We start from the raw sequence: 111,588 nt of genomic DNA, 5'->3' as shown, positions 1-111,588 counted from the left end.
TGCGCCCACAGCACCACCAGCAAGGCCACGCCATCGCGCGCCAAACCAAAATTGTTGTTTTGCCACACGTCGCGCGCGCCGAAGATCTTCGGTTCGATGGTGCGCGTCAGGGCCAAAGTCACATGGTCGGCGTACACGTTGTCGAGCAGTTTCAAGCCGCAGGCCAGCAGGCGCGCATCGATTTCGGCGCGGAACAGCTCGTCGGACAGCACGCGCTTGACGAGCTTGTCGTCGCGGCGCAGGGTTTGATGCGTGAGCAGGCGCGCAATCAGGATTTGGGAATCGTCATTCATCGGCGGTGCCGCTATCTAAATCAAGTGAAACATTCAGTGAAAGCGAGGCGATCGACATGGCCGCCACGTGGGGGTCGGTCAGTTGGACCATCTCGTCGGTCGGTGTAAAGGTAATCGGCAAGCGGGCCAGTTCGGCCGTCGAGCCTTGCAAGCTCGCTTCGGATACGTCGCCGAGCAGCGGCAGCATGGAGGCGCGGTACGAGGCCACGGCAAAGCTGGCCGGCAGCAGCGAATCCTGCACCGGTACGCTCTTCGGGCCCTCTTCGCCGATGCTGGGGAAATTACCCAGGCTGGCAAAGTTCGACAGGCGTTCGAGCAAATCATCGAGTTCAAGCTGCATGGCGGGACCGTCGCTGATGGTGGTGGGCGCGTCCTCTCCGCTGGGCAGGCCCGTGTTGGTGACGCCTGCCGCCCGTTCGGACAGCAGTTCCGTTTCGGCCACGTCGATCATTTCGGCCGGCGTGGAGAACAAGGGGACGACGGGCTGGTCGATGGCGCCTTCGGCCAGGCTGGCCAGGTCGTCGTGCAGCAGCAGCCAGCGCTTGATGTCGGTGGTCGACAAGCCCGACTGGCCCAGGTGCACGCGCTGGCGCTCGATCTGGTTCAGGGCGCGCGAAAACATGCCTTGCATGTTCAGCAATTTACTTTGCGCGCGGCCAATCGCCTGCGCCGCCTTGTGCGTGGCGCTGTCCGCGTTTTCATCGGAGGTGATGGCCACGAGAATCTCGGACCCCTTCTCGACCCAGTCGCAAGCCATGTTCCACTTCGCCTGCGCCGTGCGCAGCCGGAATTCCGAACCGGAGGCAATCGCGTCGGAGAATTCCTCCGTCAAGTCGACCAGGCGCCCCAGCAGATGTTGCAATTGTTCCACGGACACGCCGCCGACGGCTTGCGCGCCGGCCACCTGCGACAGCAAAAAGCCCATTTCGGCCTCGTCTTCCGTCTGGCCCAGGCCCAGCAGGCTGTCGATGGCGGACAGCACATTGCGCGCCATGGGCGTGACGCGGTACACGCCCTGCTGCGCATCCCAGGCCAGCAGCTGGTTCGAGCGCAGGCGCAGCAAGACCGTTTCCAGGCTTTCCGGCAACAGATAGGCCAGTTTCGTGTTGATATCGGCGCGCGTATAGGCGGACGTGGCCGCATCGGACGCCAGCTCGCGCAACACCAGCAGACGCACCAGCACGCCATCGAAACCGCCATGGAACAGGGCCGTAAACACTTGCAGCAAGGGTTGCGCCCGCTTCAAGTGAAAGACTTGCTCGATCTCGTCGGCCGAAATATTGGGCTGGAAATGCGCCTGCAAGGAATCGTGATGCTCTTGCTCTGTCTGATTTGCATCCGTTGCCACGGCTGCACTTGCCATTATATCAATCATTCTTTTCCGGATGAGTGTTCAGCGGGCGGCGCTGCGGGCTAACGCGGCGCTGCGGGGCGGGGGCGTCAGTATATCAGTTCTGACATGCAATTTAGCGCATGGGAGGGGGAGGTGCGGACACGGCGCAACACAGCCGCAGCGCCGTGCCGGGCTAGAATGGCCAAACAGCGAAGCAAACCCTGCCTGCCTGGCCCCGCACACTGGTGAGCACTTACTTTTTATTGATCTTCTGCAAGGTTTGTTCGACGTAATCGCCGTCTTCATCGGCGAACGTCACCTTCACGGGATACCATTCCAGCGACGGCGCCAGCCACAGATCCACTTGCTGGCCCTTCTTGTCCGGCGGCGGCGCCTTGACCAGGTGGATGGCGGCCACTTCGCCCAGGCCGGTGGCGACCTTGTCCTCCTTGACGACCTTGAAGGTCCACGGCTCGGCGTCGTGGCGGCCGGCAACGAAGAAGCTCCATTCCGAGCCCGGCGTGAATTTCTCGGGTGCGGCGCGCGCCACGCTGACCAGTTGCCAGACGGTGCTGTTGCGGTCCTGCTCGCCGCCTTTCAGCGGATAGCTGTCATCGCCTTCGCTGAAGACGATGGTCTTGCTGTCGCGCTTGAAGGTGGTGGTGGCCGCTTCCTTGCGGAAGCGTTTTTCCACGAACTGGACCGGCGCCAGGCCGTAATCGTCGACCGCACCTTCGCTGCGCTGCTCGAGGATCTTGCCGAACAGGGCAGCCTTGGTTTCGGCCAGCAGCGAGTACTTGCCGTCGCCGGCGCGCCAGTTGCTGACGGATTCGCCCGACAGCGCAATGCCGCGCTGCCTGGCCTTGATCGAGTAGACGAGGTCTGCCGATGGCGCCAGCTTGTACGGGCGCTTGATGACGGGATGCTCCACGGGCGCGTCGGCCATGGCTGGAGTCAGGGTGGCGGCCAGCAGGCTGGCGAACACAACGCGTTTTAAAGTAGTCAAAGTAATCATTTATTTTCCTGTAGCGTCATTGACGCGAATTTGGGTCACGGTTTGCGTAGTCAGCGCCCCGTTCGCTTCGGTATTGCGTATTTGTACCGGATACCATTGCATGGACGGCGCCAGCCAGATATCGAGCTGCGACGAATACGTGCCGGGCTTCGGTGGCCGGCGCACATGCCAGGTCACCAGGCGGCCCATTTTGGTCTCCAGTTCTTCCTCGCCCACCAGCTGGAAGCGGAACACGGTCGCTTCCTTTTCCTCGCCGACGAGGATGTCGATATTGCCCGCCAGCTGGTTGACGTCGGCGCGGCCGATGGCCGCCAGCTGGAACGGCACGGTCGCCTTGTCCTGCGCCCCCTCCTGCCATGGCACCGTCGCCGTCGTGGCCGAAAACGTGATGGCCCTGGCGTCGCGCTTGAAATGCGTGGCCGTTTGCGCGCGGCCCTTGCGTTTTTCCGTGGCCGTGACGGGCACGATGCCGCTGCCATCGATCAAGCCCTCGCTGGTCAGCACCAGCAAATTGATGCGGGTGATCAGCATGCTCAAGCCCACTTCCAGCTTCAGCTGATACGTGTCGCCCCGGTTTTCCCACGCCATGGCGGCCACGCCCTGCCACTTGGTGCCGTCCGCATCGCGCCGGTCCACGTGCAGGTCGAACTGGGCCGAGGCAGGCGCGTTCGTCTTGTAATGCCGGGCCTGCTCCACGGGCGGCGGCGGCGGCGCGGCAGCCGGCGCGGGCGCGGCCGCCACGGCTGGCGCGGGCGCCGTGATGGCCGGGGCAGCCACGGCTGCCGGCTCGGAGGTGGCAGGGCCTTCCGGCGCGTCGCTGGCAGGCGCCGTCCACTGTGGCACTTCGCTCGACGGCAGCACCGTCGGCGGCGGCGGTGGCGGCAAGCGGGGCTCGGGCACGGGCCGCAGCTTCGGCGGCGGAGGCGGCGGCGCTACCGGCACGGGCCTGGGCGGCTCGGCGATCAAGGCCATGCTGACCATCTGCGCATGATCCTGCCCCAGCGGCACCATGCCGGCATGCGAGGTGAGCCATTCCAACGCCACGTAATGCAGTGCGCCGATAACCGCGACAAAGACGACGGTGCGGCGGCGCGGTGGCGAAAAGAAGGAGTCAGGCATCATAGGCCGTAGTGTAACGCTTCCGCCCCGCTTCCCGCTTCTTGCCCGTGCTCAACTCTTGATGTTTTATGTAAGAAAATGTTGGTGGCATTGCGTCAGTTGCAAGCCGATATCTGCTACGCTAAGGCTATCCATCTACCAGGAGATTTCGCATGGCAAACCCGCAAATGCCCCAAATGCCGGGCGCAGCAGTTGTGACCGATACGCTCGACTTCGTCAAAAACCTGTGGGGCAGCATGAGCGTGCCCGGCATGGGCGTGCCTGGCATCACGGCGCCCACCATGTCGGTGGAAGAGCTGGACAAGAAAATCAGCGACCTGAAAGCCGTCGAAGCATGGCTGAACCTCAATACCAGCATGCTGCGCGGCAGTATCCAGGCATTGGAAGTGCAGCGCGGCACCATCGCCACCCTGAAATCGATGGGTGCTTCGCTGGCGGCGGCCATCACTCAGCCCGGCGCCAGCGAGAAAACCGTGTTTGAATCGGTGCCCTACGCTTCCGCGTTTTTCCAGCAGGCAGCACCTGTACCTGAACCAAAACCGGCTCCCGCACCTGTGCCCGCGCCGGAACCGGCTGCGGCGGCGCCTAGCGATGCCGGCAGCCAGGCGGCAGCCCAGCTGGCCAATCCAAGTGCCTGGTGGAATTTGTTACAAGATCAGTTCAAGCAAGCCGTGTCGACGGCCATGTCGCCCGACGCCGCCAGCGCGGCAGCGGCCAGCTTTGGCAGCGCGAGCAAAGCCAAACCGGCAGCGGGCAAGTCTGCAGAAGCAGGCACGGCAGCCAAGGCCAAGGCCCCGCTGCGCAAGGCGCCGGCAAAACGCGCGGCACCCAAGTCCAAGGCGCCAGGCAAATCCTGACGGCCCGGAGAGGCGATATGATCAGGCGATACGATGAATGCGGATCGCCTCGATCTGATTGTCGGCCTGGCGTTTTACGCCACCGATCGTGATCAGGCCTTCGTCGGCCAGCGCCTTGGCGTGCTCGTACGAAGACTGGAATGTTTCCAGCGTGTCTCCCTTGGCGGCCACCGGGCGTACCCAGGCAACGGCGCCGACCTTCATTTTTTTGTATACTTCATTGACCACATCACGCATAGTTTCTTCCTTATTGTTGTAGAGCAACTCAAGCGCAGGCGAACCCACGCTGGCCCCTAGTTTATCATCCGGCACGCTCCCGCACGGCTTTTCCCCCTTTTTCCGGCGCCGGCGGCGCTTTTTCCGCCACCACGACGGCCTCTTCCGGCCCGGGCGGGGGCGTCAGCTGCACCAGTTGCTCCATCAATTGCGCGAAGCGCTGCTGTCCTGGTGCAATTTTGTCTACATACAACAACACTTCCATCGCTTCGGCCGCCAGCTCCGCCTGGTAGCCGCGCTGTTCCAGGAAGGAAACGATGATTTGCGCGGAATTGAACAGGATGCGCAGGTTGTTCGGCAGCTTGTCGCGCGCCGCGCGCATCCACGCCACCGCTTCGTTCAGCTTGTCCGTCTTCCACAGCAGCACGCCCTTGTTCATCAAGTCCGACGCTTCCTTGCGCGAGGCGATGATCAGGCTCGTGCCCTCGTCGCCCATCTTCGCCTTGTCGAAGATTTTCTGTACTTCGTCCTGCACCACCTGGTTGTCGTGGTTGTTCTTCACCACGTAGCACAGCAGGCCGGCTGGCGCATCCTTGACGCCGACGGCGAACAGCAGGGTCGCCAGTTCCATGCAGATACTTTTTTCGGGCCGCGCCGGGTCTTCCAGCAGCATGGCTTCCAGTTCGTCGCCGCACTTGCGCGCGCGCCGGTAGTCGCCCGTTTCGTGGTGCACCATGCCTTCCGTGATCTTCGCGCGCAAGCCGATCTGCTCGGGCGAGAATTCGCGCTGCGCCAGCAGCAGCCATTGCAGCGCTTCCTTGGCATCCTTTTTCAACCCGCACACGCGCGCCAGGCCCAGGTAGGCGTCCGGCGTCTTCATGACGGAAAATTCCCCGATGGAAATACATTTGCGGAAAGCCTTTTCCGCCATGCTGACATTGCCTATTTTTAAGGCAGCGAGGCCCAGGTTGCGCTGGCGCGGCACGGAATTGGGCGACAGGCGCGCCGCCTTTTCCAGCACGCCGCACGCTTCCTCGTGCTGGCCCATCAGCTGGTAGGCGACGGCCATCTGGTCGTAGGCATCGATGTAGTACTTGTTTTCGACGATCACGCCCTGGAAAATCTGCCGCGCCGCCTCGTGTTCGCCGTTATTCATGCGGATCTTGCCCAGGCCCGCCCTGGCCCAGCTGTAATCGCGCTCGGCCAGCACTTTTTCGTACACGGCGCGGGCTTTTTCCGGCTCGCCGCTTTTCAGCAGCAAACTGGCCTTCATGCGCAGCAATTCCAGCTCGTGCAGCTTGTTGACCTCGATCTGCGCATCGCACAACTTGGCCGCGCGCAGATAATCCTTTTCCATGCAGGCCTGGTCGATTTCGCGGAATACCTGCTTCTTGTGCCACACGCGGTTCAGGCGCGTCAGCAGCACGCCTTCCGTGATGGGCTTGATCAGGTAGGCGTCGGGCTGGTGCTCGGCCGCGCCCATCACGGATTCCACGCTTTTTTCGGCCGACACCATCAGCCACACGCTGGACGGCGCCGTCAGATTGCGCACGCGCGTCTCTTCCAGCACTTGCTGGCCATTCTTGCCTTCGCCCAGGTTGTAATCGCACAGCACCACGTCGTAGCGCGTCTTGGCCAGCAGCTTCATGGCTTCGCCGCCGCTGGCCGCCTGGTCGATATGGCGCGCGCCCAGGTTGCGCAGCGATTCGCGCAGCAGGATGCGGATGCCGATGAAGTCGTCGACCAGCAGATAATGCTTGTCGGCCCAGTCGGTGCTGCCCGCTTCGGCGGCAGTGGCGTGGCTGTCTGTCGTCATGGCATCCTCGTTCAGGGCAGGCGCAGGATGAAACAGCCGCCGCCCAGGGCGCCGCCGTTTTCCAGGGCGATGCTGCCGCTGCTGCCCCTGTGCTTGTGCATCTTTGCCACTTCGCTGGAAAAATACAGGCCCAGGCCCGTGCTGTTGGTGGAAAAATTCACGCCGGCCGCCATACCATCCATGGCCGCGCTGCCCGCGTCGAGCAAGGCCTGCGTATAGCCGTCGCCATTGTCTTCCACGCGCAGCTCCAGCATGCCCTCGTGCTCCCGCACCGACAGGCGGATCGTGTCCTTTGTGTAGCGGATGGCGTTGTTGATGGCATGCGCCAGCACGCCGATAACGAGGTCTTCATCGAGGGTCCAGATCAGCTCCGGCGGGCAGGCGGTTTCCAGATGGATGCCTTTCGAGGCCAGCAGGATCTTTTCCTGGTCCACCACCTGGTCGATGACCTGGCTCACCAGTTGCGGCTGCACGTCGAACGGGTAGCCGGGCTTGCCCACTTCCTTGTACAGGGCCAGCAGCTGGATCAGGTTATCGTTGAGGCGCTTGGTCTGGTACAGCATCTGCGCCATCTGCAGGTAGGCGGGGTCGGCCTGGGGGGCTTCTTTCGCCTGCTCGGCCGCCAGCAAGGATTCCAGCGTGCCGCTGACGACGCTGATCGAGTTTTTCATGTCGTGCACGGTCGACGCCAGGAACAGGAATAGCTCGGGCGAGCTGTGTTGATCTTCCACTGGATATCTCCTTGGGGCCGCAGCTTGAATATTGCCAAGGATAAATTATACCGCCAGCCTGCGGGCGCCAGCCAGCCGCGCGCAAAGTCCGTGATCTGACGCAACAATGCCGCCCCCGCTGGCGCAAGGGCGGCATTCGCATGACAAGGCGACAATATCAGCGCCGGGCGCCCGCCAGGCGGCGTACCACGGCGATCATGCGGTCGATCTCCTCATACGTGTTGTAGAAGGCGAACGATGGCCGCACGGTCGCTTCCACGCCGAAGCGGCGCAAAATCGGCTGGGCGCAATGGTGCCCCGAACGCACGGCGATGCCCTCGTCGTTCAGGGCGCGCCCCACTTCCGCCGGCTCGTAGCCGGCCAGCACGAACGAGGCCACGCTGGCCTTGTCCAGCGCCGTGCCGATCAGGCGCACGCCGGGAATGGCCTGCAAGTGGTGCGTCGCGTACTCCAGCAGCGCGTGCTCGTAGGCGGCGATGTTTTCCAGGCCGATGCGCTGCACGTAATCGATGGCCGCACCCAGGCCCACGGCATCGGCGATATTGCCCGTGCCGGCCTCGAAACGGTTCGGCACGCCCTGGTAGACGGTGCGCTCGAACGTGACGTCGGCAATCATGTTGCCGCCGCCCTGCCACGGCGGCAATTGCTCGAGCAAGTCCGCCTTGCCATACACGGCGCCGATGCCCGTCGGCCCGAACACTTTATGCCCCGAAAACACATAGAAATCCGCACCGAGCGCCTGCACGTCCACGCGCAAATGCGACACGGCTTGCGCACCGTCGACCAGCACGCGCACGCCGGCCGCATGCGCCAGCGCGATGATCTGCGCCACGGGCGTCACCGTGCCGAGCGCATTCGACACCTGCGTCACGGACACCAGCTTGGTACGTCCGTTGAGCAGCTTGCGGAACTCGTCGAGCAGTACCTGCCCGCTGTCGTCGACGGGAATCACGCGCAAAATCGCGCCCTTTTCCGCCGCCAGCTGCTGCCACGGCACGATGTTGGCATGGTGTTCGAGCTGCGAGACGATGATCTCGTCGCCGCTGCCGATGTACTTGCGCCCAAACGTATTGGCGACCAGGTTGATGCCTTCCGTGGCGCCGCGCACGAAGATGATTTCATTGGCCGAGGCGGCGCCAAGGAAACTGGCCACCTTGGCGCGTGCCGCTTCATACGCATCGCTGGCGCGCGCCGCCAACGCGTGCGCGGCGCGGTGGATGTTCGAATTCTCGTGCGCATAGAAATACGACACGCGGTCGATCACCGATTGCGGCTTGTGCGTGGTGGCAGCATTGTCGAACCAGGCCAGCGGCTTGCCGTTGACCCGTTCGGCCAGCACGGGGAAATCGCGCCGCACGGCGTGCACGTCGAACGGCGCCGGCGTTTGCCCATGCCCTTGCTGCCGCGCAGGCAGCCCGGTCTGGAAATAGAACGCGGACTGGCCGTTGGACGGCGTCACGGGCAGCTGGCGCGCGGGTGCCTGCTGCGGCGTGGCAAACAGCCCTCTTAAATCATCGGGGGCCGCTTGTCCCAGCCCCTGCTGCGCCAGGCCATCGAGCTTGCCATTCGACGCGGGATAGCCATGCGCGCCACCGATAAAATAATACGGCGACGGCGCTGCAGGCGCATTGATCGCCGACAAGCGCGGCGTCGGCACGGAGGCCGGTGCCGGCGCGATGGGCGCTTCCAAAGGCGCCGTCACGGGCGGCACCTGCGCCGTCGCCACGCCGGGAGCGATGGCGGCGAACGCAGGGCCGGGCTGGGGCGGCGCACGGTTGACATAGCGGGGCGCCGCATCGAGCACGCTGCCGGAACCGCCAAGGCTGGGGGATTTATCGAGACCAGGCAAGCGCGCGAAAAACTCGCCCGCCAGGCGGTTCAGGGTCGCTTCATCGGGTAAAAACGGGACGGCAGGCAAGCCTGCCGCGCCATCACTTGTAGGTGTCTGGGTAGTCATGGTATTTACCGATCTCCACGTCTTCCAGTACGGCCAGCGCATCGTCGGTCAGCACGGCCAGCGAGCAATACAGCGAAATCAGGTAGGACGAAATCGCGTGGCGGTTGATGCCCATGAAGCGCACGGACAAGCCCGGGCTTTGCTCGCCCGCCAGGCCAGGCTGGAACAGGCCGATCACGCCTTGCCGCTGCTCGCCCGCGCGCAGCAAAATGATTTTCGTCTTGCCGTCCTCGATGGGCAGCTTGTCGGACGGCACCAGCGGCACGCCGCGCCAGGTGAGGAACTGGGAGCCGAACAGGCTGACGGTCGGTGGCGGCACGCCGCGGCGCGTGCATTCGCGGCCAAAGGCGGCAATCGCCAGCGGGTGGGCGAGGAAAAAGCCCGGTTCTTTCCACACTTTCGTCAGCAGTTCGTCAAGGTCGTCCGGCGTGGGCGCGCCCGTCAGCGTAAAAATGCGCTGGTCGTCGTGCACGCTGGCCAGCAGGCCGTAATCGGGATTGTTGATCAACTCGCTTTCCTGGCGCTCCTTGATCGTCTCGATGGTCAGGCGCAGCTGCTCCTTGATCTGGTCGTGCGGGCTGCTGTACAGATCGGACACGCGCGTGTGCACGTCGAGCACCGTGCTGACGGCATTGAGAAAATATTCGCGCGGCTGCTCGTCGTAGTCGACGAAGGTTTGCGGCAGTTCCGACTCGTCGCGCTGCGAGCAGGCCACGCGCACGTCCTTCGGGTTTTTGACGCGATTGAGGCGGTAGATACCCGCTTCCACGGGCAGCCATTGCAGCAGGTGCACGAGCCAGCGCGGCGTGATCGTGGACAGCTGGGGGACGCTCTTGCTTGCATTGGCCAGCTGGCGCGCGGCGTTATCGCCCAGCGCAAACTGGCTATCGGTTGCTTCTGCCATGACTACTCCTGATGAGAAAAGTGAATATGCTTATCTGAAAAACAAATAAAGTATCGGGCGTCTCCCCATTCTTCTCAACATGCTATCGCCATCATCGTGGCGCTGAATCCACCCGCTTTAATCCACCAGTTCCGGTTCGCAGCGCGCCATCAATCCCGCCAGGCCGACGCCCAGCGCGATGGCCAGCTTTTCCACCGTCAGCAGCGACGGCGTGGCGGCGCCCCGTTCGATTTCGCCGATAAATGAACGGTTCAAGTCGGCCGCTTCGGCCAGCCGCTCCTGCGACCAGCCATGCCCTTCGCGCAACTGGCGCACGGCCAGTCCAAACTGTTTGATCAACATGCTGTCCTCATGGGTGGTGGGCAAAGACGGGGTGGGATGGCGCCGGCGGCTCCGGTGCTTCCTGCTGGTTGTGCGCTTGCGTGACGTGGCTGCCGGGCGCCACGCTGCGGGTCAGCCAGACATTGCCGCCGATGACGGAGCCCTGGCCGATGGTCACCCGTCCCAGGATCGTCGCGCCCGCATAGATGACCACGTCGTCCTGCACGATGGGGTGGCGCGCCAGCCCCTTTTTCAGCACGCCATCAAAGCCGGCGGGAAAGCGCTTGGCGCCCAGGGTGACGGCTTGATAAATGCGCACCCGTTCGCCGATGATGGCCGTCTCGCCGATCACCACGCCCGTGCCATGGTCGATGAAAAAGCTCGAACCGATGACGGCGCCCGGGTGGATGTCGATGCCCGTCTGCGAATGGGCCACTTCGGCGATGATGCGCGCCACCAGCGGCGCGCCGAACGCGTACAAGGTATGCGCCAGGCGGTAGTGGATGATGGCCAGGATGCCCGGATAGCACAGCAGCACTTCATCGACGCTGTGCGCGGCCGGGTCGCCATGGAAGGCGGCCGCCACGTCCGTGTCGAGCTGGGCGCGGATGCGCGGCAGCGCGCGGGCGAAGCGCTGCACGATGGCCAGCGCCTGCTGCTCGATGGACACCGCCTGCTGCAAGCCGTGCTGGCGCGCGTGGTAACTGAGTTCGCGCCGCACCTGTTCGTGCAGGCCCGTCAAGGTCGTGTCGAGCGTGTGGCCGACAAAGAAATCCTCGCTCTCCTGCTGCAGGTCGAGGGGGCCCAGGCGCATGGGGAACAGGGCCGCGCACAGGGCTTTGATGATGTCGTGCAGATGCTGGCGCGACGGAAATTCGCGCGCGCCGCATTCCTGGCTGCTGGCCAGCCCCTCGCGCCACTGCGCGCGCACGGCGCGCAATTCATCGACGATCTGGTGCAGTTCCCATTGCGGCTGCGCGGCAAGGGAGGCCGGGGGAATGGCTCGCTGGTTCATGGTGGTTCCGGGAAGAGGTTTAATCTTGCAGCCAGGGCAGCGCATGCCAGCGCCAGCCGCCGCTGTGGCCGCGCTGCTGATGTGCGTCAAGGTCGCCCTCGAAGCCTTGTGCGATATTGAAGACGCGCGTGAAACCGGCCTTGGCCGCCGCTTCGGCAGCTGCGGCCGAGCGCTTGCCGCTGCGGCACAGCAGCACCACGACGGCGTCCTTGCCGCCCGCCTTCGCTTCCAGTTCGCGCACAAAGCGGGGGTTGCGGTTCATGGCCGTGCCGGTGGCCCACGCCACGTGCAGCGAGGCGGGCACGTAGCCGACGAACGTGCGTTCTTCATTCGTGCGCACGTCGACCAGCACGGCTTTGCCGGCCTGCACCAGCTGCCATGCATCCTGCGCGCTGACGACGCCCGCATACGGCAAGCCCTGCGCCTGCGCCTGGGCGCGCGCGAGATTGAGCACTTCGTCAAAGGCCGCCTCGCCGTGCGCGGCGCGGGGGTCGAAAATCAGTTCTGCAGCAGCCATGGTTCCACCTCTTTAATCCGTCGTCAAAAACCAGCACGAGTCCACTGTAGCGAACTTATGTTGTTCGGAAAACAAATTAAAAAGAGTTTGGAAAGCTGAAAAACAGATATGGGGTCTACGCGCGGAGCGTCCGCATAGGGGGTCAGACCCTCATGTGCGTTGGCGCCAGGCTTTGCGTCAGCGGTGTTGGGGGTCTGACCCCAGCCGTCGCCTGCTCTGCGCCAACGCTCAAACAGCGCGCCGGCGCTCGCGCAACAGGAAGCGCGCAGGATCCAATGCGGCGGCAAGCGAAGATTCCAGCGGCAGCGGCTCCCCCTCCAGCTGGCAAGCCAGCAGCTCGGCCGCCAGCGGCGCCCAGATCAGGCCGCGCGAGGCGTAACCGAGCAAGCCATGCAGGCCGGGCCAGCGCGGTACGTCGCGCAGGCGCTCGCAGCGGCCCGGCACGCCGGGGTCGGGCAAGGCGCCCGCCAGCGGCAAACGGTCCGGCGCCACGCAGCGAAAGCCCGTGCGGCCGGCCAGCGGCGCGTCGAACGGGGCCACGTCCAGGATATCGGCGATCTTCGCGATATTTTCCGCCTGGCTCGATAGGCGCAACGTGGCGTCCGCATCCGCGTCGTAGCTGGCGCCCACGCAGACGATGCCCTGGTGCGCCGGCGTCATGTAGGCTTCGCGGCAGACGACGAACGGCAGCGATGGCAAGCTGCCTTCGGCCAGGTGCGTGACCTGGCCGCGCACGGCGTCGAGCGGCAGGCCGGCCGCCTGTTCAAAGTGTACGGCGCCCGTGCCCGCCGCCAGGATGACGGTGGGCGCGGCGGCGATCAGGGCACCGTCCGCATCGCGCACCAGCCATTCGCCGTCGCCGCGCTCCAGGCGCAGGGCGCTGCTGGCAAAGCGCCGCGTGAGCAAGGCGCCGCAGGCGTCCAGCATGGCCGCGCAGACGGAGGACGGGCGCGCCCAGCCGCCCTGTGCGAACCACCAGGCGCCATCGGACGCCGGCGCGCCCAGCATGGCGGCCGCTTCGGGCGCTTCCAGCCAGCGGGCGAAGCCGGGCGGATACAGGCCGCTGCTGGCGATTTTCCGCTGCACCTGCGCATGCGCGCCATCGCGCGCCAGTTGCAGCACGCCGCATTGCGCGCCGTCAAAGGCAACGCCGATGCCGCCCAGGTCTTGCCAGTAGCGCAGCGAGTACAGGTAGGCGGCGCGCACCAGGCGCGTGGCGATATTGTCGTCCTTCGACAACTGCGGCATGAAGATGCCAGCCAGGTTGCCCGACGCTTCGCTGGCCGGCTGGGTGTGGCGCTCGACCAGGGTCACCTGCCAGCCGCGCGCGGCCAGCCGTTCGCAGGCGGCGGCGCCGGCCACGCCCGCGCCGACGACGATGGCGCGCCGCTCGGGCGCCACAACTGCCACGTGCTCTGCGCGCCGCGCATAGAACACGGCGCGCAGCTGGCTCTCGTCAAACACAAAGCCATGCTTTTGCAGGGCCGCGCGCTGCGCTTCCTCCAGGTGCACGGCTTGCAGACGGGCGCCGTCCATCATCAGGCGCGCCAGCACCGGCGTGGCTGCCGGCACCCAGGCCAGGTGTACTTCATCGACACGCGCCGACAATTGCGCCAGGCAGGCATCGGACTCGCCGATCAGCACATCGAGCGTGACGAGACCGTCGCGCGACACCATGCGGTGCAGGCCCGGCACGCAGGGCGGCCACTGTGCGCGCCACGGCTCGGGCAAGTGGCTGGCATCGACGGGACGCGGCGCCAGCGCGATGTAATGCAGCTTGCGGCCGCCATGCGCGGCGCAGGCGGCACGCAGGCGCGCGCCGTCGAAATCCGTGTCGAGCAGGACGTGTGCGCGGCGCATCAATGCCCCGCGCGGCAAAAGCAGGCGGGCGCGTGGTCGTTGACCATGCCGATGCCCTGCATGTAGGCGTAGATGATGGTCGAACCGACGAACTTGAAGCCCAGCTTGAGCAAGTCTTTCGACAGCTTGTCGGACAAGGCCGTCGTGGCGGGGAATTCGCCCGGCTGCCAGCTGTTGACGATGGGCTGGCCATCGACGTACGCCCACAGGAAGCTGTCGAGCGTGTGGCCCTCGGCGCGCAGGCGCAGGTAGGCTTGGGCATTCGTGATGGCCGCCGCCACCTTCAGGCGGTTGCGCACGATGCCGGGGTCCGCCAGCAGTTGCGCCACCTTGTCCGGGCCGTACGCGGCGATTTTTTCCGCATCCCAGCCGTCGAAGGCGGCGCGGTAGGTGTCGCGCTTGTTGAGGATGGTTTCCCAGCTCAGGCCAGCCTGCGCGCCTTCCAGGTTCAGCATCTCGAACAGGCGGCGCTCGTCGTGGCAGGGCACGCCCCACTCCGTGTCGTGATACGCAAGGTAGCGGGGATTGGCCGGATTGGCCCAGGCGCAGCGGATAATAGTCATGGTCGTCGTCTTCATGTGCAGGCAAGTCCCAGTATAGATTATCGGCCGCGCAGGATGCGCCCCAGTTCCTGCAAGCCGTGCGCCATCTCGGCCGGGGGAATGGCCGCAAAGCCCAGCAGCAGCCCGGGCGGCGTGGCGCATTCGGGCCCCGCCGCCGGATCGGCATAGTGGCCCAGCGGGCGCAATTCGATGCCCCGCGCCAGTCCCGCGCGCGACACCGCTTCCTCATCGTGATCGCCGCGAAAATACGCGCACAGTTCCAGCCCGCTGTCGGCCGGACCGCACGCGAGCTGGTCGCCCAGTTCGTTTGCCAGGCCGCGCACCAGCAGGTCGCGCCGCTCCGCATTGCTGTCGCGCGTGCGGCGGATATGCCGGCCAAAGTGGCCCTCGGCGATGAAATCGGCCAGCGCCATCTGCGGCACGATGGCCGTGTGGCGGTCCATCACGGCCTTGGCCTGCACCAGCGCCTCGGCCAGCGCGGGCGGCGCCACCATGTAACCAAGGCGCAGCCCGGGAAACAGCACTTTCGACAGGGTGCCCACGTAGACCACGCAGCCGGCCCGGTCCAGGCTTTGCAGCGAGGCCAGCGGCGCGCCCGTGTAGCGGTATTCGCTGTCGTAGTCGTCTTCCACCAGCCAGGCTTTGTTTTGCGCGGCCCAGGCCAGCAGGGCCAGGCGGCGGGGCAAACTCATGCTCACGCCCAGCGGCATCTGGTGCGACGGCGTCACGTAGGCCAGCTTCGCCTGCGGGCAGTGCGCCACGCCGTAGGCCACGTCCAGCCCCTGCGCATCGACGGGGACGGGAAACACGCGCGCGCCGGCCGCGCGCAGCGGGCCGCTGGCGCCCCGGTAGCCGGGCGACTCCATCCAGGCAGACTCACCCGGCGCCAGCAGGATGGTCGACAGCATGAACAGCGCCTGCTGCGAACCGGACGTGATGACGATCTGCTGCGGCGTGCACTGGACGCCGCGCGACGCCTTCAGGTACACGCACAGCAGTTCGCGCAGCGGCAGGTAGCCGGCCGGGTCGCTGTAGCCGAACTGGTGGTCGGGCCGGCGCCAGCGCCGCGCTTCCAGGCGGTTCCACACGTCGAATGGAAAATGGTCGATGCGCGGCATGCCGACGCGGAAGGCGCGCAGCGGGCCCCGGTGGAAGGCCACCTGGCGCATGGCCGTCACCACGCCCTGCCCGCGCGCCGACAGGGGCCGCAGCAGGCCGGGCGCCGCTGCCGGAGCAGGTGCCGACAGCGGTACGTCGACGCTGACAAAAGTGCCGCGCCCCACGGCGCCATCGAGATAGCCTTCGGCCGTCAGCAGCGCATACGCATTGAGCACCGTCTGGCGCGACACGGCCAGCAGGCGGCAAAAATCGCGCGTGGGCGGCAGCTGCATGCCGGGATGCATGCGCCCGTCGAGGATGGCCGCCTTGATGGCGGCATACAGCTGGCGGAACAGCGGCTCGGCCGCGCCGCGCTGCAGCGGCAAGGCGGCGATGATGTGGTTCAGGTGGGAAGCTGGCATGGCAGGAAGGTTTTTGAATTGGTAGCTTCAAGATAGCACTTATTGGCTGTTTTAAATAGCCAAGACTGGCGCTAAGATGGCGCATCCCCTCACTCTTTCGGAGCACCCATGCATCAGTTTTTCGCCACCGTGGCCTGGCAGCGCGACGGCCAGGATTTCGCCGGCCAGCGCTACAGCCGCGGCCATGAATGGCAGTTCGACGGCGGCTTGCGCGTGCCCGCCTCGTCGTCGCCCCTGTCCGTGCCGCTGCCCATGTCGGTGGCGGAAAATGTCGACCCGGAAGAGGCGCTGGTGGCCGCCACGTCGAGTTGCCACATGCTGTTCTTCCTGTCGCTGGCTGCGCAGCGCGGCTACGTCATCGACGACTACCGCGACGATGCCGTCGGCGAACTGGGCAAGAATGCCGCCGGACGCCTGGCCATGACGCGCATCGTGCTGCGCCCGCGCATCGCCTTCGCAGGAACGCCACCCACGCCCGAGGCCTTGGCCGCCCTGCACCACGATGCGCACGAGCGCTGCTACATCGCCAATTCGCTGACGGCCGACGTCGTCGTGCAAGGAGCCCACTGAATGTACACGCCCGCCACCTTCCGCGAAGAGCGCCTCGACGTGCTGCATGGCCTGATCGACGCGCATCCGCTGGGCGCGCTGGTGCGCCACGGCGCCGATGGCCTGTGCGCCGACCATCTGCCGTTCGAGATCGCCGCGCCCACGCTTGACGCGCCGTTCGGCATCCTGCGCGCCCACGTGGCACGCGCCAATCCCGCGTGGCGCGCCGCCGGTGCGGGCGACGACTGCATGGTGATCTTCCAGGGGCCGCACGCCTACATCACGCCTGCCTGGTATGCGGAAAAGCAGCGCAGCGGCAAGGAAGTCCCCACCTTCAACTATGCGGTGGTGCACGCGCACGGCCCCCTGCGCGCCATCGACGATGCGGCATGGCTGCTGGGACTGGTGGAGCGGCTGACGGCGCGCCATGAGGCCAATCAAGCCGCGCCGTGGCAGGTAAGCGACGCGCCGGCCGGTTATATCGACAAACTGCTGAAAGCCATCGTCGGCATCGAAATCCCCCTCACGCGCCTGGAAGGCAAATGGAAGCTGGGGCAGAACCGCAGCCTGCAGGACCAGGCCAGCATGGCGCAGGGCCTGGCGCAGGGCCATCAAGCCGGCGCGGCGCAGGCGCTGGGCGCGCTGATCGCCGCCAACGTCAGCTCAGCCAGCTGACGGCCGCCGAAAGGGAAAGGTGATGGCGAGGATGGCCGGCTATGGCTTGAGCTGGGCGCGGATCTCGCCGGCCGGATAGGCGGCGCTGTGCACGTTCACGTACAGGTTGCCGGCCTGGTAGCTCGCATACTGGGACGGCGTAAGCATGGCGCCGGCCAGCACGGCAAACATGCCGGCGCTGGTCTGCATCAGGGGCACGATGACGGGGCCGTTGGCGCCCGCTGGCGCTTCATGGATATGCGCGACAGTGGCCACCATGCCCGTGTAGCGCACGCCGCCGCTGACGCTGCGGTCGTGGGCGACGCGGATATTGCTGCTGCCGGTGGCCATGCTGGTGTTGGGCGGCACTTCCTGCGCGCCCGTCAAGGTGACATCATGGCCGCCCGGGTGATGCGGACCATGGGAACAGGCGCCCAGCAGGGCGGCCAGCGCCAGCACGATGGCGGCGCGGCGCACGGGTTGTTGCAATGTGCTCATCGCAGTACTCCTTCAACGGACAGCGGATCACGGATGGCGCCCTGCCCCGCACAGCGGGGCCTGCGCCGCGTAGCGCGCAAAAAAAATCTTGCCGTAATACGACGGTAACGCCATACCGCCGTGTCCGCTTTGCTGTGCGCCAAACCTGGTGCTCGCCCGCTGCCGCACCCTCAGGCCAGATGGCCTTCCGCCACCCAGCCCCGGTTGGCGGGCGGCGCCTTCGGCTTGGGCGCGATGCCGCTGCTTTTTTCCGCATCGAGGATGATGCTGCGCATGCTGTCGCTGGCAGCCGGCCCCGGCGCGAACGCATAGTACTCGTCATTGATGGGCAGGCCCGTCGTGGCGTCGACCAGCACCGGGTCGGCGGCCAGGCCCGTGTCGCGGCTGGCAATGACGAGGCTGGCGCCTTCCGGAGCGAAGTTTTCATTCCCCCAGGCAATAAAAGCCAGCAAGACGGGCTTGAAGGCGCGCCCGGGCTTGGTCAGCACATAGTCGTAGCGGGGCGGCTTGGCGCAATACAGGCGGCGCGTCATCAAGCCCCCTTCCACCAGGTCGGCCAGGCGGCGCGTCAGGATGGTGGGCGCGATCTTGAGGCTTTTTTCAAATTCGTCGAAACGCGTCTTGCCGTAAAACGCTTCGCGCAGGATGAGGATGCTCCACCATTCGCCCACCTTGCCCAGGCTGCGGGCAATCGGGCAGGGCAAATTATTAAAGTTGGTATGTTTCATGACCGTCTCCTCACGTTGATCCAACACAACAATTAAAAAAAATCTTACGGTTGCCACACGGAAACTTAGTTACTATCGTTTTGCAAGCCGTTTACCGCCCCGGCGAGCGCTTGAAAATACGCGAAAACTCACACTTTTCTTGCTCCAGTACAATCATGCCCAGTCCAGCTTCTCCCATCCCGGTGCGCAAAACGGCATCAGAGAATGTTGTTTCCCGTCCGTTTTCACCTGATACGCTTACGATGACTCCTTTGAAATTTGCCGTCCTGCCAATCTTGCTCACCCTGTCCCTCTGCCAGACCACCGCCGCCGCCACCGTCTCCTCCGCATCGTTCCAGGCCACCTTCGTCGTCCACGAAGCGTGTACCGTCGTCTCGCAGCGCGGTAGCGCCCAGGTGCGCTGCCAGCACAACACGCCGTATCTGCTGCAACAGCAGGCGACGCCATCGGACAGCGGCCTCGTCACCGTCACGTTCTAAAAATAAATCGTTGCCGTCACCGTGTCCTTGTAGTCGCCGGGGCGCGGCGACACCTGCGCCGGCACGCGGCCGTAAATCGTCAGCGGCACGCTGGCGCCCGTGCCCGTACCCGTCACCATGCTGGTGCCGGCTGTGCCGTCGCCCCACAGCGGGCCATCGAGCGTGGCTGACAGCAGGTAGCTGACCTTGTCCGTCGTTAAGATGTTTTTCATTTGCCGGTTGGCCACATCGGCCGCCACGCTGCCGCCGTTCAGGGCAATCTGGTAGGCATTGTTGTTCACGCAGCGCACGGACAAGGTGCTGCTGCTGCGCAAGTTGCCCGTCAGGATGGATGCGTTGGCAAACGCCATCGGCGTGGCCGTGATGGTGCAATCGTTGACGGCGGTGGCATTCACCGTAAAGCCGAAGCTGCCGCTGCTGGCCGTGCAACCCTGCAAGTTAATCAGGCCATACGTCGTGTAGGTGTACGTGCCCACGCCGGCAAAGCTCGATGTATAGACGGTATTGGCGTTGGCGACCGTGGGCACGGCGGCCAGGGCGCTGCCGGCAGGAATCTTCGCGTACACGGTAAAGGTGGTGGAATACGTGCCGGGCGGGGCCAGCAGGCCGGCCGACAGGATCATGCCGAACGTCGATGGCGCGCCCGCCACGCCGGCGCCGCCCCAGATCTTCGCCGTCGCATACGAATTGTCCACGTACACGTTGTATTCCATGCGGTTGCTGCCGTTGCCCAGCTTGCGCGGCAGGGCCGAGGTGGAATTCGTGCCCAGTCCCAGCGAGATGCACACTTGCGCATTCGGCGTGAGCAGCTGTCCCAGGTTCAGCGAGGAAAACAGGCAGCTGAAGGTGCCCGTTGCCTGCGCCACGTAATCGCTGCCGGAAATCGGGCTGACGGTGCCGAAATCGATGTTCGTCATGCTGACCGTGCAGGTATCGGCCGCCTGCGCCACGCTGCCCCAGGCGCAGCCCAGCAGCAAGGTCAGGCATGGCAGCAGGCGGCGCATCAGCGGCCCGCCCCGGCGCTGGCGGCGGCGCAGCGCAGCGGCCCGATCACGGGCAAGCCGCCCGCCGCCGGACGCGCATAGGCAAAACGCACCGTGCAGGCGCTGTCGCCCTCGCCCAGCTGTAACTGATTCTGTTCCCGCAAATCGTCGACGAAAACGATGCCGTCAAATCCCACCACCGTCTGCTTGCCGCTTTGCACGTGCAGCACGGGCAAGCCCGTGGCCAGCGGCTTGCCCTGCGCATCCTGGACGATGACGGTGGCCGCGCTGTAGCGCTCGATGGGAAACGCGGCCAGCACGCCCGCCAGGTGTTGCGGCACAACATTGATATTTGTCACGGGTACGCGCGCGTCGACGTCGAGTTCCTCCGTGGCGATGCTGATCTGGTTGTTGCCATAGGGATTCAAATTCGGCACCAGCAGATAACCGCCGCTGTCCGTCACGCCGATCTGGCGGTTTTCATGCAACACGGGAATATTTGCCACGCCGCCCGTGGACACCAGCGCAAAGCCGTTGCCCACCTGGCGCGCCGCCTCGACGTGGCCATCCATCAGCACCAGTGCGCCGGCTGCGCCCAGCGAGGAGGCATTGCCCATGCTGCTGCTTTGCGTGCGCGCACTCACGCGGCCGTCATTGCCCAGGTATTCCAGTTGCGCCTGCCGGTAGGCGTTGCCGCCCGCCGTGCCAGCCTGCACGCTCCAGCCGAAGCCGCCGCCGAAGTCCGCCGCGCGCTGCGCGCTGACGCTGCGGCCGCTCTCGCCGTTTTGCCGGCTGCTGTTCACGCTGAGGGCCAGATTGTTGTCGAAGGCCATGCTCAGGCCGAAGTAAAAGCCCCGTTTCTCGCGTTGCCGCAAATCCTGGAACAGGCTGGCGTTGAAGAACAGGCCGTGAAACAGGGTGGCCGAATAGCCCATGGTGGCCAGTTTCGATGGCGGCGCGCCGGGCGTGCGGTAGCGGATATAGCTGCTGCTGATGCTGCTTCCTGCCGGCAAGGGCAAGCTGACGGTGAGACGATCCGCCGCGCGCACCACGGGGCTGCCGTCGCGCGAGGCCAGGTCGCCAAAGCGGGCGCTGGCGCGCACGCTCTGCACATCGATGCTGAAGCGCGGCCCCATGTACTGGTAGCCGGCGCCCAGCTGCGCACCGCGGCTGCGCCCGGCGCTGGCCGACAGCGAACCGTTGAGTACGCCCGCCTGGCCCAGCCGCACCAGCGCGCCCGCCCCCGCCTGGTACAGGCCGGCCGCCAGTTCCGCATGGCCTTCGATGGTGACGCGATCGCTGACGCCATGGCGGCCGGAAGCGCTGGCGACCAGCTGCCGCTCATAGCCGAACAGGCGGCGGCCATAGTCGCGCCGCACGGCGCCCGCCTCGACCGAATAATCGCTCAAGCCGCTGGCCAGCATGCGCGTATCGACATACAGGGGCAGCACGGTCGTCACGCTGCGCCCCAGCGCATCGCGGGTGATGAGGGTGGCTTGTCCGGCGCCATTGATGCCGGCCACCTGGTTCAGGACAAATGGACCGCTGGGCACGCTGGCAGAATATTGCTGCACGCCATTCACATACAGGCTCAGCGACGACGGCACCAGCGCCGTGCCATCAACGGAGGCGACGGGAAAGGTCAGCAGGTCGGGGCGCAGCTGGAAATTCTTGCGCCACTGCACGCCGCCCACGCGCACGGCGCGGCTCCAGCTGAGCGAGGAGGAAATCAAGTCGCCCACCTGCCACGTTTGCAGGGTCTCGGGATCGGCATGGCTCCAGAAGGTGTCAAAACGCATGTACTTGCGCTGGTCCGCGCCCAGGTTCACCGTGCCGGTATTGCTGAAAACACCGCTGTCATTGAAATAGCGCAAATCATTGAACAGGGCGGCACGCCGCGTCTGCCCCAATTCCGTATAAGCTTCGTAATTGAGGACGGCGCCGGGCGTGACGCGCGATGGCGGCGTCTGCGCCGCCGGGCGCGCACTGATGCGGTAAGGCGAACGCAAGTCGTCCGCCACCTGCAGCGACACGCTCTGGCGCGCCGCATCATATTCATAGCTGAGTCCGGGAACCGCATCGAGCGCCACCTCGGTCTGACCGGACGCGACCAGGCGCGCCGGGTCCAGCCCCAGCTCCTGCAAGTTCGCCACGCTGCTGCGCAAAGTCTTGCCCACCTGGGTAAAACGCAAGATCAGCCCGGTTGAAACAGCATTCACACTTACCTCCAGATACAGTTCATTCGGCGCCGCCGGATCGGTGGGCAAGCTGGCCGGCCCCGGATCGGCACCCGTCACGGCCGCCGCGCCATCGGCCCGGGCCAGCGGCGCCATGACCAGCAACAGCAACGCTGCCAGCACGCGTTTCATGCTTCACGCCGGTCGCGCCCGCCATCGCGGCCATGTTCAAGGTGTCGAATTCTTGGCAATGAGCGCCTTCGCATTCACATTCACCGCAATACTCAACGGCCCATCCAGTTCGGCCTCCCTGGCGACGGGCAGGCGCCATACGCGCATGCGTTCGGCCAGGACATAACCAAACAGCCCCTTGCTGACGGTAAACTCCTTACCCGCCTGGTTCGTGAACGTCATCGCACCGATCTGCGCATGGACATTGCCGCTGTTCTTGATACGCAACATCCACTCGCCCCGCTCGCGGAAGACTTGCCAGTCGAGCACTTCCTTGCCCGGCGCAGCGGCCGGCAGCACGAACACGGGCACCGAATAGCGCAGGCGGATATCGACGCCGCTGCGGCCCGCATCATCTTCGCGGCTGACTTCATCGATGAGCACGCGATACGTCTTTTCCTGCGCGACAGGGCCAGCCTGGGCACGCACGAGGCGGATGGTCTGGCGGCTGTTGGCGGCGATTTCGACGATCGGCGGACTGGCCACCAGCTCCTGCGTCGGCGCCAGCGTTTCCTCGCCATCGCGCTGGTCCCAGGCGAACACCCGCACCTGCCCGTAGATGGGCTGGTCCCCGAGGTTTTGCAGATTGATGCCGGCCGCACTCTGTACGGCGCGCAACGTGAGCGTCACCGGCGAAATCTGCAGATTGGCGCCGTTCGCGCCCGCAGCACAGCAGGCCAGCAGCGCCAGCACGCTTTTCATCAGGGAATTCGAAGCGGCCTTCACGCAGCGCCTGGCTTAAAAGTAAACGGTGGCCGTGATGGTCGACTTGTAGGTATCGGGCGCCGGCGTCGCTTGCGGCGGAATGTTGCCGTACACGGTGATCGGCTGCGACGAACCGTTGCCGGTGCCGCCGACGGTATTCGTGCCCTGCGTATCGCCCCACAAGGTGCTGCCGGCCGTCTGGTACAGGTTAAATTGCACCGTCCCCAGGTTGCCGCCGGTGCCGCTCAGGTAGCGCGTGGTGCCGCTCGAGCCCGTGCCCGTGCCCGCCGTCAAGCCCACGTTGTACGGCGTGGTATTGGTGCAGGTGACGTTCACGGTCGTATTGACGTTCACGGCAGTAGCCAGTACGCCCTGACTTTGGCCAAAGTCGAGATTGGCCGCCGCAATGGTGCAATTGGCGATGATTTTCAGGGTGACGTCAAAGGTCGTGGTGTTGCTGCCGTTCAGATACACGGCGGCATCGGCGTAGCCAGGCAGGAGGGCCGTAGCGGCAAGGACGACACTGGCGGCAGCGGTCAAGCGGGGTGAAATAACTCGCAACATGATACCTCCTGATGACGAAACATCATTAATGCGCCCATCGGCATGAAGGGCTCGAGGATAGTCACGGTATTGCCGGCGTTTTCTGGGGCACGCAAACCAGGACGACAAACTACGCGCGCCGAGAGTCAGGAACCCGGGGACTCCGGCACTTTTTGCAGCATTGGCAAAACAGATTTTTTGGCAAGCGACATTGCTTAAAATCAATGCATGAGTGAATTATTGGCGATCTGGGAAATCGGCGCTTCTTCTGGCGGAGAAACATCTTTTGAAACACGAGAAAAGCAGAAAAAAAAGAAAAAGCGAGGCATAATAAGCCACAACTTGCTATTTGGTTAAGTCATCCATGCCATGCCATTGACCAGCGAAACCATCAAAAAAAACATCTTGATCGTGGACGATTCCGCGTTCGAGCAGCGCATGCTGATGGAACTGCTGAGCGAGCAGCCCTACCGTTTCAGCATCGCCTTCAATGGCTACCAGGGCTACCAGCTGGCGCTGGCCACGCATCCCGACCTGATCCTGCTCGACGTGCGCATGCCGGAAATGGATGGCTACACGGCATGCCGGCTGCTCAAGGCGAATCCCGAAACAGAATCCATTCCCGTGATTTTTCTCAGCGGCGCCGATGCCGCCAAGGAGCGCATCATGGGCTTGCAGGTGGGGGGCGTCGACTATATTTCGAAGCCGTTCACGCCGGAAGAACTGGCCGCGCGCATCCATATCCACCTGGGCTTGATGCGTAAAAGCAACAGTACCTTGCCGGCAGCAACGCCGATCAGCGACAAGCTGCAGCATCCCGACCTGGTGTTCGTCAATGCCGTCAAGCAACTTATCCTCGACAACCTGGGCAGCCTGCCCAACCTGTCCGAAATCGCCCGCAGCGTGGGCACTTACCGCGAAAAGCTGACCCTGATGTTCCGCGAACAGACGGGCATGACGGTGTTTGCCTTCATCCGCGAAGCGCGCATCGCGCGTGGCGTGGCGTTGCTGCAACAGACCGAGATCGACGTGCAGGATATCGCCCTGCTGATCGGCTTCCACAACGCGGGCAACTTCGCCACGGCCTTCCGCGAACGCATGGGCGTCACGCCCAGCGCCTACCGCCAGCGCCTGCAGGAGCAGACGGGCCAGCGGCAGGCGGCCAACGGACACTAACGCTAGAACTTATAGTTCAGCTTGAGCGACGCGAAGCGGCCGCGCGGGTCGCTCTGGGTAAAATCGAAGCCCGATGCCGAGTAATCCCACGGCGCGCGCTTGTTGGCCAGGTTCTGCACGATGAAGGTCACGTTCGCCGCTGGCGTGACTTGCCAGCTGCTGGTCACGTCGAAGGTGCTGAAGGCGGCCACGGACTCGTCGAGGTGCGTGTTTTGCGCATAGCTGCCCACGTAGTTCCAGGTGAGCGTGGACGACCATTTTCCCTGTTCCCAGGTGGCCGAGGTGACGCCGCGCCATTTCGGGATGGAGCCGAAATAATTGGTGCCGGCGCCGTTCGTCAGCGGTGCGCCGTCGGACAGCGGTTCGGCAAAGCGCAGCACGCGGCTCAGCTGGCCGGCCAGGGTCAGCTTGCCCCAGTCCTGGTCGACGAAGCGCTGGCGCAGGTCGAGATCGATGCCCGACACGTCACGCTGGCCCTGGTTGCGGAACTGGCGGTACAGGGTCGTGATGCGGCCATCGGCGCCGCGCGCGACCTTTTCCGGCGACGTCAATTCATTGTCCAGGGTGGTGGTGGCGCTTTCCGTGCCGATCACGCCTTCCTGCCGGATGCGGTAGTAATCGAGGCCGATGCTGGAACTGCTGGTGGGCGAAATCACCACGCCCAGGTTCAGGTTTTTCGAGCGCTCGGGGCGCAGCGCCGGATTGGCGATGGTGATGACCGTCACGCCGCGCGACAGCGTCGGCGTCAACGGGTCGCGCGGATCGATCACGCCGGTATAGCTGACGGCCGTGCTGTCGGTGATTTCCGGCAGCGACGGGGCGCGGAAGGCGCGCGAGACGGTGCCGCGCAGCAATAACCAGGGCGCCGCCTGATAGCGGGCGCTGGCTTTGGGCGAAAACGCATTGCCGAAATCGCTGTAATGGTCGGCGCGTCCCGCCACGTTGACGGACAGGTCCTTGAGCACCGGCACATTGAATTCGGCAAACAGCGCCGACACGCTGCGCGAACCCTCGATGATATTGAGCGCCGGACGCAGTTCCGTGCCCGACAGCACGGCCGTCGAGGTTTGCGAATCCATCTTTTCGCGGCGCCATTGGAAGCCGGCGGCAAAGCCCAGCGGGCCGGCCGGCAAGTTCCAGATATCCTTGGCCGCCGAGAAGTCGAGCGTGTCGAGCGTCGATTCGGCCGGGCGCAGGGTCGACAGGCGCAGGCGGTTGCGCACCGCTTCGCTGTTTTGCGATGGATCAAAGAAATTGTAGCTGCCGTCGGCCAGCACTTTCTGGAATTCGTAGCGGTTGACGAAATTCTGCACCGTCTCTTCCAGCTTGCTGCTGGAATGGGCCACGGCCGCATCCCAGTCCCAGCCCGCCAGGGTGCCCTTGACGCCCGCCAGCGCGCGGTAGAACGTCACCTTGTCCTGCTTCAGGCGCGGCCCCAGGTCGAACAGGGTAGCCGTGAACGGCAGGGGCGTCGCGCCCGGATTGTTCGGATGCCCCACAGGCAGCACCACGGGAATCGTGTCGAGCCGCTTGGTGCCGTTGTTCCACGCGCGCAGCGAGCTGCTCACCGTCAACGGCGCGCTGAAGGTCTGGTCGGCGCGCGAATAGCTGTGCAGCAGGTCGACGTAGGCTTCCGTGTCCGCGTTCAGTTTCACGGTGCCGCGCAGCGAGGAGTGGATGCGCTGAATGCCGGGGATCAGGGTTTCGTAGGGCGACGGATTGTAGGCCAGCACCTGCCCCGCGCCGTCCGGATTGATGGCGCTGTACGGCACCAGCTGCAGCGGGCCGCGCACGCCGCCCAGGGTCTGCGTGGGATCGGCACCGGCGTAATTCGTCACGTTCCAGCCCAGGCCGCCGCGCTGCTGCTGGCGGAAATCCGCATCGCGCAGCCATGCCACGTCGCTTTGCTGCAGCTTGTCGCGCTGCTGCGCATCGACCGAGAAGACCACGCTGTAGCCGTCTTCCTCCAGCTTGCCGAAACCCGTCTGCAGTGCCGCGCTCTTTTCGTGCTGGCCCGTGCCTTGCGTCGAGCCGCCCCATTGCGCCGTGATGTCCGTGCCCGTGAATTCCTTGTACAGGATGATGTTGACCACGCCGGCCACGGCGTCGGAGCCGTAGACGGACGAAGCGCCATCCTTGAGCACTTCGATGCGCTGCACGGCCGCCATCGGCAGGCTGTTCAGGTCGACGAAGGTCTGCTGCAAATCCTGCGCCGTGGCGTAGCTGGCCACGCGGCGGCCATTGACGAGGATCAAGGTGTTTTGCTGGCCGATGCCGCGCAGCGACAGGCCCGAGGTGCCGGCCGAGAAACTGCCCGTATATTGTTCGTTGTAGCTGTTGCCGCTGTTGGCGGAGATGGCGCGCAGCACGTCCGACACGCTGGTCTTGCCGCTGGCTTTCAATTCCTTGGCCGTGATGACTTGCACGGCGCTGGCGCCCTCCTTTTCGCTGACGCGGATATTCGATCCGGTGACGTTGACCCGCAGCATGTCCTCCTCTGCGTGGGCGATGGTGGCGACGGAGGGAAAGGCGGCGGCGATGGCAAGACTGATGGCGAGTGGTTTGAACATGGTTTCCTCTTCTTGGGATTGCAGCCTTTTTTCGATAAAAAAGGCCGAGCAGGGGCACGCGGACCGGGTAGGCCAGCGGGCAAACGACAACGAAATGGATGGGAATGACTTAAGGGATGCGTGGACGGGCACGCATCGGCATCCACTGCGCCATGCATTGCATGGTCAGCTGGTGCCGGGCGGCATAAAAACAGGTAGAAAGGCTAAAGCGCAACATAAAAGACACCGGTAAGCGGGGAAAGGCCACTATATCCCGGTGTCTTTATGGCGTGAACGAATTAAAAATTGATTGTATATACGATTTGAATCTAAGGACTTGGTATGTGGCAATATCAGGCGTCGGGAATCGCCGCGGACGCCTGCGCCGCACGGCGTGCCTGCACGCTCCACCAGTACCAGGAAATCACGGCGTTGACCCAGTAGGCCGCATACAGCACGGCCGTCAGGTGCAGACCGCGGCTGTAGTAGAGGGGCACGGCCACGGTGTTGACCAGCAGCCAGAAAGCCCAGGTCTCGATGCGCCGGCTCATCAACAGGAATTGCGCGATGATGCTAAATACCAACACGGCCGAATCGATGAAGGGCGCGTAGGCATTCGTGAAGCGGTGCAGCAGCATGCCGTAGATCGCCACGGAGGCGATGCCGGCCGGCACCACCCAGGCCAGGGTGCGCCAGCGCGTGCGCGTGATCGGCAACGGCTTGCCGCCCGCGCCGCGGCGCCATTGCAGCCAGCCGATGACGCAGGTGACGATGAAAAACAGTTGCAGCATCACGTCGGCGTACAGGTTGACCTGGAAAAACAGCACGGCAAACAGCACGCAGCCGACCATGCCGATCCACCAGGAATGAATATTATTGCGTCCTGCCAGGATGATGGAGGCAGTCATCAGCACATTGGCGGCGATCTCGAGCGGAGCAGTCAAGCGGTCTTCCTTTGCGGGGCAGTGGTGGCACCGCGCCACTATAGCCGATTACACTGCACGGTGTTCGCCGTGCAGGAATGGCGGCATACGGACGGGAAAGTGCAAAAAGCGCGTAAAAAACGAGAAAATGCGGGCCAGGCCGGCCCTCGGCCGCCACAGCCCTTGACTTCCGTGGCCATTCTGGCAAATTGAATATCAAGTTGAAACTCCAGGGAAACACCCGTATGCGCATGCGCCATCTCCTGTTAGCGGCAGTGCTCGGCATATCCGCCCTGCCCGCCGTGGCCTGCCGCATGACGATGGCGCTGGAACAGTGGCCGCCGTATGTCTACCGCGATGCCCAGGGCCGCTATACGGGCCTGGATCTGGAGTTGCTCAAAGCCATATTCAAGGAAGCGCGGTGTACGCTCGTGACATTGCCGGAACTGCCCACGGCGCGGCGCCAGCTGCTGTTCCAGAAAGGGGGGCTGGACCTGATGCTGGCCGCATCCGAAACCCCGGAACGCCAGTCGTATGCGCGCTTTTCCATCCCGTACCGCGACGAAGCCGTGGGCCTCTTCAGCAAATCCGGCGCGCCCGGCAGCCAGCGCCAGATCGCCAGCTTCGCGCAGCTCGCACGCGGCAAATCGACCTTGCTGGCGCCCAAAGTGGGCTGGTATGGCGCGCAGTACGCGGCGGTCCGGCCCGCACTGGACAAGGCGGGCCGCCTGAATGCCTTCGGCAGCTTCCAGCAAGGCGTGCGCATGCTCGATGCGGGCCGCGCCGACCTGCTGCTGGGCGACGTACTGGCCGTGCGCCACGAAGCGCGCCTGCAGGGTGTTGCCCTGAGCACCCTGCCCTTCCTGGCCCTGCGCGCCCCCGTGCACCTGATGCTCAATGCGCACACGACCAGCACCGCCGACCTGGCCCGCCTGAACGCCGCCATCACGCACCTGGAGCAGCGCGGCGCGCTGGCGGCGATACGCGCCCGCTACGACGCGCCGTAAGGCGCTCAGCCCTTGCTGGCCGCTTCCAGTATCTCCAGCTTGGTTTCGCGGCCATTCTTTTGCACGCCCTGCGCCTTGTCGTAGCTTTCGATCAGCGCGCGGTACGGCGGCACGATGTGGTCCGTCATGATGGCGGCGAATTCCATCGCGTCGGCGCGGTTCCAGGTACTCATCACTTCAGCCAGCACGGCATACGTATCGATCGGCACGGCGCCCGCCTGCGTGACGCGCGCCATGGTGATGTCGGTGGCCATCTTCGACCAGTTGCCGGAAGCGTCGATGATGGCAAACACCTTGTAGCCGGCCGCCAGCGCACTGATTGTGGGGAAAGCCATGCATACGCTGGTGAGCGTGCCGGCGATCAGCAGGGTCTTGCGGCCCGTCTTTTCGATGGCCTCGACCCAGGCCGGGTTGTCCCAGGCGTTGATCTGGCCCGTGCGCGGGATGTAGACGGCGTCCGGGTTGAAATGGTGGATTTCCGGGATCAGGGGGCCATTCGGGCCGTCCGGCACGGAAGCGGTGGTAAACGTCGGCAGGTTCGCCAGGCGCGACAGCTTGGCCAGCGCCGTGACGTGGCCGCGCAGCACGTGCTGCTCGATGTCGCGCACCAGCTGGAACAAACCGCTCTGGTGGTCGATCAGCAGCATGACGGCATCGTCGGGATCGATCATCGGTGGCAAACCTTGGAAGTTGGCGGGGGTGCTCATGGTAGTCTCCTGAAAAACCATGCCGCGGGATGCGGCATGGGTACTGCACAAATTACTTCTCAATGCGGGCGAAGCGGCCGCTGTTGAAATCCTCGAATGCCTGCGCGATTTCCGCTTCGCTGTTCATGACGAAGGGGCCATGGCCGACGATGGGTTCATCGATCGGCTCGCCGCTCAGCAGCAGCACCACGGCGTCGCTGTTCGCCTCGACGGTGATGCTGTCGCCATCGCGCCCGAACAGCGCCATCTGCGCTTCGCGCACCACGCTTTCGCCATTCACCAGCAGCGTGCCGTGCAAAACGATCAGCGCCGTGCTCCAGCCGGCGTGCACCGGCAGCTCCGTCAGCTTGCCCTGCGCCAGGCGCACATCCCACACCCGCATCGGCGAAAACGTGCGGGCCGGGCCATGCTGGCCAGCGAAGTCGCCGGCGATCACGCGCACGGAACCTGCGCCATCGGGCAGCGCCACCGTGGGAATCGTGTCGCTGGTGATGGCCTGGTAGCCGGGCGCCGTCATCTTGTTTTTCGCCGGCAGGTTCACCCACAGCTGCACCATTTCCAGCGTGCCGCCCGACTGCGTGAAGGCAGGCGAGTGAAACTCTTCATGCAGGATGCCGGCGCCGGCCGTCATCCACTGCACGTCGCCTGGGCCGATCACGCCGCCCTGGCCCGTCGAATCGCGGTGCGCCACTTCGCCCTTGTAGACGATGGTCACCGTCTCGAAGCCGCGGTGCGGGTGCGAGCCGACGCCGGGCGGACGGGTGCCGGGCGCAAATTCGGCGGGGCCGGCATAGTCGAGCAGCAGGAAGGGGCTCAGCTGCTTGCCATGGCCGTTGTACGAAAACATCGAGCGCACGGGAAAACCGTCGCCGACCCAGTGCTGGCGGGGTGCGCTGTAGATACCTGTGACTGTGTTCATCTCGATCTCCTGTTGGGGTTTGCATTACGATGGAGACAGGTTACTCTTGCAACGATAGAGGCGGTAGACGGCAAAATTTGCCATCAGCGTTCCAAAAATAGAACGATCAAGGAGGCGGCATGCAGGATCTGAACGATTTGTATTACTTTGTGCAAGTGGTCGACCATGGCGGCTTCGCGCCGGCCGGGCGCGCGCTGGGCATGCCAAAGTCCAGACTGAGCCGGCGCATCGCGCTGCTGGAAGAGCGCCTGGGCGCGCGCCTGCTGCAGCGCACGACGCGGCATTTTTCCGTCACCGACTTGGGCCAGACGTTTTACGAGCATTGCAAGGCGATGCTCGTGGAAGCGGAGGCGGCGCAGGAAGCGATCGAACTGACGCGGGCCGCGCCGCGCGGCACGGTGCGCCTGTCCTGCCCCATCGCCCTGCTGCATTCCCTGGTCGCGCCCATGCTGGCCGGCTTCATGCGCGAGCATCCGCAGGTCACGCTGCTGCTGGAAGCGAGCAACCGCCGCGTCGACCTGGTGGCCGAAGGTATCGACGTGGCCATCCGCGTGCGCCCGCCGCCGCTGCCCGACAGCGACCTGGTGCTGCGCGTGCTGGCCGAACGCAGCCAGTGCATGGTGGGCAGCCCCCTGCTGTTCGCTGGCGCGCCGCTGCCGAAGGCGCCAGCCGACCTGGCCGACTGGCCCAGCCTGGCCTTGGGCATGCCGCAGCAGCACTACCAGTGGGATTTATATGGCCCGGACGGCGCGCGCGCCCAGTTGCGCCACACACCGCGCTTCGTCACGGGCGACATGCTGACCCTGCGCGACGCGGCCGTGGCCGGCGTGGGCGTGGTGCAGCTGCCAACCATGATGATTACCGAACAGGTGGCCAACGGCAGCCTGCTGCCGCTGATGGAGCAATGGCGGCCGCAGCGCGAAATCATCCACGCCGTCTTCCCGTCGCGGCGCGGCCTGCTGCCCGCCGTGCGCGCGCTGATCGACTACCTGGCGCACAGCTTCGCCGCACTGGAGGAAGAGTGACGGTTTTCAGGTACGATGGCGTATTCCCGAATCGCCTGGATGCCGCATGCGTTTATTGATTTTATCGGACCTGCACCACGAGCTATGGCGCGAGGAAGCGCCGCAGGGCGACCTCGCGCTCAGCCGTCCCGACGCCGTGATCCTGGCCGGCGACATCGACACGGGCGCCCGTGCCGTCGCCTGGGCCGCCACCGCGTTTGCGGGCCTGCCCGTGCTGTACGTGCACGGCAACCACGAAGGCTATGGCCACCACCTCGACAAGGTGCGCCAGGAGTTGCGCGCGGCCTGTGCCGCCACGCCGAACGTGCATTTTCTCGACGCCGATACCCACCTCATCACCGACCAGGCAGGCAAGCAGGTGCGCTTCCTGGGCGCCACCCTGTGGACGGATTTCCGCCTGCTGGGCGACGATACGCGCCAGTCCGCCATGCGCGACGCGGAAGCCGTCATGAACGACTACAAGCGCATCCGCCTGGCCAACATGGGCTTTCGCAAGCTGCGCGCAGCCGACACGGCCATGTTCCACGCGCAGCAAAAAGCCTGGCTGGCACGCGAACTGGCGCAGCCGTTCGACGGCCACACCGTCGTCATCAGCCACATGGCGCCGTCGCTGCGCTCGGTCGACGACGCCTACGGCAGCGAGGGCTGCTCGCCTGCCTACGCTTCGCGCCTCGATGAGCTGGCCGCGCAGGCGGACCTGTGGGTGCATGGCCACATCCACGCCTCGCGCGACTACCGCATCGGCCAGTGCCGCGTCGTGGCCAACCCCTGCGGCTACAAGTCACGCAGCGGCGCGCCGCAAAATTGCGCTTTTGATCCGAACTTCATCGTCGAGCTGGCCCCGCGTTAATCCTCCGGCTTCAGACGCCCCGCCAGCCATTGCTGCAGGCGGTGCTTGCCGGCCCGCCGCGCCGCGCGCGGCGACGCCTCCGACTGGTGCGCGCCGGCGCCGCCGCGCAGCCTGGCGGCCGCCACCAGCGGATTGCGCGGCTTGGACGCGGCTTTTACTTTGATTTTCATGCTGTTTCCTCTCAACCCGGTCGTGCAAAACAAAAAACCCCGGCGAGTTTCCTCACCGGGGTTTGAAGGACACCGGCCCGGGATCGGCAATGCTGCCGTTGGCCCCGAGCGTCATGCGCGGGGCTAGTGGTCGTACGACTTGCTGCCAGCCTGCTCGAACATGGGTTTCCTTTCTATTTGATGGTTGATCTGCACTGCGGATGACGATTCTGCGCCGTATGCTGCAGTGCGTCAAGCGCTTTGCATGGCATATGCAACAACGTTGTTATTTTGTCTCGGCCGCTTTTTCTTTCGCGATGCGCGCATCGAGCTTGACTTCATTTTTGGCCGCGTAATTGCGGCACGCCTGCGCATCGACGAAGGGATTCGGCGTGACGCCTTCGAGCAATTGCTTCAGTTTAAGGTCGCCGCCCGAATGGTCGGGGTGCGCCGAGATCAAAATGTCGCACGGCAGTCTGGCGAAGTCCTGCATGACGCGGCGGAAGGCCGGCGTCAGGTCTCCATGGCGCTCATCGCCCAGGTAATGAAAATCGTCGGCCGCCACCGGCGTAAGGCTGGCGCCGAACACCACGTTCAGGCATTCCTGGCGCTCGGCATCCTCGCACGACACCCAGGTCCAGCTGGTGCTGCCCGGCGTATGGCCAGGCGTGTAGCGCGCCGTGACGGTCACCTCGCCCAGTTGCAGGGTTTCGCCATCGGCGACTTCGCGCACGTTTTCCACGGCCGGCATGGGATCGATTTCGCCCGCCTGCGGATCCATGGCGAGCACCGAGCCCGCGCGCAGCGCCTGCGCACCGAGCGGACTGGCGACCACTTGCGCGCCGCTGTCGCGCGCCAGCGCGGCGATGCCGCCCGAATGGTCGAAATGCGCTTCCGTATTCAGGATGAACTTGATGTCTTCCAGGCGAAAGCCCAGCTCGAGGATATGTTCCTTGATGGCGGCCACCGATTGCGGCAGCGCGCCATCGATCAGGATCAAGCCTTCGCGCGTGTCGATCAGCACCACGCTCAAGCCGCCCACGCCCACGTAATACGTGTCGCCGTGGATGCGCGCCGGCTGCTGCGGGCGGTTCCACTGCGCCGCATATGGCGAGGCGATCGGCTGCGTCAATGGATCGATGGCGGGCGGGGCGGCATGCGCCGTCAACGGCAGCGTCATGGCGGCCAGCGCGATGCTGAGCAGGGACTTGGGAAGGAAGAAAGGCGGCATGCGGCTCCAGGAAAATAGGCGGTATGAATCAATGCCACAGAGTAACGTCGCGCCCCCCGCGCGGTCAAGCGGACGGACGCGGCGACTTGCGCTACGATAGAGGCCCATAGACTGCCGCGCGCCTAGTCGCCTTATTGCCATGCGTTTGCTGATCCTGTCCGACCTGCACCTGGAAGTGTGGGGTGAAGATACGCCCGCCATCGACCTTGCCGCCAGCCGCCCCGACGTGGTGATCCTGGCCGGTGACATCGACACGGGCAGCAACGCCATCGCCTGGGCCGCGCGCACCTTCGGCGCCCTGCCCGTACTGTACGTGCACGGCAACCACGAGGGGTATGGCCACCAGCTCGAACAGATGCAAGACGCCTTGCGCGACGCCTGCGCCAGCGCCAATGCGCACGGCGCCAACATCCGCCTGCTCGACGGCGACACCGTGACGCTCGATGGCGTGCGCTTCCTCGGCGTCACGCTGTGGACGGATTTTCTGCTGTTCGGCGCCGAGCGCCGGGAAGAAGCGCTCAACGCCGCGCAAGCCTACATGCCCGACTACAAGCGCATCAGTACGGGCGGCGACGCGCCGCGCCTGCTGTGCGCCAGCGACACGGCGCAGCTGCACGCGCAGCACCGCTCGTGGCTGGAACGGCAGCTGGCGCAACCGTTCGATGGCAAGACGGTCGTCATCACGCACATGGCGCCATCGATGCTGTCGGTGGAAGCGCAATATGCGACGAACCTGGGTTCGCCCGCCTTCGCCTCGCAGCTCGATGCGCTGGTGGCGCAAGCCGACCTGTGGGTGCATGGCCACATGCATGCCTCGCTCGACTACCGCATCCAGGAGTGCCGCGTCGTGTGCAACCCCTGCGGCTACAGGCGGCCAGATGGCACGCCCGAGAACGAACGTTTTGACACAGGCTTCATCGTCGACCTGGCCAGCGCGGCTTAACGTTTTCCATAGCGCAGCTGCACCACGCCGCTGGGCAGCTGGCGCGTGCCGTCCAGGCGCCAGTCGCTGCGTGGCAAGCCGTTCTCGAACAGGCGCACGCCGCGTCCCAGCACCACGGGCAGCACGGACAAGGTGACACTGTCGATGGCGCCTTCGCGCAAGCCGGCACGGATGACGGCACCGCCGTCCAGATACACGTGGCGGCACCCCTCCTCTGCCAGCTCCCGCAGCACTTCCCGCACGCTCCCTTCGCGGCGCTGCTCGCCATGGCGCGGCGCGAAGTCGCGGTGGCTCAAGACCACCACGCGCTTGCCCGCATACGGCCACGGCTCAAAACCCAGCAAGGCGTCATACGTGGTGCGGCCGATCAGCAAGGTATCGACTTGCGCCATCAAGGCCGTGTAGCCGGTAGCGTCGGGCGTATCGGGCGCCAGCTCAGCCAGCCAGGACAGGTCGCCGTTTTCTCCCGCGATGCAGCCGTCGATGCTGATGCCGAGAAAAACGCTGACGAATGGTTTTTGCATGGATGTTCCTTCAATTAATTCTACGGTGTAGAATTATGCCCATGAAATCCCAAAAACTTCAAGCTGTACCCGATCTGGCACGCCGCCCTGGCCGTCCGCGCCGCGCCCTGCCTGCACTGGACAACGCCGTCATCCTGCAGGCGGCACTGGCCCTGCTGGAAGAGCAAGGCGAGGCCTTTTCCATGCGCGCGCTGGCGCAGCGCCTGGGCGTCGATGCCATGGCCGTGTATCACTATTACGCGGGAAAGGAGGAATTGCTGCTGGCCTTGATGGCGCAGCGTTTTGCCGCGCTCGATCCGCGCCAGCCGCCATTTACGCGGCGCCAAACGCCCCAGCGCCGCCTGCTGGCGCTGTGCGCGCTGTACCTGGAACTGGTCAGCGCCACGCCGTATTTCGTGCGCCTGATGGCGCGCGGGCTGGTGGAGCAAGCCGATGTGGCCGAGCGCTTTACGGCGCTGTTCGAGCTGGCCCTGGAGGACCTTGATCTGCCGCAAAATATCCAGCTGCGTGGCCGCGACGCCATCGTCGATTTCCTGCACGGCTATGCGCTGGCTGGCCGGCCGGCCAGCGAGACAGCCTGGCATGCCTCGGTTGGCCTGATTTTTGCGGGTATGCACACACAAGCGCGAGTATCCACTCTAAATCTTTGACTAAACTATCACACGCATAATAAGTTGACAGGGCATGAATATGCCTCACCGTCGCACCTATTCATGCGCCCAAAATGCATACTCACGTTCAGCAACAGCGGTGGCAAGGCTGGTACGAATTCGCACCTCCCTAAGTATCCTCACCGCAAACAACTCTCACTGACACAGAGGCATACGATCACCACGATAAAAACACTCATAAAAATAGAACACATTTCTGGATACATGTTGTAGAATCATCGTAGGTCTACGATTACCACCCTGCTGCAAGGGAAAAATCGCCTGCAAAACTAATTGCACATACAATCTTAATTGCCGAAAATAGCAAGCAGCATGCTTACTGAAAATAATAATTTCAGCGGCTCCCCTATTAGGAGTATGTGATGTTTAGTATCGAATCAGTCCTCAAAGCATTTAAATACCTCGAAGATAAATCCAACTCCAACTTGTCGCATTGCAAGATGCTAAATGTGCGTGCGACTGCACTTGGCTATCAAAGCTATCATCATTTCAGAGAAACCCTTAAAGGGCTTCCAAAGGATGAGTTCGGCAAGGTTTCATTAAGAGTAATGCGAAAGATATGTCAAAGTCGCATGCCTCTACAAAGCTGCGCTTATTACGAATTTCACTCCCTCCCTAATCGAGCCACTGGATTTTACAGTCACTGGATCGGTTGGGATGAGGAAGGTGAAGAAGTTAGAGCACCTAGACCATTAAATGGTACTTCGACAGCCAAAGGATTGCGCGAAGCAATGAGTGCACCTGTATATGTTATAGAAACACTTGCCGAGTTAAATGTATGGCGTCACATATGGCACTCAACTGCATTGGTACCTGAAGCGCTAGCAAAAGAATTTTTTGTTAAAGCATTTGATAAAGAAAAATTTGTCTCACAAGATCCGCCAATTGAAATTATCCGAAATAAGATAAGCAAATATAATAATAATTTTGCAACACTTGATTGAAATTTATAGAATGGCGTATTGATGAAATGCCACTTCATCAATACGCGATCTAAAAATTATGAAACACTAAAAAATAGATCTTTATCCACATAATTCAAAATCATGCGAACTGCTTGAAATCCGGCTTGCGCTTTTCAAAGAAGGCCGTAAACGCTTCCTTCGCTTCGGCGCCGCCCAGCATGGCACTGAACAGCTTGTTTTCGTCGGCGATAGCGGCCTTCATCGGTTCCATGCGGCTTTGCTTCATCAATCGCTTGGTGGCGCGGATGGAGGCGGCTGGCAATGCCACCAGCTTGGCGGCCTGGCCTTGCGCGAACGTCATCAGGTCGTACAGGGGCACGACTTTCGACACGAGGCCCATTTCCAGCGCTTCGCTGGCGGGGAATGCTTCGCCCAGCATCAGCTTCTCCGCCGCGCGCGGGTAGCCAGCCAGTTGCGTGAGCAGCAGGCTGGAGCCGAATTCCGGGCACAGGCCCAGCTGCGTGAACGGCATCGAGAAGCTGGCATTGTCGGCTGCGTAGACGAGGTCGCAGTGCATCAGCAAGGTCGTGCCGATGCCGATGGCGGGGCCTGACACAGCCGCCACCACGGGCTTGCTGCTGCCGTACAGGGCGCGCATGAACTGGAACACGGGACGGTCATGGTCGAGCGAGCCATCCTTCGGGCGCGCCGTCTTCATGAAGTCATCAAGGTCGTTGCCAGCCGTGAAAATCTCGCGCTTGCCGCAGATCAGGATGGCGCGCACATCGTCGTCCGTCTCGGCCGCCACCAGCGCATCGGCCAGGGTCTGATACATGGCGCCCGTGATCGCATTCTTGCGTTCCAGGCGGTTGAATTCCAGGGTCAGAATGCCCTCGCTCTTGCTGCACAAAATATCCATGTCGTCTCCAGAATGATAAAGGGCGCCGGGGTAATCCCGCAGCGCCCTGTTGTACTACTTTAGCCCATCGAACTTAGACGCGTTCAAAAATTCCGGCCGCGCCCATGCCGGCGCCCACGCACATCGTCACCATGCCGTACTTCTGCTTGGTGCGCTGCAGTGCGTGGATCACGGTGGCGGCGCGGATGGCACCGGTGGCGCCCAGCGGGTGGCCCAGGGCGATCGCGCCGCCCATCGGATTGACCTTCGATGGATCCAGGCCCAGGTCGCCGATGACAGCCAATGCTTGTGCGGCAAACGCTTCGTTCAGCTCGATCCAGTCCAGCTGGTCTTGCGTGATGCCGGCGGCGGCGCAGGCGGCTGGGATGGCGAATTTCGGACCGATGCCCATGATTTCCGGCGGCACGCCGCGCACGGCGAACGAGGAGAATTTCGCCAGCGGGGTCAGGTTATGCTCACGCAGGATTTTTTCGCTGACGATCAGCAGCGCACCGGCGCCGTCGGACATCTGCGAGCTGTTGGCGGCCGTGACGGTGCCCTTGGCGGCGAACACTGGTTTCAGTTTTGCCAGCGACTCCATCGACGAATCGGCGCGCGCGCCTTCGTCCGTGTCGACGGTGCGGCGGCTCACATCAACCTGGCCGGTAGCCAGGTTCGGCGTGCGCGTGATGATTTCCACTGGCGTCGTTTCCGCCTTGAAGAAACCGGCTTGCTGCGCGGCGATGGCGCGGCGGTGCGATTCAACGGAGAAGGCGTCCTGCTGTTCGCGCGACACTTTCCATTGCTGCGCCACTTTCTCGGCCGTCAGGCCCATGCCGTAGGCCATGCCGATGTTCTCGTCGCTGAACATGTCCAGGTTCATCGATGGATGGTGGCCCATCATCGGCACCATCGACATCGACTCGATGCCGCCGGCGATCATGACGTCGGCTTCGCCCACGCGGATGCGGTCAGCCGCCATGGCGATGGCTGTGATGCCCGAGGCGCAGTAGCGGTTGACAGTGACGCCACCGACGGTTTTCGGCAAGCCGGCCAGCAGCACCGAGTTACGCGCAATATTAAAACCTTGTTCCGCTTCCGGGAACGAGCAGCCGATGATGGCGTCGGTGATCAGTGCCGGGTCGAGGCCAGGCGCTTGCGCCAGGGCCGATTGCAGCACGCGCACCAGCAGGTCGTCCGGGCGGGTGTTTCTGAACATGCCGCGCGGCGCCTTGCCGATCGGGGTGCGGGTTGCAGAGACGATGTAGGCGTCTTGAAGTTGTTTGCTCATTTTATGCTTTCAAAGATGTTGAACGAGGTTCGTGTTCTGTCGAATGTCCGGGATGCTGGCCTATCGCTTCTGCGACAGATACCAGTCCACCGTCACCTGTGCCGCCAGCGTGCCTTCGGCATCGAAGATATCGACTGCCACGGGAAACGCCACCTTGCCGTCCTGCGCCAGCTGCGCCTTCAAAGCAGCCAGGTCGCCCGGTACCCGGCCTTCGGCGCGCGTCGCGCCTCGGGCCACCTTCTGGTACTGGATACGCGACTCCTTGGCCACCGGGCGCAAGCCCAGTATCAGCTCGGCGAATCCGCCAGCCATGGCCGCGCCGGACGCCGTTTCGGCCAGGGTAAACAAGGCGCCCGCGTGCTGCGTGCCCAGGTGATTATGCAGTTTGGGATCGTCCGGCAGCGACACCTTCGCGGTGCCGGCGCCGATCTCGTCGATGCTGATCCCCAGCAGCCGCACGAAGGGCAAGGTGTCCATCATCTGTTGTTTGATACGGTCATACACCATGCTTGGCCTCACGCGCAGCAGTACTTTAAATACGAGGGACAGGATCGTCATCGACGCTGTGCTTAGTTGCGTACCGGCTTACCGGTCTGCATCATGCCCATGATCCGTTCCTGGGTTTTCGGATGGTTCAACAGCTCCAGGAATGCCTTGCGTTCCATATCCAGCAGCCACTGTTCGCTGACGAAACTGCCCTGGTCCACGTCGCCGCCCGATACGATCTCGGCGATCATCTCGCCCAGCTTGAAATCGTGCGCCGAAATGAAGCCGCCGTCGCGCATGTTAACCAGCTGCGCCTTGATGGTGCCCCAGCCGTAGCGGCCCGTGACCTGGATCAGCGACGGCAGCTGCGGACGGAAGCCCGCGTCGAACATGGCGCGCGCTTCGACCTTGGCCACGTGCAGCAGCTCGTAGGCGTTGAACACGATCACATCGTCTTCCTTCAGGTAGCCCATTTTTTTCGCTTCCAGCGCCGATTTCGACACGTTGGCGGTGGCTGCGTTGGTAAAGCCCGTTTTCAGGAATTGCAGGATGTCGTTACCCTTGGATTCCTTGTAGGCGCGCTGCGCTGCTTCCTTCAAGCCGCCGCCGGCAGGAATCAGGCCTACGCCCACTTCCACCAGGCCGATATACGACTCGATCGAGGCCACGCGCTTCGATGCATGCAGCGCCAGTTCGCAACCGCCGCCCAGTGCCAGGCCCGCCACTGCGGCGATGACCGGCACGTTCGCGTATTTCAGCGACATGAAGGTGTTCTGCAGTTCGGCGATGATCGGATCGACGGCTTTCACGCCGCCTTGCATGAAGGCCGGCAGGGCCGATTGCAGGTCGGCGCCGGCCGAGAAGGCGCCGCCTTCGGCCGCGTCGGCGTGCCAGATCACCAGGCCCTTGAAGTTCTTTTCCGCTTCGGCCAATGCCAGTTTCAGGCCATTGATGACGCCTTCGCCGATCACGTGCATCTTGGTCTTGAACGAGATGATCAGCACATCGTCGCCCGTATGCCAGACGCGCACGGATTCGTCTTCAAAGACGGTGGTGCCGGCGGTCTTGCCGTCGATGGCGCCGCTGCCCAGCACGGGCGCGCGGAATGGCTGGCGGTCATACACGGCCAGGCTCGAGCGGGGCACGAAGCTGTTCGATACGGCGGAATACGAACCTTCCGGCGTATGCACGCCGCCTTTTTCAGCGACCGGGCCTTCGAATACCCAGGCAGGCAAAGGCGCGCTGCACAGCGCGTGGCCGGCGTCGATGTCTTCCTTGACCCAGTTGGCCACTTGCAGCCAGTTCGATGCCTGCCACGTTTCAAACGGGCCCACGTTCCAGCCGAAGCCCCAGCGCATGGCGAAGTCGATGTCGCGCGCATTGTCGGCCACGGTGTCGAGGTGAATGGCGATGTAATGGAAAGCGTCGCGGAAGATCGCCCACAGGAACTGGCCTTGCGGATTGGTCGATTCGCGCAGCGCCTTCATCTTCTTGACCGGATCCTTTTCTTTCAGGATGCGGGCGATGATGTCGGCCGCCTTGGCGCCGCCAGCGACGTATTCACCGGTGGCGAAATCGAGGCGTTGAATTTCCTTGCCGACCTTCTTGTAGAAGCCCGCGCCGCTCTTCTGGCCCAGCGCGCCTTTTTCCACCAGCTTGGCCAGCACTTCCGGCGTCTTGTAGACGGCGGCGAACGGGTCGTTCGGCAGGTAGTCCTGCATGGTCTTGATCACATGGCCCATGGTATCCAGGCCGACCACGTCCGCCGTGCGGAAGGTGCCCGACTTGGCGCGGCCCAGCTTGGAGCCGGTCAGGTCATCGACGACGTCCACGGACAGGCCGAATTTCTCGGCTTCGTGCACGATGGCCAGGATGCCGAACACGCCCACGCGGTTGGCGATGAAGTTCGGCGTGTCCTTGGCGCGGACCACGCCCTTGCCCAGGGTGGTGGTCAGGAAGCCTTCCAGCTGGTCGGCGATTTCAGGCTTGGTGAACTCGGTCGGGATGATTTCGACCAGGTGCATATAGCGCGGCGGATTGAAGAAGTGCACGCCGCAGTAGCGCGATTTCAGGTCGGCGTCGAAGCCTTCGGCCAGCTTGGTGATCGACAGGCCCGAGGTATTCGAGGCGAAGATCGCGTTCGGGCCGATGTGCGGGGCCACCTTCTGGTACAGGTCGTGTTTCCAGTCCATGCGCTCGGCGATGGCTTCGATGATCAGGTCGCAACCGGCCAGCAGGTCCAGGTTGTCTTCGTAGTTGGCGACCTGGATCAGCGCGGCGTCATCCTTGTTGCCCAGCGGCGCAGGCGACAGCTTTTTCAGGTTCTCGATGGCGCGCAGCACGATGCCATTCTTTGGACCTTCCTTTGCCGGCAGGTCGAACAGCACGACCGGCACTTTCGCGTTGATGCAATGGGCGGCGATTTGCGCGCCCATCACGCCGGCGCCGAGGACGGCTACTTTTTTAACGATGAAATTGGTCATATTTTCCTCAAGTCTTAGAACAGGTCTGCGTCGAGTGCCATCAGGTTGGCCGAACCGGAACGCGCCTGACGGATCAGGGTTGCCGTTTCAGGCTGCAAGCGGGCGAAGTAGAAACGTGCGGTAGCCAGTTTGGCGGTATAAAACTTGTCGCCGCTGGACTCTTTTTCGAGGGCGATCTTGGCCATCTGCGCGAACAGGTAGCTATAGATCATGTGGCCGACGACGCGCAGGTAAGGCACGCAGGCCGCGCCCACTTCGTCAGGATTCTGGAAGGCCTTCATGCCGATTTCCATGGTCAGCTTGGTGACTTTGTCGCCCAGGTCGCCCAGTGGGGTGACGAATTCGCTCATCGCTTCATCGGTGCCATTGTCTTCGACGAAGGCCTTGATCTTTTCGCCGAACTTGCGCAGCTTGGCGCCGTTGTCGCCGAGGATCTTGCGGCCCAGCAGATCCAGCGACTGGATCGTGTTCGTGCCTTCGTAGATCATGTTGATGCGCGCGTCGCGCACATACTGCTCCATGCCCCATTCCGAAATGTAGCCGTGGCCGCCGAACACTTGCATCGCGTCCGAGGTGGCGATCCAGGCGTTGTCGGTAATAAAAGCCTTGATGACGGGCGTCAGCAGCGCCACTTCATCGGCCGCTTCCTTGCGCACGTCGGCGTCCGGGTGGTGCAGTTCGCGGTCGATCTGCAGCGCCACGTACGAGGTAAAGGCGCGCGCGCCTTCGGCGTAGGCTTTACCGGTCAGCAGCATGCGGCGCACGTCAGGGTGCACGATGATGCGGTCGGCCGGCAGTTCCGGGTTCTTGATGCCGGACAGCGAACGCATTTGCGTGCGGTCCTTGGCGTAGATCAGCGCGTTCTGGTAGGCGATTTCCGTCAGGCCCAGCGACTGCATGCCCACGCCCAGGCGGGCCGCGTTCATGAAGACGAACATGGCGTTCAGGCCCTTGTTCGGCTGGCCGATGATCCAGCCTTTCGCGCCGTCCAGATTCATCTGGCAAGTCGAGTTGCCGTGGATGCCCATTTTTTCTTCGATGGCGCCGCAGGTGATCGGGTTGCGCTCACCGACCGTGCCATCCGCGTTCGGCAGGAATTTCGGCACCAGGAACAGCGAAATGCCTTTCGAGCCTTCCGGTGCGTCCGGCACGCGGGCCAGCACCAGGTGCAGGATGTTTTCCGCCATGTCGTGCTCGCCGGCGGAGATGAAGATCTTGTTGCCGGTGATGGTCCAGGAACCGTCCGCCTCAGGCAGCGCTTTCGAGCGCAGCAGGCCCAGGTCGGTGCCGCAGTGCGGTTCGGTCAGGCACATGGTGCCCGTCCATTCGCCCGACACCAGTTTCGGCAGATACACTTCCTTCTGGTGGTCGGTGCCGTGTTCCTTCAGGCACTCGTAGGCGCCGTGCGACAGGCCGGGGTACATGGACCAGGCCTGGTTCGACGAATTCAGCATTTCATAGAACGAATTGTTCAGCACGACAGGCAAGCCCTGGCCGCCGTATTCCGGATCGCAAGCCAATGCCGCCCAGCCGCCTTCGACGTACTGTTTATACGCTTCTTTAAAGCCTTTAGGCGTGGTCACGCTTTTCGTGACGGGGTCGTGGTGGCAGCCTTCGCGGTCGCCGGAGTGGTTCAGCGGGAACAATACTTCGGAAGTGAATTTGCCGCCCTCTTCCAGCACCTGGTTGATGATGTCGGCGTCGACGTCGGCGTACGACGGCATTTGCTTCAGTTCTTCTTCCACTTGCAGGAACTCGTGCAGGACGAATTGCATATCCCGGATTGGCGCGACGTATTGACCCATAATTTTCTCCTGAAGGCGATTAGCTAAAGTGTTGTACTTGTAAGTGCGTGTGCGTTTGTTGCGGATACTGCGTGACGGCTTATTTGCTTGTGACGCAATTCTGGTACGACGCCAGCAGGCGGATAAAGCCCGCTTGCGCCCGTTCGATGCTGCCCGGCACGCGCAGGAAGCGCGCATCGTGATGCAGGGCCAGGATCAGGCCATACATCTCGTACACCAGTTGCTGCGCGTCCGTGTCCGCTTTCAGGTCGCCCGTGGCGATCGATTGCTCGACACAGCGCAGCAGTGCGCCCTGCCAGGCCCGCACCATGGCCACCAGGGCCTCGCGGATGGGGCCAGGACGGTCGTCATACTCGACGGCGCCGCTGATATAGATGCAGCCGGAAGCGATTTCCACGCTGACCCGCTTGACCCAGCGCGCAAACATCGATTGCAGGCGCTGGATGCCGCGTGGTTCTTTCATGCTGGGAAAAAAGACTTCTTGCTCGAAACGATAGTGGTAGAGCTTCAGCACTTCCATCTGCAAGTCTTCGCGCGAGCCGAAGTGGGCAAACACGCCCGACTTGCTCATGTTCATTTTGTCCGCAAGCAGCCCAATGGTCAGGCCTTCCAGGCCGTCGCGGCTGGACAGGTCCAGCGCCACGTCGAGGATGGCTGCACGGGTCAGTTCGCCCTTGCGCATGAATTTGACTGAAGTATTCAAGAGGTCCGTTCTAAAAGTGATGTTGCCGATTTGGCGGACTGAAGCGAGGGTAAAAAAAAGCACGCTCCGAAAAAATCCGAACGCTCGTACTATTATCCACTACCACGTAAAAGTCAAACGGGAACTTTAGAGCCGGCGTTCTATTGGTGCAGCGCAGCATTTTTCGACTGCGTGTTTATAACGATTTCAGGCGGACAAAAGTGCCGCGCGCCCTTGCCTTGCAGCAACAAGCGCGCCTCAGTCGAGGCCGCCTGCCTTGCTCAGTTGACGGCGGTCGCGCTTGGTCGGCCGCCCCTTGATGGTGCTGCCCGGTTCGCGGAACAGCTTGCGCTCCTCGGCCAGCTGCTCGCGGCGGGCGATGCTGGCCGGCGTTTCGCCATACAGCAGGCGCGCCACAGGCGCCGCGCCGCGCTTGTCGGACAGGCCCAGCACGGCCACCTCCCACGTCTCCGCACCATTGTCGATAGCCAGCTCGTCGCCCACGCGCAGGCTGCGCGCCGGTTTCACGCGTTCGCCGCCCACTTTGACCTTGCCCGTGTCGACGGCCTCGCTGGCCAGCGAGCGCGTCTTGAAGAAGCGCGCCGCCCACAGCCATTTATCCAGCCTGACCGTTGTCATATCACTCATGCGTACTTGCCTACTGAAAAAATGCGCATCACCAGCCGGTACGCGAGGAACGCGGCTTCGTAGCCGATGCGCCGAAAACGGCCGATGTGCTTGAAATCATCCTGGTGAATCACGATGCCGTCGGCCACGCCCTGCTCGATGTGCTGGCGCAGGCTTTGCGCAAAGGCCACGTCCTTGATGACCACGTTCGCTTCCTGGTTCAAAAACAGGCTCAGCGCGTCAATATTGCTCGACCCCACCGTCGCCCAGTCATCGTCGACGACGGCCACCTTGGCGTGCAACTGCGTCTTGCGGTATTCGACAATTTTCACGCCGGCGGCCAGCAGCTTCGGATAAAACGAGTGCGCCACGGCATCCTGCATGCGGAACTCGCCCACGCCGATCAGCAAGACCACGTCGACGCCCCGCTGGGCCGCCTGGGCCAGCGCGTGGCGCAGCTTGTGCCCGGGCGCGAAATACGGGTTGGCCAGCATCACGCTTTTGCGCGCCTGGCCCAGCGCCTGCAGGTAGGCGCGCTGGATGGTGCGGCGGTTGCGCAGGTTGTCGCGCACGACAAAGCCGGCCACCACGGGGTTCTTCGCCAGCTCCTTGCTGACGACGCGCATCTTGCGGTACAGCTTGATACGCCGCACCAGGTTCATCTTGCCCAGACGCGCCCACTGCGCCTGCACTTCCTCGTGGATGGCGTCGACCAGCGGGCCCTTCACCTGCACGGCGAAGTCCCAGCGCGGCGCTTCCAGGCTGATGCTGTGGTCGTAGTCGCAAAACATGTCGTCGTTGATATTGATGCCGCCCACTAGGGCAATTTCTCCATCGGCGACGCAAATCTTGCGGTGCGTGCGCGTGATGCCGCGCCGAAACCACGGGTTGAAGATGCGGTGGTGCACGCCGGCCGCTTCCAGCTGCGCATGCATGGCGTTGACGCGGCGGTTGCCCGTGCCGAACCAGTCCGTGATCATGCACACCAGCACGCCGCGCGCGGCCGCCCGTTTCAGGGCGTCGAGCACCAGGGTGCCCGTGGCATCGTCGGCAAAGATATAGGTTTCGAAATAAACTTCCGAGCGGGCGCCGTCGATGGCCTGGACCAGCGCGGGAAAGTAATCGGTGCCGCAATACAGCAGCTGGATGTCGTTGTGGGCGATGAAATTGACTGTGCGCATGCCGGCAGTCTACGCGAGTTTCAAAGCGGCAACTATCGGCGCGTGGTCCGACAATTTTGCCCACAGGGTGCCATGCATCACTTGCGCGCCTTCCACGTGGAAACCGCGCACGTAGATACGGTCCAGGCGGAACCACGGCAAGGCGGCGGGAAAGGTGCGCGCCGGCACGGGCACGGGCGTTTTCGTCTGGCGCCGCGCCAGGGTACGCACGAGGTCGCCCAGGGCCGAGTTCGACGCGCGCTGGTCGAACACTTCCACCACGCCGAGCGCATTGCGCAGCTTGTCGCTGAGCGTATTGCGCCAATCGTTGAAGTCGCCGGCGATGATGACCGGCTCGCCATTCGGCGCCGATTCCATCACGGCATCAATCAGCGCCTGCGTCTGCCGGCCCCGTCCCGATTCAAACAGGCCCAGGTGGACGACATAACAGTGCACGTCCGCCTGCGGCGTCTTGAGCACGCAATGCAGGATGCCGCGTTGCTCGTAGGCATGGTCGGACACGTCGTGGTTGGTTTGCGAGGCGATGGGAAATTTGCTCAGCAAGGCGTTGCCATGGTGGCCATGGTCGTACACGGCATTCATGCCATAGGCGGAATGGTGTTCGGCGCCGGCAAAGAACTCGTGCTGCGACGCTTCCGGCCAATGCTTGTGGCCGTTTTTCTCGGCGCCATAGCGGGCCGCATTGCGGTCGTGCTTGCCTTGCACCTCTTGCAGGAAGACAACATCGGCATGAAACAGGGCAATCGCCTGTTTTAAAGCATGCACGCGGGGCAAGCCCCGCACGGAGGAGACACCCTTGTGGATATTATAAGTTGCTACGCGGATTTTCATGCATTGATTCTACTCCCAGACGGCCCCCGCGCGGCGCCGGCGTAGGTGCGCGTGCGCACCTAAACGCGCACAATCAGGCCAGCATGCGTCCCACGCCCGCCGTCACGCTGACGATCAGCGCGGTAATGCCGGCCGCCCAGACGATCTTGACCAGCAACGGTGCGCCGCGCCAGGCCACCGTGCGCTTGCCCTTGGCAAACGCGCCCGGATGCAGCAGCCAGCCGATCGCCATCAGCGGCATGCCGATGGGCGGCGTGCGGCCAGGCACGGTGGAGCCAAACAGCAGAAAAATGAAGCACAGGCAAAAAACGATGCCCAGGGTGCCCAGCAGTTTTTGCTGTGCAGTCAAATGTAACCAGTTCAACATGGAATGCTTTCTAGGGAAATCAGGTGGGGCGCGCCAGGCCTGTCATGGCCGGCAATTGCAAAATCGCTTCCGCATTGGAAGAGGAGAAACAGCGGTCGCCCGCCGCCAGATAGGGCAGCCACGCGTATTGCAAGTGTTCGCGCGGGCTCAGGGTGATGGCGACGTCGCGCGGCACTTGCACGCTGAACACGTGTTCCGTGTTGCGCGTCACGCCGGGCGCGTAGCGGTGGCGCCAGATAGGATAGATCTCGTACACATTCGACAAGTTCCAGTCACGCAGCACGATGTCGTTCCCATCGGCAACGATGCCCGTTTCCTCAAACAATTCGCGCGCGGCCGTCTGCAGCAGCGGTTCGTCAACTGCATCGACGGAACCCGTCACGGATTGCCAGAAACCGGGCTGGCCCGCGCGCTCGATCAACAAGACGTCAAGGTCAGCCGTATGAATGACGACCAGCACGGAAACAGGGATTTTATGAGTCATATCAACAATGAAAAAGGCGCCACAACAGCGCCTTTTTTTGCATAGTGGATCAAACAGCGGCCGCCTGGGCAGCCGCATGCTTCATTACACTACTTTTGGCTCGGCGCTGCGCAAACGGATGTGCAGTTCACGCAACTGCTTTTCGTCAACTTCCGACGGCGCATGGGTCAGCAAGTCTTGCGCGCGCTGGGTTTTCGGGAAAGCGATCACGTCGCGGATCGATTCGGAACCCGTCATCATGGTCACGATACGGTCCAGGCCGAATGCCAGGCCGCCATGCGGTGGCGCGCCGTATTGCAGGGCGTCGAGCAGGAAGCCGAACTTCAGCTGCGCTTCTTCCGCATCGATCTTCAACGCGCGGAACACTTTCGACTGTACTTCTTCGCGGTGGATACGGATCGAACCGCCGCCCAGTTCCCAGCCGTTCAAGACCATGTCGTAGGCCTTGGCGATGCAGGCGCCCGGATCGCTTTCCAGCATGTCTTCATGGCCGTCTTTCGGCGCCGTGAATGGATGGTGGGTCGCCGTCCAGCGGTCCGCTTCTTCGTCGTGCTCGAACATCGGGAAGTCGACCACCCACAATGGCTTCCACACGTCTTCGAACAGGCCGGCTTTCTTGCCGAACTCGCTGTGACCGATTTTCACGCGCAGCGCGCCGATGGCGTCGTTGACGACTTTCGCCTTGTCGGCGCCGAAGAAGATCAGGTCGCCGTCTTGCGCGCCCGTCTGCTCGAGGATCGTGGCCAGCACGTCGGCAGGCAGGAACTTGACGATAGGCGACTGCAAGCCTTCAGGACCCTTGGCTTTCTCGTTGACCTTGATGTAAGCCAAGCCCTTGGCGCCGTAGATGGCAACAAATTGCGTGTATGCATCGATTTCCGAACGGGGCATGCTGCCGCCTTGCGGTACGCGCAGGGCGACCACGCGGCCGCCTTTCATGTTGGCGGCGCCGTTGAAGACCTTGAATTCGACCGACTTCATGACTTCGGTCAAGTCCGTGAAGGCCAGTTTGACGCGCATGTCCGGCTTGTCGGAACCGTACAGGCCCATCGCTTCGGCGAAATCCATCACCGGGAACGGGTTCGGCAGGTCGATGTTCAGGGTGTTCTTGAAGACGACGCGGATCATGTCTTCGAACAGGTCGCGGATTTCCTGTTCCGTCAGGAACGAGGTTTCGCAATCGATCTGCGTGAATTCAGGCTGGCGGTCGGCGCGCAAGTCTTCGTCGCGGAAGCATTTGGTGATCTGGTAGTAACGGTCGAAGTTGGCGACCATCAACAGTTGCTTGAACAACTGTGGCGATTGCGGCAAGGCGAAGAAGCTGCCCGCATTCACGCGCGACGGCACCAGGTAGTCGCGCGCGCCTTCTGGCGTGGACTTGGTCAGCATCGGCGTTTCGATGTCGATGAAGCCCAGCGCGTCGAGGTACTTGCGCACTTCCATCGTCACCTTGTAGCGCAGGCGCAGGTTGTTCTGCATTTGCGGGCGGCGCAGGTCCAGCACGCGGTGCGTCAGACGCGTCGTTTCCGACAGATTGTCGTCATCGAGCTGGAACGGCACGGGCACGGAAGGGTTCAGCACTTCCAGCTCCGAGCAGACCACTTCGATCTTGCCCGACTTCAGGTTGTTGTTGATCGTGCCTTCGATACGGTTGGTGACGACGCCCGTCACGCGCAGGCAGAATTCGTTGCGCACGGCTTCGGCGACCTTGAACATCTCCGCTTGTTCCGGGTTGCAAACGATTTGCACCAGGCCTTCACGGTCGCGCAAGTCGATGAAAATCAGGCTGCCGTGGTCGCGGCGGCGATGTACCCAGCCGCACAGGCTGACGGTTTGTCCCAGCATGGCTTCGGTAACGAGGCCGCAGTATTCAGTACGCATAGACATAAAATTCTCAGTTCAGGTTAGTGAGTGTTCAATCCGGCCACGTCCCGCATGGGACGCCTGCCTTTATTCTTTGGCTGCCGGGGCCGGTACAGCAACAACTTCCGCAGGCGCCACCACGCCCATCGAGACGATATATTTGAGCGCCGCATCGACGCTCATGTCGAGTTCGACGACATCGCTGCGTTTCATCATCAGGAAAAAGCCCGATGTCGGGTTCGGCGTCGTCGGCACGTACACGCTGACAAAGTCGCCCACCAGGTGGTTTGCCGCATCGCCGCCCGGCACGCCCGTCAGGAAAGCGATGGTCCAGGAGTTCTGGTGCGGATACGGCACCAGCACGGCCTTGCGGAAGGCATTGCCCGACGGGGAAAACAGGGTATCGGATACTTGCTTGACGCTCGAATACAGGGAATTGACGATGGGTATGCGTTGCAGCAACTTTTCCCACAGTTTCACCACGTAATTGCCGACCAGGTTATTCGTCAGCAAGCCCGTGAAAAACACGATCAGTACCGTCAATACCGTGCCCAGGCCGGGAATGGTGCTCAGCGCGGGAACCTGGCGGCCGAACCAGACGCTGGGCTTCGTACTGCCGGGCACCAGCAACAGCGACTGGTCCATCGTGCTGATCACCAGATTCAGGACCCAGGCGGTAATGGCCAGGGGCACCAAAATCAGTAATCCGGTAATAAAGTATTTACGCATCGGTTTCTCGGTAAGGGATCGTCTCGGCGCGGCGCGCTCTCAGTCCGCTTTCGGCGCAGCGGCAGCCGGGGCGGGCGCAGGCGCGGCAGCAGGCACGCTTTCGGCGGCCGGGGCAGGTTTGGCGCTGTCGGCCGGGCCCGTCGGAATGGCCGTGGTGGGCGCCGTGCCGCCGCGGAAATCGGTCGCGTACCAGCCGGTGCCCTTCAATTGGAAACCGGCGGCCGTCAATTGTTTCTTGAAACTGGGCTTGCCGCACGACAGGCACACCGTCAGTACTGGATCGGAGATCTTTTGCAAGACGTCCTTGGCAAAACCACACTCGTCACAACGGTAAGCGTAAATCGGCATCTCTACTCCGAGAAAATCATCAAAAACCCTGAATTATAAAGCTTTTCCGCCATTCTCAGCGGAAAATGCCCGGCCGCGACCGTTGCCGCCTCAGTCCGCCCGGCGGCGCCAGCTCATCCAGCGCTCCTTGCCGGCGAAGACGGCGATGGAATCATCGACGGCCTCATCGGCCAGGCAGTCGAAATGCGGCGCCAGCAATTCCTGCAGTGTCTCACGCGATATGCCAAATGGCGGCCCCTTGGCATTATCGTCAAAGAAAAAGTAGCCGGCCAGCATGGCGCCCGGCGCCAGCAGCTGCGCCCAGCGGGCCGCCACTTGCGGCCACATGGCGCGCGGCATGGCGCACAAAAAGGCCCGTTCATAGATCAGGTCCAAGGGCGCAGCTGGCTGCCAGGAAAAGAAATCCGCCTCCACCACCCGCCCTGCCCGCTCGCCCAGCTGCGCGCGCGCGGCCGCCACGGCGCCTGGCGCAAAGTCGATGGCCGTGGCGTCCCAGCCGCAATCGAGCATGAAGACCAGCTCATACGCGCAGCCGCAGCCGGGAATCAGGCAGCGCAGCGGCGCCGGACTGCCGGCCACGAAGCTGCGCAGGCGCGACGGCACGCCGCCGTGGTCCCAGGGCGTGAATTGCTTCTCGAAACGCTCGTCCCAGAAGGCGGGCGACAGCGGGTCGCGGGTATGGAAGTCAGCCATCACTTACGTCCTCAGCGAGTTAAAACGGCAGTTGATGCCAGCGCATGAACACTTGCAAGCCCAGCGCGCCGAGCGCGAAGGCGCCCACGAAGTACACGATAAAGCTCAGCAAGCGGTTCGTCTGGCGTTGCTCTGCCAGCAAGGTTTTCATCAGTTCCACGTCGTTTTCGCGCGGTTCGCCATGCACCGTCAAGGCCTGGTGCAGCAAGCGCGGCAGTTGCGGGAAGATGTGCGCATAACGGGGCGCCTCGGCGCGCAAGCGCTCCATGAAGCCTTGCGGCCCCACCTGATTGCTCATCCACTTTTCCAGGTAGGGCTTGGCCGTTTGCCACAAATCCAGTTCCGGGTCCAGCTGGCGGCCCAGGCCTTCGATATTGAGCAGGGTCTTTTGCAGCAGCACCAGTTGCGGCTGCACTTCCACATTGAAGCGGCGCGAAGTCTGGAACAGCCGCAGCAATACTTGCCCGAAAGAAATATCCTTCAGCGGGCGGTCGAAGATCGGCTCACAGCAGGCGCGCACGGCCGCCTCCAGCTCGTCGACGCGCGTGTCTTTCGGCGCCCAGCCCGATTCGATGTGCGCCTCGGCCACGCGCTTGTAGTCGCGGCGGAAGAAGGCGAGGAAGTTTTGTGACAGATAATCCTTGTCGTAGTCGTTCAGGGTGCCGACGATGCCGAAGTCGAGCGCGATGTAGCGGCCGAACGATTCGGGCGCGATCGACACGAGAATATTTCCCGGGTGCATGTCTGCATGGAAAAAGCCGTCGCGAAACACTTGCGTGAAGAAAATTTCGACGCCATCGCTGGACAGCTTGCGCAAGTCCACGCCGGCCTCCACCAGGCGATCGATCTGCGACACGGGGATGCCAACCATGCGTTCCATCACGATGACGCTGCTGGAACAGTAATCCCAGTGCATTTCCGGCACCAGCAGCAAGTCCGAGTTGGCGAAATTGCGGCGCAGCTGGCTGGCGTTGGCCGCCTCGCGCATCAGGTCCAGCTCGTCGTGCAGGTATTTGTCGAATTCGCCCACGACTTCCTTCGGTTTCAGGCGTTTGCTGTCGGCCCACAGGCGGCTGATCCAGCCGGCCGCGATGTGCATCAGCGCCACGTCTTCGTCGATCAGCTTTTTCATGCCTGGACGCAAGACCTTCACGGCCACTTCGCGGCCGTCTTTCAGGGTGGCGAAATGCACCTGGGCAATGGAGGCGGACGCCACCGGCTCGCGCTCGAAGCGGGCAAACAATTGATCCGGATGCGCGCCGAGCGACTTGGTGATCTGTGCGATGGCCAGGTCGGAATCGAACGGCGGCACCCGGTCTTGCAGGCGCGCCAGTTCTTCGGCGATGTCGGGCGGCATCAAATCGCGCCGGGTCGACAGCACCTGGCCGAATTTGACGAAAATCGGCCCCAGCTCTTCCAGCGCCAGGCGCAGGCGCAAGCCACGCGGCGACGACAGGTCGCGCCAGAAAATCAGGGTGTCGATCAATTTGGCGGTGCGGGGAACTTGCAGACCAGAAATCGCTATCTCATCCAGACCGTACTTGATGGAAACACGGATGATTTTAAACAGGCGCAGGAATTTCAATATCATGTAGACGAATCCGGTAAGGAGGACTGCGGCTGGGCGGCGGCGGCCGCCTTTTCCAGCCGGGCAAGGCGCTTGGCCAGGCGTTCGACGTCATCGCGCACGCGCGTCACGCCAGCGGAATACTCTTGCAGGGTAGAAGGACGGATCAGCATGGGCTGTTCGTCGAGAAAATATTCGGCCACGTTTTCCGCCAGCTTTTGCTGGCCCGTGCGCACAAAGGCGGCGGCATCTTTCGCACCGGAAACCAGGCGTGTGGCCAGCATGGGGCCGACGACTTTCTCCAGGTCATGCTCGGCTTCCCAGCGCAAGCCCTTGCTCAATTGCGAAATCGCGTTGGCAAACTCGGCATCGCCTTCGATCTTGACGTAGGAAAACGCCCGTTCGCGGTTTTGCAGGATCAGCGGCACATCGGACAATTTGACGCGGATGGTGACGCTGGGCGGCATGTCGGCCGGCGCCGTTTCAAGCATGCCGGCGCTGTCGACGCGCAGGCGCAGGGCCACGGCGCCCGTGTCGATGCAGGCCAGCTTGCCGGCGTGCACGGCCAGCTGCTGGCGCGCCCACGGCTCCTGCGCCAGTAAATGGTTGATAGTCGCGATGACGGGCGTCATCAGGGAGAGATCGGAAAGTGGTGCCATCATATGCCTGCGCGCCAAACGCGCCCCTAAAAATGAAAAACCGCCCGTAGGACAACGCGGGCGGTTTCGATCTTACCAGTTCAGCAGGAAATATCTGTCAAGCATCATGCATTGCGCATGAACTTAAGCCATTATTCAGCAAGTTTTGACAATTAATTCAATTGCTGGATGCCTGCCAGGACCCAGCCGCTGTTGCCGCTGACGGGTTTCGACATATTCCACACTTCCGCGAACGGTTCGGCCGCGGCGCCCGGCGCCGAACGGATCAGGCCCGTAAACTTGACGCTGGCCAGGTAATCGTTGACGCTCGTCTCGATACCGAGCAATTCGGCATTGATGGTGACGACGTCCGTAAAGTCCGGCTGCGCGCCCCGTTCCTGGATTTGCATGCGCAGTTCCGCATACACTTCCGGCGACGTGAATTCGCGGATATCGTTGACGTCGGCCTTGTCCCAGGCCGCTTGCAGGCGAATGAAATTGCTTTTCGCGTGGCGCAGGAAGGCATCCTTGTCGAAGTCGCTTGGAACGCCCCATGGCGCGGCAGCCGGTACTGGCTTGTCCAGGCCTACGCCGGACGACACGGGCTGCAGCGGCGGCAGCGGCGGAATGCGCGAACCGATGTCGGGCACGTTACCGGCCGGTGCCGGCTGGTTGCCGCCAAAACCGGCGAACGGCGCATTGCCGCTGGTATTGTTGTCGCGCTTGCCGCGCACCATGCGGTAGATGAAGAAGGCCACGCCGGCCAGCAAGGCCACCATCAGCAGGGTGCTGATCATGCTGGCCAGGGCGCCGCCCAGGCCAAAGTGCGACAGCAAGGCGCCCAGGCCCAGGCCCAGCAGTGCGCCGCCCAATAACCCCTTCCAGCGGCTCGGTGCCTTGGCGGCAGGTGCCGGTGCGGGGGCCGGCGCAGGTTGCGCCTGGCGTGGCGCGGCGGCCGGTGCCGGGGCCGGCGCAGGTGCGGGCGCCTGACGGCCCACGTTTTGCGACTGGCGGCCAAACGAACGGCCACCGCCCATGGGACGGGCCAGCGCCTCGCCCAGTATGGATACCGTGGTCGCGGCCAGCATCATGCCGACCATAAATTTCTTCAATTTCATTCCATCTCCTAAAATCACCAACGTTGATGCATTACATCTTGATACCGGTGTGCAAAGCGGCAATGCCTGCCGTCAAATTGTAGTACTGCACGCGCTCCAGGCCCGCCGTTTCCATCATGGTTTTGAGGGTTTCCTGGTCCGGATGCATGCGGATCGATTCGGCCAGGTAGCGATAGCTTTCCGCGTCGCCGGCGATTTTCTGTCCGAACCACGGCAAGACCGAGAACGAATACAGGTCGTACGGCTTTTGCAGCGGTGCCGCCACTTTGGAAAACTCCAGCACCAGCAGCTTGCCGCCCGGTTTCAGCACGCGGCGCATTTCCGCCAGCGCCACATCCTTGTGCGTCATGTTGCGCAGGCCAAAGGCCACGCTGACACGGTCGAAATAATTATCGGGGAATGGCAGTTTTTCCGCGTCACACAACAAGGTGGGGGTGAGCAAGCCGCGATTCAAGAGCCGGTCGCGGCCCACGCGCAACATCGATTCATTGATATCGGTCAACCAGACTTCGCCCGTAGGACCGGCCTGCTTGGCAAACGCCTTCGACAGGTCGCCCGTGCCGCCGGCGATGTCGAGCACCTTGAAACCGGGGCGCACGCCCGCGTTGGCGATGGTGAACGTCTTCCACAGACGGTGCAGCCCGCCCGACATCAAGTCGTTCATCACGTCGTATTTGGCAGCGACGGAATGGAACACCTTGGCGACTTCGCGCACTTTGTCGTCTTCTGCAACTGTTTTGTATCCGAAATGGGTCGTATTGGTCATGGTAGGCAGTCTGTTTGAACTTGGGAGCATTATACAAGCGGCAGGCGCATTTCCCCGTGACGCCGGAGAAGGTATTGCCTTTCCACTGCATTCTCAGCCAGCATTGCCGCCCGCGCATACGCGGCCAGCGCGCCAGGCCGGTCGCCCTGGCGGCGCAGCAAGTCGGCCCGGGCCGCGTGCAGATAATGCGAGTTGGCAAGGCTGGGCACGGCTTCCAGCCGTTCCAGCCACGCCAGCCCGTGTTCGGCGCCGTGCGCCATGGCGCAGGCGATCACGGCATTGAGCAAAATCAAGGGTTCCGGCTTGTGCCGCAGCAAGGCGCCGTACAGGACGCTGATCTGGCGCCAGTCCGTCTGGCTGGCCGTGGGCGCTTGGGCGTGCAAGGCGGCTATCGCCGCCTGCAACTGATATGGCCCCGGCGAGCGCGCCCGCAAGGCCAGTTCCAGCACGGCCAGCCCCTCGGCAATCCAGTCACGCCGCCACAGGTGCCGGTCCTGCTCTTCCAGGGTCAGCAGAAAACCCTCGGGCGACAGGCGGGCCGGGCCGCGCGACGCCTGCAGCAGCAGCAAGGCCAATAGCCCCTGCACTTCCGGCTGGCCCGGCTGCAGGCTGTCAAGCAGCCGCCCCAGGCGCAGCGCTTCCGCGCACAGGTCCGCGCGCAGCAGGCTATCGCCGCCGCTGGCGCAATAGCCTTCGCTGAACACCAGATAGATGACATGCAACACTTGCGCCAGCCGCGGCTGCAGTTCTTGCGCCGGCGGCAACTCGAAGGGAATGCGCGCTTCGGCGATCTTGCGTTTGGCGCGCAATAGCCGCTGCGACAGGGCCGCTTCCGCCAGGCCGAAGGCGCGCGCGATCTCGGCCGTGGACAGCCCACACAGGGTGCGCAGGGCCAGCGCCACCTGCGCCTCGGGCGCCAGCGCGGGATGGCAGCAGATGAACAGCAGGCGCAGGCGGTCGTCCTCGATGGCTTGCGTTTCATCAAGCATGGCCGCCGGCAGGCAGGACCGCACGGCCTCGGCTTCGCTGACGCTCTTGCCCGCCCGGCGCACATGGTCGAGGCCCGCATTGCGCGCCACGGCACTGAGCCAGGCGGCAGGATTGTCGGGGATGCCCGTGCGCGGCCACAGTTCCAGCGCCTTGCGGCACGCTTCCTGCAGCACGTCTTCCGCCAGGCCCAGGTCGCCGAAACGCCGCATCAGGCCGGCCAGCACCCTGCCCTTTTCCTGGCGAAAGACGTACTCGACGGCCGCAATGGCGTCGCCGGCCATGTTCAAGCCGTCACGGGCCGCACTTCGATGGTGCCCAGGGAAGCTGCCGGACAACGCCCGGCCCAGGCCAGCGCCTCGTCCAGGTTGGCGCAATCGAGCAGATAGTAGCCACCCAGCTGCTCCTTGGTTTCCGCGAACGGCCCATCCGTGATGACGGGCTTGCCGTTTTGCACACGCACGCAGGTGGCGCTGCGCACGGGCGCCAGCTCGGCGCCGCCGCGCAGCACGCCAGCCGCCTCCAGGTCCTGCGTATAGCTGGCAAAGTCGGCCATCAGGCTGGCCATCTGCCCTTCCGGCATGGTTTCGTAACGGCATTCATCGGCGTAGATCAGGATCATGTATTCCATAGTCTCTTCTCCAAAAGAAAAATGCCCGCAAGCGCGGGCATTCATACGACGAACGGGGCGGCGGCAATCCGACAAGATTACCGCATTATTTTTAATTAATGCTTATGGCCGCAGCTGGGTCCGTGAACATGGCCGGACGACTGCTTGATGGTCATGTCGGCCTTGGCGTCGCGGCCGCTGTCGCCCGGGTAGCCGGCCGCCGTCAGACGGTCCAGGTAATCCTGCCACAGCTTGTCTTTTTCCGCGCCCAGCTTGTACAGATAGGCCCAGGTGTACAGGCCGGAATTGTGGCCATCGCTGAAGGTCGGCTGCACGGCGTAGTTGCCGACCGGCTCCAGACCCGTGATGCCGACCAGGCGTTTGCCTAATTGCAAAGTTTCCTGGCCCTTGCCATGGCCCTGCACTTCGGCCGACGGCGAATACACGCGCAGGTATTCGAACGGCAGCGCAAATGTGCTGCCATCGTCGAAGGCCACGTCGAGCACGCGCGACTGGTTGTGCACGGTCAAGCCGGTCGGTTGCGGTGTTGCTGTTTTTTCAGTCATGACAATACTTTATGCGGATAAACGTTGAATGATGGCGGCGCGCAAGGCCGGCAGCAGGGCGCGGCGCGCGGCCAGCACCTCGGGCGCCGTCTCGCGCTGGACCACCGCCCAGCTGGGATTCGGGAAATGCGCATCGTCGCGGTAGCGCGGGATCACGTGCCAGTGCACGTGCGGCGTCATGTTGCCGAAACTGGCCACGTTGACCTTTTCCGGTGCCATCACTTCCCGCACGGCCAGCTCGACTTGCCACACGACTTCCATCACGTAATTGCGCTCGCCCGGCGTCAAATCCGTCATTTCCTTCACATGTTTGTTCCAGATCACGCGGCAAAAGCCGGGATATGCAGGGTCGTCGACGGCCACCACGGACAGGCGTTCGCTACGCCACAGCAAGGCCTCACAGCCCTGCTTCTTGGCAAAGCCATCGAGCAAGTTGCACAGATCGCAGGTCGAGGACGTCACACCAGCACCCGTTCGATGCCGCCGTCATTGGCGCGTTTCACGTAATCCGGCATCCAGTTCTCTCCCAGCAAGTGTTTGGCGATCTCGACGACGATGTAGTCGGCCGTCGTGCCCGAATCGTCATTGTAGCGCGACAAGCCTTGCAGGCACGACGGGCAGCTGGTGAGGATTTTAACGTCGCCGGTAAAACCGTCGCCGCGCAGCTTGTCGGCGCCCTTGACCATCTCTTCTTCCTTGCGGAAACGCACTTGCGTGGAAATATCGGGACGCGTGACGGCCAGGGAACCCGATTCGCCGCAGCAACGGTCATTCTTCTCGATCTTCACGTTGTCTACCGTGCTGATCAGGGAATTGATGGTTTTGCCCGATTCCTGCAGCTTCATCGGATTGTGGCATGGCTCGTGGTACATATAGCGCGTGCCGTTGACGCCTTCCAGCTTGACGTTTTTCTCCAGCAAATACTCATGGATATCCATGATGCGGCAGCCGGGGAAAATCTTTTCAAACTGATACGTTGCCAGCTGGTCGTAGCAGGTGCCGCACGACACCAGCACCGTCTTGATGTCCAGGTAATTGAGCGTGTTGGCCATGCGGTGGAACAGGACGCGGTTGTCCGTCATCATCTTCTCGGCCTTGTCGAACTCGCCCGCGCCCCGCTGCGGATAACCGCAGCACAGGTAGCCAGGCGGCAAGACCGTCTGCACGCCCACTTCCCACAGCATCGCCTGCGTGGCCAGGCCCACTTGCGAGAACAGCCGTTCCGAACCGCAGCCGGGGAAGTAGAACACGGCTTCCGTATCGGCCGTGGTCGTCTTCGGATTGCGGATGATCGGAATGACCTTGTCGTCTTCGATGTCGAGCAGCGCGCGCGCCGATTTCTTCGGCAGGTTGCCCGGCATCTTTTTGTTAATAAAATGGATCACCTGCGCCTTGACGGGCGGCTTGCCCGTCGATGGCGGCGGCGCCTTGGTTTGCTTTTTCGCAAACTTCTTCAGCAAATCGTGGCCCAGGCGCTGCGCCTTGTAACCCCAGCCGATCATGACCTTGCGCGTGGCGTTGATGGTCACGGGATCGGTGGCGTTGAGGAACATCATCGTTGCCTTGGTGCCCGGATTAAAGCTCTTCTTGTCCATCTTGCGCAGCAAGTTGCGCATGTTCATCGACACGTCGCCGAAGTCGATATTCACGGGGCAAGGCGTGACGCATTTATGGCAGACCGTGCAGTGGTCGGCCACGTCTTCGAACTCTTCCCAATGCTTGATGGAAATACCGCGGCGCGTCTGCTCTTCGTACAGGAAGGCTTCGATCAGGGACGAAGTCGCCAAGATCTTGTCGCGCGGCGAGTACAGCAAGTTGGCGCGCGGCACGTGGGTCGAGCACACGGGTTTGCACTTGCCGCAGCGCAAGCAATCCTTGACGCTGTCGGCGATGGCGCCGATGTCGCTTTGCTGCATGATCAGCGATTCATGGCCCATCAGGCCAAACGATGGCGTGTAGGCATTGCGCAAGTCCGCGCCCATGCCTGGCAGGTTCAGCAATTTACCCTTGTTGAAACGGCCTTCCGGATCGATGCGCTGCTTGTAGCTGCGGAAGTCGCCGATTTCTTCTTCCGTCAAAAATTCCAGCTTGGTGATGCCGATACCGTGCTCGCCGGAAATGACGCCATTGAGCGAGCGGGCCAAAATCATGATGCGGCCCACGGCTTCGTGGGCGTCCTGCAGCATTTCGTAATTGTCCGAGTTGACGGGCAAGTTCGTGTGCACGTTACCGTCGCCCGCATGCATGTGCAGCGCGACAAACACGCGGCTACGCAAAATGCGCGCGTGGATCGCCGTCGCCTCGTCGAGGATCAGCTTGAAGGCGGCGCCGTTGAAGATCTGGCGCAGCTGGGCGCGGATTTCCTGCTTCCAGGTCACGCGCACGGTGCGGTCCTGCACCACGTCAAACAGGGTGGCGTTCGGCTGTGTTTCCAGCCGCGCATCGAACACGGGCAGCAAGCGCTCCATGCCCAGTTCGGCCAATTCGCCCTTCACGTCGGCCAGCGGGCGGTCCAGCTGGGCCAGCAGATAGGTCCAGCGCGCCGTCACTTGCGCCAGCAACTGCTGCGCCTGCTCGGCGCGGTCGCCCAGCATTTCAGCGTCGTCGACGCGGTCGTCCGACGCATCGTCGCTCTTACCTACAGGCAAATTGCCCTTGGCAAAGAATTCGCTGAGGGCTTCCGCCAGTTGCAGTTTATTCTTGATCGACAGCTCGATATTGATGCGTTCGATACCATCCGTGTATTCGCCCATGCGGTTGAGCGGGATCACGACGTCTTCATTGATTTTAAAGGCGTTGGTGTGCTTGGCAATCGCCGCCGTGCGGGCACGGTCGAGCCAGAATTTCTTGCGCGCTTCGGGGCTGACGGCCACAAAACCTTCGCCCACGCGGGTGTTGGCGATGCGCACCACTTCCGACGCCGCTTGCGCGACGGCGTTTTCATCGTCGCCGACGATGTCGCCAAACAGGGCCATCTTCGGCAGCACGCCCCGCTTCGACTTGGTGGCGTAGCCGACGGCGCGCAGGTAGCGCTCGTCCAGGTGTTCCAGGCCCGCCAGGCGGATGCTCGTGTATTGCTCGCCCTTGGCCGGCAAGCCGTCCAGGTAATCCTTGATTTCCACGATGGACGGAATCGCGTCGCGCGCCTGGCCAAAGAATTCCAGGCAGACGGTACGGGCGAATTTCGGCATCTTGTGCAAAATCCAGCGCGCCGACGTGATCAGGCCGTCGCAGCCTTCCTTCTGGATGCCCGGCAAGCCAGCGAGGAATTTATCGGTGACATCCTTGCCCAGACCCTCCTTGCGGAACTTGCGGCCGGGAATTTCCAGGATTTCCGTCTTGAACGGTGCGTTCGGTTTTGTGGCGTCGCGCGTGCTCGGGTGGCGCCATTCCAGCTGGAAACGTGCCAGTGCGATATCGTGGATCTTGCCCAGGTTATGGTCGAGGCGCGTGACGTCGAGCCAGTCGCCGTTCGGGTCGACCATGCGCCACGAAGCCAGGTTGTCGAGCGCCGTGCCCCACAGCACGGCCTTCTTGCCGCCCGCATTCATGGCGACGTTGCCGCCGATGCAAGAAGCGTGCGCGGACGTCGGGTCGACGGCGAAGACGAAACCGGCCTTTTCCGCCGCTTCCGACACCTTGTTCGTGATCACGCCCGCGCCCGAATGGATGGTCGCGTATTCGTGGCTCAATCCCGGCAAGACCGTCATTTCGACGGCGCCCAGGGTGATCAGCTTTTCCGTATTGATGACGGCCGACATCGGCGTCAATGGAATCGCGCCGCCCGTATAACCGGTGCCGCCGCCGCGCGGGATGATGGTCAGCCCCAGCTCGATGCAGCCTTTGACCAGGCCGGCCATTTCCTCTTCCGTGTCGGGCGTGAGCACGACGAACGGGTATTCCACGCGCCAGTCGGTGGCGTCCGTCACGTGCGACACGCGCGTCATGCCATCGAAGCGCACATTGTGCTTTTCCGTGTAGCGGCCCAGCACCTTGACCGTGCGCTTGCGCAAATCGTAGGTCTGGCGGAATTCGTCGCCAAAGTCGGCCACGGCCTTGCTGGCTGCCTTGAGCAGCAGTTCGACGTTATGGCTGCGCGCCTGCGCCACTTCCGGCGCTTCACCGCTGGCGGCAGCGTCGCCGCCGGCCGCATCGATGGACAGGCGGCGCTTGTCGACTTCGGCCAGGCGGTGATGCAGGGCGTCGATCAAGCCCTGGCGGCGCTTCGGGTTGTCGAGCAAGTCATCCTGCAGATACGGGTTGCGGCGCACGACCCAGATGTCGCCCAGCACCTCGTACAGCATGCGGGCCGAACGGCCCGTCTGGCGGGCGCCGCGCAGCTCGTCGAGCAGGCGCCAGGAGTCCTCTCCCAACAGGCGTATGACGATCTCGCGATCGGAAAACGACGTGTAGTTATACGGGATTTCGCGCAGGCGGCTTGCTGCGGGACCATTCGGCGTTTCTGCCAGTAAAGCTTGGATATGTGCGGGAGCGTTCATGGAGTGTGGTGACGATGTGGACTGGACCCTAAAGACCCATTTTATCTTATTGCGCCGCACCATGCGGGAACAGCCTTATGCCGCCCAAGGTTTAAGCACCTCATCCGCTACCATAGCAAATATGGAAAAGTCTTCCTTTACATGAATAAAAAACCAGAATGGCTGTCTTTTTTAAGCAAAAATGCCAAGAATCACGGCTGCCTGCAAACTATCAACCTGCCCAAAAATGGGGCAAACGGGCGTTGTGCCAGCCCCATTCAGGCCAGCATCTGGCCAATCCGGTGCCATACGCCATCGGGGACGTAGAGCAGCAAGCCCGTCATCGTAAGATAGCGCGCGCATTTGCCCACGGCCATGTAGGCCACGCTGGGCCAGAACGGCAGCTTGAGCCAGCCGGCCAGGGTGCACAGGGGGTCGCCCACGATGGGCAGCCAGGCCAGCAGCATGGTCTTGGCGCCATAGCGGGCCAGCCAGCGGAACCAGCGCGTGTCGCGCTCCTTGGCGAACGCCTGCTTGGCCCGGTAACCCATCCAGTAGTCGACGATGCCGCCCAGGGTATTGCCCAGGGTGGCGACGCCGATGGCGGCCCAGAACAGGGCGGGATTGGCCTTGATGACGGCAAACACGGCCGGCTCCGAGCCGAGCGGCAAGAGGGTGGCGGAAATAAAGCTGATCAGAAAGACCGATGTCAGCCCGACTTCCGGTGCTGCGATCAGCTGCAGCAGCCAGGCGATTGCGGATTCGATCATGGAACACTTCGCGATGCGGTAAGGCTCTCCATTATAATGAAGAGCAGCTTGCGCGCCGCACAATCCGCGCCGACCAGCAAGGGCCCACCGGCCCCTAGTTCCACAGAGCATTATTGTCGCCAGGCTATCCGCCGCGGCGCAGCCACTATCGCCCGACACGCTCCAGACCCTTTCTGGCCCAGAATCACTTGCTTGCAGACTATGAACATCGACTACCTCAAGAAAATCCTGACCGCCCGCGTCTATGACGTCGCCACCGAAACGCCGTTGGAACTGGCCCCTGCCCTGTCGCAGCGCCTGAACAACCAGATTTACTTCAAGCGCGAAGACATGCAAAGCGTGTTCAGCTTCAAGATTCGTGGCGCCTATAACAAGATGTCCAAGCTCAGCGAAGCGGACCGCAAGCGCGGCGTGATTTGCGCCTCGGCCGGCAACCATGCTCAGGGCGTGGCCCTGTCGGCCGCGCGCATGGGTTGCCGTGCCGTCATCGTCATGCCGACCACCACGCCGCTGGTGAAGGTCGAGGCGGTCAAGGGGCGCGGCGGCGTCAACGTGGAAGTGGTGCTGCACGGCGAGTCGTACACGGATGCCTACAACCATGCGCTGACGCTGGAAAAGGAACAGAAGCTGACCTTCGTGCACCCGTTCGACGATCCGGACGTGATCGCCGGCCAGGGCACGATCGGCATGGAAATCCTGCGCCAGCACGCCGGCCCCATCCACGCCATCTTCGCGCCCATCGGCGGCGGCGGCTTGATCGCCGGCATTGCTGCTTACGTAAAACAGATTCGCCCCGACATCAAGATCATCGGCGTGCAAAGCGTCGATTCGAACGCCATGGCCCGCTCGCTGAAGGCCGGCGAGCGCGTGACCCTGAACGACGTGGGCCTGTTCGCCGATGGCACAGCCGTGCGCCTGGCCGGCGAGGAAACCTTCCGCCTCGTGCAGGCGTATGTCGATGAAATCATCACGGTCGACACGGACGCCATCTGCGCCGCCATCAAGGATGTGTTTACGGATACGCGCAGCATCCTGGAGCCGTCCGGCGCGCTGGCCATCGCCGGCGCCAAGGCCTATGTGGAACGGGCCAGCCTGACCAAGCACCCCGTCAACAATGAAACATTGATCACCATCGCCAGCGGCGCGAACATGAATTTCGACCGTTTGCGTTTTGTGGCGGAACGGGCCGAGCTGGGCGAATTCCGCGAAGCCGTGTTTGCCGTCACCATGCGCGAACAGCGGGGCAGCTTCAAGCGCTTCTGTTCGCTCATCGGCGCGCGCAACGTGACGGAATTTAACTACCGCATCAGCGATGAAAAAGCCGCGCACGTGTTCGTCGGCATTCAAATTGCCGACAGGCATGAATCAAGCGTACTGGCGAAGACCTTCGAAGAACACGAATTCAAGACCCTGGACCTGACGCACGACGAACTGGCCAAGTCGCACATCCGCCACCTGGTGGGCGGCAAGAGCCGGCTGGCGCAGGACGAGCTGCTGTACCGCTTCGAATTCCCCGAACGCCCCGGTGCGCTGATGCGCTTCCTCGACAGCATGGCGCCGAACTGGAATATTTCCCTGTGTCACTACCGCAGCCAGGGCGGCGACGTGGGCCGCATCCTGATCGGCCTGCAAGTGCCGCCCGATGAAATGGGAGAATTCGCCCGCTTCCTCGATACCCTGGGCTACCGTTATTGGGATGAGAGCAGTAATCCCGTCTACAAACTGTTCTTGGGCTAAATAGCGAATTCACCCCGGTATTGCACTGGGGTGAAATAGGCTACCATGCGTGCTTGACCGAATTCACGCCACACGACCATGACCACCACCAACGACCTCGCCGAACAATCTCCCCTCGGCAAAAGCTCCGCCTACCGCACCGATTACGCGCCGGAATTGCTGTTTCCGATTCCGCGCCAGGGCAAGCGCGACGAGCTGGAACTGCACGGTACATTACCGTTTTTCGGCCTCGATATCTGGAACGCCTATGAACTGTCGTGGCTGAACCAGCGCGGCAAGCCGCAGGTGGCGATTGCCAAGGTCAGCGCGCCGGCCGATTCGCCCAACATCATCGAATCGAAATCGTTCAAGCTGTACCTGAACTCCTTCAACCAGACCAAACTGGACAGCCCGGAAGCGCTGTTGATCTTGCTCAAACAGGATTTATCGAACGGTTTCGGCGCGCCCGTGCAAGTGGAACTGACCTTGCAGGAAGATTTCGGCAAGCTCAAAATGGGCGAATTCGACGGTGTGCTGCTGGACCGCCTGGACCTGGAAATTATGCAGTACACGCCCTCGCCGCTGCTGTTGAAGGCGGCGCTCGATGCAGCACCGGTGGAAGAAAAACTCGTCTCGCACCTGCTCAAATCGAATTGCCTGGTGACGGGCCAGCCCGACTGGGGCAGCGTGCAGATCGAGTATGCGGGACCGCAAATCGACCAGGAAAGCCTGCTGCGCTACCTGATCGGTTTCCGCGAACACAATGAATTCCACGAGCAATGCGTGGAGCGCATCTTTGTCGACATCTTGCGTCAATGCAAGCCGCAAAAGCTGTCCGTGTATGCGCGCTATACGCGCCGCGGCGGGCTCGATATCAATCCCTGGCGCAGCAACTTCAGCACCGGGGCGATGCCGGGCAATCTGCGCAATGCGCGCCAGTAACGCTAGGCAACACCGCGCAACACCCCAAAACCATGCCAACAGGAATGTTGGCTGTGTTTTAAAACAACGTTGCAGTAGTGCCGCAGAGCATGTCAAAGACGCTGAAAAATCGGAAAATCGGCATTCGGCGGCGGAAAAACCGGCGCACCGCGTGTTTTTAATCAAGAAATAGCCGATACACGCCGATGTTATTTTTTTGCTAAAATGATGACCACGTGGGCTGTAGCGCCCACTGCGCCCGCAGCGGGCGTATACTGTTGAGAATTGGCGTTACAGGCCGCGAAAACAGGCCTATAATTCGGCTCGCAAGCCCTCTGCGCATTGCACCATTTCATTGAGTGTCATGACTAATCTTAGCAAAATCTTATCCCTCGAAAACGTCCTCCTGGACCTGGAAGTCTCCAGCAAGAAGCGCGCTTTCGAGCAAGCCGGCCTGATCTTCGAAAACAATTACGGCATCGCCCGCTCTACCGTCTCGGACAATCTGTTTGCCCGCGAACGCCTGGGCTCGACGGGCCTGGGCCATGGCGTGGCCGTGCCGCATGGCCGGGTCAAGGGCAGCAAAACCCTGAAATCGCCGCTGGGCGCCTTCGTGCGCCTGGCCGAGCCGATTCCGTTCGAATCGCCCGATGGCAAGCCCGTCAATCTGCTGTTTTTCCTGCTGATTCCCGATCATGTCACCCAGCAACATCTGGAAATCCTGTCGGAAATCGCCGAAATGTTTTCCGATGATGCCTTCCGCACGGCATTGGCCACGGATCCCGAACCGAAATCCGTGCATTCGCGCATCGTCAATTGGCAACCCAGTCTGCAAGCGGCGGGTTAAACTTCAGGTATTCCTCCACTCCTGAAGAAGACTGCCATGTTGCAAACGCCGCTGACGATACAACGCCTGTACGACGACAATCGTGAAAGTCTGCAACTGGGCTGGTTCGCCGGCTTCCCCGGCGGCGAGCGCCTGATCTCGGGCGACGTCTCGTCGGCCGCCGACCAGGTGGGCCACTTGAACCTGATCCATCCGGGCCGCATCCAGGTCTTTGGCCACCAGGAAATCAATTACTATCAGCGCCTGAAGGTCAACACGCGCACCCATGTGATCGGCGAGCTGATCGCCGGCGGTCCGCCCGCGCTGATCATCGCGCAAGGGCTGGAAACGCCGCCCGACATTCTCGCCATCTGCGACGAGCAAAATATCCCCCTGTTCTCGACCCCGCTGCCGGCCGCGCAAGTGATCGACTTCCTGCGCGTCTACCTGTCGAAAAAATTGGCGCAGCGCATCATCATGCATGGCGTGTTCATGGACGTGCTGGGCGTGGGCGTGCTGATCACGGGCGATTCGGGCCTGGGCAAGAGCGAGCTGGGGCTGGAGCTGATTTCGCGCAGCCACGGCCTGGTGGCCGACGACGCCGTCGAATTTTCGCGCATCGCGCCGAATATGATCGAAGGCCGCTGCCCGCCCCTGCTGCAAAACCTGCTGGAAGTGCGGGGGCTGGGTTTGCTCGATATCAAGGCCATCTTTGGCGAAACGGCCGTGCGCCGCAAGATGCGCCTGAAACTGATCGTGCACCTGGTGCGCCGCAACGCGCTGGAAGAGGAAGTCGAGCGCCTGCCCTTCCTGTTCCCCACGGAAGACGTGCTGGGCTTGCCCGTGCGCAAGGTCGTCATCCCCGTCGCCGCCGGCCGCAACATCGCCGTGCTGCTGGAAGCGGCCGTGCGCAATACGATTCTGCAGCTGCGCGGCATCGATACCCTGCAGGAGTTCATGGAGCGGCAACGCCTCGCCATGAGTGGCGATTAGCGTTGCAAGGAGTTCACCCATGCATGGGTGAACCGTTACGCAGGCGGAGAGCAAGGCTCTCCGAAACCCCTGCTCCACCAACGCCTCGCCATGAGTGGCGATTAACAACGTAGGTCGGATTAGCGGGGCCGCCGAGGTGGGGCAAGGCCCCGCGTAATCCGACGACAATGTTGGCGCGTGCAGCAAAGAAATACCACAGTCCAAATTGCAATAATTTGTAAAGATCATTGCCTCGGGAGCGCAGTGCCGTCCTTTATTGTATGATCGGGCTATGCATATCGTCCTTATCACCGGAATATCCGGCTCCGGTAAATCCGTCGCGCTCAATGTGCTGGAAGATACCGGCTACTATTGTGTCGACAACCTGCCGCCAGCCTTGCTGCCGAGCCTGGTACAAACCCTGCTGGACGAAGGCACGCCGCAGCTGGCCGTGGCCGTCGATGCGCGCAGCGCCGAGTCGCTCGTCAGCTTGCCGCACAATGTGGCGCTGCTGCGCGACCAGGGGCACGACGTCAAGGTCATGTTCCTGACAGCCACCACGCATTCGCTGGTGGCGCGCTTCTCGGAAACGCGGCGCAGCCACCCTCTGTCGCACGAATTGCGCCCGAACCAGAATCCGGCCAGCCGCCGCACCCTGATCGAATGCATCTCGGAAGAGCGCGAACGCCTGTCGGCCATCGAGCAATTAGGCCATGTGATCGATACCTCGGAACTGAGCGCCAACAAACTGCGCGCCTGGATCAAGGATATCGTCGCCTCCGAACGCGCGCCGCTGACCCTGTTCTTCGAATCGTTCGCCTTCAAGCTGGGCGTGCCGCTCGATGCCGATTTCGTCTTCGACGTGCGGGCCCTGCCGAATCCGTATTACGACCTGGCGCTGCGCCCGCTCGACGGACGCGACGCACCCGTGATCGCCTTTCTCGACGCCCAGCCGAGCGCGCTGGAGCTGCTGGCCGACATCCGCGCCTTCATCGAGAAATGGTTGCCGTCATTCAAGTCCGACAACCGCAGCTACCTGACGGTGGCCCTCGGCTGCACGGGCGGCCAGCACCGCTCCGTGTACATGGCGGAGCGGCTGGCGCAGTATTTCGGCCCCAACGAGCGAGTCGTGCTGCGCCACCGCGAGCGTTCTTAATCAGTCGAGGTGGCGCAGCGGATGCGCTTGCGCCGGCCAGACGGGGGCAAAGAAACGCGCCACCATGCTGGCATCGACCTCGTCCAGGGTTGAGGGGTTCCAGCGCGGCGCATTGTCCTTGTCGACCACCAGCGCGCGCACGCCCTCGAGCACTTCGCCATGCGCGAAATTGTGGCGCACCAGCGTGCGCTCCATGCGCAGGCAGTCGGCCACGCCCAGGTGGGCGCCCCGCTGCAGCAATTCCAGGGTCACCGACATCATCAAGGGCGAGCGCAGGCGCATGGCCGCCAGGGCCTTCGCGGCGAACGCGCTGTCGTCCTGCGCCAGCGAGGCCATGATGGCGGCCACCGAACCCGCGCCGAAGTGGCGGTCCAGCGCCGCGCGCGCCGTGGCCAGGGAAGCCGCGCCCGCCTCGGCCTGGAACGGCGCCGCCAGCGCCTTGATAGCCACCGGCAAGGCCTCGCCCGGCGTCGAGTCGAACAGGGCCAGCAGCGCCCCCATCTGCGCCTCGGGCAGATACACATCGGCCAGGCCCGTGTACAGGGCATCGGCCGCACCGATGGTCAGGCCCGTCAAGCCCAGGTACAGGCCCAGCCGGCCCGCCAGGCGGGAAAGAAAGTAACTGCCGCCCACGTCGGGGAACAGGCCAATATTGACTTCCGGCATGGCCATGCGCGTGCGGCCCGTGACGATGCGCAACTGGTTGCCGGGCCCCGCTTGCGCCACGCCCATGCCGCCGCCCATCACCACGCCGTCCATCACGGCGATATACGGTTTCGGATAAAAGTGAATGACATGATTTAACGCGTATTCTTCCGTAAAGAAATCTTCCAGCAGGGCGCTGCCGCCTTGCGGCGTGGCCAGGCCCGCATCGTAAAAGAAACGGATATCGCCGCCGGCGCACAGGGCCTTTTCGCTGCTGGAGCGGATCACCACGGCGTCCACCTGCGGATCGTCGCGCCAGGCCAGCAAGGCAGCGCTCAGGGTGCGCACCATCTCCAGCGACAGGGAGTTCAAGGCTTTCGGGCGGTCGAGCACGATGTGGCCCGTGCGGTTGCGGATGGAGGTCTGGACGAAGTCGCTCATGGCAGGCAGGAAAGAAGTGAGGATGGCGCATTCTAGCGCTTTCACCACGGATATTGCGTCCCGCAGGACGCAAAAAAGGGCGCAATGTGCGCCCTTAGTTGATCACAACTGGGGGAAGCCGGTGGCCTTAGACGGCGACGACGGCGTCTTCCTCTGAGTTGTCTGGCAGATGCTTGATCGCCTCTTTACCGTGCCCTTGCACTTTGGTTTTGTACTTCATCACTTGCCTATCGAGCTTGTCGATCAGGGTATCGATCGCGGCATACAGGTCGTGCGCCAGGCTTTCCACATAGACGGTCTTGCCACTCAGACGCAGGTTGACTTCGGCCTTTTGACGTTTTTCTTTCTCTTTGAGGTTATCCACGGTCAGAATCACGGCGATATCGATAACTTGATCGAAATGACGTTTCACGCGCTCCAGCTTCGTTTGTACGTATTCACGGATGGCTGGTGTCACTTCGAGATGATGTCCGCTGATGGTGAGATTCATACACACTCCTAAAGATGATCGGGTTCGTGCGGTCCATCGTATCCGGCCCGCAGAGGAACCGAAAAAAACTTACAAACACTTACGCAGGCTCACTGGCGGAATTTTCAATGCTTCCCGGTATTTGGCAACAGTACGTCGCGCAATCACCATGCCTTGTTCCCCCAGCATGTCCGCAATCTTACTGTCGGATAAAGGATTTTTAGGGTCTTCTGCTCCTGTCAGTTGCACGATCAATGCCCGTATCGCCGTCGATGACGCTTCGCCCCCCGCTTCGGTGGCGACATGGCTACCAAAGAAATATTTCAACTCGAACATGCCGTGCGGGGTCAGCATGTACTTTTGAGTTGTTACCCGCGAGATAGTACTCTCGTGTAAACCCAGTGTATCAGCTATTTCACGGAGCACAAGGGGGCGCATGGCAACGGCCCCATGCGAGAAAAAGTTCTTTTGTCTTTCTACTATCGCCTGTGCCACGCGCAGGATGGTATCGAAGCGCTGGCGCATATTCTTGATCAGCCACTTGGCCTCCTGCAACTGCGCGCCCATGGCGCCCTCGCCCTTGCCCTGCTTGAGCAAGTTGGCGTACATGGCGTTGACGCGCAGGCGCGGCATGACGTCGTTGTTCAGGGTGACTTGCCAGCCATTGCGCGCGCGCTTGACGACGACGTCGGGCACCACGTAATCGGACACGTCCGAGGCGAACACGGCGCCCGGGTGCGGATTACACTGGCGAATCACCGTCTGCGCCTCGCGCAAGTCTTCATCGTCGCAATCGAGGGCTTTTTTCAGCTTGTTGAAATCGCGCTGGGCAAACCAGGCCAGGTGCTTTTCCACGATGACGAGGGCCATGCGCCGCGTCACCATGGCGACGTGCGGCAAGCGCCGGATTTGCAGCGCCAGGCATTCGGACGCATTGCGCGCGCCCACGCCCGGCGGATCGAAACTTTGCAGCAGCGACAAGGCCGTGCGCATCTCGTCGGCGTCGATCTCCAGCTCTTCCGGCAGGCGCGCCAGGATGTCGTCGAGCGGCTCTTCCAGGTAGCCATTGTCGTCGAGCGCGTCGATGATCAGCTCGACCAGCGCGCGGTCGCGCAATTCGAGCACCGTCACGCGCATCTGCTCCATCAGGTGCTCGCGCAGGGTGCAGTGATGGGCCTCCAGTTGCGGACGCGAATCTTCATCGTCGGGCGCCTTGCCCCGGCTCGCCTCGCTCCAGTCGCTGTCGCCACCCTCGGCGGCGGCCGGGCCCTCGCCCGCCTCGCCGTCAAACCCGTCCGCTTCGGCCGGCGCGGCGGGCGCCTCCTGGCCTGGCGGCTGGGGCGGCGCTTCGGCCGGCGCGGCCGTGGAACTCAGGGCGCCGTCGGACAGCAGGCGCAGCGAACGGTCGAGCGGATCGTCGAGGCGTTCGAGCAAGGGATTGTCCGTCAGCAGCTGCTCGAGTTCCTGGTGCAATTCCAGGGTGGATAATTGCAGCAGGCGTATCGATTGCTGCAACTGCGGCGTCAGTGCCAGGTGCTGCGACGTGCGCAGCTGCAATGATTGTTTCATTGGCTCACATGCGGAAGTGTTCGCCCAGATAGACCCGGCGTACCGACTCGTTCGCGATGATGTCGTCGGGGCGTCCCGACGCCAGCACCGAGCCCTGGTTGATGATGTAGGCACGGTCGCAAATACCCAGCGTCTCGCGCACATTATGATCGGTAATCAGCACGCCGATATTGCGCTCCTTCAAGAAACGCACGATGCGCTGGATTTCGATCACGGCGATCGGATCCACGCCGGCAAACGGCTCGTCGAGCAGCACGAAACGCGGGTCGGTGGCCAGCGCGCGGGCGATTTCCACGCGGCGGCGCTCGCCGCCGGACAGGGACAGGGCCTGGTTCTCGCGCAGCTTTTCAATCTGCAAGTCGGCCAGCAGTTTATCCAGGCGCTCCTCGATCTCGGCCTTCTTCAGGGGACGGCCTTCGACGGTCTGGATTTCCAGCACGGCGCGGATATTGTCTTCCACCGTCAGCTTGCGGAACACGGATGCTTCCTGCGGCAGGTACGACAGGCCCATCTGCGCGCGGCGGTGGATCGGCAGGCTGGAAATGTCCACGCCGCTGATATCGATGCTGCCGCCGTCCGACGGCACCAGGCCGACGATCATGTAGAACGAAGTCGTCTTGCCGGCGCCGTTCGGCCCCAGCAGACCCACCACTTCGCCGCATTCGACTTGCAGCGAGACATCATGCACGACTTGGCGCTTGCCATAGGTTTTTTGCAGCCCGCGAACGATCAGGGTGCTGCCGCAACGGGTATTGTCCATTATTTCTTTCCTGGCGCGGGCGTAGCCGGCGCTTTCTCCGCCGCCGGCGCCTTGTTCTTCGGCTGGATCACCATGCGCACGCTGCCGCCATCGGGGGTGCTGGTGCCGCTGTCGGAATTTTCCATCGCAAACACTTCCTTGCGGCTGTCATACGAGATGAAGGCGCCATTGGCCACGTCGGTCACTTTCGTGCCTTCCAGGCGCGTCAGCTTGGCCCTGGAAAACAGTTTCACCACTTCCGTCTTGTTGTTGTATTCCACGCGCTCCGCTTCGCCTTCGACCCACAGGTCGCCCGCGCCATCGCGCTTCTGGCGGAAGGTGGCCAGCTTGCCGGGATCGGCCCAGAAGGTGATGAACTGGTAGCCTTGCGGATCTTCCGTGATCAGAGCCCGGCCCGCCTTCATGGTCAGGGTTCCCTTCACCAGCACGACGTCGCCCGTCAGGGTACGCACCTGCTTCACGTCATCGACGTGGCCGCTACGTGCCGTGATGACGGCTTCCTTCTCGGAATCGGCCTTCTCGGCATGCGCCCCCCCTATCATGGCCAGGGAAAATACGCTCAACAGCAAGATCTTCTTCATAGTATGGTTTCCTTGTTTCATTCTGTCATTTTGCCGCCGCGGCCGGGCGCGGTTTCGGCGGGAGGACCATGCGCAGCGCATTCTGCACTTCCACCACGCCGGTGGCATTATTGGCCTTCATGCCGATGCCATTGATGCGCGAGGCGCCCGTCAGGATATCGACCGGCACGTCCGTTTCCATTCTTTCCTCATCCGGGAACACCGTCAGCGCTTCCGTCCTGACCGTCAGGTTCTGCGCCTTCGGACTGGCCGCGCGGTCGATCACGACATTGCGGTGCAGTTGCAGCCGGGTATTGTCCTGGTCGATATGCGCCAGTTCCGCATTCATGTTCAGCGGCGGCATGCCTGGCGTGAGCTTGCGCACGAAGGGCTGGTCGATATCGGACGAATCGTCGAGCGGATAATGCGTGAGCTTGGTGCCCGAGACGATATAACTGGGCTTACCCGTCAAGTCCATGCGCACCAGACTAAAATTGGTAATGAAATAGTCGGGTTCATCCAGATGCTTGCTGGCCGTGATGTCCTGGCCATTCTTGTTCATCACTTCGAGCAGCCAGAAGCTGCCCAGCGCGACGACGACCGCGCCCAGCACGGTAAAAATCATGCGCCAGCGATGGGCGCCTCCTGGCTTACGCATAGGGCTTCACTCTTTCAAAGGTCACTGGCGGCGAGGCACGGCACCTCACTCCAGGAACGGCGCCATCACGCGCGCATAGTTGTCCTGGGCGCGCAGCAGGAATTCGCAGATCTCGCGCACCGCGCCGCGGCCGCCGCCGGCCTGCGTCACATGGTGCGCCAGGCCCTGCACTTCCGGACGCCCGCCCGGCACGCTGACGGCAAAGCCCACGCGGCGCAGGATGGGCGCATCGATGACGTCGTCGCCGATGTAGCCGCACTGTTCTTCCGTCAAGCCCGTCAGCGCCAGCAGTTCGCGAAACGGCGTCAGCTTGTCGTGACCGCCCTGGTGCACATGGGTAATGCCCAGGTCTTGCGCGCGGCGCGCCGTGATGGCCGAGCGGCGCGCGCTGATGATGGCCGTCTGCACGCCCGATTCCTGCAGCAGCTTGATGCCCAGGCCATCATACACATTAAACGTTTTCATCATTTCGCCATCGGGGCCGAAATGCAGGCTGCCGTCGGTGAGCACGCCATCGACGTCAAAGATCATCAGTCTGACCTTGGCCGCGCGCGCCAGGTTGTCCGCCACGCTGTCCATCAGATCACCTTCGCTTGCGTCAGATCATGGATATGCAGGGCGCCCACCAGCTTGCCGTCGGCATCGACGACCAGCATCTGGTTGATGCGGAACTGCTCCATCACGGCCACGGCATCGACGGCCAGGCGTTCGGGCGCGATGCTGCGCGGCTGCGCATGCATGACGTCGCGGATCGCCACTTGCGTGAAATCCTGCACGCGTTCGAACATGCGGCGCAAGTCGCCATCCGTAAACACGCCCACGGGACGGTTGTCCGCATCGACGACGGCCGTCATGCCCATGCCCTTCTTCGTCATTTCTTCCAGCGCCTGCAGCAGCGAGGCTTCCACCGGCACCTTCGGCACCCGATCGCCGCTGCGCATGACGTCATGCACGTGCGTGAGCAGGCGGCGGCCCAGGGCGCCGCCCGGGTGCGAGCGGGCAAAATCTTCTTCCTTGAAGCCGCGCAAGTCGAGCAAGGCCACGGCGATCGCGTCGCCCAGGGCCAGGGTGACGGTGGTGCTGGCCGTCGGCGCCAGGTTCAGCGGACAGGCTTCTTTCTCGACGGAAATATCCAGGTGCACGTCGGCCAGCTGGGCCAGGCTGGAGTTTGGTTTCCCCGTCATGGAAATGAGCACGCCGCCCATGCGCTTGACGACGGGCATGATGGCCATCAGCTCCGACGATTCGCCGGAGTACGATATGGCAATAAAAGCATCGTCCGAGGTGACCATGCCCAGGTCGCCATGGGCCGCTTCGGCCGGATGCACGAACAGGGCCGGCGTGCCGGTGGAAGCGAGGGTGGCGGCAATCTTGCGCGCGATATGGCCGGACTTGCCGATGCCGGAGACGACGACACGCCCCTTGCATTGCAGCAACATCGCCACGGCGCGGCCCACGCTGTCATCCGTGGCCAGGCGCGCGTGCAGCGCAACGATGGCGTCGGACTCGATCTGCAAGGTGGTGCGGGCCAGCGCGACGGCGCGCTCGGTCGTCCCTTGCATGTCAATTCGATCAAAAGCTTTCAGCATTGTTTTTTCATGGGTTACACTCATGCCCAAAGTATAAACGAATTAGGAAAGCAAAAAACTTGCCAGTCACAACAAACAACGATTTCCATTGACCGCACCGGGCAACCCATGTTTTCCTCGCTTGAACTGACCCTGATGTTACTCGGCAGCGCCGTGCTGGGCGTGGTCGCTTTCAGAATGTTGCATTTGCCGCCCATGCTGGGCTACCTGGCCGTTGGCATCGTCATCGGCCCCCATGCGCTGGGCCTGGCGGCGGAAAACGAGGCCAGCCATACCCTGGCCGAGTTCGGCGTCGTCTTCCTGATGTTTTCCATCGGGCTCGAATTTTCTCTTCCGAAATTCCTCGCCATGCGGCGCATCGTCTTCGGCCTCGGCATGGCGCAGGTGGCCACCACCATCATCGCCACGGTCGTCTTCGGCTGGTTCGTCGCCCGTTATCTGTCCGCCTACATCCACCTGAGCTGGCAAGCGGCGTTCGCCCTGGGTGGCGCGCTGGCCATGTCGTCGACGGCCATCGTCTCGAAAATGCTCACGGAGCGGCTGGAACTCGAAAGCGAACACGGCCGCAAGATCATCGGCATCCTGCTGTTCCAGGACCTGGCCGTGGTGCCCCTGCTGATCCTCATTCCCGCCCTCACGCGCGATTCGGACAACCTGGCCGAAACCCTGGCCTGGGCCGGCGGCAAGGCCCTGGTCGTGCTGATCTTGCTGCTGTTTATCGGCCAGAAGATGGTGCGCGGCTGGCTGACCATCGTCGCCAAGCGCCGCTCGCAGGAATTGTTCATGCTCAACCTGCTGCTGATCACCCTGGGCGCGGCCTGGATCACGGAGCGGGCCGGGCTGTCGCTGGCCCTGGGCGCGTTTGTTGCCGGCATGCTCATTTCCGAGACGGAATTCAAGCACCAGGTGGAGGAAGATATCAAACCGTTCCGCGACGTGCTGCTGGGCCTGTTCTTCATCACCGTCGGCATGCTGCTCAATATCCGCGTCGTGCTCGACAACTGGTGGCTGGTCCTGCTGCTGCTGTGCGGCCCCGTGCTGCTGAAATTCGCCCTCATCGCGGGCCTGGCGCGGCTGTTCGGCTCCAGCAATGGCGTGGCCCTGCGCACGGGACTGGGACTGGCGCAGGCGGGCGAGTTCGGCTTCGTGCTGCTGAACCTGGCTGGCGGCATCAAGTTGATGGACCCGTTCGTCGTGCAGGTGGTGCTGGCCTCGATGGTGCTGTCGATGCTGGTGGCGCCCTTCCTCATCGCCAAATCGGACGCCATCGTCATGAAACTGGCCGCCAACGACTGGATGATGCAATCCTTGGCGCTGACCAAGATCGCCACGCGCACCATGGCTTCGCAGAAACACGTGCTGATCGCCGGCTTCGGCCGCAGCGGGCAAAGCCTGGCCACCCTGCTGGCGGAAGAAAAGATCGAATACCACGCGCTGGACCTGGATCCGGAACGGGTGCAGGAAGCGCAGCTGGCCGGCGCCCACGTCTCGTATGGCGATGCGGGCCGGCGCGAAAGCTTGGTGGCGGCCGGTATCTACCGTGCCAGCGCCGTGGTGATCACATATGCGAATACCGCGTCAGCACTGAAGTTACTGCATTTGCTCAAAGAAATGGCACCGACCTTGCCCGTCATCGTGCGCAGCCACGACGATACCGACCTCGACCAGTTGAAAAAGGCGGGCGCGGCCGAGGTGGTGCCGGAATTGATGGAAGGCAGTTTGATGCTCGCTTCGCACGCCCTGATCATGATGGGCGTCCCCCTGCGCCGCGTGGTGCACCGGGTGCAGGCCGCGCGCGAGGAGCGCTATGCATCCTTGCGCGGCTATTTCCACGGCACCAGCGATGCGGGCGACGATGCGGAACTGGAACGCCTGCATACGGTCACCGTCAGCGAGGATGCGCACTGCGTGGACTTGCCCTTGAGTGCGATCGACGTGGCCGGCTGCGGCGCATTTGTGACGGCCATCCGCCGCGGCCGCGGCAGCCTCGACGTCACCCCCGAAACGCAGCTGGCCAGCGGCGACGTGGTGGTGCTGCGCGGTACGGCCGACGCCGTGGCCAAAGCAGAAACCCTGCTATTAAAATAACTATTCGATCTGCGCCTGCCAGCTAACGACCTTGTTGCGCCCGCCAGCCTTGGCCTGGTACAGGGCCTGGTCGGCATGCGCCACCAGTTGCTGCGCCACCGTTTCGATGGGGAGCAGCGCCGCGTCCGCTTCCAGGCTGGCCACGCCGATCGACACGCTGACCCACGCCTGCGCGCTGCCCGGCAAGTCAAACATGGTGCCGGCAATGCTGGCACGGATGCGTTCGGCAACAAAGGTCGCGCTGTCGAGGTCGGCGTCGATCAGCAGGACGACGAATTCCTCGCCGCCGAAGCGTCCCAGCGCGTCCGAGCGGCGCAACTCCGTGCGGATGCGCGTCGCCACTTCGCGCAGCACCTCGTCGCCGCCCTGGTGGCCATGCGTGTCATTGACCGATTTAAAATGGTCGATATCGATATACATGCATGAAATGCAATAATTCTGGCGCCGCGCGCGGGCGATTTCTTCCAGCAGCCGGCGGTCGATATAGCGCCGGTTGTAGACGCCCGTCAGGGAATCGGTCAAGCCGATGTATTTCAGCATTTCATTGCTGATCACGTTTTCCAGGCAGATGGCGATGATGGACGCCATGTGCTTGATGAAATCCGTGCCCAGCGCGGGCGTAAAGCGCGTCACGTCGCTGCTGGCCAGGTTCAGGCTGCCAATCAGGCGCTTGTTGCGCAGCAAGGGCACCAGCGCCACGCTGCGCAAGGGAGCGTCGATACCCGGAAAACGCGGGCCATGCACGGCCGCATCGAAGGCCCCCAGCAGCGGCAGCGGCGGCAAGGCCGCTTCCCCCTCGGCCACGGGCCCCGGCGGGGCAAACCCCAGCTCCGTCACTTGATGCACGAACAGCAACTGCGGAAAGATGCTGAAATCGACGCCCAGCTTTTCCATCACCAGCACGATATCGTCATCCTCATCGAGCAGGCTCAAGGTCACGCCGTCGAGGTCGGAAATCACGGGCAAGGTGCGAAAGATGGTGCCTATCAGTTCGGGAAACGTGGACGCGCCGACGATTTCCAGGTCGAACGCCTGGTGGCGGCACATGATGTCGTGGTTGCGCTCGACCTGTTCCAGCAGGAAAGCCATGCGCGCGCGCAAGGCCTGGTTTTCGGCTTCGAGGCTGGCAATGCGCGGATCCGGCGGTATTGCTTGATTCATAGAAACCTTAAACCCTTGTGTGCGGGCGCCATGCTTAAAATGCCAGTTCGAAACCGATGTCCTGCCCCACCACAATACGCTCATCGCCGCCATCCGTGACAATGGCATTCATGCCGAAGCAGATGGCGCCGTCGAGCTCGGGCTTGGCGCGGTAGCCATGCATGACGTCGAGCGGATCCGGCCCGGGCACGCCCGTGGCCTGGTCCACCGACGGAATCGGGCAGCGCGAACACGGCTTGACGGGTTTCAAGGTCGTCGCGCCGAATTGCAGGAACTCGGCGTAGTCTTCCTCGAAAGCGCCGATATCGCCGATGACCAGGTTCGGGCGGAAACGGTTCATCGGCAGAGGCTCTCGACCGGCGGCGCGCAGCTTGTCATTGACGTCGGCCAGCGAGGCGCTGCCGGCGATCAGCACCGGGTAGCCATCGGCAAACATGGTCGAGGCGGCCACGCCGTCCGTCCATGTGGTGCTGGTGGCGCGCACCACGTCCGGGTGAAAGCGCGCCAGGCGGCACGGCACGCCGATGGCCTGACTGAACCAGGTGGCCGTGACCTCGTCGCAATCGTAGGCGCGCACGGTATCGTCCCACACTTGCACTTCCAGCATCGGTGACAGTTGCGGATGCGGCAAGCCCAGCTCGATTTCCAGGCGCAGCATGCCCGGCGCGCGCAATTCCAGGGTGGTGGCCTTGATGGATGGCACGATGAGCGCCATGCGCGGATGTTCGCGCTGGGTCAGGAAGCGGCCCTGCGGGTCGACCACCATCCACTCGCGGTCGAACACGTGCTCGCTCATCAGCCCTGAACGCGTCAGGACCGCCTCGCGCAAATGAATGCCGGCGCACGATTTGATGGGATACAGGATGATGTCGGACAGGATAGCCATGAACCAGGGACAGTGTTGCCGCTTCTGCCAGAAAGTTATTCAGAAACGAAGTATGGCAGCAAAGCGGGCAAGCGTAAATCGGCCAGGCTCAGCCGATGAGGCTGGCCTGGCGCGACAAGGATCAATACGTGTAGAAAATACGCTGGATTTCTTGCGTACTGTTGGTTTTGGTCAAGGCCAGCATCAGCAGGATGCGGGCTTTTTGCGGGTTCAGGGTGTCGGACACGACACTGTCGAGTTCATCGTCGTTCGCTTCGCCATTGCGCGCCACGATGCCCTGGCCAACGCGGCTCGAACGCACGATCAGCACGCCCTTCTGGCGCGCTTCCACCAGAGCCGGCTTCATTTGCGCGGCTACGCTGCCATCGCCCACGCCCGCGTGGATGATGCCCTTGGCGCCGGCGGCAATGAAGGCGTCCATGCCGACACGGTTCATGTTGGCGTAGCCATACACGATGTCCACTTGCGGCAGGGCATCGAGCTTGCTGATGTCAAATTCCGCTTCCAAGGTGTGCTTGCGCGTCGACTGGCGGTAAAAGAAGGCCTTGCTGCCCTGAATGTAGCCGAGCATGCCCAGTTCCGGCGACTTGAAGGTGTCGGTGGTAGACGTATTCGTCTTGGTCACTTCGCGCGCGGCGTTGATCTGGTCGTTCAAGGCCACCAGCACGCCCTTACCCACGGCTTCCTTGCTGCCGGCCAGCATCACGGCGTTGTACAGGTTGATGGGGCCGTCCGCCGAGATGGCGGTCGACGGACGCATGGCGCCCACCACCACCACGGGTTTGTGGCTTTTCACGGTGAGGTTCAGGAAATACGCCGTTTCCTCGATGGTATCGGTGCCGTGCGTGACGACCACGCCATCGACGTCGTTCGAGGCCAGCAGCACGTTGATGCGTTTGGCCAGGGCCAGCCAGTGGCTATTGCCCATGCTTTCGCTGGCGATCTGGAACACTTGCTCGCCTTTGACATTCGCCACTTTCTTGAGTTCCGGCACGGCCGCGATCAGGCGCTCGACACCCACGGTGGCCGAGGTGTAACCAACGGTGGTGGTGCTGTCGGCGCCGCTGCCGGCAATGGTGCCGCCCGTGGCCAGGATCACCACATTCGGCAATTTGACGGCGGCTTGCTGCGCGCGTGCGGGGGCAGCGGCGATAAAGCCCATCAGCAAGGTAGCCAGCATCAGCTGTGCACAAGAATGGAATTTGCGTGAAAACATGGTGCTCCCGTGAAGTGTACTGTCAAAAATAACAACGTCGTGTGCAAATTATATGTCATCCATGCGCGGGTAAATCCCCAATTCATGCGTATCGCGCAAACGTGCGCGCCCTTGTTTGCGCTACAGTGGCGCCATGTCCACACTCCTGTCCTTCCGCTCTTGCCTCATCCTGCCGCTGATCTTGATGGCGCTCAATGCCTGCTCCACGCAAAGCGAACTGCGCATGGCGGCGCAGCAGGAGCAATTCGCGCGCGAGGCGGCCAGCCAGGGCGACTGGGCGCAGGCCATGCGCAGCTACGAGGCGGCCGTCGACAATGTCGAACTGGGCCGGGGCGACTTCGCTTGGCAGGCGCGGCTGCATCACCAGGCGGGACGCGCCGCCAGCGGGGCTTGCCGCTACGATGCGGCCGCATTTCATTTCCGCCAGGCCATCGCGCTGGCAAAGAAGAGCGAATACTCGAGCGCCCTCAGCTACAAGGCGCTGATCGACCAATATGAACGCCAGGGCAAGGCGACGGAAGCCCTGGCAGTGCGCAATGAACTGGGCGGGCCTCAATCGGGGGCGCTGGGCGCCTTTGCCGACCGGGAATCGCTGCCGGTCGGCAAGCATTGCGGCACGCCGCCCTAGCACAAGGGGATGCCGATGCGGGTGACACGCACGCTGCTGGCCCTATCTCCCCTCTTCGCCGTGGCGTCCGCGTGCGCCGCAGAGCCAGCGCTACCCTTATGGGAAGCAGGCGTCTTCGGCGGCGCGGCCGTCACGCCCGCCTATCCGGGCGCCAGCGAGCGCTCGACGCGTAGCCTGGCCCTGCCCTATCTGATTTATCGCGGGAAAGTCTTGCGCGCCGACCGCTCCGGCGTGGGCGCGCGCCTGCTCGACACGGATCGCCTCGATTTCGATATCGGTTTTGCCCTGTCGCTGCCGGCCAGGTCCAGCGACGTACCCGCCCGGCGCGGCATGCCGGACCTGGGCACCCTGGTGGAATTTGGCCCGCGCCTGAAAATCAAGCTGGCCGAACCGACGCAGCACAGCCGCCTGGGCCTGGAGCTGCCCCTGCGCGCCGTCATCGAAGCGCGCGGCGGCCTGCGCCGCCAGGGCGCCACGTTCGAGCCGCGCCTCGTGTATGCGCTGCAAGGCAAGCAGCAGGCATGGCACCTCGACGCCAGCCTGGGCGCCGTACTGGGCAATGCCGCCATCAACGATTACTTGTATGGCATCGGCCCCGCCTTCGCCACCCCGGAACGCCCGGCGTATGCGGCGAAAAGCGGGCTGATGCTCACGCGACTGGGCCTGAATGGCTCTTACCGGCTGCGCCGGGACTGGCGCGCCTTTGCCTTTTTGCGCTACGACAATTACACAGGCGCCGCCAACCGCGCCAGCCCCCTGCTGCGCCAGAACAGCGGCACCTCGGCCGGCATCGGCCTGATGTGGACATGGCAACGCTCGGACAGCCTGGCACGCAGTCAGGACTGACAAAAATACACTATTCGTGCTAGCACATGACGCGATACCCGCCGACAAACTGAGATCCAATCTCTTGCTCTGCTACGCCTTATCGTTGGCGCCAGAAACATCGATAAGCTCTGCCAACTGGTCACCGCCGACAACGCCAATGCATTACACAGCGAAGTGGTGAAGCGTACTGAACAAGGGCGCGCCCAGGCGACTAGCCAGGATAAGCATCTGGTTCCTTGTAAAGGATGCTGATCGACACCCGCTCATCACTATCCAGCGAAAAAGAATGCTCGCTATGGGAAAAGCTGTCTTTGGCGACCAGATAATAATGACCGCTGGCAGTAAAGAAATCCGCATACGAGGTTTTGTAGGAAAAAATGCCAGGCTTGTGATGATAGGCCCGCTTATGGCGATAGCCTGGATCAAAGTCCAGGATGGCAAGAAACCCGCCACTCTTCAATACCCGGTCAGCCTCGGCAACAGCCTTGAGAATTTCCGTGCGATCGACCAGATACAGGCAAAAGCCGAAATATACGAGGTCCATGCTGGCATCGCCGTGCGGAATGTGCGACGCGATCGAGACGTCCAGTTGAACGTTAATATTAGGAAATTTATCCATGCCTTCGCGCACTGCCTCGACGGAGGGATCGATGCCATGCCCCTGCGCCGCAAAAAACTGGCAGAGATCCGCCAGTTTGACGCCGTTGCCACAGCCGATTTCCAGGATATGCCCGATACGGTCACGATGACTGGCCAGGACGCGCTTGATCGTTTCATTCTCGTAGAATGACTTCTGCTGGTTCAAGGTGGATCGATTGCGGTCAAACCAGCGATCGCCCTCCCCCTCCAAAAATATCTGGCATTGCGTTTGCGCTAAGGAAGTCATCACCATGGCTAGCCCTTTGAAGTCTTGTGCCTGGCTGCGAGCAGCCAAATCCCAACGATATCGGTTCCTGCAAAATGGCGTATTGCTTCGCATGCACACTTTACAGATATGATTTTTTCATAAACATTCGGAAAATATTAACACCGATCCTGGTGCTGCGCGCTTTCAGGCGTTGATATTTATCAGCTGTGATAGTGGTATTTTTCAGGCTGGAACCCGACGTGAACGTGCGCCGACCTCCCATAACGGGCATGCCCTGCACAGGCAGGGCATGCCCGCTCAGCTGGTGTGGCGAACGGCCTTCAGAAATCCACCGTTGCCGACAGCATGACCGTGCGCGGCGCGCCCAGGCCCAGGCTGGTCCATTGCGGCAGCGCCCAATACGCCTTGTTGCCCACGTTGCTCACGCTGGCGCGCACGGTCAACGGCCGGCCGGCGGCACGGGTGGCATAGCGGGCGCCCAGGTCAAATACGCTGCGGCCCGGTACGGACATCGAGTTGTCGGCATTGATGTATTGCTTCGATGCCGCCGTCGCATTCGCCGTCAGGGTCACGCCGGGAATGGCGGGCGCATCCCACTCGACGCCCAGCTTCGCCTGCAGCCTGGGCACGCCCGTTGCCTGCTTGCCCTGGTTGGCGCCGCCCACGGTCTTGCTCAAGACCGGATCGACATAGGCGATACCGCCCATCAGGCGCACGTCGCGCAGGGGCGAGCCGAAGAAACCCCAGTCGACTCCGCGATTGCGCTGCTCGCCGCCGAAGGAAAAGACATTGCTGACGGGATCGACATAGCTGCTGGGGCGTTTGATTTCATACACGCTGAGCGTATGCGCGAACTCGCCCAGGTCGACCTTGACGCCCAATTCCGCCTGCTTGGACTTGTACGGCGCAAAGACTTCGCCCGAGTTGGCCGCCGTCAACGGCGCCGTGGCGCCCTGGCTCAAGCCTTCGATGTAGTTGCCGTACAGGGAAACCGTCTTGCTCGCCTTGACCAGCAGGGCGACGGCCGGCGTGGTGGCGCCTTCGTCATAGCGCGAGGTACGCGCGCCCGTCTGGATGTTGAAGTTATCGCTGAGCACTTCCTGGCGGCGCAAGCCCACCGTCAGCTGCACGGTGTCTTGCGCAAAGGAAAGCGTATCGACCAGGCCGACGCTGGCCAGGCGCAGTTCTGCCTTGGAAATTTGCGGCGCATCGAAGCGCGTCGCAGGTCCCCAGACGGGGTGGTAGATATTCGTGATCCAGTCTTTCGCCAGGGTATTCCTGCGACCGTACTGCTTGTCCGTGTGGTGGTAATACGTGGCGTTGACGGCCCATTGATGGCCGATATCGCCCGTGCGCAGCTTGCCCCGCAAGCCTGCTTCCGCCGACTGTTTCTCCACGTCAAATCCCAGGTCGGCAAGATTGGTGCGGTAGTCGCCAGCCGTGTTAAACACCTGGATCAGATATGCGCCCGTCGACTGATAGTCGGCCCGGCTGGCGCCCACGGCGGCATACGCCATCACCTGCGCGTTCACGTCCAGCTCGCCACGCAGCATGGCGCCCTTGTCCTTGGTATCGTAAAACGCCCAGCTGGGATTCAACAAGGTTTCCGGCTTCGGCGGACGCGGCACGGGCAAGCCGGCAGCCAGGTTGACGCCCCGGTTCAAGCCGTCGGCGCGGTCCTCGCTGTGGTACAGGTCGGCGGACAGGCGCGCACCGTTGCCGCGCCAGTCCAGGCCCACGGAAACCAGTTGGGTTTTCTTTTTCTGATGCTCGATGGCGCCGTCGCCATCGCGGTAGACGCCGTTGACTCTGATGCCGAATTGTTTATTCTCGCCAAAACGCTGACCCAGATCAACATGTCCGCCGAACTGGGAATCCGACATATACGACGCCGTCACGCGCGCCAGCGGCGCATCGCCCGCGCGCTTGGACACGAGATTGATGCTGCCGCCCACCGAGCCGCCCGGTGGCATGCCATTGAGCAAGGCCGATGGCCCTTTCAGCACCTCGATGCGTTCGAACATTTCGGGCGACGTGCGGTAATAGGGCGAGATACCGTACAGTCCGCCAAACGCAACATCGCCGATATTCGAACTGAAGCCCCGTATCGAATAATTCTCGCCGATGATGCCCGTCATGCCGCTGCTGAAGACGGTAGGATCGGTGGCGGAAATCACGTCGGTGATGTCGCGCGCCTGCCGGTCTTCGATGAATGTATCCGTATAGCTGATGGTGTTGAACGGGGTTTCCATGAAATCCTTGTCACCTAGAAATCCCACGCGGCCGCCGGACGCCACTTGCCCGCCTGCGTACGCCTCCGTCACCGCGCTGCCCTTGCCCCACACCGTCACGGCAGGCATGGTTGCGGCCGCTTCTGCCGCGGTGCTGTGTGCCGGTTCGCGGCGCAGCGTGTAGCTGCCGTTGCCCTCGCGCACGGCTTGTAAACCGTGTCCGCGCAGCAATTCGTAAAAGCCTTCGGGCACGCTGTAACTGCCGGACAGGCCGGCACTGTTCTTGCCTTGCAGCAGACTAGCTTCGACCGTCAGTTCGATCCCCGCCTCGGCAGCAAAGGTGTTGAGCGCCAGCCCCAGAGTTCCCGCCGGCACGCTGAACGCCTGGCGGGCCTGCGCCGCTTGCGCGTACGCGGTGGGTGCTGCCACGCCCAGCGCCCCCACGGTCAAGCCCGTGATGAGCGCCAGTTGCACGGCGGTGGCGATACGGCTCAGGTTCAAGGCGGGAAGATGGCGCGTTGCCATGCGTTGGGTCATAAAGTAAATCCTTTCAGAGGGGGTGATTGCTTGTTCTCACCCTATCTCCCGAACGAAAAGGCAAAACCCTCAATGCAAATGCGACTCATTACGAAATATGCTGATTATTGATAGCCCTTGAGCACATCGTCGATCACCCGTTTCAGCGACGTCACGCTGGCCGCCGTGATGTACCAGGCATCCGCATCGACGAAGACGACGCGGCCGCTCTTCCAGGCATTGGTCTGGCGCAACAGCGGATTGGCCATCTGCTCGGCCGTCATGACGGGACGGTGTTCCATCACGGCCGTGCGGTCCACTACATAAATGATGTCGGGATTGGCTTGCTGGATGAACTCGCTGGATATGGGCTGGCCATGCAAGCCCGCCTCGATGGCCGAGCTGGCCGGTTTCACGCCCAGCGCGTCGAAAACAAAACCATAGCGCGACTGCACGCCGAACGCGCTGAAGGCGCCGTTGTTGTGCAGCACGATGAGCGCCCTCTCGGGACGCTCCTGCGTCACCTTGCGCGCGGCCGCCACCTTGTCGTCCAGCTCCTGCGCCTTCTGGCGAGCAATCTCCTCCTTGCCGAAGATGCGCCCCAGTGTCAGCAAGTGCTCCTTCACTACGTCGATGTGCTTGCTCTCGCTGTTCTGGTAATCCACGTCGAAATGCACCGTGGGCGCAATCTGGCTCAAATCCTTGTAATGGTTGGCCTGGATCGAGGTCATCAGCACCAGGTCCGGCTGGAGCGCGTGGATATGCTCGAGATTGGGCTGCACGATGGCGCCCAGGTCGCGGATGGCCTCGTCATCCCTGTAGCGCGTGAGGAAATGCGGCACGTAATCCTTCACCATGCCGGCCACGGGCACGCCCAGCTGGTCGAGGAAATCGACTTCATTCATGTCGAGCACGGCCACCCTCTGCGGACGCTGCGCAATCACCGTCGTACCCAGTTTATGGACGATGGTGATGGGAGCAAACGCCGGCTGCGAGGCGGCAGCGGCAGGCGCCTGCGGTGCTTTCTCGCGGCAGCCTTGCAAGACGGCCATGGCGGCAAGCAGCATGGCCAGCGCCAGACGGGGTTTGTTGCAGATCATCTCAAGCTCCTGTGGGGGTAAAGTAATTGCAGACACAGCCGCGCTCGTTGCGCACGATGTGGAAATCGATGTCGTACAGTGCGCGCAAACGTTCCTCGGTGACGACCTCGTGCGCGGGGCCGGAAAAGCGCACGGCGCCGGCCTGCATGGCGACGATGTGGTCCGAGTAATTGGCGGCGAAATTGATGTCGTGGACCACCAGGATCACGGTGCGGCCCTGCTCGTCGCACAGGCGGCGCAGCGCGCGCATGATCTGCACGGCGTGTTTCATGTCGAGGTTGTTGAGCGGCTCGTCGAGCAGCAAAATATCCGTCTGCTGGGCAATCGTCATGGCCAGGAAGGCCATCTGGCGCTGGCCGCCGCTCAGCTCGTCGACGTAGGCGGTGCGCAGCGATTCCAGCGACAGAAAGGCGATGGCGTCATCGATGGCTAGCCGGTCCTGCGGCGTCAGGTTACCTCGGCTGTAAGGGAAGCGGCCGAAGGCGACCAGTTCCTCCACCGTCAGGCGCAAGTGAAAATCGGGCGACTGGCGCAGGGTCGCCACTTGCCGCGCATAGTCGCCGATGCAGATATCGGCGATGCGGCGCCCGTCTATCGCAATCTCGCCGCCATTCGCTTCCTGCAGGCGTGCAATCAGCATCAGCAAGGTGGTCTTGCCGGCGCCGTTGGGGCCGATCAAGGACGTCACTTTTCCCTTGGGAAACTGCGCGCTGACATTGTCCAGCACGCGCCTGGCGCCGTAGCTTTTTTCAATCTGTTTGACGTGGATCATGCAGTGCCCCGGGTGCGGACCATGAGCGCGAGGAAATACGCGCCACAGACCAGGTTGACGAGGATGCCGACCGTGGTCCGGTAATTGAAAACGTGCTCGACCAGCAACTGGGCGGCAAGGAAGATGGCGATGGCGATGGCGCAGCCCAGCGGCAAGGTGACGCGGTGGCGCGCCGTGCGGGCCAGGGCATACGTCGTGTTGGCCACAAAGATACCCATGAAGGCTGTCGGCCCCAGCAGACTCGTCGACACTGCCACCAGCACGGCGATCAGCGCCAGTTGCAGCCGCACCATGCGCCGGTAGTCGATACCGAGCGACGTGGCTTGCTCGCGCCCCAGCGCCAGCACGTCGAGCGCCGGCAAGGTCTTCAGCACGGCCACGCAGGCGGCGCCCGCCAGCAGGGCCGAGGTCAGCAACTGCGCGGGCTGCGCCTTGTTGAACGAGGCCTGGCTGAATCCTTGCAAAATGGCAAATTCGCCGGGACTGATGCGCAGCTGGATGAATTGGGTGAACGTGCCGATCACCATCGTCAGCACGAATCCCAGCAGCAAGAGGAAATACACGTTGTTCTTGCCATCACGAAACAGCCAGTAATGGATGGCCCAGGAATACGCGAGCATCAGCACGATGGACAATACAAAATTGCCGTTCTGCCCCAGCAGCACCACGCTGTGCATGCCCATGACGAGAACCAGCAGCGACTGCAGCAGCAGATACACGGCTTCGTAGCCCATGACGGCCGGCGTCAGGATACGGTTGCCGGCGATGGTCTGGAAAACAATCGAAGACACGGCCACGCAGACGCCGCCGATGGCGATGGCGGCCAGCCGCGCCAGGCGCTTCGGAATGATGTAATCGACGTCGAAGTTTGCGCCAACGCAAAGAAAAATCAGCGCCAGGATGGCGACGGCCAGCCACAGCGTCCGCAGATTAAATAGCCGCCTCATCGCCGCCCCCGAATGATCAATATGAGGAACAGCAGGCCGCCCGCGCCGCCCGCCGTCAGGCCGATCGGCACCTCGAACGGGTAGATCAGCAAGCGCCCGGCGATGTCGCAGGCCAGCAGCAGCGAAGCGCCGCCCAGCGCGACGAGGGGCAAGGTGCGGCCCAGGTTGTCGCCGTAGCGCAAGGCCACCAGGTTCGGGATGGCCAGGCCGACAAACGGGATCGCCCCTACCGTGATCACCGTGGCCGCCACCGTGACGGCCACCAGCATCAGGCCCAGCGCCACCGTGGCGCCATAGTTCAGGCCCAGACTGGTAGCCATGCCTTCTCCCATCCCCAGCACGGTAAAGCGCTGCGCGTACAGATACGTGAGGGCAACGATGGGCAAGATCAGATAAATGATTTCATAGTTGCCCTGGACGATTTTCGAGAAATCGCCGAGCAGCCAGCCCTGCATGCTTTGCAGGATGTTGTTGCGGTAGGCATAAAACTCGGCCACGGCGCTGAGCACGCCGCCATACACGAGGCCGATCACGGGAACCAGAATCGTGTTCTTGAAACGGATGCGGCGGATCAGGGCCACATACACGAAGCTGGCGGCAAGGCAGAAGGCCAGCGCGAACGCCATCTTGCCCGCCGTGCCCGCTGTGGGAACTACCGTCAGCGACACGAGAATGCCCAGCTTGGCCGCGTCGAGGCCGCCCGAAGTGGCCGGTTCGACGAATTTGTTGCGCACGATGTGCTGCAGGATGACGCCGCACACGGACAGGCCCACGCCCGTCAGCACCAGCGCCGCCAAGCGGGGCAGCCGGCTGGCCGTCAGGGTCAGCCAGGCATCGGCGAACAGCGCGTCCGACAGTGCAAACAGCTGCGCCCACTCCATCTGCCTCGCACCGACCAGCAGCGAAGCCGCACACAGCAGCAGGAAGACGAAAAACAGACGCGCCTGTATCAAATCGTCATCCCGTTCATGGCTGCCGTGCGGCGGAGGCGATGCGCCAGCCCTTGGCCGCCTGGCGCTGGGCCAGGAAATGCGCATACAGGCCGCCCTGTGCGCGCAAGGTGGCTGGCGCGCCCTGCTCGCGGAGCGTGCCGCCATCGAGCACGACGATCCGGTCGGCCATGGCCACCGTCGACAGCTGGTGGGCGATGACGATCACCGTGCGCTTGCCGCGCAGCCGCGCCAGCGCCTCGGCGATGGCGGCCTGGTTTTCCGCGTCGAGCGCGGCCGTCGCTTCATCGACCAGCAAAATCGCTGCATCCTTGACCAGCGCGCGGGCAATCGCGATGCGCTGGCGTTCGCCGCCGGACAGGCGCGCGCCGCCCTCGCCCACGGGGGTGTCGAGGCCCTGCGGCAGGCGGGCGATGATCTCGGCCACGCCCGCCTGGCGCACCGCGTCCAGCACCTCGGCATCGGTGGCGCCGGGCTTGCCGAGGCGGATGTTGTCGCCGATGCTGCCCTGGAACAGATAACTGTCCTGGAAGATCTGGCTGATCTGCCCTGCCAATTGTTCGCTGGACATGTGCCGCACGTCGACGCCGCCCACCAGCACCGCGCCTGCACTGGCGTCGAAGAAGCGCGCGATCAGGCGCACCAGGGTCGTCTTGCCGGAACCGGAAGCGCCGATCAGCGCCGTCATGCTGCCGGGCGCAATCTGCAGATTGATATCCGTCAATACGTCGGGCTGATCCTGTGCATAGCGGAAGTGCACCTTGCGCAGCTCGACCGCGCCATCGCGCGGCGCCTGCGGCCTGCCTGCTTCCGGCAGCGGCTGCACGGCGAAAATATCGCGCGCCGCATCGAGCGGGCCGCGTGCACCGCGCAGCACTTCGCCGTAGCTGGCCACTTCCTGCAGCGGGTCGACGAAGCGTACCACCAGCAGCAAGGCCACGATGACGGCGATGGCTTCTGCCGTTTCAAGCGCACCGCCAAGGCGGCTATCGAGCCACAGCGCGGCGGCAGCCAGCAAGGCGGCAAAGATCGCTTGCACGGCCCAGGCGTTGAGCACCGACGACAGTGCCGACAGGTAAATGAGCCTCGTACCCGCATGGCGCTGCCCATCGATGGCTTGCTGCAGGAAACGCGTGCCGTCGCCGCCGCCGTCACCACTGAAGGCGCGCAAGACGGATTGCGCTTGCGCAAACTCAACCAGCCGCTGGCTGGTCCGGGCAAAATGGTGGTGATAGGCTTCGTCCGCGCGCTGGCCCAGGTGCGCCGTGAGCCGCAAAGCGCTGGCCAGCAGGGGCAGCGCCAGCAGCGCGATGAGACCGAGCTGCCAGTGCAGCGCGAACAGCGCGGCGAGCAGCACCACGGGCGTGACGGCGCCGCAGATCACGGGCGTGAGTACGTGGGCGGGCAGTTGCGCCACGTTCATCATGCCTTGCGTGATGAGGTGGCCCAGTTTTGCCGTGTTGTCCGGCGTGAACCAGCCGACGGGCAGGCGCGCCACATGGTCGCCCAGGCGCTGGCGCGCCCCTTGCAGCACCGTCACGCCCACGCGCACGCCGGCTTTTTCCACCTGGCGCCGCCAGCCCCAGCACGCGACCAGCCCGGCCAGCAGCACCAGCAGCCACAGGGCCGCGCCGCCTGCGTCGCCGCCCAGCAGCCTGCCCAGGGCCAGCACCAGCGCCGTGATCGTCAAGCCGCTCAGCACGCCGTACGCGAGCGCCATGGCACAGTAGCGGCGGAACACGGGCGCATCGTCGCCCAGCAATTGTATGAATGTCTTCAGCATGGCAGCACCGTTTCTTCCGGGGAATCCTGATAGCCGCCCAGCGTCCACAATCGCGCATAGCGGCCCTTGTCTGCGAGCAATCCGGCATGGCTGCCCTGCTCGGCGATGGCGCCGTTCTCGACGACGATAATGTGGTCGGCGTGCATGATGGTGTCGAGCCGGTGCGCGATCACCAGCAGGGTGCGGCCCCGGGTAAAGCGCGACAGCGCATCCTGGATCGCCACTTCGTTTTCCGCATCGGCCGCGGCCGTCGCTTCGTCGAGCACCAGCACGGACGGGTCGAGCAGCACGGCGCGGGCGATGCTCACGCGCTGCAGTTCGCCGCCGGACAGTTGCGCATCCTCGCCGATGACGGAATCGTAGCCGCGCGGCAAGGCCAGGATGCGTTCGTGGATGTTCGCCAGGCGCGCCGCCTCTTCAATTTCCTGCAAGCTGGCCGATGGCCTGCCCAGCCCGATGTTTTCGCGCACGCTGGCGTGGATCAGCCGCACTTCCTGCAGCACGAAGCCGATGCGCCGGTACAGCTCGGGCGTGGCGATATGCCGCAAATCGACGCCGCCGAGCGTGATGCGCCCTTCGGTCGGGTCGAAAAAGCGCAGCAGCAGCCGCGCCAGGGTCGACTTGCCGGAACCGGAAGCGCCGACGATGGCCGTCACCGTGCCAGGGCGCAAGGTCAGGTTGATGCCTGACAACACCTTGTTCTGCCCGTCGTAGGCATAGCCCACGTTCTCCATGCGAATCTCGGTGCCGTTGGGCAACTGTTGCTCATCCGGCGCCGGCTGCGCCAGCACGGGCGTATCGAGCAAGGCCAGCACGCGCTGGGCAGCACCGGTGGCGTTGTTGAGGTCGTGCGTCAGGTAATGCAGCAGCAGCATCGGCGCGGAAATGCCGGGCGCCACGAGGGCGAACGGCAGGATATCCACGGGCGCCATCGCTCCCAGCGCCACGAACACGGTGCCGGCAAGCACCACCACGCCCAGCACGGCGACGGGCGCGATCAGCGCGTTGGCATTGGCCATCGAACCGACCAGCGGGCGCGTGAAGGCAGAAAATGCATCGGCAAAAGAGTCGACGGCCGCGCGGTAACTGCCGTGCGCGCGTCCCGTGACGCCGAAGGCCTTGACCACGGGAATGCCGTTGACGAACTCCACCACGGCATTGTTGATGCGCCCCATGCCGGCGACGAATTGCGCCATATTGCCGCTGCTGGCCTTCATGGCCCGGCCGAAGAACAGGAAAAAACCGGGAAACGGCAAGATCGCGACGAGGGCCAGGCGCCAGTCCATGGCGAACAGGTAAATGACGGAAATGGCAATGGCGCCCACGGCGCGCCCGGTCGTCGTATAAAAGTGGGCGGTGAGGCTGTGCAGGGTGTTGATGTCATCCTGCATCGCCTGCTTGACTTCGCCCGAGGCCCGGCCGGTGAACCAGCCCAGCGGCACTTGCCCCAGGCGCTGCATGGCTTGCAGGCGCAGTTGATGGGTGAGGCGGTTGTCGGCCAGGTGCGCGGCCAGCTCGCCCAGCGCCATCAGCGCCATGCCGAGGAACAGGCTAGCGACGCTGGCGATGATGGTGGGCCAGAGGCCACCTTGCGCCAGCGCAGGGTTCAGCGCGATGTTGGCGATGTGCGCGATGCCCGCCAGCGGCACCAGGGTCAGCATGGAACCGGTGCCGGCCAGCACGGCGGCAACGATCAGGCGCCCGCGGATGGGACGCAGTATCCGGCTGATGGGGCCGGCTTGAGGGCTTGGGCTACTCATGGGAACAACGGGGAAAAACGTGCATAAGTTCAATGGATAAGGGTGGCTCTTACCCTATATCCCGAACGAGAATGCAAAACCCTCAATCGGCCCCGCGAAATTGTCAGGCAGCGGCCTGGGGCATGGCTTGCACCGTGACCCAATAGCGCGTGCGCGCCAGGATTTGCACGGGCAAGGCCAGCGCCAGGTTGTGCAGCGCGCGGTCCGTGTCGCGCAGGGAAAACACCCCGTTGACCGTCAAGCCGGCCACGGCCGGATCGCAGCGCAGCAGACCGGGCCGGTAGCGGGCCAGTTCCGCGAGCAAGGCATCGAGGCGCATGTTGTCGGCCACCAGCACGCCCTTGGTCCAGGCCGCCGCGCTGGCCGGCACGGGGGCGGCCGATTGCACGATGTCTGCCGAGAAGATGGAGCTGTAGCCCGTGGCGATGCCCACGGCGTGGCCCGGCGCATGCGCGAGGCGTATTTCGACGGCGCCCTCGAACACGGCCACGCGCGACGTGTGTTCGTCTTGTCGTAAAGTAAAACGCGTACCGAGCGCCCGCACCGTGCCGTGGCGGCCCTGCACGCGGAACGGCCGCTGCGCCGGATCGGGATCGTGGGCCGTGGTGACGAGGATTTCGCCGCTGCGCAGGATCAGCAGGCGCTCGCTGGCGTCGAAGCGCACGTCGATGGCGGAAGCGGAAGCGAGCATCACGCGCGTACCGTCAGGCAAGGTAATCTCGCGGATCTCGCCAGTGGCCGTGCCGTGGCCTGCCGTGGCCGCTTGCCAGGCATCCGTGCCGCGCGCCGCATACAGCATGCCGCCCACGGGCAGCAGCACGGCCAGCAGTTTCAGGGCTTGGCGGCGGTTCAGGTAGGCGGCCGGTGCCGGTTCGCGCAGCGCGTGCCGGGCCGCGTCGCGCGGCACGCTGTGCAGCTTGCCTTCGAACGCCTGCAGGCGCTGCCAGGCGAGGTCGTGGTGCGGATGGGCGGCGCGCCAGCGGGCGCAATCGGCCCGGTCCTCGTCGCTGGCGTCGTCAGACCACAGGCGCGCCATCCACTGGGCCGCCTGCTGCACGATGGCGGGTGCAATCACCACTTCCACGGTTCAGCCGCCCTGCCCGTGCAGGGCCTGGTAGCAGGCCAGCAAGCCGGCGGCGATGTATTTTTCCACGGACGAGACGGATACCTGCAGTTCGGCGGCGATGTCGCGGTAGCTCAGGCCGTCCAGTTTGCACATCAGCAAGGCTTTGCGCGCCTTGGCGGGCAACTGGTGCAGCACGGCGTCGATTTCCGTCAGCGCCTCGATCACCAGCGCGCGCTCTTCCTCGGACGGCGCCAGCGCTTCGGGCACCAGGGCCAGCACGTCCAGGTAAGCCGTCTCGATCTGGCGGCGCCTGTACAGGTCGATGACCATGCCGTTGGCAATCTGCGTCAAGTGGCGGCGCGATTCCCCGGCCGGCGGCACGCGCCCCGTCTTCATCAGGTGCAGGTACACGTCGTGCGCCAGGTCGGCAGCATCGAAGGCATTGCCCAGCTTGCGCCGCAGCAAGCCACGCAACCACTGATGGTGATCGGTGTACAGACTGCTGACTTGCTGATGAAGCGCTGACTCGGCGGTGCTCACGATACCCTTCCTGTCGCCAACGGCCGGCAAGAACAGGCGCATCGGATTATAAATGAGAATTATTCTCATTGTACGCGGAGTCACAAGGAAAGCGCAATACGGCCCGCTGTCAGCCCTGCTGCCGGGCGGGCTTGAACAGCCTGAAAGCGGCCCGCAGCGACGGCCTGTAGATGTACAGTGCGGCAGCGAGCAGCGCGCCCCACGCCAGCGGAGCAAGCGCCCCCAGGCGGTGGGCAAAGAACGCGTGGCCCGCTGCCAGCAGCGACAGCAGGAAAGCGCTCAGGTAGAGCGAGCGGCGCGGCAGCGGACGCCAGACGCGCATGCCCAGTTCCGTCTTGACGACAAAATACACGAGAAAACCCAGCAGTTGCGACACGGCGGCGCCCGTGGCGCCACAGCGCGGCACCAGCACGGCGCCCGCCAGCAACGTCGTCAGCAAGCCTGCCGCGAAGGCTGCGATGGAGAGTGAAGGACGGCGGGCCAGATTGATGCCGACGCCGCTCACTTCCGCCAGGGCATACAGCAGCGGCTGGCCCACGGCGGCCACCGCCAGGTACGCAACGCCATGGTAGTTGGGAGGCAAGACCCAAACGATCAGCCAGGCCAGGGCGCCCGCCAGGCAAAATCCCACTACGACGATGGCTTGCGCATGCCGGCAAATGGCGACAATATTCGACAGGTCGCCGCCGGCCGCGGCCCATTTGTGTACTTGCGGTATCCAGACGATCGTAAAAATCGACTGCACCAGCCAGGCCCCGGCGGCCACGCGCATGGCCAGCGCATAAATACCGAGCTCGTCAAAGCCGGCAAAGAAACGCAGCAAGCCCATGCCGGCCGACAACATGAACATATAAAAAATCCCGCTCACGAGCAGTGGCCCCGCCTCGGAAAGCAGGCGCAGCAGCAGCACCCGGTCCACGGCGGCGCGCCAGGCCTGCGCCAGCGATACGCGTGCATGCCACAACAGCCATAAGGTGACCAGCCAGGTGGTGACCACGACCAGGCTCGCCAGGTGCACGAAATTGCGCTGCGGATCCCACCACAGTACAGGCAGCAGCAACAGCAGCGACATTTTCGGCAATACCTGCGCCAGGCCGAATACCCAGGCGCGCTCCTGCATGCGAAAGAGCTGCGCGATCAGGCGATTGGCCAGGGCGCTCAGCATGCCGGCAGCGAACAGGATGGCCAATGCAGGTTGCGCCACATCAAATAACAGTTGCGCTACCGGCGCCGCAAACACGAGTATCACGGCCAGGGCCACGGGCGCGAGCAGCACGGCCGGCAGCAAACATGCTTTCAGCAAGCCGCTACGACTCGTGCTGTAGTGGTATTCATGCAGGAAGGCCTTGTCCAGCCCCAGCGACAGCAACAAACCGGCCACCGTGCAGGCGGTCATGAAGAAATCCAGCTTGCCGATGTCGGCAGGCGGAAACAGCCAGGCCACGGCAGGCACGGTGGCAAGGCTGCACAGCAGCGACAAAATGGGGCCGGCTGAAAAACCCGCGAGACGAGTCAGGCGCATCGTTCAGCCGGCCCGGGCATCTCAGCCATGCCTGTCGTTGGAGAAGCGATACGGCACCGTGTCCGAATCGGCCGGCACGCGCCAGTGGTCCGGCGCATCATAGCGATACGCATGGTCCACCGCATTGACGAGGATGGCAGGCGAGCCGCAGTAATTCTGCACGCCATGCCAGACACGCGGCGGCACGACGAGCAGGCCGGGACGCTTGGTGCCCAGCTTGAATTCGTTGAGCATGCCAAAGGTCGGCGAATCCTCGCGCGCGTCGTACAGCACCACGCGCATCTGGCCCGCCGCCACGAACAGGCGGTCCGTCGTGATGGCATGCGCATGCCAGGCGCTCAGTCCGCCCGGCTCCAGGGTCGAGGCGAATATCTGGCCGATCTGCGCCGCATCGGGCACCCATTCAGTACGGAAAATTTCGGTCAGGCTGCCGTATGCCGTCAAGACAGGCTTAATTTCCTGAAAGATCACGCCATCAATCAAGGCAGGCGCCGTCGGCTTCCATTCCTTGGTAATGCTTTCGCCATCCTGTTTCGCGCCAGCCAACAACCAGTTATCTTTCTCAGCCACCAGATCTACCCCTAGAAATTTTTATAAAAATGCTCTTATGTATTGCAACGGTATTATCTATCGCCGCGGCATGTCATTCAATCCCCGGCGGCGGCGCAATTCACGTAAAAAGGTGCCTTTGCGCCAATACTTGAGCCAGAACCCGGGATGCGGCGGCCACAAGCCCAGCATATAGCAAAGGCGGCGCGACAAAGCTTTCAAGGTCGTCAGGGCGGACAGTAGCGGCGCAATCAGGCGCTCATGGCCCACTTTGCCATACAGCGTGGTAACAGCCTGCAGAATATTGAACGGATCTTGCATGTGCGCCCACCAGTACGCATGCTCGCCGTGCTGCCGCTCCAGGTAGGCATTGCTGCGGCTGCCAGACTGGATCAGGATGGCGCCGATGCGGGGATGGGCCAGCATCGGCCGCCCCGCGCGATACACGCGGTGCAACCAGGCTTGCGACGGCCAGCAGCGCACTTCCCATGATGGTTGCCATGGCCCGATCTGCCGGGCCAGCTCCAGCCGCATGACCCACAGCGAAGCCGGCACGTCCATCCACGGACGGTACGCTTGCACACCATCCGCCAGCGCCCCCACCATGTGATATCCGACAGGCAAGACCACCAGTCCCTGGCCAAAGACCAGCTCGGCCCCGGTGCGTTCGAGGAGATCGATACTGCTTTGCAAATGATCAGGCAACCACAGGTCATCGTGGTTCAGGAATGCCAGATAGTTGCCACGCGCCAGGCTGATGCCGAGATTGTTGGGTCCCGTCTGCTCGCCGTAATTGACCTCCAGATTCACAAAGCGGATACGCGCGTCACCGAACGCGGCGACCACCTCGGCGGTATCGTCGGTGCAGCAATCGCCGACGATAATCAGTTCCCAGTCCTGCAAGGTACTGGCGAGTGCCGATTGAATCGCATAGCCGAGGATATTGCTCCGGTTATACGTGGCCATGACAATGGAAACGAGCGGTTGTTTCTCTGACGCCATAACAGACCTTTCACATCACAGACAAAAAAATGCCGCCCAAATACATTGAGCGGCATTTCGCAATGGACAAATGCAATAGCTTGCTGGCGCTCGCCAGCAAGCATCTGTCCTTAGACGTTGAACAGGAAGTTCAGCACGTCGCCATCCTTGACCACGTATTCCTTGCCTTCGGCGCGCATCTTGCCCGCTTCCTTGGCGCCCGCTTCGCCCTTGTAGGCGATGAAGTCGTCATAGGCAATGGTTTGCGCGCGGATGAAGCCGCGTTCGAAGTCGGTGTGGATTACGCCCGCCGCCTGTGGCGCCGTGGCGCCCACAGGGATGGTCCAGGCGCGCACTTCCTTCACGCCCGCCGTGAAATAGGTTTGCAGGCCCAGCAGCTTGTAGCCGGCGCGGATCAGACGGTCCAGGCCCGGCTCTTCCATGCCCATGTCGGCCAGGAAGGCGCCCTTGTCGGCGTCGTCCAGATCGGCGATTTCCGCTTCCAGCGCCGCGCAGATGGCGACGATAGGGGCGTTTTGCGATTGCGCATACGCCGTCAGTTGATCCAGCAGCGGATTATTGGTGAAACCCGAGTCGGAAACGTTGGCCACGAACATGGCCGGCTTGGCCGTGATCAGGCACAAAGGCTTGATCAGCTCCATTTCGTCGGCGTCCAGGCCCATGGCGCGCACCGGCTTGGCGTCGTTCAGGTAAGGCATCATGCGTTCCATGATGGCCAGCAGCTTGGCCGCGTCCTTGTCGCCCGAGCGGGCTTTCTTGTTTTCGCGGTGGATGGCTTTTTCCACGGTACCCATGTCGGCCAGCGCCAGTTCGGTCTGGATGACTTCGATATCGTCGAGCGGGTTGATCTTGCCGGCCACGTGGATGACGTTGTCATCCTCGAAGCAGCGCACGACGTTGACGATGGCGTCCGTCTCGCGGATGTGCGACAGGAACTGGTTGCCCAGGCCCTCGCCCTTCGATGCACCGGCCACCAAGCCGGCGATATCGACGAATTCCACGATGGCATTGACCATGCGTTCCGGCTTGACGATGGCGGCCAGCGCATCCATGCGCGGATCCGGCACTTCGACGACGCCGACGTTCGGCTCGATGGTGCAGAACGGATAGTTTTCAGCCGGAATGCCGGCTTTCGTCAGTGCATTGAACAGGGTGGACTTGCCGACGTTCGGCAAGCCGACGATACCGCATTGGAGACTCATGGAAAACCTTTAATAATCAAAGCACATGGCGCCGTCTATCGGCGTGCTTGCCGTGCTGTTAGGGAAAACGGGGTCGATGGTGCGCCCTTTTCCGGGGATAGTGCGTGTGCTGCATTTCAAGGGGTCAATTGTACCCGTGTCGCGCGCGCTTCAAAAGCCCGATGATGGGCAAATGACGCCAAAACGGCCGTATCATGACGCCATCAGGCCCTGTTCTCAGGCCGTATGCAGTTTCATGGTCGCCGCCTCGAACTTGCCTTCGACGATCTGCGGCATGACCTGCAAGGATTTTTCTATCGCTTGCTCGATCAGCTCCTGGTCTTCGCGGCGCGGACGGTGCAGGACGAAATCGGCCACCTGCTGCTGCAGGCTCAGGGTGCGCGGGTGGCCGATGCCCAGGCGCAAGCGCCAGTAATCCTGCGTGCCCAGCGCGGCCGTGATGTCTTTCAAGCCATTGTGGCCGCCGGCCGAGCCGCCCTTCTTCAGACGCGCGATGCCGGGCATCAAGTCCAGCTCATCGTGCACGACGAGCACTTCATCGGCAGCGATCTTGAAAAAGCGCGCCAGCGCGCCCACGGACTGGCCCGAGCGGTTCATGAAGGTCAGCGGTTCGAGCAGCCAGACTTCCTTGCCGCCGATGGAGGTCTTGGCCAGCATGGCGTTATAGCGCGAATCGCGCTGCAAGCGCGTGCCAGGCAAGCTGTTGGCAAGGTTGTCCACCAGCCAGAAGCCGGCATTGTGGCGGGTTTGTTCGTATTCGGGTCCCGGGTTGCCGAGGCCGACGATCAGGCGTATGGGCATGGCGATGTCTGCAGTGTAAAAACGTATTATCGGTGAAAACGGGCAGAAAAAAACCCGCCGGGACGAACCAGGCGGGTTTTTCCTTGCGACTACCGCATTGCTGCGGCGGCAGAATTACTTCTTGTCAGCAACAACTTCAGCAGCAGCGGCTTCAGCAGCAACGTGGCCGGCCGGTACCGAAGCGGTAGCGATGGTCAGGTTGGCGCCGTGGGTGACAGCGGTCACGCCAGCTGGCAGGACCAGGTCGCCGACGTGCAGCGAGTGACCGACGTCGATGTTCGACAGGTCAACGTTGATGAATTCTGGCAGTTGGCCTGGCAGGCACGAAACTTCGATTTCGTTGGCTACGTGGCTGATGGTCGCGCCGTGCAGTTTGACTGCTGGGGAAACGTCAGCGTTTACGAAGTGCAGCGCCACTTTCACGTGGATAGCTTGCTTAGCGTCAACGCGCTGGAAGTCAGCGTGCAGAACCAGTTGTTTGTATGCGTGGACTTGGAAGTCGCGCAGCAGAACTTGCTGGGAAACGCCGTCGATTTCCAGATCCAGGATCGACGAGTGGAACACTTCTTTTTTCAACGCGTGGTACAGGGCGTTGTGATCCAGCGAGATCAGCACTGGGGCTTCAGCGCCACCGTAGACGATACCAGGGGTTTGGCCGGAAATGCGCAGGCGGCGGCTCGCTCCGGAACCTTGCAATTCGCGTTTAAATGCGATAACTTTCATGTGAAACTCCAAGAAGAACAAGGCTTGCGCCTTGTGTTATGAGGATTCCCGCGACCAGGAATCCTCGAAAATGGGTGAAAACACCCCGAAAACTAAAACACTGCGGCGCAACAGGCAAAAAGCCGGTCGCGCCGCAGGCATTACGTCTTTTACTACTACGCTATTTAGTCAATAAACAGCGAGATAACCGAATCACCCTTGATGATGCGTTTGAACGTCTCGGCCAGCAGCGGCGCGCACGTCAATTGACGGATCTTGCCGCAGGCCAGGGCCGCTTCGGACAGGGGGATCGTATCGGTCACGACCAGCTCATCGAGTGGCGAGGCCGAAATACGGTCGATCGCCGGGCCCGACAGCACCGCATGCGTGCAATACGCCACGACTTTTTTCGCGCCACGCTCTTTGAGCACTTCGGCAGCCTTGGTCAGGGTGCCTGCCGTGTCGACCATGTCATCCATGATCACGCAGTTGCGGCCTTCGACTTCACCGATGATGTTCATCACTTCGGACACGTTCGCTTTTGGACGGCGCTTGTCGATGATGGCCAGGTCGCAGCCCAGGCGTTTGGCCAGGGCGCGCGCACGTACCACACCGCCGACGTCCGGCGACACCACCAGCAGATCCTGGTAGTTTTTCTTTTGCAGGTCGCCCAGCAAAATTGGCGAAGCGTAAATATTGTCGACTGGGATATCGAAGAAACCTTGAATCTGGTCAGCGTGCAAGTCCATGATCAGGACGCGCTCGACACCGGCTTCTTCCAGCATGTTCGCCACCACCTTGGCCGAAATCGCCACACGCGCGGAGCGTGGACGACGGTCTTGGCGGGCGTAGCCGAAGTAAGGAATCGCGGCAGTGATGCGGCCGGCGGAAGCACGTTTCAAGGCATCAACCATCAGCATGATTTCCATCAGGCTGTCGTTGGTTGGAGCACAGGTGGATTGCAAAACAAAAACATCCTTGCCGCGCACGTTTTCGTTAATCTCGACCATTACTTCGCCGTCGGAGAATTTCGAAACGTTTGCTTTACCGAGAGGGATGCCGAGGTTTTTTGCGACCCCCTCTGCCAACGCTGGATTCGCGTTGCCGGTAAAAACCATCAGGTTTTCGTAAGCCATGGGAGTCCCAAGAGGTGATATAGAAGTCTTGAAAAGCACTAACCGGGCATAGGCCCGGTCAGTCATTGTTTAGAATATGCCGCGTGGCGGCACATCTGCTTTTTCCCGCACTGGACGCCAACTTCGCATCGACAGACTACGGTGAAATGGTGGCAGGGGAAGAAGGATTCGAACCTTCGCATGCTGGAATCAAAATCCAGTGCCTTAACCAGCTTGGCGATTCCCCTACGTTACTGACTGCTTGCCGTCATGTTGGCCAGTATTATACCGACTTTTTGACGCTAAGCAAAATCTTTTTTTGCTCTTTACAACATGGTGAGCATCGGGTGGCGATTCAGCGCTTTTGCCTTCCAGGCGATCCAGACTGGTGGCACATTGCTGAGCACCGCATCCGCTTCTTCCTGACTGCCAAACGCACTAAACACACAAGCACCGGAACCAGTCATCCTGGCTTCACCGTAAGCACCCAGCCATTCTACCGCATCTGCTACCGGCTTGAAAAGACTGCATGCTACTTGCTGTAAATCATTCTTTCCAAACCCGCCCGCATCGTTTCCTTCTGCGAGGTACCTGGAAAAGTCCGCTATTGTGACGGGTTCGGTATTCCTCGTCAAGCCTTCCGCGCAAAAAATTGCGGCGGTGGGCACTTGCACGCCCGGCTCGATCACCACATACCAGCATGCGGGCGTGGCGACTGGCTGCAAGGCCTCGCCCACGCCTTCGGCAAAGGCGTTTTCGCCAAAGATGAAAAACGGGATATCGGCGCCCAGCGGCAAGCCCAGCGCCATCAGTTCCTCGCGCGTCAAGCCGGCCTGCCACAAACGGTTCAGCGCCATCAGCGCCGTGGCCGCATCGGACGAGCCGCCACCGAGGCCGCCGCCCATGGGCAGCACCTTGTCGATGGCGATATCGACGCCGCGCGGCAAGGCGCCCGTGCGGCGCAGCACGTCGGCCTGCAGCAGCCTGGCGGCGCGGATGATCAGGTCCTGCTCCTGCGGCACGCCGGCCAGCTCCGTCACGCGGACAATCGCCGTGTCGTCGCGCAGCGCGAAGTGCAGGGTGTCGCCATGGTCGAGCAACTGGAACACCGTCTGCAGCAGATGGTAGCCATCGGCGCGGCGGCCGTTGACGTGCAAAAAGAGGTTCAGCTTGGCCGGAGCCGGGCAGTTATTCAGGGTAGTCAACGTCATTGTGCTTGAGCCGATGGGGCGGGATCGAGCACGATGCGCAGCGAGACGGCATCGGCCTGCGCGCTGGCATTGCGTTCGGCATCGATACGCCGCGGTTGGGGCAAGGCGCCCGGTGTATTGTCGGCCGCATTTTGCCCTATTTCTTGCCACGACACATAGCGCAAGCGCCAGCCATCTTTGGTCGTCACGCTGTCGTTGGCCGGCGAAGCGATGAAACGCTTGCCATCGGCGCCCACGGCATAGCCTTGCAGCCAGTCGCGCAAGCCCGACACGGGCAAGGACCAGCCCAGCAGCTGTGCGCTCAGGGTATCGACGTCGGGCGCGCTGCGCGGCGCCTTGCCGCTCTGCGTCAGCACGGCCTCTTGCGGCGTGACGGCGATCGTCGCCAGCGTGCTGCCGACGGGCGTATACAGGGTCACGTCCGTGCGCTGCGCCGTCTGCTGCCAGTTGAAATTGACGGTGGCCGATTCGGGCTTGTCATCCTTCTGGTACACGACGTTCAGGCGGCCCGTCAGCTCCACCTGTTCGCGGTAAGGCGCGACGGTAGTAGCGGATGGCGCGGCGCCGGATGAGGATGGGGAGCTCAGGGTCGAGCATGCCGAGAGGGACAGGCAGACGAGAGCCAGGGGGAGAAGTTTTTTTAACATGGGCACAAGGAAAAACCAGCGCTATGGCGCTGGTTTTTTATAGTTGAGTTAATCGATTCAATCACAGACTGACATTCAGGCGCGCCAGCGTGCTTTTCAGCGCATCGTTTTTCGGGTCCTTGCCTTGCGCCTCGCGCCACAGCTTTTGCGCTTCGGCCTTGTCGCCCTTCTGCCACAGCACTTCGCCCAGGTGGACTGCGATTTCCGGATCGCTGCGCACGGCATAGGCGCGGCGCAGCGCATTTTCCGCGGCGGCCAGGTTGCCCATGCGGAACTGCACCCAGCCCATGCTGTCCATGATGAAAGGGTCGCCCGGCGCCATCCGCAAGGCTTTTTCGATCAGCGCATGGGCTTCCTGCAGGCGGATGCCCCGTTCGGCCAGCGAGTAGCCCAGGGCGTTATAGGCATGCTGGTTGTCGGGCGCCAGCGCCATCACGCGGCGCAGGCTGGCCTCCATCAGGTCCAGCTTGTCGAGACGCTCGGCCAGCAAGGCATAGTCGTACAGCAGCTCCGGATTGTCGGGGAAGCGCAGCAAGGCGTTTTCCAGCACCGTGTACGCGCTTTGCACGTAGCCAGCGTCGCGCAGGAACTGCGCGTCGACCAGCAGCACCTGCGCCTGGCTTGCCGGATCATCCGTTTCGATTTCCGTCAGCGCCTTGCGCGCCGCATCGAGATTGCCGCCACGGGCGATCAGCTGGGCGCGCCGCAAGCGCGCCTCGACATAACCGCTTGATGCGCTGTTGTCGACCTTGTCCAGCCAGGCGATGGCGCCGGCCGTGTCGCCGCGCGTCTCGGCGATCTGCGACAAAATCATCAGGGCCTTGAATGGATCGCGCGTGTCGCCAGGGGATTTGTCGAGCACGGCCAGGAAGCGCTTGAAATACTGCTCCGCGCCCTTGGTGTCTTCCAGTTGCAGCGCCACGATGCCGAGCGCGTACAGGGCGCCCACGTTATCGGGCGCGCTTTTCAGCAGCAGCTGGAACTGCTCGCGCGCCGGCTCCAGCTGTTTTTGTTCGACCAGCAGGCGCGCGTATGCGCCGCGCACTTCGACGGCGTCCGGATTCTTTTGCAGGAAAGCGGCCAGCACCTTGCCCGCCGCCTCGGGCTCGCCCGTCACCTGCGCCAGTGTCAGCGCGGCCAGCTCGGAGTTGGGCTTGATCGCCAGCGCCTTGTTCGCCTCGCCGATGGCGCGGTCACGCTCGCCGAGCGACAAGGCGCCCTGCGCCAGCACCAGGTGCGCTTCGAACATGTCCAGGTAAGGCTGCACCAGGCGCGTCAGCATCGAATAGGCGTACAGCTTGTCATTCGAGCGCGACAAAATCTGCTGCATCTGGAAGAGGGCCACGCCCCGTGCGCCTTGCGGCGCATTGGCCAGGCGTTCGGCAAAAATCGGTTCCGCTTCCTCGATCTTGTCCGTCAGGACGACGAAACCGAGGAAGAACTGCGTCGCCTCGTCCGAGTCGGGCGCCAGCTCGCGCCACAGGCGGATGGCCGCCAGCGCCTCGCCGCCCTGCTTGGCGGCCAGTGCCATTTCGGAAGCGCGCCGCGCCAGGCGTGGATCGCGCGTCTGCTGCGCCGCCACCATCATCGTCACGTACGGCCCTTGCCACTGGCCGCTCTTGAATTCCATTTCAGCCTTCGTCAGCTTGTACAGCAAATCGCTGCTCAACTCGACCTTGGGCAAGCCGTCCGGCTCCTGCGGCGCGGCGGGCGCGGCCGCAGAAGGGCTGGCCGCGGCATCGGCAGGGGCAACAGGCGTCTGCGCCATGGCATGCGTGGCCATCAGGGCGGACAAGGTTACAATGGCGAAAGCGTTTTTCAAAGGCTGATCCTGGCTAAACGGCAAAGTTTGATTCTACGCCCAACGCGGCTATCGCGTACTTCACGTATGTAACGAAATATATACGTCGCGTCGGCGTGGCATGCCAGAGCCAGCCCTCGGCCCGCAAGCCGCCTGTTTTTTACCCGGTTTTCCACCATTCGAGCCCTATGCCAGAATTGCCAGAAGTCGAAGTCACACGGCGCGGTGTCGCGCCCCACCTCGAAGGGCGCGCCGTGCGCTCCGTCGTGCTGCGCCGCGACGGCCTGCGCTGGCCCTTCCCCCCTGCCCTGGGCGAACAATTGTCGGGGCAAACCATCGGCCTGACGGGGCGGCGCGGCAAATACCTGCTGATCCACTTCCGCCACGGCACCCTGATCATCCACCTGGGCATGTCGGGCCACTTGCGCGTGCTGCCGACGGGGACGCAGGCGCAAAAGCACGACCATTTCGACCTCGTCGTGGAGGACGCGGACGGCGGCAGCCAGGTGCTGCGCATGACGGATCCGCGCCGCTTCGGCGCCGTGCTGTGGCACGACGAGGCCGATGGCCCGCTGGACGGCCACGCGCTGCTGCGCGGCCTGGGCACGGAACCGCTGGAAGGCGGCTTCACGGGCCAGTTGCTGTTCGAAAAAACGCGCAACAAGAGCACCAACATCAAGCAGGTGCTGATGGCGGGCGACATCGTCGTCGGCGTGGGCAATATCTATTGTTCCGAAAGCCTGTTTCGCGCGGGGATCAACCCGAAGACGCCGGCACGGCGCATCGGCCTGGCCCGCTATGAGAAACTGGCGCAGGCGATCCGCGACGTGCTGGCCGAAGCCATCGTGCAAGGCGGCAGCACCCTGCGCGACTTCATCGGCGTGAACGGCCAGTCCGGCTACTTCCAGCAGACGTATTTCACGTACAACCGCGCGGGCAAACCCTGCCGCGTCTGCGGCGCGCCGGTCCGGCAAATCGTGCAGGGACAGCGTTCCACGTTTTACTGCGTGAATTGTCAAAAGTAAGCACACTCACAGAGGGAGCCAGATGGTCAGAGACCTGGAACAATACAGCGCATGGCGGCAGGACGTGCAGGCCGCCTTGCAGGCATACCGGCAAGCCGCCGGCGCGGCGGGCCTGGTCGACGGCGCCTCCGCGCTGCGTCTGGCCCGCTGTGGCTCCCGCCTGCTCGATGACCGTTTATCCGTCGCCTTCGTGGCGGAATTCTCGCGCGGCAAATCCGAGCTGATCAACGCCATCTTCTTTGCCGGCTATGGCCAGCGCATCCTGCCCTCGGGCGCGGGCCGCACCACCATGTGCCCCACCGAGCTGCTGTACGACGCCGCCTGGCCGCCATCGATCCGGCTGCTGCCCATCGAGACGCGCGCGCAGAACCTGTCGACCAGCGACTACCGCGAGCTGCCCGCTGCCTGGACCGTCCTGCCCCTGAACATCGAGGCGGGCGACGACATGCAGGAAGCCATCCGCCAGGTCAGCCTGACGAAAAAAGTCAGCGTGGAAGAAGCGGCGCGCTACGGCCTGTACGACGCCGGCGACGCCGACGCTCCCGCCATGCTCGACGAGGACGGCCAGGTGGAAATCTCCATGTGGCGCCACGCCATCATCAACTTCCCCCATCCGCTGCTGAAACAGGGCCTCGTCATCCTCGACACGCCCGGCCTGAACGCCATCGGCACGGAGCCGGAACTGACATTGAACCTGATCCCGAATGCGCACGCGGTGCTGTTTATCCTGGCGGCCGACACGGGCGTCACGCGCAGCGACATCGAAGTGTGGCGCAACCATATCGGCTCCGGCGCGGGACGCCTGGTGGTGCTCAACAAGATCGACAGCATGTGGGATGAATTGCGCGGCGACGCCGAAGTGGCGCAGGCGATCGAACGCCAGCAGGCCAGCGTGGCGCATCTGCTGACGCTGGACGCGGGCCAGGTGTTTCCCGTCTCGGCGCAGAAGGCCCTGGTGGGCAAGATCAACCACGATGCGGCGCTGCTGGAAAAGAGCCGCCTGCAGGCGCTGGAGACGGCCCTGTTCGAGGAGCTGATCCCCGCGCGCAAGGACATCATCCGGCGCCAGCTGGCGTTCGACCTGGACGCCATCGAAGCGGCGCAGCAGGTACAGGCGGCGGCCCGCGCGCGCGGCATCGCCGAGCAGCTGCACGAACTGCACAGCCTGCGCGGCAAGAACCAGAGCGTGATCGCGCACATGATGCGGCGCATCGACATCGAGAAGAAGGAATTCGACAGCAGCCTGTTCAAGCTGCAAGCGACGCGCGCCGTGTTTACCCGGCTGTCGACGGAGCTGTACACGAGCCTGGGCATGGACATCGTGCGCGACGATATCGACGGCGTGCGCGCCGCCATGCAGCGCAGCCGCTTTTTCACGGGCCTGCGCGAAGCCGTGCGCCAGTATTTCGAGCGCATCGGCCAGAACCTCGACCGCTCGGAAGGCAAGACGGCCGAGATCACGGAAATGATGAACGTGATGTACCGCAAATTCGCCTCCGAACATGGCCTGGCACTGGCCTTGCCGATGCCGTTTTCGCTGGCCCGCTACCGCCAGGAGATCGCCGACATCGAAGCCGTCTACCATAAACAGTTCGGCACGGCGACCCTGCTGACCACCAGCCGGGTCGTGCTGATGGAAAAATTCTTCGACACCATCGCCTCGCGCGTGCGCCGCAGTTTCACCAACGCCAATGACGACGCCAGCGCCTGGCTGAAAGTCATCATGGCGCCGCTCGAGGCGCAGATCGTCGAGTACAAGGAACAGCTGAAACTGCGCTTTGCCTCGATCCAGCGCATCCACGACGCCACGGGCAGTCTGGAACAGAAAATCGCCGGCTTCGAGGCCAGCCTGGCGGCGCTCGAACGCGACAAGGCGCAGCTGGCGCAATTGCTGGCCGCCTTGCGCGCAGCCAGCGCCGCATGAACCCTACGCACTGAATACAACACTGGAATCCTGCATGAAACGTCTGCTGCATCCGCTCTCGCCCGCCACGGGCGCGGCACCCCTGGAAGACTATATCGACCCGACTTTTTCCGCCACCGTCATTGCCTGGCAAAAGCAGCATGGCCGCCACGCGCTGCCGTGGCAAAACACGCGCGACGCCTACCTGATCTGGCTGTCCGAAATCATGCTGCAGCAAACGCAGGTGACGGCCGTACTCGGCTACTACGCGCGCTTCCTCGAACGCTTCCCCACCCTGCGCGACCTCGCTGGCGCGCCGGTGGAAGACGTGATGGCGCAGTGGAGCGGCCTCGGTTACTACACGCGGGCGCGCAACCTGCACAAGTGCGCGCAGCGCGTGGTGGCCGAGTATGACGGCGTGTTCCCCAGCGACCCGCTGCTACTGGCCGACCTGCCCGGCATCGGCCGCTCGACGGCGGCCGCCATCTCCGCGTTTTCCAGCGGCACGCGGGCGGCCATCATGGACGGCAACGTCAAGCGCGTGTTTGCGCGCACCTTCGGCATCGATGCCTATCCCGGCGAAAAACGGGTCGAGGAAGCCATGTGGCGCCGCGCCGAGGCGCTGCTGCCTGAAACCGGTATCGAAGCCTACACGCAGGGCCTGATGGACTTCGGCGCCACCCTGTGCACGCGCAGCAGCCCCGATTGCGGCCGCTGCCCGCTGCAGCCGCGCTGCGTGGCCTACGCCACCGGCCGCACCAAGGATCTGCCAGTACGCAAACCGAAGAAAACCAGCCCGGAAAAACACGCCGTCATGCTGGCTATCATCGACGACGGCCAGGTGCTGCTGGAGCAACGCCCCGGTTCCGGTATCTGGGGCGGCCTGCTGTCGCTGCCCGAACTCGACGGCCATATGCTGGCAGATGAAGACGCACCGCGCGAGATAAGCCAGGAGGCGCTGGCGCGCGCCGTGGCGCCGTTCGGCGCAATCGAAACGCAGGAGCGCTTGCTGCCCATCGTGCACGTGTTTACCCACTACAAGCTGCACATCGTCCCCTGCCGCATCACCCTGGCACGCCGCCTGGCGCTGGCAGGGGAAGCGACGCACGTCTGGTACGACGGTGCGAAGATCACCGATGCGCCGCTGCCCGCACCGATCAAGAAACTGCTGCTGGATCTGTTCGGCGATGCGCGTTCGGCGCAGCGCAGCATGTTCTAGTGCTGCGTTTTTTACTGTTCGCGCTGGCGGCGCTGTGTCTGCACGGCGCGCAGGCAGCTGACGAACTGCCGGAAGTGCGTATCGGCGTGCTGGCCTACAAGGGCGGCGACGCCGTGCAGCAGGACTGGTCGTACGTGACGCGCCACCTGCAGGCGAGCATTCCCGGCATCCGTTTCATCCTGGCCGACTACGACCAGGCGGGCCTGACGCGCGCCGTGCAGTCGCAGGCCATCGCCTTTGCCATCACCAGCAGCGGCCACTACGTGGCGCTCGAACACAGCGACGGCGCCAGCCGCATCGCCACGCTGGAGTCGCCGTGGACGGACTCGCCGCGCCAGGCCATCGGCTCGGCCATCGTCGTGCGCAGCGCGTCGCCGCTGCACGACCTGGCCGACCTGGCGGGCAAGAACGTGATGGCGGTGGCGCCCGATGCGTTTGGCGGCTACCAGATCGCCGCGCGCGAACTGCAGGAAGCGGGCATCGATCCCACGCACGATTTTGCCAGCCTGCGCTACAGCGGTTTCCCCTCGCAGCAGATCGTCGAGGCCGTGCGCGCGGGCCACATGGATGCCGGCATTGTGCGCACCTGTTTGCTGGAACAGATGGTGGCAAGCGGCGAAGTGCGGGCCGAGGAACTGCGCGTGATCACCACGCGCCCGATTCCCGGTTTTCGCTGCGCCAGCTCATCGCGGCTGTATCCGGACTGGCCCTTCGTGGCCCTGCGCCAGACGCCGCCAGCGCTGGCGAAAAAAGTGGCGCAGGCCCTGCTGGCCATGCCGCGCACCAGCGAAGGCTACAGCTGGACGGTGCCCAGCGATTACCAGATCGTCGATGAACTGTTCCGCGAACTGCGCATCGGCCCCTACGCCTATTTGAACAAGCTGACGTTCGAGACGGCCCTGCGCCGCTACTGGGGCTGGATGCTGCTGGTACTGGCCTTGCTGGTGGCCTGGGCCGTGCATACGGTGCGCGTGGAATACCTGGTCAGCCGGCGCACGGAGCAATTGCGCGCGGCCCAGCACCAGCAGCGCGCGCTGGAGGAACAGGCGCGCCAGCGCCAGGCCACGCTCGACCACACGGCGCGCCTGGCCATCCTGGGCGAGATGGCCAGCGCCATCGCGCACGAATTGAACCAGCCGCTGGCGGCCATCGGCAATTTCGCGCGCGGCATGGCGCGCCGCATCACGGCGGGGCGGCTCGATGCGGCGCCCCTGCTCGATGGCGCGCAGGAAATCGCCACGCAAAGCGAGCGCGCCGGCGCCATCATCCGCCACATCCGCGCGATGGCGCAAAAGCGTCCCGCGCACAGCACGGCCTTCGCCCTGGCCGACGCCGTGGAGCAAGCGGTATCGCTGTTCCGCGCGGCCCATCCGCAAGCGAACATCAGCTGGCGCCACGAGGCGGTCAGCGCGGCACCGCGCGTGCTGGCCGACCCGCAGCAAGTGCAGCAGGTGCTGCTCAATTTATTGAAAAATGCGCTCGACGCGCAGGTGGAAAACGACCATCCGCAGCACCCGATCGGCGTGTTGCTGCACCGGGAGAACGGCGCCTGCACGGTGGCCGTGCGCGACGCCGGCTGCGGCCTCGATGCGGCGCAAATGGCGCGCCTGTTCGAACCGTTTTTTACCACCAAGGCCGAAGGCCTGGGGCTGGGCATGTCGCTCAGCAAAAGCATCATCGAGTCGTTCGGCGGCAGCCTGTCGGCCCATGCCAACGCCGATGCGCCAGGCTTGACGGTCTGGTTCCGCCTCCCCGAAGATACGCATATGGAAGCAGATAAGGAAACACCATGAACGAAAGCGATGCGATCATCTTTGTCGTCGACGACGACGCCGC

At 63.1% G+C, this 111,588-nt stretch carries 109 protein-coding genes and 1 tRNA gene (2 of these 110 cut by a window edge); 25 read left to right on the top strand and 85 right to left on the bottom strand.

Annotated elements, in window-relative coordinates:
- The 4 genes from IGS61_RS20660 to IGS61_RS20645 all read right to left on the bottom strand — a co-directional run.
- Window positions 1-293: the beginning of a hypothetical protein gene (locus IGS61_RS20660; RefSeq protein ID WP_230541351.1), read on the bottom strand. Its footprint begins 442 nt before the window's first position; 293 of the gene's 735 nt are visible here — the first part of the coding sequence; it begins with the start codon at window positions 291-293; its stop codon lies beyond the left edge, outside the window.
- Window positions 286-1,668, bottom strand: coding sequence for a hypothetical protein (locus tag IGS61_RS20655; protein ID WP_230541350.1), 1,383 nt, complete (start codon window positions 1,666-1,668; stop codon window positions 286-288). The genes IGS61_RS20660 and IGS61_RS20655 overlap by 8 nt, the downstream gene beginning before the upstream one ends.
- A gap of 211 nt (window positions 1,669-1,879) precedes the next feature.
- The gene (locus IGS61_RS20650; RefSeq protein ID WP_230541349.1) at window positions 1,880-2,641 is read right to left on the bottom strand and encodes a DUF3108 domain-containing protein; all 762 of its coding nucleotides are present in this window, start codon (window positions 2,639-2,641) and stop codon (window positions 1,880-1,882) included.
- On the bottom strand, window positions 2,642-3,763 hold the full coding sequence (locus IGS61_RS20645; RefSeq protein WP_230541348.1) for a DUF3108 domain-containing protein: 1,122 nt from the start codon (window positions 3,761-3,763) through the stop codon (window positions 2,642-2,644).
- A 149-nt stretch (window positions 3,764-3,912) separates the two neighbouring features.
- On the opposite strand from IGS61_RS20645, the gene IGS61_RS20640 reads away from it, so the two are divergent.
- Complete coding sequence (locus IGS61_RS20640; RefSeq protein WP_230541347.1) at window positions 3,913-4,617, top strand: PhaM family polyhydroxyalkanoate granule multifunctional regulatory protein; 705 nt, start codon at window positions 3,913-3,915, stop codon at window positions 4,615-4,617.
- Window positions 4,618-4,638: 21 nt separating this feature from the next.
- Here the strand turns inward: IGS61_RS20640 and IGS61_RS20635 are convergent, their stop codons facing one another.
- The 11 genes from IGS61_RS20635 to pdxR all read right to left on the bottom strand — a co-directional run bounded on the left by IGS61_RS20635 (window position 4,639) and on the right by pdxR (window position 16,037).
- Window positions 4,639-4,854, bottom strand: coding sequence for a hypothetical protein (locus IGS61_RS20635; RefSeq protein WP_230541346.1), 216 nt, complete (start codon window positions 4,852-4,854; stop codon window positions 4,639-4,641).
- A gap of 64 nt (window positions 4,855-4,918) precedes the next feature.
- A complete protein-coding gene (locus tag IGS61_RS20630; RefSeq protein ID WP_230541345.1) occupies window positions 4,919-6,649 on the bottom strand; it encodes a tetratricopeptide repeat-containing response regulator in 1,731 nt (576 codons plus the stop codon).
- Window positions 6,650-6,660: 11 nt separating this feature from the next.
- Entirely contained in the window at window positions 6,661-7,380 is a 720-nt protein-coding gene (locus IGS61_RS20625; RefSeq protein ID WP_230541344.1) for a sensor histidine kinase, read from the bottom strand.
- Between the two features lie 157 nt (window positions 7,381-7,537).
- The gene (locus tag IGS61_RS20620; protein WP_230541343.1) at window positions 7,538-9,337 is read right to left on the bottom strand and encodes a family 2A encapsulin nanocompartment cargo protein cysteine desulfurase; all 1,800 of its coding nucleotides are present in this window, start codon (window positions 9,335-9,337) and stop codon (window positions 7,538-7,540) included.
- Entirely contained in the window at window positions 9,312-10,241 is a 930-nt protein-coding gene (locus IGS61_RS20615) for a family 2A encapsulin nanocompartment shell protein (protein ID WP_230541342.1), read from the bottom strand. The genes IGS61_RS20620 and IGS61_RS20615 overlap by 26 nt, the downstream gene beginning before the upstream one ends.
- Window positions 10,242-10,358: 117 nt before the next feature.
- The gene (locus IGS61_RS20610) at window positions 10,359-10,583 is read right to left on the bottom strand and encodes a helix-turn-helix domain-containing protein (RefSeq protein WP_086147172.1); all 225 of its coding nucleotides are present in this window, start codon (window positions 10,581-10,583) and stop codon (window positions 10,359-10,361) included.
- A gap of 7 nt (window positions 10,584-10,590) precedes the next feature.
- The gene (epsC, locus tag IGS61_RS20605; protein WP_230541341.1) at window positions 10,591-11,577 is read right to left on the bottom strand and encodes a serine O-acetyltransferase EpsC; all 987 of its coding nucleotides are present in this window, start codon (window positions 11,575-11,577) and stop codon (window positions 10,591-10,593) included.
- Between the two features lie 19 nt (window positions 11,578-11,596).
- On the bottom strand, window positions 11,597-12,094 hold the full coding sequence (locus IGS61_RS20600) for a rhodanese-like domain-containing protein (RefSeq protein WP_230541340.1): 498 nt from the start codon (window positions 12,092-12,094) through the stop codon (window positions 11,597-11,599).
- 228 nt (window positions 12,095-12,322) lie between these two features.
- On the bottom strand, window positions 12,323-13,954 hold the full coding sequence (gene mnmC / locus IGS61_RS20595) for an FAD-dependent 5-carboxymethylaminomethyl-2-thiouridine(34) oxidoreductase MnmC (RefSeq protein WP_230541339.1): 1,632 nt from the start codon (window positions 13,952-13,954) through the stop codon (window positions 12,323-12,325).
- Window positions 13,954-14,517, bottom strand: a complete 564-nt coding sequence (locus IGS61_RS20590; RefSeq protein ID WP_230541338.1) for a DNA-3-methyladenine glycosylase I — start codon at window positions 14,515-14,517, stop codon at window positions 13,954-13,956. Before IGS61_RS20590 ends, mnmC begins: the two co-directional genes overlap by 1 nt.
- Window positions 14,518-14,555: 38 nt before the next feature.
- Entirely contained in the window at window positions 14,556-16,037 is a 1,482-nt protein-coding gene (pdxR, locus tag IGS61_RS20585; protein ID WP_230541337.1) for a MocR-like pyridoxine biosynthesis transcription factor PdxR, read from the bottom strand.
- A 108-nt stretch (window positions 16,038-16,145) separates the two neighbouring features.
- On the opposite strand from pdxR, the gene IGS61_RS20580 reads away from it, so the two are divergent.
- Together IGS61_RS20580 and IGS61_RS20575 are read left to right on the top strand one after the other, a co-directional pair.
- Window positions 16,146-16,607 (top strand): OsmC family protein, encoded by a 462-nt coding sequence (locus IGS61_RS20580; protein ID WP_230541336.1) that lies wholly within the window; start codon window positions 16,146-16,148, stop codon window positions 16,605-16,607.
- Window positions 16,608-17,261: an FMN-binding negative transcriptional regulator gene (locus IGS61_RS20575; RefSeq protein ID WP_230541335.1), complete on the top strand. Its 654-nt coding sequence runs from the start codon at window positions 16,608-16,610 to the stop codon at window positions 17,259-17,261.
- 39 nt (window positions 17,262-17,300) lie between these two features.
- Here the strand turns inward: IGS61_RS20575 and IGS61_RS20570 are convergent, their stop codons facing one another.
- Window positions 17,301-17,738: a CHRD domain-containing protein gene (locus IGS61_RS20570; RefSeq protein ID WP_230541334.1), complete on the bottom strand. Its 438-nt coding sequence runs from the start codon at window positions 17,736-17,738 to the stop codon at window positions 17,301-17,303.
- 170 nt (window positions 17,739-17,908) lie between these two features.
- Window positions 17,909-18,466, bottom strand: a complete 558-nt coding sequence (locus tag IGS61_RS20565; RefSeq protein ID WP_230541333.1) for a winged helix-turn-helix transcriptional regulator — start codon at window positions 18,464-18,466, stop codon at window positions 17,909-17,911.
- A 242-nt stretch (window positions 18,467-18,708) separates the two neighbouring features.
- On the opposite strand from IGS61_RS20565, the gene IGS61_RS20560 reads away from it, so the two are divergent.
- The gene (locus IGS61_RS20560; RefSeq protein ID WP_230541332.1) at window positions 18,709-18,945 is read left to right on the top strand and encodes a hypothetical protein; all 237 of its coding nucleotides are present in this window, start codon (window positions 18,709-18,711) and stop codon (window positions 18,943-18,945) included.
- On the opposite strand, the gene IGS61_RS20555 is transcribed toward IGS61_RS20560, so the two are convergent.
- The 4 genes from IGS61_RS20555 to IGS61_RS20540 are packed head-to-tail and all read right to left on the bottom strand — an operon-like array spanning window position 18,942 to window position 23,605.
- The gene (locus IGS61_RS20555) at window positions 18,942-19,949 is read right to left on the bottom strand and encodes a Csu type fimbrial protein (RefSeq protein WP_230541331.1); all 1,008 of its coding nucleotides are present in this window, start codon (window positions 19,947-19,949) and stop codon (window positions 18,942-18,944) included. The genes IGS61_RS20560 and IGS61_RS20555 overlap by 4 nt on opposite strands.
- The gene (locus tag IGS61_RS20550; protein ID WP_230541330.1) at window positions 19,949-22,297 is read right to left on the bottom strand and encodes a fimbria/pilus outer membrane usher protein; all 2,349 of its coding nucleotides are present in this window, start codon (window positions 22,295-22,297) and stop codon (window positions 19,949-19,951) included. The genes IGS61_RS20555 and IGS61_RS20550 overlap by 1 nt, the downstream gene beginning before the upstream one ends.
- A gap of 36 nt (window positions 22,298-22,333) precedes the next feature.
- Window positions 22,334-23,062: a fimbrial biogenesis chaperone gene (locus IGS61_RS20545; RefSeq protein ID WP_230541329.1), complete on the bottom strand. Its 729-nt coding sequence runs from the start codon at window positions 23,060-23,062 to the stop codon at window positions 22,334-22,336.
- A gap of 12 nt (window positions 23,063-23,074) precedes the next feature.
- Window positions 23,075-23,605 (bottom strand): Csu type fimbrial protein, encoded by a 531-nt coding sequence (locus IGS61_RS20540; protein WP_230541328.1) that lies wholly within the window; start codon window positions 23,603-23,605, stop codon window positions 23,075-23,077.
- A gap of 207 nt (window positions 23,606-23,812) precedes the next feature.
- On the opposite strand from IGS61_RS20540, the gene IGS61_RS27900 reads away from it, so the two are divergent.
- Together IGS61_RS27900 and IGS61_RS20535 are read left to right on the top strand one after the other, a co-directional pair.
- Window positions 23,813-23,941 (top strand): hypothetical protein, encoded by a 129-nt coding sequence (locus IGS61_RS27900; protein WP_268993984.1) that lies wholly within the window; start codon window positions 23,813-23,815, stop codon window positions 23,939-23,941.
- A 12-nt stretch (window positions 23,942-23,953) separates the two neighbouring features.
- Entirely contained in the window at window positions 23,954-24,760 is an 807-nt protein-coding gene (locus IGS61_RS20535) for a response regulator transcription factor (protein WP_230541327.1), read from the top strand.
- Window positions 24,761-24,762: 2 nt separating this feature from the next.
- Here IGS61_RS20535 and IGS61_RS20530 read toward each other — a convergent pair whose 3' ends face one another.
- Window positions 24,763-27,330: a TonB-dependent receptor gene (locus IGS61_RS20530; protein ID WP_230541326.1), complete on the bottom strand. Its 2,568-nt coding sequence runs from the start codon at window positions 27,328-27,330 to the stop codon at window positions 24,763-24,765.
- Window positions 27,331-27,662: 332 nt separating this feature from the next.
- Window positions 27,663-28,253, bottom strand: a complete 591-nt coding sequence (gene pnuC, locus IGS61_RS20525) for a nicotinamide riboside transporter PnuC (protein ID WP_230541325.1) — start codon at window positions 28,251-28,253, stop codon at window positions 27,663-27,665.
- Between the two features lie 230 nt (window positions 28,254-28,483).
- On the opposite strand from pnuC, the gene IGS61_RS20520 reads away from it, so the two are divergent.
- On the top strand, window positions 28,484-29,239 hold the full coding sequence (locus tag IGS61_RS20520; RefSeq protein ID WP_230541324.1) for a substrate-binding periplasmic protein: 756 nt from the start codon (window positions 28,484-28,486) through the stop codon (window positions 29,237-29,239).
- A gap of 5 nt (window positions 29,240-29,244) precedes the next feature.
- Here IGS61_RS20520 and IGS61_RS20515 read toward each other — a convergent pair whose 3' ends face one another.
- Together IGS61_RS20515 and IGS61_RS20510 are read right to left on the bottom strand one after the other, a co-directional pair.
- Complete coding sequence (locus IGS61_RS20515; RefSeq protein ID WP_230541323.1) at window positions 29,245-29,946, bottom strand: isochorismatase family protein; 702 nt, start codon at window positions 29,944-29,946, stop codon at window positions 29,245-29,247.
- Window positions 29,947-29,998: 52 nt separating this feature from the next.
- Entirely contained in the window at window positions 29,999-30,865 is an 867-nt protein-coding gene (locus IGS61_RS20510; protein WP_230541322.1) for a pirin family protein, read from the bottom strand.
- A 119-nt stretch (window positions 30,866-30,984) separates the two neighbouring features.
- On the opposite strand from IGS61_RS20510, the gene IGS61_RS20505 reads away from it, so the two are divergent.
- On the top strand, window positions 30,985-31,890 hold the full coding sequence (locus IGS61_RS20505) for a LysR family transcriptional regulator (protein ID WP_230541321.1): 906 nt from the start codon (window positions 30,985-30,987) through the stop codon (window positions 31,888-31,890).
- Window positions 31,891-31,936: 46 nt separating this feature from the next.
- A complete protein-coding gene (locus IGS61_RS20500; RefSeq protein ID WP_230541320.1) occupies window positions 31,937-32,740 on the top strand; it encodes a metallophosphoesterase family protein in 804 nt (267 codons plus the stop codon).
- Here the strand turns inward: IGS61_RS20500 and IGS61_RS20495 are convergent.
- A complete protein-coding gene (locus IGS61_RS20495) occupies window positions 32,737-32,910 on the bottom strand; it encodes a hypothetical protein (protein WP_230541319.1) in 174 nt (57 codons plus the stop codon). The two genes, IGS61_RS20500 and IGS61_RS20495, sit on opposite strands and share 4 nt — an antisense overlap.
- 265 nt (window positions 32,911-33,175) lie before the next feature.
- On the bottom strand, window positions 33,176-34,120 hold the full coding sequence (gene bla, locus IGS61_RS20490; protein ID WP_230541318.1) for a subclass B3 metallo-beta-lactamase: 945 nt from the start codon (window positions 34,118-34,120) through the stop codon (window positions 33,176-33,178).
- A gap of 139 nt (window positions 34,121-34,259) precedes the next feature.
- Here bla and IGS61_RS20485 point away from each other — a divergent pair, with 139 nt between their 5' ends.
- Window positions 34,260-35,063, top strand: a complete 804-nt coding sequence (locus IGS61_RS20485; protein WP_230541317.1) for a metallophosphoesterase family protein — start codon at window positions 34,260-34,262, stop codon at window positions 35,061-35,063.
- Here IGS61_RS20485 and IGS61_RS20480 read toward each other — a convergent pair.
- Window positions 35,060-35,587, bottom strand: a complete 528-nt coding sequence (locus IGS61_RS20480) for a dihydrofolate reductase family protein (RefSeq protein ID WP_230541316.1) — start codon at window positions 35,585-35,587, stop codon at window positions 35,060-35,062. The genes IGS61_RS20485 and IGS61_RS20480 overlap by 4 nt on opposite strands.
- Before the next feature lie 41 nt (window positions 35,588-35,628).
- Between IGS61_RS20480 and IGS61_RS20475 the strand changes: the two genes are divergently transcribed.
- Both IGS61_RS20475 and IGS61_RS20470 read left to right on the top strand, forming a co-directional pair.
- Window positions 35,629-36,237, top strand: coding sequence for a TetR/AcrR family transcriptional regulator (locus tag IGS61_RS20475; RefSeq protein ID WP_230541315.1), 609 nt, complete (start codon window positions 35,629-35,631; stop codon window positions 36,235-36,237).
- Window positions 36,238-36,620: 383 nt separating this feature from the next.
- Entirely contained in the window at window positions 36,621-37,202 is a 582-nt protein-coding gene (locus tag IGS61_RS20470) for a hypothetical protein (RefSeq protein ID WP_230541314.1), read from the top strand.
- 100 nt (window positions 37,203-37,302) lie between these two features.
- Here IGS61_RS20470 and IGS61_RS20465 read toward each other — a convergent pair whose 3' ends face one another.
- The 25 genes from IGS61_RS20465 to IGS61_RS20345 form a co-directional block, all read right to left on the bottom strand.
- The gene (locus IGS61_RS20465) at window positions 37,303-38,082 is read right to left on the bottom strand and encodes an enoyl-CoA hydratase (protein WP_230541313.1); all 780 of its coding nucleotides are present in this window, start codon (window positions 38,080-38,082) and stop codon (window positions 37,303-37,305) included.
- Window positions 38,083-38,155: 73 nt separating this feature from the next.
- Window positions 38,156-39,352: an acetyl-CoA C-acyltransferase gene (locus IGS61_RS20460; protein ID WP_070221628.1), complete on the bottom strand. Its 1,197-nt coding sequence runs from the start codon at window positions 39,350-39,352 to the stop codon at window positions 38,156-38,158.
- A gap of 60 nt (window positions 39,353-39,412) precedes the next feature.
- Window positions 39,413-39,910, bottom strand: coding sequence for a PaaI family thioesterase (locus tag IGS61_RS20455; protein WP_230541312.1), 498 nt, complete (start codon window positions 39,908-39,910; stop codon window positions 39,413-39,415).
- Window positions 39,911-39,921: 11 nt separating this feature from the next.
- The gene (locus IGS61_RS20450) at window positions 39,922-42,321 is read right to left on the bottom strand and encodes a 3-hydroxyacyl-CoA dehydrogenase/enoyl-CoA hydratase family protein (protein ID WP_230541311.1); all 2,400 of its coding nucleotides are present in this window, start codon (window positions 42,319-42,321) and stop codon (window positions 39,922-39,924) included.
- A 14-nt stretch (window positions 42,322-42,335) separates the two neighbouring features.
- Window positions 42,336-44,126, bottom strand: a complete 1,791-nt coding sequence (locus IGS61_RS20445; RefSeq protein ID WP_034753387.1) for an acyl-CoA dehydrogenase C-terminal domain-containing protein — start codon at window positions 44,124-44,126, stop codon at window positions 42,336-42,338.
- Window positions 44,127-44,205: 79 nt separating this feature from the next.
- Window positions 44,206-44,808, bottom strand: a complete 603-nt coding sequence (locus IGS61_RS20440; protein ID WP_086140281.1) for a TetR/AcrR family transcriptional regulator — start codon at window positions 44,806-44,808, stop codon at window positions 44,206-44,208.
- 258 nt (window positions 44,809-45,066) lie between these two features.
- Window positions 45,067-45,456, bottom strand: coding sequence for an RNA-binding S4 domain-containing protein (locus tag IGS61_RS20435; protein ID WP_230541310.1), 390 nt, complete (start codon window positions 45,454-45,456; stop codon window positions 45,067-45,069).
- Window positions 45,453-46,616 carry a cardiolipin synthase ClsB gene (clsB, locus tag IGS61_RS20430; protein ID WP_230541309.1) on the bottom strand — a complete coding sequence of 388 codons (1,164 nt, stop codon included), beginning with the start codon at window positions 46,614-46,616 and terminating at the stop codon, window positions 45,453-45,455. The genes IGS61_RS20435 and clsB overlap by 4 nt, the downstream gene beginning before the upstream one ends.
- Before the next feature lie 9 nt (window positions 46,617-46,625).
- Complete coding sequence (locus tag IGS61_RS20425) at window positions 46,626-47,447, bottom strand: endonuclease/exonuclease/phosphatase family protein (RefSeq protein WP_152256781.1); 822 nt, start codon at window positions 47,445-47,447, stop codon at window positions 46,626-46,628.
- A gap of 73 nt (window positions 47,448-47,520) precedes the next feature.
- Window positions 47,521-47,814 (bottom strand): hypothetical protein, encoded by a 294-nt coding sequence (locus tag IGS61_RS20420; protein WP_230541308.1) that lies wholly within the window; start codon window positions 47,812-47,814, stop codon window positions 47,521-47,523.
- Between the two features lie 19 nt (window positions 47,815-47,833).
- Window positions 47,834-48,298, bottom strand: coding sequence for a dihydroneopterin triphosphate diphosphatase (gene nudB, locus IGS61_RS20415; RefSeq protein WP_230541307.1), 465 nt, complete (start codon window positions 48,296-48,298; stop codon window positions 47,834-47,836).
- An 84-nt stretch (window positions 48,299-48,382) separates the two neighbouring features.
- Window positions 48,383-50,179, bottom strand: a complete 1,797-nt coding sequence (gene aspS, locus IGS61_RS20410) for an aspartate--tRNA ligase (protein ID WP_070221635.1) — start codon at window positions 50,177-50,179, stop codon at window positions 48,383-48,385.
- Between the two features lie 69 nt (window positions 50,180-50,248).
- Window positions 50,249-50,890 (bottom strand): DUF502 domain-containing protein, encoded by a 642-nt coding sequence (locus IGS61_RS20405; RefSeq protein WP_230541306.1) that lies wholly within the window; start codon window positions 50,888-50,890, stop codon window positions 50,249-50,251.
- A 39-nt stretch (window positions 50,891-50,929) separates the two neighbouring features.
- Window positions 50,930-51,238, bottom strand: a complete 309-nt coding sequence (locus IGS61_RS20400) for an FmdB family zinc ribbon protein (RefSeq protein ID WP_230541305.1) — start codon at window positions 51,236-51,238, stop codon at window positions 50,930-50,932.
- 90 nt (window positions 51,239-51,328) lie between these two features.
- Window positions 51,329-51,931 (bottom strand): methyltransferase, encoded by a 603-nt coding sequence (locus IGS61_RS20395; protein ID WP_230541304.1) that lies wholly within the window; start codon window positions 51,929-51,931, stop codon window positions 51,329-51,331.
- A 19-nt stretch (window positions 51,932-51,950) separates the two neighbouring features.
- The gene (gene ubiB / locus IGS61_RS20390; RefSeq protein ID WP_230541303.1) at window positions 51,951-53,522 is read right to left on the bottom strand and encodes a ubiquinone biosynthesis regulatory protein kinase UbiB; all 1,572 of its coding nucleotides are present in this window, start codon (window positions 53,520-53,522) and stop codon (window positions 51,951-51,953) included.
- Entirely contained in the window at window positions 53,519-54,157 is a 639-nt protein-coding gene (locus IGS61_RS20385; protein WP_230541441.1) for a ubiquinone biosynthesis accessory factor UbiJ, read from the bottom strand. The genes ubiB and IGS61_RS20385 overlap by 4 nt, the downstream gene beginning before the upstream one ends.
- Window positions 54,158-54,309: 152 nt before the next feature.
- Window positions 54,310-55,254 carry a Tim44 domain-containing protein gene (locus IGS61_RS20380; protein WP_230541302.1) on the bottom strand — a complete coding sequence of 315 codons (945 nt, stop codon included), beginning with the start codon at window positions 55,252-55,254 and terminating at the stop codon, window positions 54,310-54,312.
- Between the two features lie 31 nt (window positions 55,255-55,285).
- Window positions 55,286-56,020: a bifunctional demethylmenaquinone methyltransferase/2-methoxy-6-polyprenyl-1,4-benzoquinol methylase UbiE gene (gene ubiE, locus IGS61_RS20375; RefSeq protein ID WP_034753359.1), complete on the bottom strand. Its 735-nt coding sequence runs from the start codon at window positions 56,018-56,020 to the stop codon at window positions 55,286-55,288.
- A gap of 29 nt (window positions 56,021-56,049) precedes the next feature.
- A complete protein-coding gene (locus IGS61_RS20370) occupies window positions 56,050-57,291 on the bottom strand; it encodes an RNA polymerase sigma factor (protein WP_230541301.1) in 1,242 nt (413 codons plus the stop codon).
- Window positions 57,292-57,293: 2 nt separating this feature from the next.
- Window positions 57,294-57,638, bottom strand: a complete 345-nt coding sequence (locus tag IGS61_RS20365) for a YciI family protein (protein ID WP_230541300.1) — start codon at window positions 57,636-57,638, stop codon at window positions 57,294-57,296.
- A gap of 95 nt (window positions 57,639-57,733) precedes the next feature.
- Window positions 57,734-58,183, bottom strand: a complete 450-nt coding sequence (locus tag IGS61_RS20360) for a gamma-butyrobetaine hydroxylase-like domain-containing protein (RefSeq protein ID WP_230541299.1) — start codon at window positions 58,181-58,183, stop codon at window positions 57,734-57,736.
- Window positions 58,184-58,192: 9 nt separating this feature from the next.
- On the bottom strand, window positions 58,193-58,645 hold the full coding sequence (locus IGS61_RS20355) for an HIT family protein (protein WP_442908085.1): 453 nt from the start codon (window positions 58,643-58,645) through the stop codon (window positions 58,193-58,195).
- Window positions 58,642-62,682, bottom strand: coding sequence for a DUF3683 domain-containing protein (locus IGS61_RS20350; RefSeq protein ID WP_230541298.1), 4,041 nt, complete (start codon window positions 62,680-62,682; stop codon window positions 58,642-58,644). The genes IGS61_RS20355 and IGS61_RS20350 overlap by 4 nt, the downstream gene beginning before the upstream one ends.
- Before the next feature lie 257 nt (window positions 62,683-62,939).
- On the bottom strand, window positions 62,940-63,431 hold the full coding sequence (locus IGS61_RS20345) for a YqaA family protein (RefSeq protein WP_092718393.1): 492 nt from the start codon (window positions 63,429-63,431) through the stop codon (window positions 62,940-62,942).
- A gap of 201 nt (window positions 63,432-63,632) precedes the next feature.
- On the opposite strand from IGS61_RS20345, the gene ilvA reads away from it, so the two are divergent.
- The 5 genes from ilvA to rapZ all read left to right on the top strand — a co-directional run bounded on the left by ilvA (window position 63,633) and on the right by rapZ (window position 69,022).
- Window positions 63,633-65,168 carry a threonine ammonia-lyase, biosynthetic gene (gene ilvA, locus IGS61_RS20340; protein ID WP_230541297.1) on the top strand — a complete coding sequence of 512 codons (1,536 nt, stop codon included), beginning with the start codon at window positions 63,633-63,635 and terminating at the stop codon, window positions 65,166-65,168.
- Window positions 65,169-65,246: 78 nt separating this feature from the next.
- The gene (queF, locus tag IGS61_RS20335; protein WP_230541296.1) at window positions 65,247-66,089 is read left to right on the top strand and encodes an NADPH-dependent 7-cyano-7-deazaguanine reductase QueF; all 843 of its coding nucleotides are present in this window, start codon (window positions 65,247-65,249) and stop codon (window positions 66,087-66,089) included.
- Between the two features lie 343 nt (window positions 66,090-66,432).
- Window positions 66,433-66,915 (top strand): PTS sugar transporter subunit IIA, encoded by a 483-nt coding sequence (locus IGS61_RS20330; RefSeq protein ID WP_034753339.1) that lies wholly within the window; start codon window positions 66,433-66,435, stop codon window positions 66,913-66,915.
- Between the two features lie 36 nt (window positions 66,916-66,951).
- Window positions 66,952-67,887 carry an HPr(Ser) kinase/phosphatase gene (gene hprK, locus IGS61_RS20325; RefSeq protein WP_034753337.1) on the top strand — a complete coding sequence of 312 codons (936 nt, stop codon included), beginning with the start codon at window positions 66,952-66,954 and terminating at the stop codon, window positions 67,885-67,887.
- 271 nt (window positions 67,888-68,158) lie between these two features.
- Window positions 68,159-69,022, top strand: a complete 864-nt coding sequence (gene rapZ, locus IGS61_RS20320) for an RNase adapter RapZ (protein WP_139092210.1) — start codon at window positions 68,159-68,161, stop codon at window positions 69,020-69,022.
- On the opposite strand, the gene IGS61_RS20315 is transcribed toward rapZ, so the two are convergent.
- The 8 genes from IGS61_RS20315 to IGS61_RS20280 all read right to left on the bottom strand — a co-directional run bounded on the left by IGS61_RS20315 (window position 69,023) and on the right by IGS61_RS20280 (window position 75,713).
- The gene (locus IGS61_RS20315) at window positions 69,023-70,108 is read right to left on the bottom strand and encodes a 3-hydroxyisobutyryl-CoA hydrolase (RefSeq protein WP_230541439.1); all 1,086 of its coding nucleotides are present in this window, start codon (window positions 70,106-70,108) and stop codon (window positions 69,023-69,025) included.
- A 127-nt stretch (window positions 70,109-70,235) separates the two neighbouring features.
- Window positions 70,236-70,598, bottom strand: coding sequence for a ribosome hibernation-promoting factor, HPF/YfiA family (hpf, locus tag IGS61_RS20310; RefSeq protein WP_035824124.1), 363 nt, complete (start codon window positions 70,596-70,598; stop codon window positions 70,236-70,238).
- A gap of 69 nt (window positions 70,599-70,667) precedes the next feature.
- Window positions 70,668-72,146, bottom strand: coding sequence for an RNA polymerase factor sigma-54 (locus tag IGS61_RS20305; protein WP_230541295.1), 1,479 nt, complete (start codon window positions 72,144-72,146; stop codon window positions 70,668-70,670).
- A 4-nt stretch (window positions 72,147-72,150) separates the two neighbouring features.
- Entirely contained in the window at window positions 72,151-72,906 is a 756-nt protein-coding gene (lptB, locus tag IGS61_RS20300; RefSeq protein WP_034753325.1) for an LPS export ABC transporter ATP-binding protein, read from the bottom strand.
- On the bottom strand, window positions 72,906-73,487 hold the full coding sequence (gene lptA / locus IGS61_RS20295) for a lipopolysaccharide transport periplasmic protein LptA (RefSeq protein ID WP_230541294.1): 582 nt from the start codon (window positions 73,485-73,487) through the stop codon (window positions 72,906-72,908). The genes lptB and lptA overlap by 1 nt, the downstream gene beginning before the upstream one ends.
- Before the next feature lie 25 nt (window positions 73,488-73,512).
- A complete protein-coding gene (lptC, locus tag IGS61_RS20290; RefSeq protein WP_230541293.1) occupies window positions 73,513-74,124 on the bottom strand; it encodes an LPS export ABC transporter periplasmic protein LptC in 612 nt (203 codons plus the stop codon).
- A gap of 45 nt (window positions 74,125-74,169) precedes the next feature.
- Window positions 74,170-74,703 carry a KdsC family phosphatase gene (locus tag IGS61_RS20285; RefSeq protein WP_152256802.1) on the bottom strand — a complete coding sequence of 178 codons (534 nt, stop codon included), beginning with the start codon at window positions 74,701-74,703 and terminating at the stop codon, window positions 74,170-74,172.
- Complete coding sequence (locus IGS61_RS20280) at window positions 74,703-75,713, bottom strand: KpsF/GutQ family sugar-phosphate isomerase (protein ID WP_230541292.1); 1,011 nt, start codon at window positions 75,711-75,713, stop codon at window positions 74,703-74,705. Before IGS61_RS20280 ends, IGS61_RS20285 begins: the two co-directional genes overlap by 1 nt.
- Before the next feature lie 108 nt (window positions 75,714-75,821).
- Between IGS61_RS20280 and IGS61_RS20275 the strand changes: the two genes are divergently transcribed.
- Window positions 75,822-77,801, top strand: a complete 1,980-nt coding sequence (locus IGS61_RS20275; protein WP_230541291.1) for a monovalent cation:proton antiporter family protein — start codon at window positions 75,822-75,824, stop codon at window positions 77,799-77,801.
- On the opposite strand, the gene IGS61_RS20270 is transcribed toward IGS61_RS20275, so the two are convergent.
- From IGS61_RS20270 to IGS61_RS20260, 3 genes are all read right to left on the bottom strand, one after another.
- A complete protein-coding gene (locus IGS61_RS20270; protein WP_230541290.1) occupies window positions 77,802-78,962 on the bottom strand; it encodes a GGDEF domain-containing protein in 1,161 nt (386 codons plus the stop codon).
- A 34-nt stretch (window positions 78,963-78,996) separates the two neighbouring features.
- A complete protein-coding gene (locus IGS61_RS20265) occupies window positions 78,997-79,848 on the bottom strand; it encodes an MOSC domain-containing protein (RefSeq protein ID WP_230541289.1) in 852 nt (283 codons plus the stop codon).
- Between the two features lie 121 nt (window positions 79,849-79,969).
- Window positions 79,970-81,010, bottom strand: coding sequence for a type II asparaginase (locus IGS61_RS20260; RefSeq protein WP_230541438.1), 1,041 nt, complete (start codon window positions 81,008-81,010; stop codon window positions 79,970-79,972).
- A 187-nt stretch (window positions 81,011-81,197) separates the two neighbouring features.
- Here IGS61_RS20260 and IGS61_RS20255 point away from each other — a divergent pair, with 187 nt between their 5' ends.
- Window positions 81,198-81,692 (top strand): tetratricopeptide repeat protein, encoded by a 495-nt coding sequence (locus tag IGS61_RS20255; RefSeq protein WP_230541288.1) that lies wholly within the window; start codon window positions 81,198-81,200, stop codon window positions 81,690-81,692.
- Between the two features lie 15 nt (window positions 81,693-81,707).
- Entirely contained in the window at window positions 81,708-82,538 is an 831-nt protein-coding gene (locus IGS61_RS20250) for a MipA/OmpV family protein (RefSeq protein WP_230541287.1), read from the top strand.
- Window positions 82,539-82,731: 193 nt separating this feature from the next.
- Here the strand turns inward: IGS61_RS20250 and IGS61_RS20245 are convergent, their stop codons facing one another.
- The 21 genes from IGS61_RS20245 to IGS61_RS20145 all read right to left on the bottom strand — a co-directional run bounded on the left by IGS61_RS20245 (window position 82,732) and on the right by IGS61_RS20145 (window position 105,626).
- A complete protein-coding gene (locus IGS61_RS20245) occupies window positions 82,732-83,412 on the bottom strand; it encodes a class I SAM-dependent methyltransferase (RefSeq protein ID WP_230541286.1) in 681 nt (226 codons plus the stop codon).
- 296 nt (window positions 83,413-83,708) lie between these two features.
- Window positions 83,709-86,156, bottom strand: coding sequence for a TonB-dependent receptor (locus tag IGS61_RS20240; protein ID WP_230541285.1), 2,448 nt, complete (start codon window positions 86,154-86,156; stop codon window positions 83,709-83,711).
- Between the two features lie 104 nt (window positions 86,157-86,260).
- Window positions 86,261-87,235 (bottom strand): siderophore ABC transporter substrate-binding protein, encoded by a 975-nt coding sequence (locus tag IGS61_RS20235; RefSeq protein WP_230541284.1) that lies wholly within the window; start codon window positions 87,233-87,235, stop codon window positions 86,261-86,263.
- A 1-nt stretch (window position 87,236) separates the two neighbouring features.
- The gene (locus tag IGS61_RS20230; RefSeq protein WP_230541283.1) at window positions 87,237-88,007 is read right to left on the bottom strand and encodes an iron ABC transporter ATP-binding protein; all 771 of its coding nucleotides are present in this window, start codon (window positions 88,005-88,007) and stop codon (window positions 87,237-87,239) included.
- Window positions 88,004-88,954, bottom strand: a complete 951-nt coding sequence (locus IGS61_RS20225; RefSeq protein WP_230541282.1) for an iron chelate uptake ABC transporter family permease subunit — start codon at window positions 88,952-88,954, stop codon at window positions 88,004-88,006. The genes IGS61_RS20230 and IGS61_RS20225 overlap by 4 nt, the downstream gene beginning before the upstream one ends.
- A complete protein-coding gene (locus tag IGS61_RS20220; RefSeq protein WP_230541437.1) occupies window positions 88,951-89,904 on the bottom strand; it encodes an ABC transporter permease in 954 nt (317 codons plus the stop codon). Before IGS61_RS20220 ends, IGS61_RS20225 begins: the two co-directional genes overlap by 4 nt.
- A gap of 16 nt (window positions 89,905-89,920) precedes the next feature.
- Window positions 89,921-91,687: an ABC transporter ATP-binding protein gene (locus tag IGS61_RS20215; protein WP_230541281.1), complete on the bottom strand. Its 1,767-nt coding sequence runs from the start codon at window positions 91,685-91,687 to the stop codon at window positions 89,921-89,923.
- Window positions 91,681-93,447, bottom strand: coding sequence for an ABC transporter ATP-binding protein (locus tag IGS61_RS20210; protein WP_230541280.1), 1,767 nt, complete (start codon window positions 93,445-93,447; stop codon window positions 91,681-91,683). Before IGS61_RS20210 ends, IGS61_RS20215 begins: the two co-directional genes overlap by 7 nt.
- Before the next feature lie 103 nt (window positions 93,448-93,550).
- A complete protein-coding gene (locus IGS61_RS20205) occupies window positions 93,551-94,483 on the bottom strand; it encodes a FecR domain-containing protein (protein ID WP_230541436.1) in 933 nt (310 codons plus the stop codon).
- 51 nt (window positions 94,484-94,534) lie between these two features.
- Window positions 94,535-95,053, bottom strand: a complete 519-nt coding sequence (locus IGS61_RS20200) for a sigma-70 family RNA polymerase sigma factor (RefSeq protein ID WP_230541279.1) — start codon at window positions 95,051-95,053, stop codon at window positions 94,535-94,537.
- Between the two features lie 109 nt (window positions 95,054-95,162).
- Complete coding sequence (locus tag IGS61_RS20195) at window positions 95,163-96,575, bottom strand: lipopolysaccharide biosynthesis protein (protein ID WP_230541278.1); 1,413 nt, start codon at window positions 96,573-96,575, stop codon at window positions 95,163-95,165.
- A gap of 21 nt (window positions 96,576-96,596) precedes the next feature.
- The gene (locus tag IGS61_RS20190; protein WP_230541277.1) at window positions 96,597-97,145 is read right to left on the bottom strand and encodes a dTDP-4-dehydrorhamnose 3,5-epimerase family protein; all 549 of its coding nucleotides are present in this window, start codon (window positions 97,143-97,145) and stop codon (window positions 96,597-96,599) included.
- Window positions 97,146-97,202: 57 nt separating this feature from the next.
- On the bottom strand, window positions 97,203-98,126 hold the full coding sequence (locus IGS61_RS20185) for a glycosyltransferase family 2 protein (RefSeq protein WP_230541276.1): 924 nt from the start codon (window positions 98,124-98,126) through the stop codon (window positions 97,203-97,205).
- A gap of 110 nt (window positions 98,127-98,236) precedes the next feature.
- A complete protein-coding gene (gene ychF / locus IGS61_RS20180) occupies window positions 98,237-99,328 on the bottom strand; it encodes a redox-regulated ATPase YchF (protein ID WP_086145737.1) in 1,092 nt (363 codons plus the stop codon).
- A 216-nt stretch (window positions 99,329-99,544) separates the two neighbouring features.
- Window positions 99,545-100,129 carry an aminoacyl-tRNA hydrolase gene (gene pth, locus IGS61_RS20175; RefSeq protein WP_076565268.1) on the bottom strand — a complete coding sequence of 195 codons (585 nt, stop codon included), beginning with the start codon at window positions 100,127-100,129 and terminating at the stop codon, window positions 99,545-99,547.
- A 114-nt stretch (window positions 100,130-100,243) separates the two neighbouring features.
- Window positions 100,244-100,852, bottom strand: coding sequence for a 50S ribosomal protein L25/general stress protein Ctc (locus IGS61_RS20170; protein WP_128141099.1), 609 nt, complete (start codon window positions 100,850-100,852; stop codon window positions 100,244-100,246).
- 164 nt (window positions 100,853-101,016) lie between these two features.
- Complete coding sequence (locus IGS61_RS20165; protein ID WP_034753270.1) at window positions 101,017-101,967, bottom strand: ribose-phosphate pyrophosphokinase; 951 nt, start codon at window positions 101,965-101,967, stop codon at window positions 101,017-101,019.
- Window positions 101,968-102,117: 150 nt separating this feature from the next.
- A tRNA-Gln gene (locus IGS61_RS20160) sits at window positions 102,118-102,194 on the bottom strand.
- A 78-nt stretch (window positions 102,195-102,272) separates the two neighbouring features.
- Window positions 102,273-103,157 (bottom strand): 4-(cytidine 5'-diphospho)-2-C-methyl-D-erythritol kinase, encoded by an 885-nt coding sequence (gene ispE, locus IGS61_RS20155; RefSeq protein WP_230541275.1) that lies wholly within the window; start codon window positions 103,155-103,157, stop codon window positions 102,273-102,275.
- Window positions 103,154-103,804 carry an outer membrane lipoprotein LolB gene (locus tag IGS61_RS20150; protein WP_230541274.1) on the bottom strand — a complete coding sequence of 217 codons (651 nt, stop codon included), beginning with the start codon at window positions 103,802-103,804 and terminating at the stop codon, window positions 103,154-103,156. The genes ispE and IGS61_RS20150 overlap by 4 nt, the downstream gene beginning before the upstream one ends.
- A 61-nt stretch (window positions 103,805-103,865) precedes the next feature.
- Window positions 103,866-105,626 carry a tetratricopeptide repeat protein gene (locus IGS61_RS20145; RefSeq protein ID WP_230541273.1) on the bottom strand — a complete coding sequence of 587 codons (1,761 nt, stop codon included), beginning with the start codon at window positions 105,624-105,626 and terminating at the stop codon, window positions 103,866-103,868.
- A gap of 167 nt (window positions 105,627-105,793) precedes the next feature.
- Here IGS61_RS20145 and mutM point away from each other — a divergent pair, with 167 nt between their 5' ends.
- The 5 genes in view from mutM to IGS61_RS20120 are tightly spaced (at most 34 nt apart) and all read left to right on the top strand, a layout consistent with a single transcriptional unit that may run on beyond the window.
- Entirely contained in the window at window positions 105,794-106,630 is an 837-nt protein-coding gene (gene mutM / locus IGS61_RS20140; RefSeq protein ID WP_230541272.1) for a bifunctional DNA-formamidopyrimidine glycosylase/DNA-(apurinic or apyrimidinic site) lyase, read from the top strand.
- Window positions 106,631-106,652: 22 nt separating this feature from the next.
- Window positions 106,653-108,554, top strand: coding sequence for a dynamin family protein (locus IGS61_RS20135; protein ID WP_230541271.1), 1,902 nt, complete (start codon window positions 106,653-106,655; stop codon window positions 108,552-108,554).
- A gap of 34 nt (window positions 108,555-108,588) precedes the next feature.
- Window positions 108,589-109,752: an A/G-specific adenine glycosylase gene (mutY, locus tag IGS61_RS20130; protein ID WP_230541270.1), complete on the top strand. Its 1,164-nt coding sequence runs from the start codon at window positions 108,589-108,591 to the stop codon at window positions 109,750-109,752.
- Window positions 109,752-111,545, top strand: coding sequence for a sensor histidine kinase (locus IGS61_RS20125; protein ID WP_230541269.1), 1,794 nt, complete (start codon window positions 109,752-109,754; stop codon window positions 111,543-111,545). The genes mutY and IGS61_RS20125 overlap by 1 nt, the downstream gene beginning before the upstream one ends.
- Window positions 111,542-111,588 carry the 5' portion of a response regulator transcription factor gene (locus IGS61_RS20120; protein WP_230541268.1) on the top strand. It continues 577 nt past the right edge of the window, so only the first 47 of its 624 coding nucleotides appear in the window; its start codon is at window positions 111,542-111,544; its stop codon lies off the right edge, out of view. Before IGS61_RS20125 ends, IGS61_RS20120 begins: the two co-directional genes overlap by 4 nt.

This window comes from Janthinobacterium sp. FW305-129 (assembly GCF_020858115.1).
Lineage (GTDB): Bacteria > Pseudomonadota > Gammaproteobacteria > Burkholderiales > Burkholderiaceae_D > Janthinobacterium.
This window is presented reverse-complemented; position numbering and strand designations above follow the sequence as displayed.

What these genes read in the sequence shown, in the direction of transcription:
- IGS61_RS20655 (WP_230541350.1), bottom strand. Translation starts at nt 1,668, where the DNA reads ATGATTGATATAATGGCAAGTGCAGCCGTGGCAACGGATGCAAATCAG.
- IGS61_RS20650 (WP_230541349.1), bottom strand. Translation starts at nt 2,641, where the DNA reads ATGATTACTTTGACTACTTTAAAACGCGTTGTGTTCGCCAGCCTGCTG.
- IGS61_RS20645 (WP_230541348.1), bottom strand. Translation starts at nt 3,763, where the DNA reads ATGATGCCTGACTCCTTCTTTTCGCCACCGCGCCGCCGCACCGTCGTC.
- IGS61_RS20640 (WP_230541347.1), top strand. Translation starts at nt 3,913, where the DNA reads ATGGCAAACCCGCAAATGCCCCAAATGCCGGGCGCAGCAGTTGTGACC.
- IGS61_RS20635 (WP_230541346.1), bottom strand. Translation starts at nt 4,854, where the DNA reads ATGCGTGATGTGGTCAATGAAGTATACAAAAAAATGAAGGTCGGCGCC.
- IGS61_RS20630 (WP_230541345.1), bottom strand. Translation starts at nt 6,649, where the DNA reads ATGACGACAGACAGCCACGCCACTGCCGCCGAAGCGGGCAGCACCGAC.
- IGS61_RS20620 (WP_230541343.1), bottom strand. Translation starts at nt 9,337, where the DNA reads ATGACTACCCAGACACCTACAAGTGATGGCGCGGCAGGCTTGCCTGCC.
- IGS61_RS20615 (WP_230541342.1), bottom strand. Translation starts at nt 10,241, where the DNA reads ATGGCAGAAGCAACCGATAGCCAGTTTGCGCTGGGCGATAACGCCGCG.
- IGS61_RS20610 (WP_086147172.1), bottom strand. Translation starts at nt 10,583, where the DNA reads ATGTTGATCAAACAGTTTGGACTGGCCGTGCGCCAGTTGCGCGAAGGG.
- epsC (WP_230541341.1), bottom strand. Translation starts at nt 11,577, where the DNA reads ATGAACCAGCGAGCCATTCCCCCGGCCTCCCTTGCCGCGCAGCCGCAA.
- IGS61_RS20600 (WP_230541340.1), bottom strand. Translation starts at nt 12,094, where the DNA reads ATGGCTGCTGCAGAACTGATTTTCGACCCCCGCGCCGCGCACGGCGAG.
- mnmC (WP_230541339.1), bottom strand. Translation starts at nt 13,954, where the DNA reads ATGCGCCGCGCACACGTCCTGCTCGACACGGATTTCGACGGCGCGCGC.
- IGS61_RS20590 (WP_230541338.1), bottom strand. Translation starts at nt 14,517, where the DNA reads ATGACTATTATCCGCTGCGCCTGGGCCAATCCGGCCAATCCCCGCTAC.
- pdxR (WP_230541337.1), bottom strand. Translation starts at nt 16,037, where the DNA reads ATGCCAGCTTCCCACCTGAACCACATCATCGCCGCCTTGCCGCTGCAG.
- IGS61_RS20580 (WP_230541336.1), top strand. Translation starts at nt 16,146, where the DNA reads ATGCATCAGTTTTTCGCCACCGTGGCCTGGCAGCGCGACGGCCAGGAT.
- IGS61_RS20575 (WP_230541335.1), top strand. Translation starts at nt 16,608, where the DNA reads ATGTACACGCCCGCCACCTTCCGCGAAGAGCGCCTCGACGTGCTGCAT.
- IGS61_RS20570 (WP_230541334.1), bottom strand. Translation starts at nt 17,738, where the DNA reads ATGAGCACATTGCAACAACCCGTGCGCCGCGCCGCCATCGTGCTGGCG.
- IGS61_RS20565 (WP_230541333.1), bottom strand. Translation starts at nt 18,466, where the DNA reads ATGAAACATACCAACTTTAATAATTTGCCCTGCCCGATTGCCCGCAGC.
- IGS61_RS20560 (WP_230541332.1), top strand. Translation starts at nt 18,709, where the DNA reads ATGACTCCTTTGAAATTTGCCGTCCTGCCAATCTTGCTCACCCTGTCC.
- IGS61_RS20555 (WP_230541331.1), bottom strand. Translation starts at nt 19,949, where the DNA reads ATGCGCCGCCTGCTGCCATGCCTGACCTTGCTGCTGGGCTGCGCCTGG.
- IGS61_RS20550 (WP_230541330.1), bottom strand. Translation starts at nt 22,297, where the DNA reads ATGAAACGCGTGCTGGCAGCGTTGCTGTTGCTGGTCATGGCGCCGCTG.
- IGS61_RS20540 (WP_230541328.1), bottom strand. Translation starts at nt 23,605, where the DNA reads ATGTTGCGAGTTATTTCACCCCGCTTGACCGCTGCCGCCAGTGTCGTC.
- IGS61_RS27900 (WP_268993984.1), top strand. Translation starts at nt 23,813, where the DNA reads ATGAGTGAATTATTGGCGATCTGGGAAATCGGCGCTTCTTCTGGCGGA.
- IGS61_RS20535 (WP_230541327.1), top strand. Translation starts at nt 23,954, where the DNA reads ATGCCATTGACCAGCGAAACCATCAAAAAAAACATCTTGATCGTGGAC.
- IGS61_RS20530 (WP_230541326.1), bottom strand. Translation starts at nt 27,330, where the DNA reads ATGTTCAAACCACTCGCCATCAGTCTTGCCATCGCCGCCGCCTTTCCC.
- IGS61_RS20520 (WP_230541324.1), top strand. Translation starts at nt 28,484, where the DNA reads ATGCGCCATCTCCTGTTAGCGGCAGTGCTCGGCATATCCGCCCTGCCC.
- IGS61_RS20515 (WP_230541323.1), bottom strand. Translation starts at nt 29,946, where the DNA reads ATGAGCACCCCCGCCAACTTCCAAGGTTTGCCACCGATGATCGATCCC.
- IGS61_RS20510 (WP_230541322.1), bottom strand. Translation starts at nt 30,865, where the DNA reads ATGAACACAGTCACAGGTATCTACAGCGCACCCCGCCAGCACTGGGTC.
- IGS61_RS20505 (WP_230541321.1), top strand. Translation starts at nt 30,985, where the DNA reads ATGCAGGATCTGAACGATTTGTATTACTTTGTGCAAGTGGTCGACCAT.
- IGS61_RS20500 (WP_230541320.1), top strand. Translation starts at nt 31,937, where the DNA reads ATGCGTTTATTGATTTTATCGGACCTGCACCACGAGCTATGGCGCGAG.
- IGS61_RS20495 (WP_230541319.1), bottom strand. Translation starts at nt 32,910, where the DNA reads ATGAAAATCAAAGTAAAAGCCGCGTCCAAGCCGCGCAATCCGCTGGTG.
- bla (WP_230541318.1), bottom strand. Translation starts at nt 34,120, where the DNA reads ATGCCGCCTTTCTTCCTTCCCAAGTCCCTGCTCAGCATCGCGCTGGCC.
- IGS61_RS20485 (WP_230541317.1), top strand. Translation starts at nt 34,260, where the DNA reads ATGCGTTTGCTGATCCTGTCCGACCTGCACCTGGAAGTGTGGGGTGAA.
- IGS61_RS20480 (WP_230541316.1), bottom strand. Translation starts at nt 35,587, where the DNA reads ATGCAAAAACCATTCGTCAGCGTTTTTCTCGGCATCAGCATCGACGGC.
- IGS61_RS20475 (WP_230541315.1), top strand. Translation starts at nt 35,629, where the DNA reads ATGAAATCCCAAAAACTTCAAGCTGTACCCGATCTGGCACGCCGCCCT.
- IGS61_RS20470 (WP_230541314.1), top strand. Translation starts at nt 36,621, where the DNA reads ATGTTTAGTATCGAATCAGTCCTCAAAGCATTTAAATACCTCGAAGAT.
- IGS61_RS20465 (WP_230541313.1), bottom strand. Translation starts at nt 38,082, where the DNA reads ATGGATATTTTGTGCAGCAAGAGCGAGGGCATTCTGACCCTGGAATTC.
- IGS61_RS20460 (WP_070221628.1), bottom strand. Translation starts at nt 39,352, where the DNA reads ATGAGCAAACAACTTCAAGACGCCTACATCGTCTCTGCAACCCGCACC.
- IGS61_RS20455 (WP_230541312.1), bottom strand. Translation starts at nt 39,910, where the DNA reads ATGACGATCCTGTCCCTCGTATTTAAAGTACTGCTGCGCGTGAGGCCA.
- IGS61_RS20450 (WP_230541311.1), bottom strand. Translation starts at nt 42,321, where the DNA reads ATGACCAATTTCATCGTTAAAAAAGTAGCCGTCCTCGGCGCCGGCGTG.
- IGS61_RS20445 (WP_034753387.1), bottom strand. Translation starts at nt 44,126, where the DNA reads ATGGGTCAATACGTCGCGCCAATCCGGGATATGCAATTCGTCCTGCAC.
- IGS61_RS20440 (WP_086140281.1), bottom strand. Translation starts at nt 44,808, where the DNA reads ATGCGCAAGGGCGAACTGACCCGTGCAGCCATCCTCGACGTGGCGCTG.
- IGS61_RS20435 (WP_230541310.1), bottom strand. Translation starts at nt 45,456, where the DNA reads ATGAGTGATATGACAACGGTCAGGCTGGATAAATGGCTGTGGGCGGCG.
- clsB (WP_230541309.1), bottom strand. Translation starts at nt 46,616, where the DNA reads ATGCGCACAGTCAATTTCATCGCCCACAACGACATCCAGCTGCTGTAT.
- IGS61_RS20425 (WP_152256781.1), bottom strand. Translation starts at nt 47,447, where the DNA reads ATGAAAATCCGCGTAGCAACTTATAATATCCACAAGGGTGTCTCCTCC.
- IGS61_RS20420 (WP_230541308.1), bottom strand. Translation starts at nt 47,814, where the DNA reads ATGTTGAACTGGTTACATTTGACTGCACAGCAAAAACTGCTGGGCACC.
- nudB (WP_230541307.1), bottom strand. Translation starts at nt 48,298, where the DNA reads ATGACTCATAAAATCCCTGTTTCCGTGCTGGTCGTCATTCATACGGCT.
- aspS (WP_070221635.1), bottom strand. Translation starts at nt 50,179, where the DNA reads ATGCGTACTGAATACTGCGGCCTCGTTACCGAAGCCATGCTGGGACAA.
- IGS61_RS20405 (WP_230541306.1), bottom strand. Translation starts at nt 50,890, where the DNA reads ATGCGTAAATACTTTATTACCGGATTACTGATTTTGGTGCCCCTGGCC.
- IGS61_RS20400 (WP_230541305.1), bottom strand. Translation starts at nt 51,238, where the DNA reads ATGCCGATTTACGCTTACCGTTGTGACGAGTGTGGTTTTGCCAAGGAC.
- IGS61_RS20395 (WP_230541304.1), bottom strand. Translation starts at nt 51,931, where the DNA reads ATGGCTGACTTCCATACCCGCGACCCGCTGTCGCCCGCCTTCTGGGAC.
- ubiB (WP_230541303.1), bottom strand. Translation starts at nt 53,522, where the DNA reads ATGATATTGAAATTCCTGCGCCTGTTTAAAATCATCCGTGTTTCCATC.
- IGS61_RS20385 (WP_230541441.1), bottom strand. Translation starts at nt 54,157, where the DNA reads ATGGCACCACTTTCCGATCTCTCCCTGATGACGCCCGTCATCGCGACT.
- IGS61_RS20380 (WP_230541302.1), bottom strand. Translation starts at nt 55,254, where the DNA reads ATGAAATTGAAGAAATTTATGGTCGGCATGATGCTGGCCGCGACCACG.
- ubiE (WP_034753359.1), bottom strand. Translation starts at nt 56,020, where the DNA reads ATGACCAATACGACCCATTTCGGATACAAAACAGTTGCAGAAGACGAC.
- IGS61_RS20370 (WP_230541301.1), bottom strand. Translation starts at nt 57,291, where the DNA reads ATGGCCGGCGACGCCATTGCGGCCGTCGAGTACGTCTTTCGCCAGGAA.
- IGS61_RS20365 (WP_230541300.1), bottom strand. Translation starts at nt 57,638, where the DNA reads ATGGAATACATGATCCTGATCTACGCCGATGAATGCCGTTACGAAACC.
- IGS61_RS20360 (WP_230541299.1), bottom strand. Translation starts at nt 58,183, where the DNA reads ATGACTGAAAAAACAGCAACACCGCAACCGACCGGCTTGACCGTGCAC.
- IGS61_RS20350 (WP_230541298.1), bottom strand. Translation starts at nt 62,682, where the DNA reads ATGAACGCTCCCGCACATATCCAAGCTTTACTGGCAGAAACGCCGAAT.
- IGS61_RS20345 (WP_092718393.1), bottom strand. Translation starts at nt 63,431, where the DNA reads ATGATCGAATCCGCAATCGCCTGGCTGCTGCAGCTGATCGCAGCACCG.
- ilvA (WP_230541297.1), top strand. Translation starts at nt 63,633, where the DNA reads ATGAACATCGACTACCTCAAGAAAATCCTGACCGCCCGCGTCTATGAC.
- queF (WP_230541296.1), top strand. Translation starts at nt 65,247, where the DNA reads ATGACCACCACCAACGACCTCGCCGAACAATCTCCCCTCGGCAAAAGC.
- IGS61_RS20330 (WP_034753339.1), top strand. Translation starts at nt 66,433, where the DNA reads ATGACTAATCTTAGCAAAATCTTATCCCTCGAAAACGTCCTCCTGGAC.
- hprK (WP_034753337.1), top strand. Translation starts at nt 66,952, where the DNA reads ATGTTGCAAACGCCGCTGACGATACAACGCCTGTACGACGACAATCGT.
- rapZ (WP_139092210.1), top strand. Translation starts at nt 68,159, where the DNA reads ATGCATATCGTCCTTATCACCGGAATATCCGGCTCCGGTAAATCCGTC.
- IGS61_RS20315 (WP_230541439.1), bottom strand. Translation starts at nt 70,108, where the DNA reads ATGAGCGACTTCGTCCAGACCTCCATCCGCAACCGCACGGGCCACATC.
- hpf (WP_035824124.1), bottom strand. Translation starts at nt 70,598, where the DNA reads ATGAATCTCACCATCAGCGGACATCATCTCGAAGTGACACCAGCCATC.
- IGS61_RS20305 (WP_230541295.1), bottom strand. Translation starts at nt 72,146, where the DNA reads ATGAAACAATCATTGCAGCTGCGCACGTCGCAGCACCTGGCACTGACG.
- lptB (WP_034753325.1), bottom strand. Translation starts at nt 72,906, where the DNA reads ATGGACAATACCCGTTGCGGCAGCACCCTGATCGTTCGCGGGCTGCAA.
- lptA (WP_230541294.1), bottom strand. Translation starts at nt 73,487, where the DNA reads ATGAAGAAGATCTTGCTGTTGAGCGTATTTTCCCTGGCCATGATAGGG.
- lptC (WP_230541293.1), bottom strand. Translation starts at nt 74,124, where the DNA reads ATGCGTAAGCCAGGAGGCGCCCATCGCTGGCGCATGATTTTTACCGTG.
- IGS61_RS20285 (WP_152256802.1), bottom strand. Translation starts at nt 74,703, where the DNA reads ATGGACAGCGTGGCGGACAACCTGGCGCGCGCGGCCAAGGTCAGACTG.
- IGS61_RS20280 (WP_230541292.1), bottom strand. Translation starts at nt 75,713, where the DNA reads ATGCTGAAAGCTTTTGATCGAATTGACATGCAAGGGACGACCGAGCGC.
- IGS61_RS20275 (WP_230541291.1), top strand. Translation starts at nt 75,822, where the DNA reads ATGTTTTCCTCGCTTGAACTGACCCTGATGTTACTCGGCAGCGCCGTG.
- IGS61_RS20270 (WP_230541290.1), bottom strand. Translation starts at nt 78,962, where the DNA reads ATGAATCAAGCAATACCGCCGGATCCGCGCATTGCCAGCCTCGAAGCC.
- IGS61_RS20265 (WP_230541289.1), bottom strand. Translation starts at nt 79,848, where the DNA reads ATGGCTATCCTGTCCGACATCATCCTGTATCCCATCAAATCGTGCGCC.
- IGS61_RS20260 (WP_230541438.1), bottom strand. Translation starts at nt 81,010, where the DNA reads ATGGGCTTTATCGCCGCTGCCCCCGCACGCGCGCAGCAAGCCGCCGTC.
- IGS61_RS20255 (WP_230541288.1), top strand. Translation starts at nt 81,198, where the DNA reads ATGTCCACACTCCTGTCCTTCCGCTCTTGCCTCATCCTGCCGCTGATC.
- IGS61_RS20250 (WP_230541287.1), top strand. Translation starts at nt 81,708, where the DNA reads ATGCGGGTGACACGCACGCTGCTGGCCCTATCTCCCCTCTTCGCCGTG.
- IGS61_RS20245 (WP_230541286.1), bottom strand. Translation starts at nt 83,412, where the DNA reads ATGGTGATGACTTCCTTAGCGCAAACGCAATGCCAGATATTTTTGGAG.
- IGS61_RS20240 (WP_230541285.1), bottom strand. Translation starts at nt 86,156, where the DNA reads ATGACCCAACGCATGGCAACGCGCCATCTTCCCGCCTTGAACCTGAGC.
- IGS61_RS20235 (WP_230541284.1), bottom strand. Translation starts at nt 87,235, where the DNA reads ATGATCTGCAACAAACCCCGTCTGGCGCTGGCCATGCTGCTTGCCGCC.
- IGS61_RS20230 (WP_230541283.1), bottom strand. Translation starts at nt 88,007, where the DNA reads ATGATCCACGTCAAACAGATTGAAAAAAGCTACGGCGCCAGGCGCGTG.
- IGS61_RS20225 (WP_230541282.1), bottom strand. Translation starts at nt 88,954, where the DNA reads ATGAGGCGGCTATTTAATCTGCGGACGCTGTGGCTGGCCGTCGCCATC.
- IGS61_RS20215 (WP_230541281.1), bottom strand. Translation starts at nt 91,687, where the DNA reads ATGCTGAAGACATTCATACAATTGCTGGGCGACGATGCGCCCGTGTTC.
- IGS61_RS20210 (WP_230541280.1), bottom strand. Translation starts at nt 93,447, where the DNA reads ATGAGTAGCCCAAGCCCTCAAGCCGGCCCCATCAGCCGGATACTGCGT.
- IGS61_RS20205 (WP_230541436.1), bottom strand. Translation starts at nt 94,483, where the DNA reads ATGGCGCGCCTGTGGTCTGACGACGCCAGCGACGAGGACCGGGCCGAT.
- IGS61_RS20195 (WP_230541278.1), bottom strand. Translation starts at nt 96,575, where the DNA reads ATGCGCCTGACTCGTCTCGCGGGTTTTTCAGCCGGCCCCATTTTGTCG.
- IGS61_RS20185 (WP_230541276.1), bottom strand. Translation starts at nt 98,126, where the DNA reads ATGGCGTCAGAGAAACAACCGCTCGTTTCCATTGTCATGGCCACGTAT.
- ychF (WP_086145737.1), bottom strand. Translation starts at nt 99,328, where the DNA reads ATGAGTCTCCAATGCGGTATCGTCGGCTTGCCGAACGTCGGCAAGTCC.
- pth (WP_076565268.1), bottom strand. Translation starts at nt 100,129, where the DNA reads ATGCCCATACGCCTGATCGTCGGCCTCGGCAACCCGGGACCCGAATAC.
- IGS61_RS20170 (WP_128141099.1), bottom strand. Translation starts at nt 100,852, where the DNA reads ATGAAAGTTATCGCATTTAAACGCGAATTGCAAGGTTCCGGAGCGAGC.
- IGS61_RS20165 (WP_034753270.1), bottom strand. Translation starts at nt 101,967, where the DNA reads ATGGCTTACGAAAACCTGATGGTTTTTACCGGCAACGCGAATCCAGCG.
- ispE (WP_230541275.1), bottom strand. Translation starts at nt 103,157, where the DNA reads ATGACGTTGACTACCCTGAATAACTGCCCGGCTCCGGCCAAGCTGAAC.
- IGS61_RS20150 (WP_230541274.1), bottom strand. Translation starts at nt 103,804, where the DNA reads ATGTTAAAAAAACTTCTCCCCCTGGCTCTCGTCTGCCTGTCCCTCTCG.
- mutM (WP_230541272.1), top strand. Translation starts at nt 105,794, where the DNA reads ATGCCAGAATTGCCAGAAGTCGAAGTCACACGGCGCGGTGTCGCGCCC.
- IGS61_RS20135 (WP_230541271.1), top strand. Translation starts at nt 106,653, where the DNA reads ATGGTCAGAGACCTGGAACAATACAGCGCATGGCGGCAGGACGTGCAG.
- mutY (WP_230541270.1), top strand. Translation starts at nt 108,589, where the DNA reads ATGAAACGTCTGCTGCATCCGCTCTCGCCCGCCACGGGCGCGGCACCC.